This window comes from Primorskyibacter flagellatus (assembly GCF_014638275.1).
Taxonomy (GTDB): domain Bacteria; phylum Pseudomonadota; class Alphaproteobacteria; order Rhodobacterales; family Rhodobacteraceae; genus Pseudooceanicola; species Pseudooceanicola flagellatus_A.
On record NZ_BMFJ01000002.1, the window covers coordinates 391,580 to 502,366 of the forward strand.

The 110,787-nt window shown below is 66.1% G+C and carries 115 protein-coding genes and 1 other RNA gene (2 of these 116 only partly in view); 54 read left to right on the top strand and 62 right to left on the bottom strand.

Translation table 11 applies throughout. The annotated features are described in order from the left end of the window. A protein-coding gene (locus tag IEV87_RS16160) for a ribonuclease T2 family protein (RefSeq protein WP_188478855.1) crosses the window boundary here: on the bottom strand, positions 1-494 show its 5' portion. 139 nt of this gene lie to the left of the window's left edge; the window shows 494 of its 633 coding nt (coding positions 1-494); it begins with the start codon at positions 492-494; its stop codon lies beyond the left edge, outside the window. 147 nt (positions 495-641) lie between these two features. Here IEV87_RS16160 and IEV87_RS16165 point away from each other — a divergent pair, with 147 nt between their 5' ends. Then, entirely contained in the window at positions 642-1,385 is a 744-nt protein-coding gene (locus IEV87_RS16165) for a DUF1013 domain-containing protein (protein ID WP_188478856.1), read from the top strand. 62 nt (positions 1,386-1,447) lie between these two features. On the opposite strand, the gene IEV87_RS16170 is transcribed toward IEV87_RS16165, so the two are convergent. Beyond that, positions 1,448-2,710 (bottom strand): MFS transporter, encoded by a 1,263-nt coding sequence (locus tag IEV87_RS16170; RefSeq protein WP_229737664.1) that lies wholly within the window; start codon positions 2,708-2,710, stop codon positions 1,448-1,450. 61 nt (positions 2,711-2,771) lie between these two features. On the opposite strand from IEV87_RS16170, the gene IEV87_RS16175 reads away from it, so the two are divergent. Then, positions 2,772-3,911, top strand: a complete 1,140-nt coding sequence (locus tag IEV87_RS16175; protein WP_188478857.1) for an FAD-dependent oxidoreductase — start codon at positions 2,772-2,774, stop codon at positions 3,909-3,911. 74 nt (positions 3,912-3,985) lie between these two features. Here IEV87_RS16175 and recR read toward each other — a convergent pair whose 3' ends face one another. The 3 genes from recR to IEV87_RS16190 all read right to left on the bottom strand — a co-directional run bounded on the left by recR (position 3,986) and on the right by IEV87_RS16190 (position 6,850). Next, on the bottom strand, positions 3,986-4,579 hold the full coding sequence (recR, locus tag IEV87_RS16180; protein ID WP_188478858.1) for a recombination mediator RecR: 594 nt from the start codon (positions 4,577-4,579) through the stop codon (positions 3,986-3,988). Positions 4,580-4,597: 18 nt separating this feature from the next. Further along, positions 4,598-4,942, bottom strand: a complete 345-nt coding sequence (locus tag IEV87_RS16185; RefSeq protein ID WP_188478859.1) for a YbaB/EbfC family nucleoid-associated protein — start codon at positions 4,940-4,942, stop codon at positions 4,598-4,600. 171 nt (positions 4,943-5,113) lie between these two features. Further along, positions 5,114-6,850 carry a DNA polymerase III subunit gamma/tau gene (locus tag IEV87_RS16190; RefSeq protein ID WP_188478860.1) on the bottom strand — a complete coding sequence of 579 codons (1,737 nt, stop codon included), beginning with the start codon at positions 6,848-6,850 and terminating at the stop codon, positions 5,114-5,116. A 123-nt stretch (positions 6,851-6,973) separates the two neighbouring features. Between IEV87_RS16190 and ypfJ the strand changes: the two genes are divergently transcribed. Further along, a complete protein-coding gene (ypfJ, locus tag IEV87_RS16195) occupies positions 6,974-7,813 on the top strand; it encodes a KPN_02809 family neutral zinc metallopeptidase (protein ID WP_188478861.1) in 840 nt (279 codons plus the stop codon). A gap of 26 nt (positions 7,814-7,839) precedes the next feature. Further along, positions 7,840-8,175 carry a hypothetical protein gene (locus IEV87_RS16200; RefSeq protein WP_188478862.1) on the top strand — a complete coding sequence of 112 codons (336 nt, stop codon included), beginning with the start codon at positions 7,840-7,842 and terminating at the stop codon, positions 8,173-8,175. Here the strand turns inward: IEV87_RS16200 and rsgA are convergent. From rsgA to pheS, 6 genes are all read right to left on the bottom strand, one after another. Next, positions 8,172-8,657: a GTPase RsgA gene (gene rsgA / locus IEV87_RS16205; protein ID WP_188478863.1), complete on the bottom strand. Its 486-nt coding sequence runs from the start codon at positions 8,655-8,657 to the stop codon at positions 8,172-8,174. The two genes, IEV87_RS16200 and rsgA, sit on opposite strands and share 4 nt — an antisense overlap. A 152-nt stretch (positions 8,658-8,809) precedes the next feature. Next, an RNA gene (gene ffs, locus IEV87_RS16210) (signal recognition particle sRNA small type) lies at positions 8,810-8,906 on the bottom strand. A gap of 114 nt (positions 8,907-9,020) precedes the next feature. After that, positions 9,021-11,417: a phenylalanine--tRNA ligase subunit beta gene (gene pheT, locus IEV87_RS16215; RefSeq protein WP_188478864.1), complete on the bottom strand. Its 2,397-nt coding sequence runs from the start codon at positions 11,415-11,417 to the stop codon at positions 9,021-9,023. Between the two features lie 186 nt (positions 11,418-11,603). Further along, positions 11,604-12,248: a VPLPA-CTERM sorting domain-containing protein gene (locus IEV87_RS16220; RefSeq protein WP_188478865.1), complete on the bottom strand. Its 645-nt coding sequence runs from the start codon at positions 12,246-12,248 to the stop codon at positions 11,604-11,606. 141 nt (positions 12,249-12,389) lie between these two features. Next, positions 12,390-12,791 carry an ASCH domain-containing protein gene (locus tag IEV87_RS16225; protein WP_188478866.1) on the bottom strand — a complete coding sequence of 134 codons (402 nt, stop codon included), beginning with the start codon at positions 12,789-12,791 and terminating at the stop codon, positions 12,390-12,392. A gap of 127 nt (positions 12,792-12,918) precedes the next feature. Next, positions 12,919-13,983 (bottom strand): phenylalanine--tRNA ligase subunit alpha, encoded by a 1,065-nt coding sequence (gene pheS, locus IEV87_RS16230; RefSeq protein ID WP_188478867.1) that lies wholly within the window; start codon positions 13,981-13,983, stop codon positions 12,919-12,921. A gap of 208 nt (positions 13,984-14,191) precedes the next feature. On the opposite strand from pheS, the gene IEV87_RS16235 reads away from it, so the two are divergent. After that, a complete protein-coding gene (locus IEV87_RS16235) occupies positions 14,192-14,455 on the top strand; it encodes a hypothetical protein (RefSeq protein WP_188478868.1) in 264 nt (87 codons plus the stop codon). Positions 14,456-14,470: 15 nt separating this feature from the next. Here IEV87_RS16235 and IEV87_RS16240 read toward each other — a convergent pair whose 3' ends face one another. Beyond that, on the bottom strand, positions 14,471-15,262 hold the full coding sequence (locus IEV87_RS16240; RefSeq protein ID WP_373284062.1) for a MauE/DoxX family redox-associated membrane protein: 792 nt from the start codon (positions 15,260-15,262) through the stop codon (positions 14,471-14,473). A gap of 211 nt (positions 15,263-15,473) precedes the next feature. On the opposite strand from IEV87_RS16240, the gene IEV87_RS16245 reads away from it, so the two are divergent. Next, positions 15,474-16,760 carry a hypothetical protein gene (locus IEV87_RS16245; RefSeq protein WP_188478869.1) on the top strand — a complete coding sequence of 429 codons (1,287 nt, stop codon included), beginning with the start codon at positions 15,474-15,476 and terminating at the stop codon, positions 16,758-16,760. 206 nt (positions 16,761-16,966) lie between these two features. Here the strand turns inward: IEV87_RS16245 and rplT are convergent, their stop codons facing one another. Together rplT and rpmI are read right to left on the bottom strand one after the other, a co-directional pair. Further along, complete coding sequence (rplT, locus tag IEV87_RS16250; protein WP_188478870.1) at positions 16,967-17,332, bottom strand: 50S ribosomal protein L20; 366 nt, start codon at positions 17,330-17,332, stop codon at positions 16,967-16,969. A 16-nt stretch (positions 17,333-17,348) separates the two neighbouring features. After that, positions 17,349-17,549, bottom strand: a complete 201-nt coding sequence (gene rpmI / locus IEV87_RS16255) for a 50S ribosomal protein L35 (protein WP_188478871.1) — start codon at positions 17,547-17,549, stop codon at positions 17,349-17,351. A gap of 167 nt (positions 17,550-17,716) precedes the next feature. Here rpmI and IEV87_RS23005 point away from each other — a divergent pair, with 167 nt between their 5' ends. Together IEV87_RS23005 and IEV87_RS23010 are read left to right on the top strand one after the other, a co-directional pair. Next, the gene (locus IEV87_RS23005; protein ID WP_269902653.1) at positions 17,717-18,526 is read left to right on the top strand and encodes a SulP family inorganic anion transporter; all 810 of its coding nucleotides are present in this window, start codon (positions 17,717-17,719) and stop codon (positions 18,524-18,526) included. Then, positions 18,415-18,984 carry a SulP family inorganic anion transporter gene (locus IEV87_RS23010; protein WP_269902654.1) on the top strand — a complete coding sequence of 190 codons (570 nt, stop codon included), beginning with the start codon at positions 18,415-18,417 and terminating at the stop codon, positions 18,982-18,984. Before IEV87_RS23005 ends, IEV87_RS23010 begins: the two co-directional genes overlap by 112 nt. Here the strand turns inward: IEV87_RS23010 and IEV87_RS16265 are convergent. Both IEV87_RS16265 and pyk read right to left on the bottom strand, forming a co-directional pair. Further along, positions 18,981-19,205, bottom strand: coding sequence for a hypothetical protein (locus IEV87_RS16265; RefSeq protein ID WP_188478872.1), 225 nt, complete (start codon positions 19,203-19,205; stop codon positions 18,981-18,983). The two genes, IEV87_RS23010 and IEV87_RS16265, sit on opposite strands and share 4 nt — an antisense overlap. 24 nt (positions 19,206-19,229) lie before the next feature. Beyond that, positions 19,230-20,675 (bottom strand): pyruvate kinase, encoded by a 1,446-nt coding sequence (pyk, locus tag IEV87_RS16270; protein WP_188478873.1) that lies wholly within the window; start codon positions 20,673-20,675, stop codon positions 19,230-19,232. A 165-nt stretch (positions 20,676-20,840) separates the two neighbouring features. Here pyk and IEV87_RS16275 point away from each other — a divergent pair, with 165 nt between their 5' ends. Next, positions 20,841-21,152, top strand: coding sequence for a DUF1244 domain-containing protein (locus tag IEV87_RS16275; protein WP_188478874.1), 312 nt, complete (start codon positions 20,841-20,843; stop codon positions 21,150-21,152). A gap of 147 nt (positions 21,153-21,299) precedes the next feature. On the opposite strand, the gene IEV87_RS16280 is transcribed toward IEV87_RS16275, so the two are convergent. Then, positions 21,300-22,634, bottom strand: a complete 1,335-nt coding sequence (locus tag IEV87_RS16280) for an ammonium transporter (protein WP_188478875.1) — start codon at positions 22,632-22,634, stop codon at positions 21,300-21,302. Positions 22,635-22,663: 29 nt separating this feature from the next. Beyond that, complete coding sequence (locus tag IEV87_RS16285) at positions 22,664-23,002, bottom strand: P-II family nitrogen regulator (RefSeq protein ID WP_043744466.1); 339 nt, start codon at positions 23,000-23,002, stop codon at positions 22,664-22,666. Positions 23,003-23,261: 259 nt separating this feature from the next. On the opposite strand from IEV87_RS16285, the gene IEV87_RS16290 reads away from it, so the two are divergent. Further along, positions 23,262-25,439 carry a transglycosylase domain-containing protein gene (locus tag IEV87_RS16290; protein ID WP_188478876.1) on the top strand — a complete coding sequence of 726 codons (2,178 nt, stop codon included), beginning with the start codon at positions 23,262-23,264 and terminating at the stop codon, positions 25,437-25,439. A gap of 133 nt (positions 25,440-25,572) precedes the next feature. On the opposite strand, the gene IEV87_RS16295 is transcribed toward IEV87_RS16290, so the two are convergent. Together IEV87_RS16295 and IEV87_RS16300 are read right to left on the bottom strand one after the other, a co-directional pair. Further along, positions 25,573-26,184, bottom strand: a complete 612-nt coding sequence (locus tag IEV87_RS16295) for an MlaC/ttg2D family ABC transporter substrate-binding protein (protein WP_188478877.1) — start codon at positions 26,182-26,184, stop codon at positions 25,573-25,575. Further along, on the bottom strand, positions 26,162-26,914 hold the full coding sequence (locus IEV87_RS16300; RefSeq protein ID WP_229737666.1) for an MlaA family lipoprotein: 753 nt from the start codon (positions 26,912-26,914) through the stop codon (positions 26,162-26,164). The genes IEV87_RS16295 and IEV87_RS16300 overlap by 23 nt, the downstream gene beginning before the upstream one ends. A gap of 226 nt (positions 26,915-27,140) precedes the next feature. Between IEV87_RS16300 and IEV87_RS16305 the strand changes: the two genes are divergently transcribed. The 6 genes from IEV87_RS16305 (at position 27,141) to IEV87_RS16330 (ending at position 33,056) form a co-directional block, all read left to right on the top strand. Beyond that, entirely contained in the window at positions 27,141-28,871 is a 1,731-nt protein-coding gene (locus tag IEV87_RS16305) for a type I secretion system permease/ATPase (protein ID WP_188478878.1), read from the top strand. A 45-nt stretch (positions 28,872-28,916) separates the two neighbouring features. Beyond that, positions 28,917-30,227, top strand: a complete 1,311-nt coding sequence (locus IEV87_RS16310; RefSeq protein ID WP_188478879.1) for an HlyD family type I secretion periplasmic adaptor subunit — start codon at positions 28,917-28,919, stop codon at positions 30,225-30,227. A gap of 73 nt (positions 30,228-30,300) precedes the next feature. Next, entirely contained in the window at positions 30,301-30,765 is a 465-nt protein-coding gene (locus IEV87_RS16315; protein ID WP_188478880.1) for a RidA family protein, read from the top strand. Beyond that, on the top strand, positions 30,765-31,529 hold the full coding sequence (locus tag IEV87_RS16320; RefSeq protein ID WP_229737669.1) for a glycerophosphodiester phosphodiesterase family protein: 765 nt from the start codon (positions 30,765-30,767) through the stop codon (positions 31,527-31,529). The genes IEV87_RS16315 and IEV87_RS16320 overlap by 1 nt, the downstream gene beginning before the upstream one ends. Positions 31,530-31,560: 31 nt before the next feature. Beyond that, positions 31,561-32,766 carry a GNAT family N-acetyltransferase gene (locus IEV87_RS16325; RefSeq protein ID WP_188478881.1) on the top strand — a complete coding sequence of 402 codons (1,206 nt, stop codon included), beginning with the start codon at positions 31,561-31,563 and terminating at the stop codon, positions 32,764-32,766. After that, positions 32,763-33,056, top strand: coding sequence for a 4a-hydroxytetrahydrobiopterin dehydratase (locus IEV87_RS16330; protein ID WP_188478882.1), 294 nt, complete (start codon positions 32,763-32,765; stop codon positions 33,054-33,056). Before IEV87_RS16325 ends, IEV87_RS16330 begins: the two co-directional genes overlap by 4 nt. A gap of 10 nt (positions 33,057-33,066) precedes the next feature. Here IEV87_RS16330 and IEV87_RS16335 read toward each other — a convergent pair whose 3' ends face one another. Next, complete coding sequence (locus IEV87_RS16335) at positions 33,067-33,618, bottom strand: GntR family transcriptional regulator (RefSeq protein WP_229737671.1); 552 nt, start codon at positions 33,616-33,618, stop codon at positions 33,067-33,069. A 196-nt stretch (positions 33,619-33,814) separates the two neighbouring features. On the opposite strand from IEV87_RS16335, the gene IEV87_RS16340 reads away from it, so the two are divergent. Further along, entirely contained in the window at positions 33,815-34,396 is a 582-nt protein-coding gene (locus IEV87_RS16340; protein WP_188478884.1) for a protein-tyrosine phosphatase family protein, read from the top strand. A gap of 191 nt (positions 34,397-34,587) precedes the next feature. Here the strand turns inward: IEV87_RS16340 and IEV87_RS16345 are convergent, their stop codons facing one another. Further along, positions 34,588-35,085, bottom strand: a complete 498-nt coding sequence (locus IEV87_RS16345) for a peroxiredoxin (RefSeq protein WP_188478885.1) — start codon at positions 35,083-35,085, stop codon at positions 34,588-34,590. Between the two features lie 82 nt (positions 35,086-35,167). On the opposite strand from IEV87_RS16345, the gene IEV87_RS16350 reads away from it, so the two are divergent. Both IEV87_RS16350 and rsmD read left to right on the top strand, forming a co-directional pair. Continuing rightward, entirely contained in the window at positions 35,168-36,370 is a 1,203-nt protein-coding gene (locus IEV87_RS16350) for an NAD(P)/FAD-dependent oxidoreductase (RefSeq protein WP_188478886.1), read from the top strand. Continuing rightward, a complete protein-coding gene (gene rsmD / locus IEV87_RS16355; RefSeq protein ID WP_188478887.1) occupies positions 36,370-36,927 on the top strand; it encodes a 16S rRNA (guanine(966)-N(2))-methyltransferase RsmD in 558 nt (185 codons plus the stop codon). The genes IEV87_RS16350 and rsmD overlap by 1 nt, the downstream gene beginning before the upstream one ends. A 208-nt stretch (positions 36,928-37,135) precedes the next feature. Here rsmD and IEV87_RS16360 read toward each other — a convergent pair whose 3' ends face one another. Next, positions 37,136-38,794 (bottom strand): Y-family DNA polymerase, encoded by a 1,659-nt coding sequence (locus tag IEV87_RS16360; RefSeq protein WP_188478888.1) that lies wholly within the window; start codon positions 38,792-38,794, stop codon positions 37,136-37,138. A 111-nt stretch (positions 38,795-38,905) separates the two neighbouring features. On the opposite strand from IEV87_RS16360, the gene IEV87_RS16365 reads away from it, so the two are divergent. Further along, complete coding sequence (locus IEV87_RS16365) at positions 38,906-39,334, top strand: c-type cytochrome (protein WP_188478889.1); 429 nt, start codon at positions 38,906-38,908, stop codon at positions 39,332-39,334. 153 nt (positions 39,335-39,487) lie between these two features. Here IEV87_RS16365 and IEV87_RS16370 read toward each other — a convergent pair whose 3' ends face one another. Next, complete coding sequence (locus IEV87_RS16370; protein WP_229737672.1) at positions 39,488-39,760, bottom strand: I78 family peptidase inhibitor; 273 nt, start codon at positions 39,758-39,760, stop codon at positions 39,488-39,490. Positions 39,761-39,914: 154 nt separating this feature from the next. Between IEV87_RS16370 and IEV87_RS16375 the strand changes: the two genes are divergently transcribed. Together IEV87_RS16375 and IEV87_RS16380 are read left to right on the top strand one after the other, a co-directional pair. Beyond that, on the top strand, positions 39,915-41,045 hold the full coding sequence (locus IEV87_RS16375) for an S-(hydroxymethyl)glutathione dehydrogenase/class III alcohol dehydrogenase (RefSeq protein WP_188478890.1): 1,131 nt from the start codon (positions 39,915-39,917) through the stop codon (positions 41,043-41,045). Positions 41,046-41,051: 6 nt separating this feature from the next. Next, on the top strand, positions 41,052-41,444 hold the full coding sequence (locus IEV87_RS16380; RefSeq protein ID WP_188478891.1) for an ACT domain-containing protein: 393 nt from the start codon (positions 41,052-41,054) through the stop codon (positions 41,442-41,444). Positions 41,445-41,526: 82 nt separating this feature from the next. On the opposite strand, the gene IEV87_RS16385 is transcribed toward IEV87_RS16380, so the two are convergent. Beyond that, positions 41,527-42,150 (bottom strand): class I SAM-dependent methyltransferase, encoded by a 624-nt coding sequence (locus IEV87_RS16385; RefSeq protein WP_188478892.1) that lies wholly within the window; start codon positions 42,148-42,150, stop codon positions 41,527-41,529. Positions 42,151-42,243: 93 nt separating this feature from the next. Here IEV87_RS16385 and IEV87_RS16390 point away from each other — a divergent pair, with 93 nt between their 5' ends. Next, on the top strand, positions 42,244-43,176 hold the full coding sequence (locus IEV87_RS16390; protein ID WP_188478893.1) for a LysR family transcriptional regulator: 933 nt from the start codon (positions 42,244-42,246) through the stop codon (positions 43,174-43,176). A 52-nt stretch (positions 43,177-43,228) separates the two neighbouring features. Beyond that, positions 43,229-43,939: an NYN domain-containing protein gene (locus tag IEV87_RS16395; protein WP_188478894.1), complete on the top strand. Its 711-nt coding sequence runs from the start codon at positions 43,229-43,231 to the stop codon at positions 43,937-43,939. 18 nt (positions 43,940-43,957) lie between these two features. Here the strand turns inward: IEV87_RS16395 and IEV87_RS16400 are convergent, their stop codons facing one another. Then, complete coding sequence (locus tag IEV87_RS16400) at positions 43,958-44,581, bottom strand: TetR/AcrR family transcriptional regulator (protein WP_229737673.1); 624 nt, start codon at positions 44,579-44,581, stop codon at positions 43,958-43,960. 120 nt (positions 44,582-44,701) lie between these two features. On the opposite strand from IEV87_RS16400, the gene mbfA reads away from it, so the two are divergent. The 7 genes from mbfA to IEV87_RS16435 all read left to right on the top strand — a co-directional run bounded on the left by mbfA (position 44,702) and on the right by IEV87_RS16435 (position 50,310). Further along, the gene (gene mbfA / locus IEV87_RS16405; protein ID WP_188478895.1) at positions 44,702-45,676 is read left to right on the top strand and encodes an iron exporter MbfA; all 975 of its coding nucleotides are present in this window, start codon (positions 44,702-44,704) and stop codon (positions 45,674-45,676) included. 190 nt (positions 45,677-45,866) lie between these two features. Further along, a complete protein-coding gene (locus IEV87_RS16410; protein WP_188478896.1) occupies positions 45,867-46,568 on the top strand; it encodes a nitroreductase family protein in 702 nt (233 codons plus the stop codon). After that, the gene (gene fghA, locus IEV87_RS16415) at positions 46,569-47,399 is read left to right on the top strand and encodes an S-formylglutathione hydrolase (RefSeq protein WP_188478897.1); all 831 of its coding nucleotides are present in this window, start codon (positions 46,569-46,571) and stop codon (positions 47,397-47,399) included. It begins immediately after the preceding gene. Continuing rightward, positions 47,396-47,848, top strand: coding sequence for a YaiI/YqxD family protein (locus tag IEV87_RS16420; protein WP_188478898.1), 453 nt, complete (start codon positions 47,396-47,398; stop codon positions 47,846-47,848). The genes fghA and IEV87_RS16420 overlap by 4 nt, the downstream gene beginning before the upstream one ends. Positions 47,849-47,858: 10 nt before the next feature. Then, positions 47,859-48,479 (top strand): HAD family hydrolase, encoded by a 621-nt coding sequence (locus IEV87_RS16425; protein ID WP_188478899.1) that lies wholly within the window; start codon positions 47,859-47,861, stop codon positions 48,477-48,479. Then, positions 48,476-49,390 carry an ornithine cyclodeaminase family protein gene (locus tag IEV87_RS16430; protein WP_188478900.1) on the top strand — a complete coding sequence of 305 codons (915 nt, stop codon included), beginning with the start codon at positions 48,476-48,478 and terminating at the stop codon, positions 49,388-49,390. The genes IEV87_RS16425 and IEV87_RS16430 overlap by 4 nt, the downstream gene beginning before the upstream one ends. Then, positions 49,387-50,310, top strand: coding sequence for an alpha/beta fold hydrolase (locus tag IEV87_RS16435; RefSeq protein ID WP_188478901.1), 924 nt, complete (start codon positions 49,387-49,389; stop codon positions 50,308-50,310). The genes IEV87_RS16430 and IEV87_RS16435 overlap by 4 nt, the downstream gene beginning before the upstream one ends. 2 nt (positions 50,311-50,312) lie before the next feature. Here the strand turns inward: IEV87_RS16435 and IEV87_RS16440 are convergent, their stop codons facing one another. Beyond that, positions 50,313-51,554: an MFS transporter gene (locus IEV87_RS16440; protein WP_188478902.1), complete on the bottom strand. Its 1,242-nt coding sequence runs from the start codon at positions 51,552-51,554 to the stop codon at positions 50,313-50,315. A gap of 133 nt (positions 51,555-51,687) precedes the next feature. Here IEV87_RS16440 and zapE point away from each other — a divergent pair, with 133 nt between their 5' ends. Next, positions 51,688-52,758, top strand: coding sequence for a cell division protein ZapE (zapE, locus tag IEV87_RS16445; protein ID WP_188478903.1), 1,071 nt, complete (start codon positions 51,688-51,690; stop codon positions 52,756-52,758). Between the two features lie 257 nt (positions 52,759-53,015). On the opposite strand, the gene IEV87_RS16450 is transcribed toward zapE, so the two are convergent. From IEV87_RS16450 to IEV87_RS16465, 4 genes are read right to left on the bottom strand one after another with little or no spacing between them, the layout of a single operon-like run. After that, positions 53,016-54,290 (bottom strand): bifunctional folylpolyglutamate synthase/dihydrofolate synthase, encoded by a 1,275-nt coding sequence (locus IEV87_RS16450; RefSeq protein WP_188478904.1) that lies wholly within the window; start codon positions 54,288-54,290, stop codon positions 53,016-53,018. Next, the gene (gene accD / locus IEV87_RS16455) at positions 54,287-55,219 is read right to left on the bottom strand and encodes an acetyl-CoA carboxylase, carboxyltransferase subunit beta (protein ID WP_188478905.1); all 933 of its coding nucleotides are present in this window, start codon (positions 55,217-55,219) and stop codon (positions 54,287-54,289) included. Before accD ends, IEV87_RS16450 begins: the two co-directional genes overlap by 4 nt. Before the next feature lie 59 nt (positions 55,220-55,278). Then, positions 55,279-56,181 carry a CPBP family intramembrane glutamic endopeptidase gene (locus tag IEV87_RS16460; protein ID WP_188478906.1) on the bottom strand — a complete coding sequence of 301 codons (903 nt, stop codon included), beginning with the start codon at positions 56,179-56,181 and terminating at the stop codon, positions 55,279-55,281. 2 nt (positions 56,182-56,183) lie between these two features. Beyond that, positions 56,184-57,053, bottom strand: coding sequence for a CPBP family intramembrane glutamic endopeptidase (locus IEV87_RS16465; RefSeq protein ID WP_188478907.1), 870 nt, complete (start codon positions 57,051-57,053; stop codon positions 56,184-56,186). A gap of 98 nt (positions 57,054-57,151) precedes the next feature. Here IEV87_RS16465 and ilvD point away from each other — a divergent pair, with 98 nt between their 5' ends. The 6 genes from ilvD to IEV87_RS16495 all read left to right on the top strand — a co-directional run bounded on the left by ilvD (position 57,152) and on the right by IEV87_RS16495 (position 62,895). After that, on the top strand, positions 57,152-58,909 hold the full coding sequence (ilvD, locus tag IEV87_RS16470; RefSeq protein WP_188478908.1) for a dihydroxy-acid dehydratase: 1,758 nt from the start codon (positions 57,152-57,154) through the stop codon (positions 58,907-58,909). Further along, positions 58,896-59,555 carry a hypothetical protein gene (locus IEV87_RS16475; RefSeq protein WP_188478909.1) on the top strand — a complete coding sequence of 220 codons (660 nt, stop codon included), beginning with the start codon at positions 58,896-58,898 and terminating at the stop codon, positions 59,553-59,555. Before ilvD ends, IEV87_RS16475 begins: the two co-directional genes overlap by 14 nt. 117 nt (positions 59,556-59,672) lie before the next feature. Next, positions 59,673-60,446, top strand: a complete 774-nt coding sequence (locus tag IEV87_RS16480) for a DUF6478 family protein (protein WP_229737674.1) — start codon at positions 59,673-59,675, stop codon at positions 60,444-60,446. 11 nt (positions 60,447-60,457) lie between these two features. Further along, positions 60,458-60,829, top strand: a complete 372-nt coding sequence (locus IEV87_RS16485) for a hypothetical protein (RefSeq protein ID WP_188478910.1) — start codon at positions 60,458-60,460, stop codon at positions 60,827-60,829. Between the two features lie 167 nt (positions 60,830-60,996). After that, complete coding sequence (locus IEV87_RS16490) at positions 60,997-61,902, top strand: LysR family transcriptional regulator (protein ID WP_188478911.1); 906 nt, start codon at positions 60,997-60,999, stop codon at positions 61,900-61,902. A 168-nt stretch (positions 61,903-62,070) separates the two neighbouring features. Beyond that, positions 62,071-62,895: a VPLPA-CTERM sorting domain-containing protein gene (locus tag IEV87_RS16495; RefSeq protein WP_188478912.1), complete on the top strand. Its 825-nt coding sequence runs from the start codon at positions 62,071-62,073 to the stop codon at positions 62,893-62,895. Positions 62,896-63,309: 414 nt separating this feature from the next. Here IEV87_RS16495 and IEV87_RS16500 read toward each other — a convergent pair whose 3' ends face one another. Genes IEV87_RS16500 through IEV87_RS16515 form a run of 4 tightly spaced genes read right to left on the bottom strand, consistent with a single transcriptional unit; the run spans position 63,310 to position 66,267 of the window. After that, positions 63,310-64,251 carry an OmpA family protein gene (locus IEV87_RS16500; RefSeq protein WP_188478913.1) on the bottom strand — a complete coding sequence of 314 codons (942 nt, stop codon included), beginning with the start codon at positions 64,249-64,251 and terminating at the stop codon, positions 63,310-63,312. A 4-nt stretch (positions 64,252-64,255) separates the two neighbouring features. Next, positions 64,256-64,825, bottom strand: a complete 570-nt coding sequence (locus IEV87_RS16505; RefSeq protein ID WP_188478914.1) for a peroxidase-related enzyme — start codon at positions 64,823-64,825, stop codon at positions 64,256-64,258. Position 64,826: 1 nt separating this feature from the next. After that, entirely contained in the window at positions 64,827-65,549 is a 723-nt protein-coding gene (locus IEV87_RS16510; protein WP_188478915.1) for a GNAT family N-acetyltransferase, read from the bottom strand. Further along, positions 65,542-66,267: a competence/damage-inducible protein A gene (locus tag IEV87_RS16515; protein ID WP_188478916.1), complete on the bottom strand. Its 726-nt coding sequence runs from the start codon at positions 66,265-66,267 to the stop codon at positions 65,542-65,544. The genes IEV87_RS16510 and IEV87_RS16515 overlap by 8 nt, the downstream gene beginning before the upstream one ends. A gap of 49 nt (positions 66,268-66,316) precedes the next feature. Between IEV87_RS16515 and sfsA the strand changes: the two genes are divergently transcribed. Both sfsA and map read left to right on the top strand, forming a co-directional pair. Further along, a complete protein-coding gene (gene sfsA, locus IEV87_RS16520) occupies positions 66,317-67,033 on the top strand; it encodes a DNA/RNA nuclease SfsA (RefSeq protein ID WP_188478917.1) in 717 nt (238 codons plus the stop codon). Between the two features lie 114 nt (positions 67,034-67,147). Next, positions 67,148-68,017: a type I methionyl aminopeptidase gene (gene map / locus IEV87_RS16525; protein ID WP_188478918.1), complete on the top strand. Its 870-nt coding sequence runs from the start codon at positions 67,148-67,150 to the stop codon at positions 68,015-68,017. 18 nt (positions 68,018-68,035) lie between these two features. Here the strand turns inward: map and IEV87_RS16530 are convergent, their stop codons facing one another. Then, entirely contained in the window at positions 68,036-68,491 is a 456-nt protein-coding gene (locus tag IEV87_RS16530; RefSeq protein WP_188478919.1) for an Lrp/AsnC family transcriptional regulator, read from the bottom strand. A gap of 135 nt (positions 68,492-68,626) precedes the next feature. Here IEV87_RS16530 and IEV87_RS16535 point away from each other — a divergent pair, with 135 nt between their 5' ends. Next, positions 68,627-68,944 carry an antibiotic biosynthesis monooxygenase gene (locus tag IEV87_RS16535; RefSeq protein ID WP_188478920.1) on the top strand — a complete coding sequence of 106 codons (318 nt, stop codon included), beginning with the start codon at positions 68,627-68,629 and terminating at the stop codon, positions 68,942-68,944. A gap of 114 nt (positions 68,945-69,058) precedes the next feature. Continuing rightward, positions 69,059-69,811: an SDR family oxidoreductase gene (locus IEV87_RS16540; RefSeq protein WP_188478921.1), complete on the top strand. Its 753-nt coding sequence runs from the start codon at positions 69,059-69,061 to the stop codon at positions 69,809-69,811. 176 nt (positions 69,812-69,987) lie between these two features. On the opposite strand, the gene pcaF is transcribed toward IEV87_RS16540, so the two are convergent. After that, positions 69,988-71,181 (bottom strand): 3-oxoadipyl-CoA thiolase, encoded by a 1,194-nt coding sequence (pcaF, locus tag IEV87_RS16545; protein WP_188478922.1) that lies wholly within the window; start codon positions 71,179-71,181, stop codon positions 69,988-69,990. A 144-nt stretch (positions 71,182-71,325) separates the two neighbouring features. On the opposite strand from pcaF, the gene IEV87_RS16550 reads away from it, so the two are divergent. Beyond that, positions 71,326-71,667, top strand: coding sequence for a DUF2794 domain-containing protein (locus tag IEV87_RS16550; protein ID WP_188478923.1), 342 nt, complete (start codon positions 71,326-71,328; stop codon positions 71,665-71,667). Here the strand turns inward: IEV87_RS16550 and IEV87_RS16555 are convergent. The 3 genes from IEV87_RS16555 to IEV87_RS16565 form a co-directional block, all read right to left on the bottom strand. Then, entirely contained in the window at positions 71,664-72,539 is an 876-nt protein-coding gene (locus IEV87_RS16555; protein WP_188478924.1) for a C40 family peptidase, read from the bottom strand. The two genes, IEV87_RS16550 and IEV87_RS16555, sit on opposite strands and share 4 nt — an antisense overlap. After that, positions 72,536-73,921, bottom strand: a complete 1,386-nt coding sequence (locus IEV87_RS16560; RefSeq protein WP_188478925.1) for a leucyl aminopeptidase family protein — start codon at positions 73,919-73,921, stop codon at positions 72,536-72,538. The genes IEV87_RS16555 and IEV87_RS16560 overlap by 4 nt, the downstream gene beginning before the upstream one ends. Before the next feature lie 85 nt (positions 73,922-74,006). Beyond that, positions 74,007-74,387: a hypothetical protein gene (locus IEV87_RS16565; RefSeq protein ID WP_188479501.1), complete on the bottom strand. Its 381-nt coding sequence runs from the start codon at positions 74,385-74,387 to the stop codon at positions 74,007-74,009. A 167-nt stretch (positions 74,388-74,554) separates the two neighbouring features. Here IEV87_RS16565 and IEV87_RS16570 point away from each other — a divergent pair, with 167 nt between their 5' ends. Further along, positions 74,555-75,205, top strand: a complete 651-nt coding sequence (locus tag IEV87_RS16570) for a carbonic anhydrase (RefSeq protein WP_188478926.1) — start codon at positions 74,555-74,557, stop codon at positions 75,203-75,205. On the opposite strand, the gene IEV87_RS16575 is transcribed toward IEV87_RS16570, so the two are convergent. From IEV87_RS16575 to IEV87_RS16615, 9 genes are all read right to left on the bottom strand, one after another. After that, positions 75,206-76,831 carry a mucoidy inhibitor MuiA family protein gene (locus tag IEV87_RS16575; protein ID WP_188478927.1) on the bottom strand — a complete coding sequence of 542 codons (1,626 nt, stop codon included), beginning with the start codon at positions 76,829-76,831 and terminating at the stop codon, positions 75,206-75,208. It abuts the gene before it with no gap. Positions 76,832-77,379: 548 nt separating this feature from the next. Continuing rightward, entirely contained in the window at positions 77,380-78,402 is a 1,023-nt protein-coding gene (locus IEV87_RS16580) for an aspartate-semialdehyde dehydrogenase (protein ID WP_188478928.1), read from the bottom strand. Positions 78,403-78,498: 96 nt separating this feature from the next. Further along, positions 78,499-79,677: an MFS transporter gene (locus IEV87_RS16585; RefSeq protein ID WP_188478929.1), complete on the bottom strand. Its 1,179-nt coding sequence runs from the start codon at positions 79,675-79,677 to the stop codon at positions 78,499-78,501. A gap of 13 nt (positions 79,678-79,690) precedes the next feature. Then, positions 79,691-80,431, bottom strand: a complete 741-nt coding sequence (locus IEV87_RS16590) for an SDR family oxidoreductase (protein ID WP_188478930.1) — start codon at positions 80,429-80,431, stop codon at positions 79,691-79,693. A 150-nt stretch (positions 80,432-80,581) separates the two neighbouring features. Then, entirely contained in the window at positions 80,582-82,189 is a 1,608-nt protein-coding gene (locus tag IEV87_RS16595; RefSeq protein ID WP_188478931.1) for an ABC transporter ATP-binding protein, read from the bottom strand. Further along, positions 82,186-83,067 (bottom strand): ABC transporter permease, encoded by an 882-nt coding sequence (locus IEV87_RS16600; RefSeq protein ID WP_229737675.1) that lies wholly within the window; start codon positions 83,065-83,067, stop codon positions 82,186-82,188. The genes IEV87_RS16595 and IEV87_RS16600 overlap by 4 nt, the downstream gene beginning before the upstream one ends. Beyond that, positions 83,064-84,008: an ABC transporter permease gene (locus IEV87_RS16605; protein ID WP_188478932.1), complete on the bottom strand. Its 945-nt coding sequence runs from the start codon at positions 84,006-84,008 to the stop codon at positions 83,064-83,066. The genes IEV87_RS16600 and IEV87_RS16605 overlap by 4 nt, the downstream gene beginning before the upstream one ends. A 68-nt stretch (positions 84,009-84,076) precedes the next feature. Next, a complete protein-coding gene (locus tag IEV87_RS16610) occupies positions 84,077-85,558 on the bottom strand; it encodes an ABC transporter substrate-binding protein (RefSeq protein WP_188478933.1) in 1,482 nt (493 codons plus the stop codon). Between the two features lie 28 nt (positions 85,559-85,586). Beyond that, a complete protein-coding gene (locus IEV87_RS16615) occupies positions 85,587-86,876 on the bottom strand; it encodes an acetylornithine deacetylase/succinyl-diaminopimelate desuccinylase family protein (protein WP_188478934.1) in 1,290 nt (429 codons plus the stop codon). A gap of 79 nt (positions 86,877-86,955) precedes the next feature. Here IEV87_RS16615 and IEV87_RS16620 point away from each other — a divergent pair, with 79 nt between their 5' ends. Next, positions 86,956-87,501, top strand: coding sequence for a LuxR C-terminal-related transcriptional regulator (locus IEV87_RS16620; protein WP_188479503.1), 546 nt, complete (start codon positions 86,956-86,958; stop codon positions 87,499-87,501). 96 nt (positions 87,502-87,597) lie between these two features. Continuing rightward, on the top strand, positions 87,598-88,692 hold the full coding sequence (locus IEV87_RS16625; RefSeq protein WP_188478935.1) for a sensor histidine kinase: 1,095 nt from the start codon (positions 87,598-87,600) through the stop codon (positions 88,690-88,692). 33 nt (positions 88,693-88,725) lie between these two features. Here IEV87_RS16625 and rpe read toward each other — a convergent pair whose 3' ends face one another. The 4 genes from rpe to IEV87_RS16645 form a co-directional block, all read right to left on the bottom strand. Further along, positions 88,726-89,412, bottom strand: a complete 687-nt coding sequence (gene rpe, locus IEV87_RS16630) for a ribulose-phosphate 3-epimerase (protein ID WP_188478936.1) — start codon at positions 89,410-89,412, stop codon at positions 88,726-88,728. 100 nt (positions 89,413-89,512) lie between these two features. After that, complete coding sequence (locus IEV87_RS16635) at positions 89,513-90,454, bottom strand: class 1 fructose-bisphosphatase (protein ID WP_188478937.1); 942 nt, start codon at positions 90,452-90,454, stop codon at positions 89,513-89,515. A gap of 140 nt (positions 90,455-90,594) precedes the next feature. Continuing rightward, positions 90,595-91,359, bottom strand: a complete 765-nt coding sequence (locus tag IEV87_RS16640) for an SDR family NAD(P)-dependent oxidoreductase (RefSeq protein WP_188478938.1) — start codon at positions 91,357-91,359, stop codon at positions 90,595-90,597. A 4-nt stretch (positions 91,360-91,363) separates the two neighbouring features. After that, positions 91,364-92,584 carry an acyl-CoA dehydrogenase family protein gene (locus IEV87_RS16645; RefSeq protein ID WP_188478939.1) on the bottom strand — a complete coding sequence of 407 codons (1,221 nt, stop codon included), beginning with the start codon at positions 92,582-92,584 and terminating at the stop codon, positions 91,364-91,366. Positions 92,585-92,733: 149 nt separating this feature from the next. Between IEV87_RS16645 and IEV87_RS16650 the strand changes: the two genes are divergently transcribed. The 4 genes from IEV87_RS16650 (at position 92,734) to IEV87_RS16665 (ending at position 97,698) form a co-directional block, all read left to right on the top strand. After that, positions 92,734-94,290: a class I adenylate-forming enzyme family protein gene (locus IEV87_RS16650; protein ID WP_188478940.1), complete on the top strand. Its 1,557-nt coding sequence runs from the start codon at positions 92,734-92,736 to the stop codon at positions 94,288-94,290. 97 nt (positions 94,291-94,387) lie between these two features. Next, entirely contained in the window at positions 94,388-95,158 is a 771-nt protein-coding gene (locus IEV87_RS16655; RefSeq protein WP_188478941.1) for an SDR family NAD(P)-dependent oxidoreductase, read from the top strand. Beyond that, positions 95,155-96,834: a long-chain-fatty-acid--CoA ligase gene (locus IEV87_RS16660; RefSeq protein ID WP_188478942.1), complete on the top strand. Its 1,680-nt coding sequence runs from the start codon at positions 95,155-95,157 to the stop codon at positions 96,832-96,834. The genes IEV87_RS16655 and IEV87_RS16660 overlap by 4 nt, the downstream gene beginning before the upstream one ends. 42 nt (positions 96,835-96,876) lie before the next feature. Further along, entirely contained in the window at positions 96,877-97,698 is an 822-nt protein-coding gene (locus IEV87_RS16665; protein WP_229737677.1) for an IclR family transcriptional regulator, read from the top strand. Positions 97,699-97,701: 3 nt separating this feature from the next. On the opposite strand, the gene IEV87_RS16670 is transcribed toward IEV87_RS16665, so the two are convergent. From IEV87_RS16670 to IEV87_RS16680, 3 genes are all read right to left on the bottom strand, one after another. Next, the gene (locus IEV87_RS16670) at positions 97,702-98,556 is read right to left on the bottom strand and encodes a DMT family transporter (protein WP_188478943.1); all 855 of its coding nucleotides are present in this window, start codon (positions 98,554-98,556) and stop codon (positions 97,702-97,704) included. A gap of 93 nt (positions 98,557-98,649) precedes the next feature. Then, positions 98,650-99,816: an MFS transporter gene (locus tag IEV87_RS16675; RefSeq protein WP_188478944.1), complete on the bottom strand. Its 1,167-nt coding sequence runs from the start codon at positions 99,814-99,816 to the stop codon at positions 98,650-98,652. A 3-nt stretch (positions 99,817-99,819) separates the two neighbouring features. Beyond that, entirely contained in the window at positions 99,820-100,314 is a 495-nt protein-coding gene (locus tag IEV87_RS16680) for a PaaI family thioesterase (protein WP_188478945.1), read from the bottom strand. A 61-nt stretch (positions 100,315-100,375) separates the two neighbouring features. On the opposite strand from IEV87_RS16680, the gene IEV87_RS16685 reads away from it, so the two are divergent. Next, a complete protein-coding gene (locus IEV87_RS16685; RefSeq protein ID WP_188478946.1) occupies positions 100,376-100,855 on the top strand; it encodes a MarR family winged helix-turn-helix transcriptional regulator in 480 nt (159 codons plus the stop codon). 129 nt (positions 100,856-100,984) lie between these two features. Here the strand turns inward: IEV87_RS16685 and IEV87_RS16690 are convergent, their stop codons facing one another. Beyond that, positions 100,985-102,628 (bottom strand): long-chain fatty acid--CoA ligase, encoded by a 1,644-nt coding sequence (locus tag IEV87_RS16690; RefSeq protein ID WP_188478947.1) that lies wholly within the window; start codon positions 102,626-102,628, stop codon positions 100,985-100,987. 240 nt (positions 102,629-102,868) lie between these two features. Between IEV87_RS16690 and IEV87_RS16695 the strand changes: the two genes are divergently transcribed. Beyond that, positions 102,869-103,834 carry an NADPH:quinone oxidoreductase family protein gene (locus IEV87_RS16695; protein WP_188478948.1) on the top strand — a complete coding sequence of 322 codons (966 nt, stop codon included), beginning with the start codon at positions 102,869-102,871 and terminating at the stop codon, positions 103,832-103,834. A 129-nt stretch (positions 103,835-103,963) separates the two neighbouring features. Here the strand turns inward: IEV87_RS16695 and IEV87_RS16700 are convergent, their stop codons facing one another. The 5 genes from IEV87_RS16700 to IEV87_RS16720 all read right to left on the bottom strand — a co-directional run bounded on the left by IEV87_RS16700 (position 103,964) and on the right by IEV87_RS16720 (position 108,961). Beyond that, a complete protein-coding gene (locus IEV87_RS16700; protein ID WP_229737678.1) occupies positions 103,964-104,671 on the bottom strand; it encodes an ABC transporter ATP-binding protein in 708 nt (235 codons plus the stop codon). Continuing rightward, positions 104,668-105,435, bottom strand: a complete 768-nt coding sequence (locus tag IEV87_RS16705) for an ABC transporter ATP-binding protein (protein ID WP_188478949.1) — start codon at positions 105,433-105,435, stop codon at positions 104,668-104,670. The genes IEV87_RS16700 and IEV87_RS16705 overlap by 4 nt, the downstream gene beginning before the upstream one ends. Beyond that, complete coding sequence (locus tag IEV87_RS16710; RefSeq protein ID WP_188478950.1) at positions 105,432-106,700, bottom strand: branched-chain amino acid ABC transporter permease; 1,269 nt, start codon at positions 106,698-106,700, stop codon at positions 105,432-105,434. Before IEV87_RS16710 ends, IEV87_RS16705 begins: the two co-directional genes overlap by 4 nt. Beyond that, a complete protein-coding gene (locus IEV87_RS16715; RefSeq protein ID WP_188478951.1) occupies positions 106,697-107,629 on the bottom strand; it encodes a branched-chain amino acid ABC transporter permease in 933 nt (310 codons plus the stop codon). Before IEV87_RS16715 ends, IEV87_RS16710 begins: the two co-directional genes overlap by 4 nt. A gap of 81 nt (positions 107,630-107,710) precedes the next feature. Next, positions 107,711-108,961, bottom strand: coding sequence for a branched-chain amino acid ABC transporter substrate-binding protein (locus tag IEV87_RS16720; RefSeq protein WP_188478952.1), 1,251 nt, complete (start codon positions 108,959-108,961; stop codon positions 107,711-107,713). Positions 108,962-109,104: 143 nt separating this feature from the next. On the opposite strand from IEV87_RS16720, the gene IEV87_RS16725 reads away from it, so the two are divergent. Both IEV87_RS16725 and IEV87_RS16730 read left to right on the top strand, forming a co-directional pair. Continuing rightward, the gene (locus tag IEV87_RS16725; protein WP_188478953.1) at positions 109,105-110,310 is read left to right on the top strand and encodes an acyl-CoA dehydrogenase family protein; all 1,206 of its coding nucleotides are present in this window, start codon (positions 109,105-109,107) and stop codon (positions 110,308-110,310) included. Positions 110,311-110,322: 12 nt separating this feature from the next. Further along, positions 110,323-110,787 carry the 5' portion of an acyl-CoA dehydrogenase family protein gene (locus IEV87_RS16730; RefSeq protein ID WP_188478954.1) on the top strand. Its footprint extends 660 nt past the window's final position, so the window shows 465 of its 1,125 coding nt (coding positions 1-465); its start codon is at positions 110,323-110,325; its stop codon lies off the right edge, out of view.

A 110,787-nucleotide genomic window follows, 5' to 3' on the forward strand; every position in this document is an offset into this window, starting at 1 on the left:
TGGTCGCGCTGAAGGCCGGGGTTGGCGTCGAGAAACGCCTCCTCCACGACGGAGGCCGGGAGCGTCACGTCCCGCCCCAGATCGCGCAGCACGGCGGGACGGGTGATCTTGCCATAGGCAAGGCGCATCAGGCCATAGTATTGATCCGCCTCCAGCCCGGTGCAGGAGCCGTGCTTCTTCCACTGGTGCCAGGCAACGCCGGGGGTGCCCATGATATCCGCCATCTCCGCCGTCATTCGTCGCGAAGGCGGGCGTTTCGAGCTCGGGCAGTAGGACGGGTAGCCGCGCTCGTTCTGCGGCCAGAGCCCGTGCAGCACCCAGCCGAAATCCTTGTCCCCGGTGCATTGCGGCGAGTTGCGCGCGTCACCCTCCAGCGCGCACCACGTCGGCGACCAGCTGAGCGACAGCAGCAGGTAGTCGTAGTCGCCCGGCCGTTCGCCTTCGGCCCGCAGCGGCAGGCCCAGAACCAGAAGGGCGGCCAGGAAACGCAGCATCATTCTCTCTTTCAATATGTGTCGGGGGGCACTATATAGCCGCCAAGTTCCCCGACAACGGTAACCCGCACCAAAACGGTGCAGCCTGTCCCGGCAGGCGCCGGGAAAGCCGTATCCGGGCCGTTCGATTCGAGAAGGAGCGCCGAGATGAGCAAACCGATCATGGCAAAGGCCACCGCCGTCTGGCTGGTGGACAACACCACCATCACCTTCAAGCAGATCGCCGATTTCACCGGCATGCACGAGCTGGAGGTGCAGGGCATCGCCGACGGTGACGTCGCCGCGGGCGTGAAGGGATTCGATCCCGTCACCAACAACCAGCTGACCCAGGACGACATCGACAAGGCCGAAGCCGACCCGCTGTTCAGGCTGAAACTGAAATTCAACCCCGCCGCCGTCGGTGAGGAAAAGCGCCGCGGCCCGCGCTACACCCCGCTGTCCAAGCGGCAGGACCGTCCGAACTCGATTCTCTGGCTGGTGAAGTTCCACCCTGAGCTGACCGACGGCCAGATCTCCAAGCTGGTCGGCACCACCAAGCCGACGATCCAGTCGATCCGTGAGCGCACCCACTGGAACATCGCCTCGATGCAGCCGATCGACCCGGTTGCGCTTGGTCTCTGCAAGCAGTCCGAACTGGACGCCGCCGTTCAGAAGGCCGCCGCGAAGAAGGCCGCCGAAGGCCAGGCCATGACCGACGACGAGCGGCGCAAGCTGCTGTCGACCGAGCAGTCGCTCGGCATGGAGACGGAGCCGCGCATCCCGACCGCGATCGAAGGGCTCGAGACCTTCTCGCTGTCCGACGATGACGACGACAAGGAAGACAACCTCGTGGACGCCGACAGCTTCTTCAATCTGCCGGACGATGACGAGGATGACGACGAACAGCCCTGATCGGTCTCATCCGGTGAACGGGACAAGGCGCGGACCCCGGCGGGTGCCGCGCCTTTTTCGTTTCAGAGCCGCAGTCGCAGCGTGCCGTAGACCGCCATTGCCGCCGCGCCGCCCGCGCTCAGCAGGAACGGCAGGCGCAGCGCGGCCTCCCTGCCGATCCCCGGCTCCGCCGCCGCCACGATCCATCCTGCCGCCAGCGCGCCGAATGGCATCAGGCCCCAGCCGAAGAATCGGTAGATCGCGTTGACCCGGCCCAGCAGGGCGTCCGGGATGATCCTCTGCCGGTAGGACACCGTGACGATGTTCCAGAGCAGCGCCGCCACCATCTCTGCGAACAGGGCCGCCGCGACGATTGCCGGAGACGCGGTCAGCCCGATGGCAAGGAAAGGCACGACCATCAGCACAAGCGCCAGGTGCAGCGTCCGCTGCGCCCCGATCCGCGCGATGACCCGCGGGCCGAACAGCCCGCCCGCAACACCGCCCGCCGCCCCGAAGGTCAGCAGGATCCCGTGCCCCGCAGCCGACATCCCCAGCACCTCCTGCGAGAACAGCACCAAGACCGTCAGCACCATCATGGACATGGCGTTCATCAGGCCGAGCATCAGCGCTAGCCGCAGCAGAACGGGACGCGCGCGCAGCCAGGCCCAGCCCTCCCGCGCCTCGGTCAGCAGGCCGCGCGGGACCGCCGCGATCCGCACCGGGGCGGCGATGCACCAGACGCACCAGGCGGCCAGCGCGAAACACAGCGCCTCGGCCGCGAAGGGCGCAGGCACTGCCCATGCGATCAGCAGCCCGGCCAGCGGCGGACCGACGAAGGACCCGGCAACCTGCTCAACGCTCCAGAGCTGGCCGTTGGCGACCTCGAGCCGGTCACGCGGGACGAGCGCGGGCAGCAGGGTCTGGGCGGCATTGTCCCGCACCACCTCAGCCGTGCCGAGAAGGAAGGCAAAGGCCGCCAGTGCCATCACCCGAAGATCGCCCGTCACCGTGTCCCCGCCGGGCGCGACAAGTGCGACCACCATCAGCACCAGCAGGAACCGGAAGACATCGGCCCGGATCATCAGCCGCCGCCGGTCGCCCCGGTCGACCAGCACCCCGACCGGTACGGCGAACAGGAACCACGGCAGGCGCGTGGCAAAGGCGACCAGCGCGATCAGCACAGGATCGCGGGTCAGCAGCGTCGCCACCCAGGGGAAGGCGAGCGCGGCGAGACCGTCGCCGAGGTTGGCGGCGGCAGTTGCGGAAAACAGCAGACGGAACGGTCGGTTGCTGAGGATGAGCGACATGACCGACGCTAGGCACCGCTGCCTCTGCCCGTCAAGCATGACGCCTTCCCTTTCCCGCCGCGCTGCCGTTTAGTCCCGCTGAAATACAGGAGAGTTGCCTATGAAGCTTGCCGTCATCGGTGCCGGTCTGATCGGGTCCGCCGCTGCCCGCCACCTTGCGCTCGGCGGCGCCGACATCACCCTGATCGGCCCGCTGGAGCCCGTGGACAGGACCACGCACGACGGCGTCTTCGGATCGCACTACGACGAGGGGCGCATCACACGCGGGCTGGACCCGATGCCGTTCTGGTCCCGTGCCTCCCGCGCGTCCATCGCGCGCTATGCTGAAATCGAGGCCGCCTCGGGCATCCGTTTCTATTGCCCCGTCGGCTGCCTCATGGCGGGACCCGGGGGATCGCCCAAGATGGAGGACATCGCCCGGGTCGCGGCGCGTGACGGTATTCCCTGCGAAACGCTCGATCATGCGGCGTTGGCCGAACGCTTTCCCTGCTTCGCCTTTCCCGCAGACACGCTTGGCCGGTTCGAAGCGACGGATGCGGGGCATATCTCTCCCCGTGCGCTCGTCTCCGCCCAGATTGCCGCCGCGACCCGTGCCGGCGCGATGCATCTGGCCGAGGAGGTGCTGGGGCTGGACGAAACCGCCAATGGCGTCGACCTGCGCACCGCCACACGGACCCTGACCTTCGATCGGGTCCTGATCGCCACGGGTGGGTTTTCCCGCCTGCTCATTGGCGACGCCCTGCCGATCACGGTCTATGCCCGCACCGTCGCCCTGTTTGCACTGCCCGCGGCCGAGGCCGCGCGGCTCGCTACGATGCCGTCGATGATCTGGCAGGATCCGGAGGGCGACAACCCCTACCTTCTGCCGCCGATCCGCTACCCGGACGGGACGATCTGCGTGAAGATGGGCTGGGACCCGGCCGACCGTGACCTGATCACGCGTGAGGACCTTACCGACTGGTTCCGGTCCGATGGCGATGCGGAGGCGGGGCGCAGGATCGAGGACATGATCCGCGCCCGCATTCCCGGGCTGGCGGTGGAACGGATGCGCACCCTGCCCTGTGTGACCACTTACACGCCGGACCAGCTGCCGCACCTGACCTCCCTGTCAGAGCGGGTGCACACGGCCATCGGCGGCTGTGGACGGGCGGCGAAGAATTCCGACGAACTCGGACGGCTCGCCGGGCTGATCCTGACCGGCAGGGCATTTCCCGATTGGGCGGCGGAGGCTCTGGGCTAGGCAGGGGCGTTGCCCCTCCTGAGCCCTCGCGGGCTCAGTTCACCCCAGGATATTTGGGGCAAGATGAAAGGGGATCAGAGTTCCTTGCGCGCGCGCAGCGCGGCGGTGATCGTCCCGTCGTCGAGGTAATCGAGCTCTCCACCGATCGGCACGCCCTGCGCGAGAGAGGTCAGGCGGACGCGGCCTTCGAGCTGATCCGCGATGTAGTGTGCGGTCGTCTGGCCGTCGACCGTGGCGTTGAGGGCGAGGATCACCTCGGTCACGTTCTCCTCGGCCACGCGCGAGACAAGGCGCGGGATGCGGAGTTCGTCCGGACCGATGGCATCAAGTGCCGACAGCGTGCCGCCGAGCACATGGTAGCGCCCCTTGAACACGGCGGCCCGCTCCATCGCCCAGAGGTCCGCGACATCCTCCACCACGCAGATCTCGCCGGTCCCGCGCTTTTCGCTGGTGCAGATGTCGCAGAGCCGCGCACCGCCGATATTGCCGCAGGTCTCGCATTCGCGCACCGACACGGCCACGTGGTGCATCAGGTCCGCAAGCGGGGTGAGCAGCAGTTCCTTCTTGCGGATCATGTGCAGCACCGCCCGGCGGGCCGAGCGGGGGCCCAGACCGGGGAGCCGCGCCATCATGTCGATCAGCGCGTCGATGTCGCGGCTGGCGCTCATGCTCCGCCCAAGGCCTTCTCAGAATGGCATCTTGAAGTCTGCGGGCAGGCCCAGGCCTTCGGTCAGCTTGGCCATTTCCGCCTGGCTTTCCACCTGCGCCTTCTGCTGCGCGTCCTTGATCGCGGCGAGGATCAGGTCCTCCACCACTTCCTTCTCGTCCGGGTTGAAGATCGACGGGTCGATGTCCAGCGTCTTGAGCTCACCCTTGTAGGTCGCCACCGCCTTGACGAGCCCCGCGCCGGACTGTCCCTCCACCGTCATGGAGTTCATCTGCTCCTGCAGCGCAACCACCTTGGTCTGAAGCTCCTGGGCCGACTTCAGCATCTTCGCCATGTCGCCCATCTGTCCGAGGCCTTTGAACATCGTCTGTCTCCGCGTGTTGGGTGTGTTGATCGGTATATCGCAATCGCACGCCACGGGGGCAAGGGCGACCGGCCCCGGGCGGCGCTGAAGAAAGGCTGGCGTGTCGAACAGACGAGACGTGCCACCGGTCGCCGTAGGCCGGGCTTCAGTCCGGCACGAGCACCGCAACCCTCAGTCTTCTTCGAACGGATCCCATTCGTCCTCGACCTCGGCCAGCGCTTCGGTCGCGGCTTCGGCCGCCACATCCTCGGGCGTGCGGATGGTGCGGATCGCGGCCTTCGGAAAGGCCGCCATCACAGCCTGCACCAGCGGATGCGCGGCGGCCTCCGCCTTCAGTGCTAGGTCCTTGGCGTCGCGCTTTTCGGCGATCGTCTCCGCCCCGCCCTCGTTGGCGACGATCACGGCCCATCTGTTGCCGGTCCAGCCCTGCAACCGCGCCCCGAGCTTCTGGGCCAGATCGCGCGGCGCGGTCTCCGTCGGCACGAATTCGATCCGACCGGGCCGGTAGGAGACGAGGCGCACGCAGGTCTCCACCTCGACCAGCAGCACGCCGTCGCGGTTGGAGCGGATCAGCTCCACGACATGTTCGAAGGTCGGGTAGCGGGCCAGCGCCTGATCGGCATCCTCTGCCACGGCCACCACGCCATGCACCCGTCCGCCCGGCGCGGGCGCGCCGCGGGCCGTCGTTGCGGTCGCCGCACCAGCGGAAACACCACCGCCGCCGCCCGGCGGAGAAGGTGGCACCGGCTGGTCCTTCAGCTTGCGCACCAGATCTTCCGGCGAGGGCAGTTCGGCCACATGCGTCAGCCGGATCACCGCCATCTCTGCCGCCATCATGGCATTCGGAGCCGCCGCGACCTCGTCCAGCGCCTTGAGCAGCATCTGCCACATCCGGGTCATCGCTCGCATCGGCAGACGCCCCGCCAGATCGGTGCCCCGCGCCCGTTCGGTCGGGGAAATCGTCGGATCCTCGGCCGCGTCCGGGGTGATCTTCACGACCGAGATCCAGTGCGTGATCTCTGCCAGGTCGCGCAAGACCGCCAGCGGATCCGCTCCCTCGGCATATTGGGCCGACAACTCCTCGAGCGCCGCTGCCGCGTCGCCCCGCATCACCATCTCGAACAGGTCAAGCACCCGGCCCCGGTCCGCCAGCCCGAGCATGGCGCGCACCTGATCCGCAGTCGTTTCCCCGGCCCCGTGCGAAATCGCCTGATCCAGCAGCGAGGTCGCGTCCCGCGCCGAACCCTCCGCCGCGCGGGTGATGAGCGCGAGCGCGTCCTCGGCAATCTCCGCCCCCTCGGCCGCCGCGATCTTCTTCAGCAGGGCGATCATCACCTCCGGCTCGATCCGGCGCAGGTCGAACCGCTGACAGCGCGACAGGACCGTGACCGGGACCTTGCGGATTTCGGTCGTGGCGAAGATGAACTTCACATGTGCCGGCGGTTCCTCGAGCGTCTTGAGCAGCGCGTTGAACGCGTTGACCGACAGCATGTGAACTTCGTCGATGATGTAGATCTTGTAGCGTGCGGAGGCCGCCCGGTAGTGAACGGAATCGATGATCTCGCGCACGTCATTCACGCCGGTATTGGATGCGGCGTCCATCTCCATCACGTCGACATGGCGGCCTTCCATGATCGCGCGGCAATGTTCGCAGACCCCGCAGGGATCGGTCGTCGGCCCGCCTGTCCCGTCCGGCCCGATGCAGTTCATGCCCTTGGCGATGATCCGCGCCGTCGTCGTCTTCCCGGTGCCGCGAATCCCCGTCATGATGAAGGCCTGCGCGATCCGGTCCGCGGCAAAGGCGTTCTTCAGCGTGCGGACCATCGCCTCCTGCCCGACGAGGTCGGCAAAGGTCTCGGGCCGGTACTTCCGGGCCAGCACCTGGTAGGCGGGTTTGGAATCGCTCATCGGCTCCTCGGGCGTGCTCTCGATACGGCAACCTAAGACCCTGCGCCGCCATCGTCCACCAAGCTTTCCCGGAACCGCGGCCTGCGCTACGACTTGACTATCGGACAGCAGGAGAATCCGGACATGAGACTGAGGGGCGCGCGGCGCAGCACCAACATCGAGGACCGCCGCCGATCCGGCGGACGCGGAGGCGCAATCGGCGGGCTTGGCATCGGCGGCGTTCTTCTGGTTCTGGCCATCGGCTATTTCACCGGCATCGATGTCACCCCGATCCTGAACGGCGCTCCGACGGAAAGCTCGGCCCCGCGGGACCTGACCGAAGGGGAACAGCGCGCAGCCGATTTCACCGCGGCCGTCCTCGGGTCGACAGAGGATGTCTGGACACAGATTTTCCCCGAACAGGCCGGGCGGCAGTACCGCGCGCCCACGCTGGTCCTTTTCTCCGGCCAGACCGCCAGCCCCTGCGGCGGTGCGTCGGGCGCAACCGGGCCCTTCTACTGCCCGGCGGACCGCAAGGCCTATCTCGACACCCAGTTCTTCGCCACCCTCTCGCAACGGCTTGGCGCGAAGGGGGATTTCGCCCAGGCCTACGTGATCGCGCATGAGGTCGCGCATCACGTCCAGAACGAACTCGGCATCCTGCCCCAGGTGGCCGAGGCCCGCCGCGCCGCCTCCCAGACGGAAGCGAACGCGCTGACGGTCCGGCTTGAGCTTCAGGCGGACTGCCTTTCCGGTGTCTGGGCCGCGCATGTGGAGGGCATGTTGGAGCCCGGCGACATAGAGGAAGCACTGAACGCCGCCCGCCAGATCGGCGACGACACGCTGCAACGCAATGCCGGCCGCGTGCCCCAGCCCCACACGTTCACGCACGGTACCTCCGAACAGCGCGCACGCTGGTTCGCCACGGGATACGACAGCGCCGACATCTCTGCCTGCGATACGTTCCGCGCGCGAAACCTTTGACCCGGCGCAGGCTGCTCCTTGCCCTTATGGGGACATGGGCACTCCTCTGGATTGCATCGCTTCTCGTGCCGCCAACGGTCGCGCCGACAGGCGACGGCTTTACCCGTGGAATGAACCGGATCGGGCTGTTCTTCGGCCTGCAGCTGGCAGCCGCTTTCGTGGCACTGCTCCTGCTGACCCTGCGTCCCGCTTCAGGTCGGCTGCGTCGCCTTGCACTACTTCCGGCAGGTCTCGCCCTCCTGCTGGCGATCGCCATCACCGGCCTGATCCTCTGGGTCCGCATCGCCGATCCCGCTTCGGACCCGGGGCCACCCCCGGGGCCGGCGACCGACGCAGTCTCACCTTCAACGCTCCGCCCCTAGCGCCTCTTCTCCCGAGAACGTGCCCGCCCCGACGCGTAGAGCTTTTCTCGCGACCTGTGCCGCGCCCGGGTCTCTGCAACGGTTTCCGTCGCAATTCGGTCCTCGCGTTTCAGCTTGTTCCACCGTGCCAGCCTGTCGCCATCGATCTCGCTGCAGGCAATGGCAGCCTGAACCGCGCAGCCGGGTTCCGCCACATGGGAACAGTCCCGGAACCTGCAATCGAGCGCCAGCGCTTCGATTTCGGCAAACACTTCCGCTATCCCGTCGCCGGCCTCGATCAGGCCAAGTTCGCGCATGCCCGGCGTGTCGATCAGCCAGCCGCCCGCATGCGTGCGCCGCAGGTAGCGGGCGGTCGTCGTATGCCGCCCCCGGGCGTCGTCCTCGCGAATGTCGCGCGTCAGGGCCAGGTCTCCGGCCAGCGATTGCGATGCGCGTGACAGCGCGGGGGTCCAGCCAAGATAGGCCAGAGAATACAGGGTCATGATGGGTTTCCCGAACGGACAAGACAGGGAACCGCGCGTTCAGGGCGCGGTCCGGATCATCGTCAGACGGTCTGGTTCACTGACGCTTTGGCGTCAGAGCCGTTCCGTCCGGAAAACACATGCAATATCCATGATGCCTCCGGTTCGGGTTGGGTGAGAGGCTGGAACACGACCCAAGCGGGTCTCGTTACGGCTGCTTCCTTCCGGACCTGACCGGGTTGGCGAGGCGCTCGCCCGCGCCAACCTCTCGACGCGTTACATAGGGAAACGGGGGCCGCCACGCAACCCCCGCCTCGTTCGCCTTGCCGCAAATATCCCGGGGGAGACGCGCATCGCGCGGCGGGGGCAGCGCCCCCTCCCGGTTCAGCCCCGAAGCACGCCGCCAGTGGCCTTGCCGACCTTGTCCACCACCTTCGCGGCGATCTCTTCGATCTCGGCCTCCTTGAGGGTCTTCTCCTGCGGCTGGATACGCACTGTGACGGCAATCGACTTCTTGCCCTCGCCAAGCGCGCCGCCGATGAATTCGTCGAACACCCGGACGTCCTCGATCATCGCCTTGTCCGCCCCGGCGGCGGCATTGACTAAAGTCAGTGCCTCCACCCCGGCGTCGACGACAAAGGCAAAATCCCGCTCCACCGCCTGAAGGTCGCGCAGGTCCAGCGCACCTTTCGATGCCCCGGACGCGCGCGGCAGCGGGACCTCGGCCGGCCAGATGGTGAAGCCGACCGCGGGGCCTTTCACATCCATCTCGCGCAGGATCTTCGGATGGATCTCGCCGAAGATGCCGAGCACCTTCTTCGGCCCGAGGCAGATCTTGCCGTGCCGACCCGGATGCCACCACTCCCGCGCGCCGCGCAGGATCTGCACCTTGGCGGGGGCACCGATGGCGGCCAGAACCGCCTCTGCATCTGCCTTGGCGTCATACAGGTCGACCGCCCGCGACGTCCCGTGCACGTCCTTCGGCCCGGTCCGTCCGACCAGCAGACCGGAGATCAGCACATGCTCCTCCCCCGGCTCTCCGCCATGCCACGCGGCACCGATCTCGAACAGCGCCAGATCGCCGGCCCCCCGCGCCTGGTTGCGCGCTGCCGCGCGCAACAGACCCGGCATCAGCGCGGGCCGCATGTGGCTCATGTCCGACGAGATCGGATTGGCCACCATGGTCGCATCCGTTCCTCCGCCGAAGAGGGATGCCGCCGCCTTGTCGATGAAGGAATAGGTCACGCATTCGTTGTAGCCGAGTGCTGCCGCCGTGCGCCGCGCCACCTGTTCCCGCTTCTGCATCGGCGTCAGGATCGGCGCAGGCACCCCGGCGCGCGCCCGCGGCATCGGCTTCGCGACCAGCTTCGTGAGGGAGGCGATCCGCGCGACCTCCTCCACCAGATCAGCCTCGCCAAGCACATCGGGCCGCCAGGAGGGCACATTCGCCATGTCCCCCTCCATCCGGAAGCCAAGCCGTTCCAGCGTCGCCCGCTGGTCGTCAGCCGGGATGTCCATGCCGACAAGCGACGAACAGCGCGCCGTGTCCAGCTGGTAGGCCCGGCTCACGTCAGGTACGACGCCCGCGACGACAGGCTCGCTCACGGTTCCGCCGCACAGTTCCACGATCAGCGCGCAGGCCCGGTCGAGCCCCTCCATGTTGAACGCAGGATCGATCCCCCGTTCGTTGCGATACCGCGCATCGGAATTGATCTTCAGACCGCGCCCGGCATGCGCGATAGAGATATGGTCCCACACGGCAGCCTCGACAAAGACATCGGTGGTGTCCATCTGGCAGCCCGTCGCCAGCCCGCCCATGATGCCGCCGATGCTCTCAACACCGTTGTCGTCGGAGATGACCAGCGCGCCCTCCGGCACCACGTAATCCTTTTCGTCCAGGCCCGTGAAAGCCTCTCCGCCAGCCGCGCGGTGCACCCGCAGTCCGCCTTTCACCTTGCCCGCATCGAAGACGTGCAGCGGGCGGTTGAGGTCGTGGGTGAACAGGTTCGTCACATCGACCAGCGCCGAGATGGGGCGCAGCCCGATGCTGCGCAGTTTCGCCTGCAGCCAGTCCGGCGAGGGGCCGTTCTTCACGCCCTTCACCAGACGTCCGGCGAAGACGAAGCACCCGTCCTTCGCATCTTCGGCAATCTCGACAGAAACAGGGCAGGCTCCGGAGTCTGCCAGCGCATAGTCCCGCATCGGCTTCAGCGTGCCGAGCCCCCGCGCCGCCAGGTCCCGTGCCACGCCCCGCACGCCAAGCGCATCGGGACGGTTCGGCGTAATGGCGATCTCGATGACCGGATCGACCGCCTGCGGACGGTTCACCGACAGCCAGTGCGCGAATTCCTCCCCGATCTCGCCCGAGGGCAGTTCGATGATCCCGTCATGTTCGTCCGACAGCCCCATCTCGCGCTCGGACGCCATCATGCCATGGCTCTCCACTCCCCGGATCTTCCCGACGGAAATGGTGATGTCCAGACCCGGAATATACATCCCCGGCTTGGCCAGAACGACCGTGATCCCCGCCCGCGCATTCGGCGCGCCGCAGACGATCTGCTTCTCGCCCTCGTCGGTCTGGACCATGCAGACCCGCAGCTTGTCGGCATCGGGGTGCTGTTCGGCCGAATTGACCTTGGCGATCGTAAAGCCCCTGAGCGCCTTCGCCGGATCCTCAACGCCCTCGACCTCGAGCCCGAGGTCGGTCAGCGTCTCCACGATCTCGTCAAGCGAGGCTGTGGTGTCGAGATGCTCTTTCAGCCAGGACAGGGTGAATTTCATGCGGCGCTCCTAGGTCGGCGGACGGGCAGATAGATACCGCGTTACAGGACAGGCGCAACCGGGAATGGCGGGGGCGCGGGGCATGGCGGTATTGGCGGGCTGCAGCCGGCCCCACGCAATGTCCACTCCGCATCGCTTGAAGCGACCCGTAGCGCGGGCTCTAGCCCGCCATCACCGCCGACACAGTCAACCGCGCTGCCGCCGCCCGACGACCCCTGCCCCGAGAAGCGCGGAGCCGAGCAGAACCAGCCCGCCCGGCAGCGGCACCGCAGAAATATCCCTGAACACCAGAGACATCTCATCCGCATAGGCATCCGTGGACGCTCCGGCACTGCGCGAGAAGTGAACCAGCACCTCCACCGCGCGGGTGCTGGACGGCGCGAAGCTTGCCCCGCTCACGTAATTCCAGTTGAATTGGTCGACGGCATTCTCCGGGTCATTGAACTGCATATGCCCGATGAATCCGCCCACGCCGTCCAGAAATCGCAGGGAAAGCTGCACATCGTCGATGGCCGTACTGACCCGCCGGTCCTGCAGCTGAGCCGAAAACTCCCACGCGAGATTGCCTGCATCGATGGACGCGGCCAGACCGGAGAGGTCGATGATCTGGCTCATGCTTTCGGTTATGGCACCGGTGGCGGAGGTGAAGCTGTAGGCCCCGAACGGCACGGTCGGGGTCAGAGACGTCGTGGCCACGATCCCGTCATGGGTCCATCCCGTCAGGTCGCCGGTCTCTGCGTCCCCGTTGACGATGGCATTGGCTCCAAGGGTAATGGCAGAGGCGGGCGTGGCGGCAAGAAGGCCGCACAGAAGGGCGAAAAATCTCGGCATGACAAAAGCTCCGGGTAAATCAATTTACCCGCAAGATACCCTTTTGCCGCCCTCGGATCAAATTTTTCAGGCAATCCCGCGCGCGAGGCGCTTCGGGCGCAGGGAAGTGGTGGGGTAGAACTCTACTCTTCAGCCACCAGATCACTGCGGTTCCGCACCGAAGTCCCGGATCACCCGGAACCGCTCGACCATAAGCGTCAGGTTCTCTGTCCACTTTCCCCGCGCCTCGAAATACGCCTTATACTGGGCGCGGAAATCGGCGACATCCCGGAACTCCGCCATGTCGGCGACCAGCTCGGGCCCGACGTCGTTGAACGGCAGGATCAGCACCTCTTCGGTTTCCATCTGCACGGCAGGGGCACCGTCCCATTCCAGCGCGATATCCTGCCGCCCCACCTCAGGCAAAGGGTCCCTGCCCGGCCCGAAATCCGACAGCGGAGCGCAGGTCACGGTCTTCTTTCCGGCGCGGACGAGGGCGAGGACCTCGGTGCAGAGCGCCTCTGTATCGCCGAAGGTGAAAGTGACGGGGTCGGAGCCGGTCATGACAGTCTCCTGAGGAAATGGATCGATGTCCCACCCTGCGAAGGCGGCATGACCATGGTGGGGCGAAACGCCACCCCGAGCAACCCTGCGGGGTGGGGTCACACCCCACCACCCCGATCAGGTGAGATTACACCCCACCCCTTATCGTCGGCACCTGCAACGCGCTGAACCCGTAATGCCGCAGCCACCGCAGATCGGAGTCGAAGAACGCCCGCAGATCCGGGATCCCGTATTTCAGCATCGCGATCCGGTCGATCCCCATGCCGAAGGCAAAGCCCTGCCACACTGCCGGATCCACGCCCGCCGCCGAGAGCACCTTGGGATGCACCATGCCGGACCCGAGCACCTCCAGCCAGTCGTCGCCCTCGCCGACCTTCACCGTGCCGCCTTCCCAAGAACACTGAATGTCGACCTCGGCCGAGGGTTCCGTGAACGGGAAGTGCGACGCCCGGAACCGCGTCTTCACCGAGGTGCCGAAATAGGCCGAGAAGAACTCCTCAAGCACCCACTTCAGGTTCGCCATGGAGATGTCGCGGTCGATCGCAAGCCCCTCGATCTGGTGGAACATCGGCGTATGCGTCTGGTCGTAATCCGCGCGATAGACCCGGCCCGGCGCGATGACCCGGATCGGCGCGCCCTGCGCCTGCATCGACCGGATCTGCACCGGAGAGGTATGGGTCCTGAGCACATGCGGCGGGCGATTGTCGCCCTCGGCGCGGTGCATGTAGAACGTGTCCATCTCGGCCCGCGCGGGGTGGTGCGAGGGGATGTTCAGTGCGTCGAAATTGTACCAGTCATCCTCGACCTGCGGACCCTCGGCCACGGCGAAGCCCATGTCGGCGAAGATGGCGGTGCATTCCTCCCAGACCTGCGACACGGGGTGCACGGTCCCGGCGCGGCGATCCCGCGCGGGCAGGGTCACGTCCAGCCATTCCAACTTGAGCCGTTCATCCAACGCCGCATCCGCCAGCGCCACCTTCTTCGCGGCCAGGGCCGAGGTGATCTCGTCCTTCAGGGCGTTCAGCGCGGGGCCGGCGACCTGCCGCTCCTCCGGGCTCATCCCGCCCAATTCACGCATCTTGAGGCTGATCTCGCCCTTCTTGCCAACGGCCTGTACCCGCAGGTCCTCGAGCGTCGCCTCGTCGGCGGCGGCCCCGATGGCGTCAAGGTATTTGGCTTTCAGATCGTCCATCCCGGTCCCTCCGGTCACATTCGCTGAACCTGCTACCCAAGCCCGGACCAAGAGGCAAGGCGGCATGGGCCGGAAGCCCCGTGTCGCACACCGCTAAAACCTGACCGGAAGGCCAGGGGATCGCCGCATTTGCGCCACCCCGCAACCGCGGGGCCGGGCCAGAACCCCGTCACGTAACCGCCAGTCAAAGATAAGAAAGGAAAGACCCATGCAGCTTCTCAAGATCGGCCTCGTCCTCGCCTCCGTCGCCCTGACCGCGAAAGGCGCCGCCGCGCTCGGCACTCATGTCGAACCCAAGGTCCCGGCGAACGTGGAGCGCACCGGAACCCAGTGGATTACGACTCCGGACGGCTGTTCCTATTCCCGCGCCAAGGCACCGGGCTATGCGGAGCAGTGGATCCTCATCATCAACCCGCATCACATCGGCAAGCCGAACGCCCATGTGAACTGCGCCCCCGCCCTGCGCGGATAACGCCCGGCGACAGGATCAGATCAGCATCCAGATCCCGGCCGCGAGCATCATCACGTTCTCGCTCAGCGACACGACGCCGAGCGGGACCTCGGAACTGCCGCCCATGCAGGCGCAGCGAAGTTCGCGCCGGTCTACATACACCGCCTTTATGACCGACACGGCACCGATACCGCCGATGAAGATCGCAAGAGGCGCTGCCAGCCAAGGCAACGCGGCCAGCATGAACAGCCCGGCAAGCCCCTCGGCCACGGGATAGATGTAGCCGTACCAGACCCATCTGCGGGCGAGCAGGTCGTAATTCAGGAACATGGTCGAAAAGCTTTCGATGTCCCGCAGCTTCTGGAGAGCCAGCAGACACATGGCAAACGCGATCAAGACCTCCACCGCGCGGCCCGAGAGCAATGGCATCATCGACCCCGCCGCCAGCGCGACGGTCATCAGCAGCGCCATGCCGAACAGCGCAATGACCGGCTGGTAGGTCGTCTCGCCTTTCGCCCGAAGGGGGTGCCCGAGCCAGGCACGCACCGCGTCGTATCCGCCGATCCGCTCACCCGCCACATAGGTCTGCGGGGTCGTGTCCACCTGCTCGCGGGCCATGAAGGCGTCAGTCTCGGCACGGGTGGTCAGCAGGTGATCCTCCACCTGATATCCCGCCCTTTCAAGGAATGCGCGCGACTTCAGCCCGTAGGGGCACAGGTGGTCCGGCGTCGCCATGCGGTAGAGGACCGCGCGGGGTTTTTCGGCCGTCTCGGACGACTTGGCGGAGGGCGCGCCAGCTGGCCCGGTCTGCTGGATCGTTTCGGTCATGGTGGAGTCCTTCCGGTTTCCCGGTCAACCGGACCATCCCCGGCGAGGTTCCGTTCTCATTCAGTGCGGTCCGGGCCGGCCGGCCGGCGGGACGGGCGCAACCGGGACACCGATACACAGGACGGCAATTCTCCGCCCTGCCCCGGACCTGCCCGAATTTGGCCCGTTTTGCATGGTCTTCTGCGGCATCGTCATCTACCGGACCCCGGCCATGCGCTACTCCGCCCTGTCGCAGTCACCCGGCACCGCCCGTTACCCGACCGCCCTGCGCGTCGCGGTCACCACGCTGCGCCTGCCCGTCGCGGCGACCCGTGCGCTGATCGCCGCGCGCCGCCGTGTCCGGGCGCCCCTGTCGCAGACTATGTCCACCGAAATGCTGGGCGACCGGCTTGGCCTGACCGTTCTGGTCGGCCATCCCGACATCAAGGCACTCGCCCCGCATGTCCGCCCCTCCATCCGTGACTGGGCGGCGCAGGACTGGGTTAATCTCGGCCAGCGGCTGAACCGGCTGGATCGCCACAAGGCCACCCTGCCCTCCGGCGAGGCCGTCGCCTCCGCCCTCGGGCGGGCGCTGTTCCGTCATATCGTCGGCAGCCGCATCGCAGCGCTGATCGACCGCGGCACGGCCATCGGCCCGTCGGAATTGCCTGAGGACCCCTTCGCCCCACTCTTCCGCATTCTGACGAAACCCGACACCGAACCCGCGTTGCATTTCCTGGCCGCGCAATTCCAGCTGGAGCTGGGATGGGCCCGGCGCGGCGATGACGTCACCGATTTCGCCAGCGAGGACGCGTTGAATTCGGCGCAGGCGCGGTTCCGCGTCGCCGGAAACATGCTGGACCGGATCGCCCCCCGCGCACCGCATTCCCCCTATTACGCCGAAATCGACTACCGCATCCTGGCCGCCGAAGGCACGACAGAGGACGAACTGAACCGTGCCGCCGCCCGGTGGAGCCGTGCGGACCCCGCCTCCGTAACCCCCTTCGCCGTGCATGGCCAGCATCTGCTGCCCCGTTGGTACGGGCAGGAGGGATCGCTGGAAGCCTTTGCCGAACGCAGCTGGGCCAAGACTCAGGACGTGCTGGGCACCGCCGCCTATGCCGCCTCCTACATCTCGGCCATCGAATCCGAGCCCGAGGCGCAGCTGGACCTCGACATGGAGGCGTTTCGCGACGGCCTGCTCGACCTCATGCACATCAGCGACGACCCGGACCTGACCTGCAACGCCCTCCTCCGCATGTTGTGGGAGGCCAGCGCCGTCGACTTCGGCCTCACCGGGCCCGAGCCCGCCGCCCTGCGCCGGTCACGCCAGCACCTGCGCGAGATATTCGTCTACCTATGCCGCAACACGCTTGGACCGGTCATGCCCGACGTCTGGGGCGGCAGCTGGACGGAAGCGAAGATCCTCCACGCCGTCGCCGAGGCCTTCGAAGAGGAGATCCGCGCCGGCAAACGCATCTCGATCGGCCTGCAGGGGGCGGTGATCTCAGACGACTGAGGAGGGACGGGCCGTTCCGCCCCCGTCTTTCAACATCCTTCGCCCCCACGCTCGCCCCGGGGAACACCTGCCATCCGATATGACCTTCGGCACGAGATCCTCGGGTCAGGCCCGAGGATGACATCCCGCACACACCTACCGGCACACCGCCCAAAGCAAAGAGCCGCCCCGGCGGACGGCTCTTCAATTCCGGTCAGTCAGCCAGTTCAGGCGGGCAGCGCAGCCTTCGCCTGGTCGACGATGGCGTTGAACGCCTCCGGCTCGTGCACGGCGAGATCGGCGAGAACCTTGCGGTCCACCTCGATCCCGGCGAGCGCCAGGCCGTTGATGAAACGCGAATAGGTCAGCGCCTCGTCATGCGAACGGACAGCCGCGTTGATCCGCTGGATCCAGAGCGCGCGGAAGTTCCGCTTGCGCACCTTGCGGTCGCGGGTGGCGTACTGGTTGGCCTTGTCGACCGCCTGGGTGGCGACCTTGAAGGTCGTGGAGCGGCGGCCGTAGTAGCCTTTCGCTGCCTTCAGGACCTTCTTGTGACGTGCGTGGGTGACGGTTCCGCCTTTGACGCGAGACATGTGCTATCCTCCCCGATCAGCGGTCGTAAGGCATCATCGACTTGATGATGCGTGCATCGGGCTCGGACATGGTGGTCGTGCCGCGTGCGTTACGGATGAACTTGGTGGTGCGCTTGATCATGCCATGGCGCTTGCCGGCCTGGGCGGTGATGACCTTACCCGTGGCCGAAATCTTGAACCGCTTCTTGCAGCTCGACTTCGTCTTCATCTTGGGCATTTCCGTCTCCTTGGTCTTTGAACGGTAGACAGCGCGACTCGGTATGCCACTTGAACCGGACGCGCGGATGAGCGGGCCGTATATGCGGCCTCCCCCGCCAAAGCAAGCGCTAATGCGTCGCAACCGGAACCCGTGGATCAGGCCCCGCGGAGATTTATCATCATGCGATGAAACCAAAGCTGCTCACCACTCTGCCGACCTATGACAGCGCGCAGTTCAGGGCCGACCTGATCGCCGGGGTCACGGTCGCGATGGTGGCCATTCCGCTGAGCATCGCCATTGCCATCGCGTCGGGCACCACACCCCATGCCGGGCTGATTACCGCCGTGGTCGGAGGGTTCCTCATTTCACTGCTCGGCGGCAGTCGGGTCCAGATCGGGGGGCCGACGGGCGCTTTCATCGTGGTGGTCTACGGCGTGGTCGCGGCGCATGGTCACGACGGGCTGCTTCTTGCCACCCTCATGGCCGGCGCGATCCTGCTGGTGGCGGGGACCCTGCGGGCAGGGCGGCTCGTGCGATGGGTTCCGGAACCTGTTGTCACCGGCTTCACCCTGGGTATCGCCGCCATCATCGCGACCAGCCAGTTCCCCGACATCCTGGGCCTGACAATGCAGCACGTGCCCGCCGATTTCCTGCCCAAGCTGGCGGCAGTCTGGACCGCCCGCGACAGCCTGTCCTGGCCGGCCCTCGCGGTCGGAGTGGCAACCATCGTCCTCATCACCACCCTTCGACGCCTTGCCCCGGGCTTCCCCGGCCTGATCGTTGCGGTTGCGCTGACCTCGGCAGCGGTGAAGCCCTTGCATTGCCGGTGGACACCATCCAGTCCCGCTTCGGTACACTGCCGAGGGCCCTGCCGCTGCCCGCGATGCCCGAGATCACGGGACAGAAACTACGGGAACTCCTGCCCTCCGCACTGGTCATCGCCTTCCTCGCCGGCGTCGAATCCCTCCTGTCGGCGGTTGTCGCCGACCGCATGATCGGAGGCCGCCACCGCTCCAACGCCGAACTGATCGCGCAGGGGGCGGCAAACCTCGGCTCCGCGCTTTTTGGCGGTCTGCCCGCAACCGGCGCAATTGCCCGCACTGCCACCAACGTCCGCGCCGGCGGCCGCACTCCCGTGGCCGGGCCGATACACGCGGTTACAATCCTTGCCGTGCTGAGTGTCGCCGCACCTCTGGCGGGATACCTTGCAATGCCTGCCCTGTCCGGTTTGCTTATCCTGACCGCTTGGAACATGAGCGAGCCGCAGCGCTGGCGGTCTCACCTCGCCGCTCCTCGCAGCGATCGGATGCTGATCGTCCTGACCTTTGGACTCACCCTGCTGGCCGACCTGACGATCGCGATCGGGGTCGGGGTCGGGGTCGCGCTTGGCCTTGTGCTGCGTCTGGCGGATCGCGATCCGACGCCACCGGACTGGACGCCGCCCGACCGCTAGGGGATCACCCGCGCCAGTACCCGGTAGATCGTGTGCGGCACCTCGGCCAGCGTCATCTCGACCGGGTGATGTTTCCAGCCGTAGCCGACCACCGCAAAGCCGAGGATCACCACCACCAGCGCGACCCAGGGTCCGCGTCCTTCGGCAAAGGCCGACACCGCCGAGGGGATCGACAGCATCAGGATCACGATCCCGGAAACGATGATCAGGTCTGTGTCCATAAGCCCCCCCTTGCCGTGGGAAGCCTATTCCGGGTCGGCGGCAAAGATCAAACGTTCCTCGCAGGGGGCGATGCGCAGGATGTTGGTGGATCCCGGCACGTTGAAGGGCACGCCCGCCATGACGACGATCTGGTCCTTCTCTGTCGCGAACCCCTTGGAGCGCGCCATCCGCGCCCCGTTCACCACCGCCTGCTTGAACCGGCTCAGCGTCCCGACGACGTAGCAGTTGCATCCCCAGGACAGCGTCAGCTTGCGCGCCGTCCCGCGCAGGGGCGTCAGCGCCAGGATCGGCACGCCGGGCCGTTCCCGCGCGGTCAGCAGCGCGGTCTTGCCGCCATGCGTGAAACAGCAGATCGCCCTGATGTCCGTCGCCTCCGCGATTTCCCGCGCGGCAACGACGATGCCGTCCGCCACCGTCGACCGCTCGACCTTGCGCGAGGCGACGAGGATCTCGCGATAGGTCGGATCGGCCTCGACCTGCTGCGCCACAGCGTCCATGGTCGTCACGGCCTCCACAGGGTATTGCCCCGCCGCCGATTCCGCCGAAAGCATCACCGCATCCGTGCCCTCGTAGATTGCCGCCGCCACGTCCGACACCTCCGCCCGCGTCGGCATCGGGCTTTCGATCATGCTCTCCAGCATCTGGGTCGCCACGATCACCGGCTTGGCCGCCGCGCGGCACTTGCGCACCAGCTGCTTCTGGATCGGCGGCACATTCTGCACCGGCAGTTCGACCCCCAGGTCGCCCCGCGCCACCATGATCCCGTCCGACACCTTGAGGATCTCGTCAAACGCCTTCACCGCCGCGGGCTTCTCGATCTTCGACAGGATGGAGGCCCGCCCCGCGGCGAGCATCCGCGCATCCGTTACGTCCTCCGCCCGCTGCACGAAGCTAAGCGCCAGCCAGTCCACGCCAAGCTGACAGACGAATTCCAGATCGTCCCGGTCCTTCTCCGACAACGCGGCCAGCGGCAGCACCACGTCCGGCACGTTCACCCCCTTGCGGTTGGAGATCGTGCCCCCCGCCACGACCTCGCAGTCGGCGAAATCCTTGCCGCAATCGACGACCTTCAGGCGGATCTTGCCGTCGTTCACCAGCAGGTTGGCCCCCGGCTCCAGCACCGCGAAGATCTCCGGATGCGGCAGGGTCACGCGGGTGGCATCCCCCTCCGCCTCGCCGAGGTCGAGCCGGAACCGCGCGCCCTCGGCCAGCTCCTCGGACCCGTTGGCAAAGACCCCGACCCGCAGCTTCGGCCCCTGAAGATCGGCGAGGATGCCGATATTGCTGTCGAGGTCCCGCTCCACCTCGCGGATGATGCGATGCCGCTCGCGGATTTCGTCGTGGCTGCCGTGGCTCATGTTCAGACGGAATACGTCGGCCCCGCTTTCGTGCAGCTTGCGGATCATCTCGTAGGTCGAGGATGAAGGCCCAAGGGTCGCCACGATCTTGGTGCTGCGCTGCCGTCTCATCTGCCACTCCTGTCTGCCGCCGGGCCCGTTCCCCGGACGCTATCAATCCGCCCCGGCATATGCCACCTCTCGTGACATCCGCGTGACGTCCCCCGCCCCCGATTGACCATTTTCCCCGCCCCTGCCAGCCTGTCGGGCAGCCCCTCCCGCAGGAAAGGACACCCGATGGACGATCAGACCCGCATCGAACTCGAAGCCGCCGCCTTCCGTCGCCTCCGCCAGCATCTAATGCAGGACCGCCCGGATGTCGCGAACATCGACCTGATGAACCTCGCCGGGTTCTGCCGCAACTGCCTGTCCCGCTGGTATCAGGAAGCCGCGAACGAGCGTGGTATCGAGATGGACAAGGAAGAGGGACGGGAGATCTTCTATGGCATGCCCTATGCCGAGTGGCGCGCCGCGCAGGAAGCCGCGTCGGACGACCAGAAGGCCGCCTTCGAGAAGGCCTTTGCAGAGAACGTCGGCCGGAAGGACTGAGCCCTCCGGACCCGGAACCGAACCGCGCTCAGCTCTGCCCTTCCCGCACAGGGATGACTTCCCGGCCCCCGTCCGCCCGCCCGTTCACAGCAAAAAGCCCCGGCGCGAACGCCGGGGCAGGTCTCTCTGACTGATGGGAGGAGGATATCAGCCCTTGGAGAATTCGGGATAGGCTTCCATGCCCAGCTCCGCCATGTCGAGCCCGGTGATTTCCTCTTCTTCGGAAACACGGATTCCCATGATCATCTTCAGGATGAACCAGACCACGGCAGAGACGACGAAGGTGAACACACCGACGACGATGATGCCGTAGAGCTGCGTGCCAAGCGACGCGTCGCCATTGGTCAGGACAACCGCGATGGTGCCCCAGATGCCGCAGATCAGGTGGACCGGGATCGCGCCGACGACGTCGTCGATCTTCAGCTTGTCGAGAACCGGCACGGCCAGCACGCAGAGCACACCGCCCACGGCACCGATCAGGGTCGCCGCGCCAAGCGACGGCGTCAGCGGTTCCGCGGTGATCGACACGAGGCCGGCCAGCGCACCGTTCAGCACCATGGTCAGGTCCGGCTTGCCGTACATCACCTGGGTCAGGATCATCGCCGCGATCGCACCGCCGGCAGCCGCCGTGTTGGTGTTCGAGAAGATGCGCGAGACATCCGCAACGTCACCGACCGAACCCATGGCCAGCTGCGAACCGCCGTTGAAACCGAACCAGCCGAGCCACAGGATGAACGTCCCGAGCGTGGCGAGGGTCAGGTTGGAACCCGGCATCGGAACGGTTTTGCCGTCCTTGTACTTGCCGATCCGCGGCCCGAGGATGATCGCACCTGCCAGAGCGGCCCAGCCACCCACGGAGTGCACGACGGTCGAACCCGCGAAGTCGAGGAACCCGGCGCCGTCAAGGAAACCGCCGCCCCATTTCCAGGATGCGGAAAGCGGATAGATGATGGAGGTCAGGATGATCGTGAAGATCAGGAACGGCCACAGTTTGATGCGCTCGGCCAGCGTACCGGACACGATGGACGCGGTTGCGGCACAGAACATCAGCTGGAAGAAGAAGTCCGATCCGGTTGCGGCATAGCCGTAGTCGTCCGCCGCATCCGCGGTCACACCGACGGCTTCAAGAACACCGGGGCCCCAGACGCCCGACAGCACGCCCTCGATCGACCAGGTGCCGAGCGGGTACATCAGGTTGTAGCCGATGAGGTAGTAGAAGATCGACGCGAGGCCGAACAGCGCCACGTTCTTCATCAGCTGCATCGTCACGTTCTTCGACCGGACCAGGCCGGCCTCGAGCATGGCAAAGCCGCAGGCCATGAAGAACACCAGGAAACCGCCGACCAGGAACAGGACGGAGTTCAGGATGAACACGGTATCGGTGGACGGGTTGGTCCCCGGAACCGGCCCGTCTTGCGCCAGACCGAGGCTGGGCGCCGCGATCACAGCGGCAGCGAGGCCCAGTTTCGTCAGAGTTTTCATATTCACTTTCCTTTCCCTGTCCGCAGGCGTCACAGCGCGTCGGCGTTGGTTTCGCCGGTCCGCACGCGAACGGCCTGCTGGATGTCCAGCACGAAGATCTTGCCGTCGCCGATTTTCCCGGTCTTGGCGGTGTTCGTGATCGTCTCGACGACCTGGTCGGCCATCTCGGCAGACACGGCGATCTCAAGCTTGATCTTGGGCACGAAGTTTACGGCGTATTCTGCGCCACGATAAATCTCCGTGTGACCCGACTGAGAGCCGAAGCCCTTGATTTCCGTCACCATCATGCCACGCACGCCGATTTCAGTCAGCGCCTCGCGGACCTCCTCCAGCTTGAACGGCTTGATTGTCGCAATGATGAGTTTCACTGATTTTCCCTTCCATAACTCGGGGCGCGAACCCCGCCTTTGGCACCGCAAGCCTAAGACTCCATCGCCGCATGATCGGAAGCGGACCCGTCCGCCGGGTAGAGTCTTTCCGATGTTCGTGCAGAAATTTTGTGCGATTTTTCATTTATGCACATTTTTGAGGCGAAATTGAAACGGTCAATTTTCCTCAATCCGCTCTACATCTGCCCCGCGAACCTCTATATTCGTCGCAAAATACGAAGGTGCCGGGCAGGACCAGATGAGTGATTCAGGACGACGCAAGCCGCCCCTCGTGGCCGACCGCCGCTATGGCAGAAGCGGGGGCGGATCCCGTGCGGAAGACACGAAGGCGAAGCCCGCGAAATCCGCCCGCAAGCGCCGCGCCCCCGCCCCCCGCCGCAAGCCGCGCGGCCCGATCGGCCTGATCGCGGCGCTGATCGGATGGGTCTGGCGCATCGCCTGGGGCATGACCTGGCGGCTCGGCCTTGTCCTCGTCCTGATCCTCGGGGGCGCCGTCGCCTTCACCGCCTCCTCCATGCCCCCGCTCGAAGACCAGCTCGACGGCCGCGCCCGCGGCTCCGTCACTATGCTGGACGACGAGGGGCAGGTCTTTGCCTGGCGCGGCGACCAGTTCGGCGGCGTGGTGACCACCGAAACCGTGTCGCCCTACCTCAAGCACGCCATCATCGCGACGGAGGACAAGCGCTTCTACCGTCACATCGGCATCTCGCCGCGCGGCATCGCTTCCGCCATCCGCATCAACCTCTCCGAAGGGCGCGGCCCGCTGTCGGGCCATGGCGGCTCCACCATCACGCAGCAGACGGCCAAGCTGTTGTGCATCGGCGAACCCTACGATCCCGAGGTCTGGAAAAGCGAAGCGGAATACGAGGCCGACTGTCGCGCCACCACGATCGGCCGCAAGCTGAAGGAGGCGATCTACGCCCTCGCCCTCGAAGCGCGCTATTCCAAGGACGACGTCCTCACCATCTACATGAACCGCGCCTTCCTCGGCGCCGGTGCGCGCGGGTTCGAAGCCGCCAGCCAGCGCTATTTCGGCAAGTCCGCCGCCGACGTCACCCCGGCGGAGGCCGCGATGCTTGCCGGTCTGCTCGTCGCACCGACCCGCTACGCCCCGACTGCCGACCTTGCCCGGTCGCAGAACCGCGCCAACGTCATCGTCGGGCTGATGCGCGACCAGGGCTACCTGACCGAGGCGGAGGCGGAGAACGCCCGCGCCAACCCCGCCGAACTCTCCGAAGCGGCGGAGGCCCGCGCCGGTGGATATTTTGCCGACTGGATCATGTCCTCCGGCCCCGACTTCCTGACCCGCAAGACGACAGAGGATGTGGTGATCCGCACCACGCTCGACCAGCGGCTCCAGAAGGCGGCGGAGGATGGCGTGAAGGCCGTCTTCGACACCAAGGTCCGCGAAGGCTCCGAAGCCCAGGCCGCCGTGGTGGTGATGAGCGCGGACGGCGCCGTGCGCGCCATGGTCGGCGGCCGCAAGACCAAGGTCTCCGGCGCCTTCAACCGTGCCACGCAGGCGCTGCGCCAGACCGGATCGTCCTTCAAGCCCTTCGTCTACGCAACGGCGCTGGAGCTCGGCTATCACTGGTACGACACGGTGGAAGACACGCCGCTCACCATCGACATACCCGGTTCCGGCCCCTGGTCGCCCGACAACTACGACCACCGTTTCCGCGGCACCGTGACCCTGGCGCAGGCGCTGGAGAATTCGCTCAACATCCCCGCGGTCCGGGTTGCCGACGCGGTCGGCCTGGACCTCGTGCGCAAGATCGCCGGGGATTTCGGCATCCAGTCCGACCTGGCACAGGGCCCAGCCCTCGCGCTCGGCGCCTCAGAATCCACGCTGATCGAAATGACCGGCGCCTATGCCGGCATCCTCAACGGCGGATCGTCCGTCACACCCTACGGGCTGATCGAACTGCGCCTGCAGGGCCAGTCGGAACCGCTGATGGACAACGAAGGCGGTATCGGCGAACGGGTCATCCGCGAAGACGCCGCCCGCGAACTCATATGGATGATGCGTAACGTGGTCACCTCCGGCACCGGCACCCGCGCCGGGCTGCCCGACCGCGAGGTCGCGGGCAAGACCGGAACCACCTCCGCGGCACGGGACGCCTGGTTCATCGGCTTCAGCGCCGACTACGTGGCCGGGGTCTGGATGGGCTACGACGACAACACGCCGCTGACAGGCGTCACCGGCGCGGGCCTGCCGGCGGAGATCTGGCACGAGGTCATGGTCCGCGTACACGAAGGCCTGCCCGTCAATCCGCTGCCCATGGCCCGGCCCGATCCGCCAGTCCAGCAGCCCTCCGTCGCCGACAGCTCAAACGCCCCCCGTGCCGCACCCGCCCCGCGCCGCGAGGACCCGATCGAACGCCTTCTGCGCAACATCTTCGGCATCCGGAACTGATCCGCCACCGCGCGGGATTCACCCGCCGACCACCCTTTCCCGGGTGTGGCAGACCGCTTCCTTCCTCTTTCGTCGCAAGTAATGTCCCCGGGGAAGTCGGCCTCAGGCCGGCGGGGGCAAAGCCCCTGCGCGATCAGCCCGCCTTGCGCAGATCGCCGATCAGCCCGTCGATGTTGCCGCGATTGCGGTCCAGCATCGCACCGATCTCGGTCTTTTCGGTCAGCCGCATGGAAATCCCCTCGATCACCATGTCGAAGAACAGGTCCTTGCCGGAGCGGTCGGAGACGAGGAATTTCACCTCGAACGGCGACTCGCCGCGAAGATGGGCGGTGGCGATGACCTCGTGCCAGGTCTTGACCTGCCGCACTCCCGTCACCTCGATCCGTCCGCCAACGAATTCCTGGAACCGCTTGCCGTACTTGCGGGCGATATAGCCCCGGAAGGCCTCCACGAAGGCGTTCATCTGCGCCGGAGAGGCACGCCGCGCATCCGCGCCAAGCGTCGACTGTGCGATGATGGCCACATCGGCATAGCGCGCAAAGATCTTCTCGAACGAGGAAATCATCACCGGCAGCGACCCGCCTCCGGCGATGACCCGGTTGATCTCCGCCACAAGGCTGTCGACCAGCGACCGCGCCGCCGCATCCGTCAGCGCCAGCGCGCGCAGCGGCACCAGCGCCGCGAGCGCCGCAGCCGAGCCGAGAAGACCGCGCCGGGTCAGCTTACTGGTCGTAAGGGTCGTCATAGGGATCACCTGTACCTGTCGTTGCATCGCCATAGGGGTCAAGCGCGTCCCCCGCCCCGCCGCTCAGCTTGTAGCGCCGGTTCTGAAGATAGGTTACCCGCCCCTGGGCATAACTGTCCGCACTGTCATATAAGACGCTGTCCACGGTCTGGGAATACCGCCCCCGGTCGCCCAGCTTCTTCGCCACACCCGCCGCTGGCGCGGCATATTTCTCCGGGCTTTCAAGTGTGTAGCCAAGCGGGTTCGTGAACAGGTCGACCACCCGCCCGGCGGTTTCCCGTTGCGTCGACGGACCCATCACCGGCAGTTCCACATAGGCACCCTCGGGCACGCCCCAGGTGTAGAGCGTCTCGCCGAAATCGGTGTCGTGCTGCTCAAGCTCCAGCCATGTCGCGACATCGAACAGCCCCGCCAGCCCGACGGTGGAATTCAGCGCAAAGCGGAACGTATTCACCACTGCGCCTTCGACATCGCCCTGGAGAACGTTGTTCACCACCATCGACGGAGTCGCGAGGTTGTTCGCCACATTGCCGATGCCGGTCACGACTGGCGCGGGAACGACCTTGACGTAGCCATTGCTCACCGGGCGCAGAACCGAACGGTCGAGCGATTTGTTGAAGGCGTGGGTGCGACGGTTCGACGCTTCGTAGGGATCGTCGATGCCGCTTGGCGTCGGCGCGGGCGTGCAGGCGACGAGCATGGAAACCGCGCCCGAAAAGGCGACGCGCACAAATATCCTGATAAAAACCTTAGCTCTTTCCGGCACGCTCAGACCCCCGAACCCGTCCCGCCTTAACATCCTCGCCCGCGCGGCGCCAGCCCGCCATCGGTCGCAGCGGATTGCGGTTTGCGCGCAACTGTCCCGGATCAATCAAATCGTTAGATGTACACGCTAGCCTGTCCAAGGTATTCAACCCGTACGACCCTGACATCCGGATTTCGGTGGCTTTCCGCCCATGATCAATCGACAGCTCCAGAACGGGTACAACGAACTGCGCGAGGCCCGGCGCACCAACCGGGCGCTCTATTGGGCGGTTGGCCTGTTCAGCGTCTTTGCCAACCTGCTGATGCTGACCGGCCCGATCTACATGCTGCAGATCTACGACCGCGTACTCGGCTCCCGCTCCATCGAAACGCTGATCGGGCTTTCGGTGATCGGCACCTTCCTCTTCGTGGTGATGGGTGTGCTCGACGTGACCCGCAACCGCGTGATGACCCGCGCCGCCGCCCGGTTCCAGGCGCGGCTGGACCGGCGCGTGTTCGACGCCGTTATCCGCCGTTCCGCCATCAAGCACGACGAAGTCGCGCAGACCGGCATGCGCGACCTCGAGTCGGTGCAGAAACTCATGTCCTCGCCCGTGCTGATGGCCGGGTTCGACATCCCCTGGACCCCGATCCTGCTGGCCGGGATCGCGCTGTTCCACCCTTGGCTCGGCATGCTGGCCATCGGCGGCGGGGTGATGCTGGTCATCATCACCGTCATCAACCAGATGATGAGCAAGGCGCCCCAGAACTCCGCCATGTACGCGATGCTGCAGTCGGAGAAACTCTCCGAACACATCCGGAACGAGAGCGAGATGGTCACAGCCATGGGCATGCGCCAGGCCGCCTTTTATCGGTGGAGCAAACTGCGCGGCCGCGCCCTGTCGACGCAGATCGCCAGCACGGACATGGTCGGCGGCTTCAGCTCCGTCACCAAGACGTTCCGCCTGTTCCTGCAATCCGCGATGCTCGGCCTCGGCGCGCTGCTGGCCCTGCGCGGCGAAATCACGCCGGGTGCCATGATCGCCGGGTCGATCCTGATGGGCCGCGCCCTGGCCCCGATCGAACTGGCCATCGGCCAGTGGCCCGTGGTGCAGCGCGCCGTCCGCGGCTGGCATTCGCTGGCGATCCTGCTTGGCGAAACCCCGCCGGAGGCCGAACGCACCGCCCTGCCCAAACCCCGCGCGAAACTCGATGTCATCCAGCTGACCGTCGTCCCGCCGGGAGAGGCCGTCGCTTCCCTCCGTATGCTGTCCTTCACCGTGGAACCCGGTCAGGCGGTTGGCGTCATCGGCCCTTCCGGCGCCGGGAAGTCGACCCTCGCCCGTGCGCTTACCGGCGTCTGGCGGCCGGCGGGCGGCAAGGTCCGGCTCGACGGCGCGGCGCTCGACAACTACGACCCGACGGTGCTCGGCCGCTACATCGGTTACCTGCCACAGCGGGTGCAGCTGTTCGAAGGGACGATCGCCGAAAACATCGCCCGGCTCGAGGAAAAACCGGACGCCGACGCGATTGTCGAAGCCGCGAAGAAGGCCGACGCCCACGACATGATCCTCAAGATGCCGGATGGCTACGACACCCGCATCGACGCCACCGGCGGACGCCTGTCGGGCGGTCAGATCCAGCGCATCGGTCTTGCCCGCGCGCTCTACGGCGATCCGGTGATCCTGGTGCTGGACGAACCGAACTCCAACCTCGACAACGAAGGCAGCGCCGCGCTGAACAAGGCGATCCGCAACATGAAGGCGGAGGGCAAGTCGGCGCTCATCATGGCGCACCGCCCCGCGGCGATCCAGGAATGCGACACCATCCTGATGCTGGACGGCGGCGGCCGCGTCGCCTTCGGCCCGCGCGACGAGGTGCTGGCGCAGGTGGTGCAGAACCACGAACAAATCCGCGCCGGCGGGTCCGGCGGCCTGCGGTAGATCGTGTGAAAACCTGACAACAAGCGACGGCGATGAGCAACTGAAATGACCGACACCGAAGCCAAGACCTGGTCCGTGAAGGGGCCAATGATCGCCGGGTTCATCGTGCTGCTGCTGCTGGTCGGCGGCTTCGGCACCTGGTCGATCTTCACCAATATCTCCGGCGCCGTCATCGCCGACGGCCAGCTTGAGGTCGACCGCAACCGCCAGATCGTGCAGCATCTCGACGGCGGCGTTGTCTCGGAAATCCTCGTCCGAGAGGGCATGTCGGTGGACGCGGGACAACTGCTTGTCCGGCTCGACGACACGCAACTCCGCTCTCAACTCGCGATCATCGAAGGTCAGCTTTACGAAATCATGTCCCGCCGCGGGCGGCTCGAGGCCGAGCGTGACAGCACTGACGACATTACCTTCGATCCCCTGCTGATCGAGGTCGCTGCCTCCCGCCCTGACGTGCAGAAGCTCATGACCGGCCAGACCAGCCTGTTTCTGGCCCGCCGTGATTCCGTGCGCAATGAACTGGAACAGCTGACCAAGCGCCGCGACCAGATCGCCAACCAGATCGAAGGCATCGATGCGCAGAGAGAGGCGTTAAGCCGCCAGATCGACCTGATCCAGACCGAACTGACCGACCAGCAGTCTCTTCTCGACAAGGGTCTGGCGCAGGCGTCGCGCGTGTCGGCCCTGCGGCGCGAAGACGCGCGGATGAGCGGCGACCGCGGCGAACTCACCGCGCAGCGCGCCGAGGCCGAGGGCCGCGTTACCGAAATCGACATCGAAATGCTCAAGCTCGGCACGGCCCGCCGGGAAGAGGCGATCACCACGCTCCGCGACCTTGAATACCGCGAACTGGAGCTTGCCGAACAGCGCCGCGCCCTGCTGGAACAGCTCGACAGGCTCGACATCCGCGCGCCGGTGGCCGGGGTTGTCTACGACCTCCAGGTCTTTGCCGAACGCTCCGTGCTGCGCCCCGCCGATCCCGTGCTCTACCTCGTGCCGCAGGACCGCCCGCTCATCATCGCCGCACGCATTGAACCGATCCATATCGACCAGCTCAGGATGGACCAGCAGGTGAATGTGCGTTTCGCCTCTTTCGACCAGCGCTCCACCCCGGAACTCGAAGGCCGCGTGACCCAGATCTCTCCGGACGCCTTTGTCGATCAGACAACCGGGCGGTCCTTCTACCGTTCGGAAATCGTCCTCAACGACGGCGAACGCGACAAGCTTCCCGAAGGCGCGCACCTGATCCCCGGAATGCCCATCCAGGCCTACATCAAGACCGATGACCGCACGCCCATGGCCTATTTCATGCGCCCCTTCATCGAATACTTCGCCAAGGCCTTCCGCGAAGCCTGATACCGCCCGGCCCCTTTCGCTTGCATTCGCCACGCACCCCGCTAGCGTCGCGCCGAACGCGAAAGGAGCCCCCATGAACAACGCCATCGAAACCCGCCTCGCCGAACTGGGCCTCGCCCTGCCCGACAGTCCCGCGCCGCAGGCGAACTACGTGCCCTTCGTGACCGTGGGCAAGCTCGTCTTCGTCTCCGGCCAGGTGTCGATGGATGCAAACGGCTTCATCAAGGGCGTGCTCGGGGACACCATGTCGGTAGAGGAAGGCGCGGCGGCAGCCCGGCTCTGCGGCCTGTCGCTGCTGGCGCAGGCCAAGGCGGCCTGCGGAGGCGACCTGTCCAAACTGAAGCGCGTGGTCAAGCTGACCGGTTTCGTCAATTCGACCAAGGAATTCGGCGACCAGCCCAAGGTCGTCAACGGTTGCTCCGACCTTCTGGTCGAGGTGCTGGGCGACGCCGGGCGCCACTCCCGCTCTGCCGTTTCCGCCGGGGCCCTGCCCTTCGGAGTCGCGGTTGAGATCGAAGGCATATTCGAGCTTCACTGATGCCGCTGCCCGCCGCCTTCCTGCGCCTGCCGGTTGCGCACCGCGCCTATCACGACAGGACGCAGGGGCGGCCCGAGAACTCGATCGAGGCGATCCGCGCCGCGGTCGAAGCAGGCTATGCGATCGAGATCGACCTGCAGCTGTCCCAGGACGGGCAGGCCATGGTCTTTCACGACTACGATCTCGAACGCCTGACCGGCGAACGCGGCCCGATCCAGATGCGCCCCGCCGCCGACCTGACCCGCATCCCTCTATTGGACGGCAGCCACCCCATCCCCACCTTCGCGCAGGTACTTGAGGAGGTCGATGGCCGCGTCCCTCTGCTGGTGGAGATCAAGGATCAGGACGGCGCGCTCGGCCCCGCCGTCGGGCGGCTGGAACAGGCGGCGGCCACGTCTTTGAAGGGCTACCGGGGCGAGGTTGCGGTCATGTCCTTCAACCCGAACTCGGTCCGGGTCTTCGGCGGCATGTCCCCCGAAATCCCCTGCGGCCTGACCACCTGCGACTTCTCAAGGGACGACTGGCCGCTGGTCCCCGCAAACCGGCTAAAACGTCTGCGCGGCATCCCCGACATTCCGCATTCCCGCGCGCAGTTCATCAGCCATCAGGCCAGCGATCTCTCCTCCCCCCGCGTGGCTGAACTGAAGGCCCGCGGCCTGCCCGTGCTCTGCTGGACGATCCGCACGCCAGAGGCAGAGGCGGAGGCGCGCCGCATTGCCGACAATGTGACCTTCGAAGGCTATCCGGCGGCGATCCCCGCTTGAACCGCGCGGTTCAAGCGTCAGATTCATAGCTATGGACGGAACGGAATCGGACAACGACACCGTGGTGGAAATCCGCGCCCACGACAGCCTGGCCGGCATCCCGGCGCAGGACTGGGATGCCTGCGCCTGCCCGGAGGCCGCCGACGGCCACCCGCCAGCAGACCCTTTCACCACGCATCGCTTCCTGTCCGCGCTGGAAACCAGCGGCTCGGTCGGGCGCGGCACGGGCTGGCAGCCCCGCTATCTGACTGCGCACCTGGGCACGGAGATGATCGCCGCCGCGCCCCTTTACGCCAAGAGCCACAGCCAGGGCGAATACATCTTCGATTTCAACTGGGCCCATGCCTATGAGAACGCCGGCGGCAGGTATTACCCCAAACTCCAGATCGCCGTGCCCTTCACCCCGGCCACGGGCCGCCGCTTTCTCGTGAAGCCGGGGTACGAGGCGACAGGTCAGGCCGCGCTGGTCCAGGGCGCGGTGCAGATCGCGGATGACAACGGCCTCTCCAGCCTGCACATCACCTTCTGCCGCGAAGACGAAGTCGCGTCCGGAGAGGCCATGGGCCTCATGCACCGCGTCAGCCAGCAGTTCCACTGGCTCAACGACGGTTACGCCAGCTTCGACGATTTCCTCGCCTCGCTCAGTTCGCGCAAGCGGAAGAACATCCGCAAGGAACGCGCGCAGGCGCAGGGTTTCGGAGGAGAGATCGTCTCCCTCACCGGTGACGCCCTTCGCGATGAGCACTGGGATCATTTCTGGCGCTTCTACCAGGACACCGGATCGCGCAAATGGGGCAGCCCCTACCTGACCCGCGACTTCTTCCGGCAGGTGCAGGAGACCATGCGCGACGACGTGTTGCTGGTGCTGGCGGTGCGCGACGGGCATCCCGTGGCGGGCGCGCTGAACTTCATCGGGCGGGACACCCTGTACGGCCGCTACTGGGGCTGCACCGAACATCATCCCTGCCTGCATTTCGAACTGTGCTATTATCAGGCCATCGACGCCGCCATCGCCCGCGGGCTGGACCGGGTCGAGGCCGGGGCGCAGGGCGAACACAAGCTGGCGCGCGGATATCTGCCGAAGCAGACCCACTCCCTGCACTGGATGCGCGATCCGGGTTTCTCGCGCGCGATCCGGCAATATCTGAAGGCAGAGGCCGAAGCGGTCGAGGAGGAGATCGAGGTGCTGACCGCTTACGGCCCCTTCCGCCGCGACAGACAGGAGGAACAGGAATGACCGAGCGCCTTTCGGACACCGCACGCGGCACGCTGCTGCCCCCGCTTTTGGAGGCGGGCTGGACCGTCTCGGACGACGGAAAGACCCTGAGCAAGACCTTTGAGTTCGAGGATTTCCCTAATGCCTTCGGATTCATGACCCGCGCCGCGATCTACGCGGAAAAGTGGGATCATCACCCCGACTGGACGAACACCTGGAACAAGGTTGCTGTGACCCTGACGACCCACGACGTCGGCGGTCTCTCGGCGCTGGACGCGAAATTGGCGCGCAAGATGGATCAGCTGATCTGACGCGCCGGCGTCAGAGATCCGCTTCCGCCAGTCGCTGGTAGACCTCAGCAAGCTCCCCCGCACGGGCGGCGGCGGCACAGGCCCGCAGCGTTTCGCGCAGGCGGTCGAAGGTCCCGACCTCTTCCCAGGCCCGGTCGGCCATGCGCCAGCGGACGTGCCGCCAGTGCGCCGCCCGCAGCGCATCGCCAAGGATCGTGTCCGGGGCGGCGTCGGCGCTGATGTCGAGAATATCGGCCCGGATGTCGAGGTAGGATTTGTCGCTGACATCCACCACCTCCGCAACGGCCGCGGCGGCGACAAGCCGCTCATGCGTGGTGACGGGGACCGACATGCCCTCCGCACAACTCGCCGCAGCAAGGAACATGGCGCGCAGCACCTGCGTGTCCCGCGTCCGGCTGTCGGGGTCCAGCGGCGACACGATGGTGCCGACACCGGAGCGTGTTTCAACCAGCCGCTCATAGGCGAGTTTTTGCAGAACCTGTCGGATCGGGGTGCGCGAGACACCGAATTCGGTGGCCAATACGCCTTCGTGCAGGGTCAGATCCTCGCCTATGGTCTGCATCATGCAGATCCGCGTTCTGAGGACTTCCGCGATTGCCGAACCTTCTTTTCGATACGCCATCTGTGCCGACCCGCTTTTCTTTTCCTATTCTTCTGGATACATCCTCCAGAAGTTGAGCCGCGCCAACTATGACCCGCACGGAACGTGGCGTCAAAAAAAATATTAAAGGACGAGTCACCTTATAGTCAGGAAATATATGACGGATTTCGAAGATGAGGAACAGACGTCGCTGCGGGCGGTCGTCGAATGCCCCTGCGGCGGGCGCTGTCTCATGGCCGGATTTCCGGGGCTGAGGACCGGTATCGACGGCACGGCCTACATGGACCCAGACCATCTGGCCGCGACCCTTGACCGGATCTTCGAAACCGGCGCGCGACTGCTGATCCTGCTCGCGGAAGAGAAGGAACTCCCGGAGAAGGCTTTCGCCATGGTTGCGGACCGCGCCGCCACGATCGGCCTGGAACTGGCCTTTATGCCGATCCCCGATTTCAACGTTCCCGACGACGACATGATCCGCCGTTGGCACGACCTGCTCGTCACCCGATCCGACCTGCCGACGCGCGGCGGCACCGTGGCGTTCGCCTGCCAGTATGGCGCCGGGCGCTCTGGCCTGATGGCCGCCTATGTCCTGCTGCAATGCGGCATGGAGCTGGAAGGTGCGGTGAACACCGTACGCAATTACTTCGCGGAGGCCATCGAAAGCGACGTCCAGATGGCCTGGCTGACCGAGGTTTCCGCCCGGTTAAAGGTTAACCCCACACCACTTGACGTTGATTGACCCGCTAGGGATAGTGGTCGGCACAGCCCGGCGGCCTAGCCGCTCGATAAATCCGGACACAACCGGACCTGCCGTAAACCGGCCAGAATGGCCAGCCACGGTTGGGGGATCGTAGGGTAATGCGCGTCCCCGGACGCGACCTTGAGACCCGCAGGACAGAAGTCCCGCGGGTCTCGTACGTTTTGGGGGACTCAGGGCGCCTTGATCGCGTCCAGCATGGACTCTCCACCCGACAGGTCGCATTGCCCCGGGTTCGCCTCGGCCTGGATCACGCTGACCGTGCCGTCCTGCACATACATCGCATAGCGCTTGGACCGGTCGATCAGCCCGACCGGCGGCGCCGAAAAGTCCATGCCGACTGCCTTGGTGAATTCCGCCGCCGGGTCCGCCAGCATCGCGATCCCCGCCTTGCCCGCGCCGGTCTGCTGATCCCACGCGCCCATCACGAAGGGGTCGTTGACGGACAGGCAGATGATTTCGTCCACGCCGCTGGCCTTGAACTGGTCTGCGGTGCGGATGAAGCTGGGCACATGCGCGGTGGTGCAGGTGCCGGTGAAGGCGCCGGGCAGCGCGAAGATCACGACATTGCGCCCCTTCAGCCGCGACGCCAGCGAAACCTGCTTCGGGCCTTCGCCCGTGAGTTCGACAAGCGTGGCCTCGGGAAGCGTGTCGCCTTTGGAAATTGCCATTGGGGTCCCCTCTCGGTATCCAGTTGATCCGGGGCGCAGGATAGTGACTGCGCCGGAACCCGCCAGAGGAAAAGGACAGCCCATGCCCCATGTCGTCGTGGTCGGAGCCGGTCAGGCCGGATCCTCTCTGGTCGTCAAGCTGCGGGAGACGGGCTTTGACGGCGACATCACCCTGATCGGTGACGAACCGGCCCCGCCCTACCAGCGCCCGCCCCTGTCCAAGGGCTATCTCCTTGGCGACATGCCGCGCGACCGCCTGTTCCTGCGGCCCGAGGCATTCTACGCGGAGCGCGACATCGCCCTGCGCACTGGCACGTTCGTCACCGGCGTAGACACCGACGCGAAGCGTCTGCACATCGGCGCGGAGTCGCTGGCCTACGACCACCTTGCACTGACCACCGGCTCCCTCCCCCGCCGCCTGCCGGAGGCCATCGGCGGTGCTCTCGACGGCGTGTTTTACGTCCGCACCCTCGCCGATGTAGACGCGATGGAACCCGAGGTTCGCCCCGGCCGGCGCGTGCTCATCATCGGCGGCGGCTACATTGGGCTGGAGGCTGCAGCGGTGGCCGCGAAACAGGGGCTTGAGGTCACGCTGGTCGAAATGGCCGACCGCATCCTGCAACGGGTCGCCGCGCCGGAGACCTCGGATTACTTCCGCGCCCTGCACGCGGACCATGGCGTGAAAATCGTCGAAGGCACCGGCCTGAAACGCCTGACCGGCGACATCCGGGTCACCGGGGCGGAACTGAGCGACGGCACAGTGCTTGAGATCGACTTCGCCATCGCCGGCACCGGCATCCTACCCGATACCCGCCTGGCAGAGGCCGCCGGCATTGCCTGCGACAATGGCATCGCGGCGGATGCGCGGGGACAGACCTCGGCTGCCGGTGTCTGGACGGCAGGGGACTGCGCCAGTTTCCCGCACGGCCCGGGACGGCTGAGGCTGGAGAGTGTGCCGAACGCGATCGACATGGCGGAATGCGTGGCCACGAACATCGCAGGGGCCGCAACGGACTATGTTCCCGAGCCCTGGTTCTGGTCCGACCAGTACGACGTGAAGCTTCAGATCGCCGGACTGAACGCCGGTTACGACCGGGTCGTGGTGCGCGACGGCGGCGAGGCGCGCTCCCACTGGTATTATCGCGGGCCTGACCTGCTGGCCGTGGACGCGATGAACGATCCGCGCGGCTTCATGGTCGGCAAGCGCCTGCTCGCGGCGGGGAAATCGCCCGATCCCGCGGCGGTTGGCGACGCCTCTGTCGATCTCAAGACCCTGATGCGCTGATGCGCATCGTCGGGGGCGCGTTCCGGGGCCGCAGGCTGGCCGCCGTCGGCAAGGGCGATGCCGGTGCGCATCTGCGCCCCACGGCCGACCGGGTGCGTGAAAGCCTGTTCAACCTGCTGCTCGGCGGCCGCTTTGGCGATCCGGTGGAGGATGCGCACGTCCTCGACCTCTTCGCCGGGACCGGCGCGCTCGGGCTGGAGGCGCTGTCGCGCGGGGCGGCGCATGTGACCTTCGTCGATGATGGTCGGATCGCTCAGGGCCTGCTGGCCGAGAATATTGCGCTGCTCGGCGTGAAGGATCGGGTGAAGGTGCTGCGCGCCTCCGCCCTGCGCCTGCCGGAGGCGGCGACCCCGGTGAACCTCGTCTTCCTCGACCCGCCCTACGGCAGGGGCCTGGGGGAAAAGGCGCTCACCTCGGCGCGCGCGCAGGGCTGGATCGGCGACGACGCGCTGGTGATCTGGGAGGAACGCGGCCCGCAGGACGCGCCGGAGGGCTTCACCCTGCTGGAGCACAAGAGCTACGGCGATACGGTGGTGACGCTGTTGCGGGCGGGATAGGCGCCCCGGCGGCCCCCTCACCCCACCCCCCTCCCCCGCGGGGGAGAGGGAGTCGCGTGGCCCGCCTTGATGATGTCGCGCGTCACTGATGCGGAGGGTCCCATCATCCTCGGGCCCGACCCGAGGATCTCCCGGTCATGGGCGCGGCGGGCGGCATGAAATCCTCGGACCTGATCCGAGGATGACGTTTCGCCTCCATCACCCCGCCTCAAGCAAACTGCCCTTGGCAGAACCACCCTTTCGACATCGCCCCGCCATGAGCGAAGAACAGCCACAGCCGTTCCCCGCTCTGCACCGTCACCCGCCAGTAATCACGCGTGCCCGACCGCCATTCCGGATCGTCCAGCCACCATTCCGGCGCGATGCGTTCCGGCCCCGTCGTGCCCTCCACCGCGAAATCCCGGCCCCGCCAGCGGAACCCGCCGTTCAGGCGCGGCACCTCGGGCGCCATCACCACCTCGGGCCGCCAGAGCATCAGCGGACGCGGCACCGGCGGGTCGGGCCAGCTGTCGGCAGCCGAGGACCAGGCCGCCGCCAGCACCAGCGCGGTCTTTTCCGGGATATGCGACGAGGCCGGGTGCCAGCGCGTGATCTGGTCCATCCCGACCCGCGCGCCGATCCGCGCCACCAGATCGTCATGCGCGGTAACGGAGGCAAGCCGCCGCGCGATCACCTCCCCGGCCTCCAGATGCCCCACCATCTCCCGCTCCTGCACGGGTTCGGTCTGCACCGCCTCAAGCCGCAGCATGTCGATGCCATGGCCCGCGTCGATCTCTGCCACCTTCATCGCCAGCAGGGGGCGGATCCGCTCGGGATCGGAGGTCGCCTTGGCCAGCCCCGCCGACACCCACTGCATCGTGTGATCGCTCCGGTACGCCTGAAGCCGGATCATCCGCACCCCGCGTCCCGCCCGCCCGACGGTGTCGCAGAGCCGTGGCAGCAGCCGGTCGAGCCCGGCCAGCACATCCTCCTCAAGCCCGATCGGGTCGGGCAAGGTCATGCGCACCGCAAAGGGCCGCGCCTCCGCCACCGGAGAGACGGGTTCCGGCACCTGCCCGAGCGCCTGATCGATGCGCAGCACCACGCCCGGCCCGAACCGCCGCGACAGGGGCCCGCGCGGCTGGTCCACCAGGTCCGACACCCGGCGCAGTCCCAGCCGGGACAGCTGCGCCACCACGTCCTCCTCAAGCCGCAGCGCGGCCAGCGGCAGCCCTGCAAGCGCCGTGCGCATCTGCCCCGGCGGGGCGATGCGCTGCGCCTCCACCCCCGCTGCGCGGATCTGCGGCGCCGCCCCGCCGCGTTCCCAGTGCCGCCGTTTCGCGGCACGCGACCGGGTCGCCCGCGCCTCCTGATCCACCGCGTCGCCGCTGCGGTGATGGCTTGCCGCGACCCCGGCGAACCGCGCCAGCGCCCAGGCCGCCCCCTGCGTGTCCGCCACCCCGGCGCGCACCGTCAGACCAAGCCGTTCGCAATCCTCATCGACCGAGGCCAGCAGCCCCTCCTCCCCGCCGAAAAGATGCGCGCAGCCGGTGATGTCGACCGTCAGCCCCTCTTCCCCCGCCATGCCGACCCAGGGCGAATACTTGCCCGCCCATCTCCGAAGGGAGGCCAGGAACCCGCCTTCGGCCTGCGGATTGCGCAGCCGGGTGGTGAGCGCGGGGCACATCGCCAGCGCATCGCGCAGCGGCTGGTCCCGGCGCAGCCCCGCCGCCGAGGCCCCGGCCGACAGCGAATGCAGCATCTGCGCCGCCCCCTGGGTCGCCACGACGGCAAAGGGCAGCAGCGGGTCCATCCGCTCCTGCCGCAGGATGCGTTCCGCCCCGAGACGGGGAAACCACAAGGACAGGATCCGGCGACGGGGGGGCATGGGGCACTCAGATGTTCATGATATGTTCCAAAGATAGATTTTTCGTGAGCGGGAGTCGAGTCTGCGCGCGAAACCGTGTCTGATGAAACACCGCATCGCGAAAGGATCCTGATGACCCCGCGCACCCTGACACTCGTTCTCGGCCTGATCGCGACCGGAGCCGTCGCCCATGAAAAAGTCACCAGCAAGGTGATCCTAGCCCGCATGGATCTGATGATCGAAATCCGCGACTCCGCCGCCGTACTGGGGGCCATGGCCAAAGGCACGATTCCGCATGATGCCGCCGCCGCCGACCGCGCCCGCGCCGCGCTCGTGGCGAATGCCGCCAAGATCCCCGCCGCCTTCCGCGCGCCCGACATGGACCCCAATTCCGAGGCGAGCCCAAGGATCTGGGACAACTTCGCGGATTTCAGTGCCGAAGCCGCCGCGCTGGAGGCTGCCGCCGGAACGATGAAAACCGGCTCCGCGCGGGAGATTGGCCTGGGGATGCGAGAGGTCGGCAAGACCTGCGGCAGCTGCCATCAGGACTACCGGCAGTAATCACAGAACGACGCCAGCGGCCCCGCCGATCCCCGATCCGGGGCACGCCGTCCGCTGGCAGTCACTCCGCCGCCTGATACTCCATCGCCGGATAAGTCGTCATCCCCGGGCCCGACCCGAGGATGACCTGCGCAATGCGCCGCAGTTCCGCCCTCAGCCGCAGGTGACCTTGATCACCCGGTCCGCGTTGTCCAGTTCGACGTTGATCCGGTCCGCCCGGTAATCCATCGTCAGCATCGCGCCGGGACCGTAGATGCGTACCTTCTGCCCGGGCTCCAGCCCGGCCGCCGTGACCGCGGCGCGATCCTGCCCGATCAATGACTGGTAGGACGACGCGCCGCAGGCGTCCTCCGTCTCTGCCACAGGCGTTTCCTCGCATCCCGCAAGCACCGCAACCAGCCCGAACCCTGCCAGCATCATCCGCATGCCCTATCCTCCTGACGATCTGCCGCCGCCCCGCACATCTGGGCCGTCACGACGCCGGTTGAGGTAGGCCGGAGCGCCGCCTTTCTCAAGCGCACCCCGTTGAAACCCCGCGGAAACTCGCCCAAGGTGACGCCAGTCAAACGGAGGACACCCGATGCGCACCAAGGCAGCTGTCGCCACCCAGGCCGGAAAACCGCTGGAAATCATGGAGGTGAACCTCGAAGGCCCGAAGGCCGGAGAGGTCCTGGTCGAAGTGAAGGCCACCGGCATCTGCCACACCGACGAATTCACCCTGTCGGGCGCGGACCCCGAAGGCCTGTTCCCCGCGATCCTCGGCCACGAGGGCGCGGGCGTGGTGGTCGACGTGGGCCCCGGCGTGACCAGCCTGAAGAAGGGCGACCATGTCATCCCGCTCTACACCCCGGAATGCCGTGAGTGCTATTCCTGCCGCAGCCAGAAGACCAACCTCTGCACTTCCATCCGGGCGACGCAGGGACAGGGCCTGATGCCCGACGGCACGTCCCGCTTCACCACGCTCGATGGCGACCCGATACTGCACTACATGGGCTGCTCGACCTTCGCCAACCACACCGTCCTGCCCGAAATCGCGCTCGCCAAGGTGCGCGAGGACGCCCCCTTCGACAAGATCTGCTACATCGGCTGCGGCGTCACAACCGGTGTCGGCGCGGTCATCAACACCGCGAAGGTAGAGGTCGGATCGACCGCTGTCGTCTTCGGCCTTGGCGGCATCGGGCTGAACGTGATCCAGGGGCTGCGACTTGCCGGGGCCGACATGATCATCGGCGTCGACCTCAACAACGCCAAGAAGGAGATGGGCGAGCGCTTCGGCATGACCCATTTCATCAACCCGACCGAGATCGGAGAGGACATCGTCCCCTACATCGTCAACCTGACCAAGCGGCACGGCGACCTGATCGGCGGTGCAGATTACACCTTCGACTGCACCGGCAACGTCAAGGTGATGCGTCAGGCGCTGGAATGCGCGCACCGGGGCTGGGGTGAGTCGATCATCATCGGCGTCGCGCCCGCGGGGGCCGAGATCGCCACGCGCCCCTTCCAGCTGGTCACCGGCCGGGTCTGGAAAGGCACCGCCTTTGGCGGCGCAAGGGGCCGGACCGACGTGCCCAAGATCGTCGACTGGTACATGGACGGCAAGATCGAGATCGACCCGATGATTACCCACACCCTCGCGCTCGACGACATCAACAAGGGCTTCGACCTGATGCATGCCGGGGAATCGATCCGCTCCGTCGTGGTCTACTGATCCCCGATGACGCCACGGGTGCATGACCGCGCCGCGATGATCGCGGGCATGTCCCCCGTGCTGACGGAGGGCCGCTTCGTCTTCGCCACCAGCGCGGACCCGGCCCTCCCGTCCCACGCGGTCGCCACCTGCCGCGAGGACGAGGGCCTGTCCCTGATCCTGCCGGAGGACATCGCCCGCGCGGCGGAAGTGGACTGCTCCACCCCCATGAGAAGGATCACCCTGCAGGTCCATTCCTCTCTCGAAGGGGTGGGCCTGACGGCCGCCGTCGCCACCGCGCTCGCGGATGCCGGCATCGGCTGCAACATGGTGGCCGGAAACCACCACGACCACGCCTTTGTTCCGGCGGACAGGGCGGAAGAGGCGCTGCAAGTGCTGAAGGACCTGTCACGCGGATAACGTCGCGGGCCGACCGGCGCTAAGCTATCAGCCCCCCGGCACCGTAGGCCGGGCTTCAGACCGGCATACCCTGCCCGCAGCCTCACACCGGCTTCCGCGCCACGAGAAACCGGGTCACGACTCCGCCCCCCATGCTCTCCGCCTCGACGATCTTCAGCCCGGCGCGCTCCACCGCCGCCTCGGTCTCCGCCACCGTCCGGAACGCCACGAAGGGCGCTTTCCCGACCAGCCGCATCGCCCCGATCAGCACACGCAGCGGGCAACTGGTCCAGCGTTCCGACAGGCAGCCGGTCTTGATCACGACCACCCCGCCCGGCTTCACCCGGCTTGCCATCTCTGCCAGCGCCGCATCCTGATCCTCGATCAGATGCAGCACGTTGAAGGACATAACCGCATCGTATTGCCCCTCCGGCAGGGCCCCGAACCCGGCCTTGAGAAAGGTGACGTTGGTCACCGGTCCCTGCGCCTGCCGCTGCCGGGCGATCTTGAGCAGCGCGCCGCTCAGGTCGGTCGCCAGAACATGCGCGGCGCGCGGCGCCAGCTTCATCGCGATCGTGCCGGTACCGCAGCCGATCTCCAGCACCTCGGAGTCCGGGCCGAGGTAGCTGGCCGCCCGCGAAACGGTACGGTCATGCTGGTCGAGGTTCTTGATGGGCTGGGCGGCATAGCTCTTGGCAATCCCGTCCCAGAAGGCTTCTGCTTTCATCTCTGGTCTCCGTCATATCTTTGACCGCAGATTTACCTGTTCGCAAATCACTGCGGAATTGCCGGAATTCGCAGGGATGCTATACGATCACGCATGAACTGGCCCGCTGGAAGTTTCGACTGGAACCAGGCCCGCGCCTTCCTGGCGACGGCTGAGCACGGCTCGCTCTCCGCCGCCGCCCGTGCGCTTGGCCAGACCCAGCCGACGCTTGGCCGCCAGGTCACGGCGCTCGAGGAGTCGCTCGGCGTCGCCCTCTTCGACCGGGCAGGGCGCGGCCTTATCCTGACCGACGCCGGGCGCGAACTGCTCACCCACGTCCGTGACATGGCGGAGGCCGCCGCCCGCATTCCCCTGACCGCCTCAGGCCAGAGCCAGGATTTGCGCGGTACAGTCTCCATCACGGCGAGCGACGTCTATTCCACCACGCTGCTGCCCCCGATCATCGCCGATCTTGCCCGCGCCGCCCCCGAGATCGAGATCGAGCTGGTGGTGTCCGACGACCTGCGCGACCTCTCCCGCAGGGAGGCCGACATCGCCGTCCGTCACGTCCGCCCGACCGATCCGAACCTCACCGCCCGCCTGATTGGCGAGGCCAGCGGCTATTTCTTCGCGGCCACCTCCTACCTCGACCGGCGCGGCCGGCCCGCCAGCCGGGAGGAACTGAAATCCCACGACATCATCGGCATCCGTGACGCCGCGCGCATGGTCGAGGGTCTGAAATCCTTCGGCATCGATGTCCCCGCCAGCCTGCTCCGCCACCGCACGGACAGCTCTTTCGTGATGTGGGAACTGGCCCGCGCCGGGCTCGGCATCGGCATCTTTCCGGCCGAACGGGCGCTGACCGATCCCGCGATGGAGGTTCTTTTCGACGGAGAGGTCGCCGTACGCTTTCCGGTCTGGCTGGTCACGCACCGGGAACTGCACTCCTCCCGCCGAATCCGGACGGTCTACGACCACCTCGCCGACCAGCTCGCCGCGCAGCTGCGCCGGACCGCCGCCGATTTCGCCGCCCGGTCCCGCCGATAACCCTTTCGCCGCACCGCCGTTCCGCGCTATCTGCCCGACAAAGGAGAGGCCCATGCCCGACACCAGACCGCTCTACGCCGTGCTCATCGACGCCGACAACGTGCCCGCCCGCTACGCCCAGGCGATCCTGAAGGAGATCACGACCTTCGGCGAACCGGCCCTGCGCCGCGTCTACGGTGACTGGGGCGCGGACCGCCTGCGGCCGTGGATCGAACAGGCCCGCGCCCTCGGCCTCGTCGCGCATCAGGAGACGTCGAACACCAAGGGCAAGAACGCCTCCGACATCGGGCTGGTGATCGACGCCATGGACATCCTGCACACCGGCCGCTTCGACGGCTTTGTGCTGGTCTCGTCGGACAGCGACTTCACCGCGCTCGCCAACCGGGTACGGGAACAGGGGCTCGACGTCATCGGCATCGGCGAGGCGAAGGCCCCCGAAAGCCTGCGAAACGTCTGCAACCGTTTCATCCTGATCGAGAACATCGTCGACGAACCCGCCCCCGCCAAGGGATCGGACAAACCCGCCGGCAAGCTGAAACCGCAGGAGGCCCAGCCCCTGATCCTGCGCGCCATCGAAAAGATCGACACCGAGGACGAATGGGTCACCATGGGCCAGCTCGGCCAGTACCTGACGGCAGAGAACCCGGATTTCGACACACGCTCCTACGGCCGCAGGAAGCTCTCCGACCTTATTGCCGACATCAAGATACTGGAAAGCAAGCGAGGCCCGGGAAACCAGCTCATGGTGCGGCGGCTCGACTGACCCCGCTGCCCGTTCGGGTTACTCCGTAACGCCGTAACGCGCCATGAACATATCCACCGCTGACTGCGCGACCTTTTCACACCATTCGGCGGTCAGCTCATCCTCGATCCCGAACAGGCGCCGATTGAAGATTCCGGCCTTGCACAGCTCTGCGAACTGCTCCGCCGCGAGTTCGGGGTCATCGACAGCCAGCAGCCCGTCGCCGGTGGCGCAGCGCAGGTACTCCGCCAGCATGTCCCGCGCCATCATCGGCCCGTTGCGGTAGAACTCGCGCGCCATCTCGGGAAACCGCTCCGCCTCCGCCACGCACATCCGGAAGATCGATAGCGACATCGGCGAATTGAAGAACTCCGTCATCGCGCGTGCCCCGAACAACAGCAGGTCGCGCGGAGGCAGGCCGGGCTGCACGATCTGCATCGCCGCGTCCGCCTGACGCTGGCATTCGGCCCGGGCCACTTCCATGAACAGCAGGCGCTTGTCGGGAAAATAACTGTAGAGCGTCGCCTTAGACACACCCGCCGCCCGCGCGATGTCGTCGACGTTCGCGCCCTCGAACCCTTCGGCGAGGAATATCTCCCGCGCCCCTTCGACTACCTGGGTGAACTTGCGCCCGCTGCGCATGATGGGGCGGGTGACGCCCATGGACAAACCTCCCTGACAGGTCCTGACAAGTATACCGGACAGTTCAGTGCGGGCAAGCCGCGCTGATCCCGATTGCGTGATCGCGGGACCTGAATTAGAATCATTCTAAAAGAGGTGCTCATGCGATTCCTGCCACAACGCCGCCGATTCGACGATCTGAACGAACAGGAGATCCTCGCGCTCGCCATCTCCTCCGAAGAGGATGACGGCCGCATCTACCGCTCCTACGCCGAACGCCTGCGCGCCGACTTCCCCGCCACCGCGAAAATCTTCGACGGAATGGCACAGGAGGAAGACACACATCGCCAATGGCTCATCGACCTGCACCGCAAACGGTTCGGGGACGTCATACCCCTGATCCGCCGCGAACATGTGGCCGGCTTCTACGCCCGGCGCCCCGTCTGGCTGGTCGGGAACCTCGGAATCGACACGATCCGCGCCGAAGCCGCAGGGATGGAGGAACAGGCCGAACGTTTCTACATCGCCGCGGCGAAACGTACGCAGGACGCCGACACCCGCAGGCTTCTTGGCGACCTCGCCGCGGCGGAGGCGAAACACCACAGGTCCGCCGAACGACTGGAAACCGAACATCTCGACGAAGACAGCCGCGACGCTGAGGCGGCCTCTGCGCACCGCCAGTTCATCCTGACCTGGGTACAGCCGGGCCTGGCGGGGCTGATGGATGGTTCCGTCTCCACCCTGGCGCCGATCTTCGCCACCGCATTTGCAACGCAGAATACCTGGACGACCTTCCTCGTCGGACTGGCGGCTTCGGTCGGCGCCGGGATCTCCATGGGCTTCACCGAAGCCGCGTCCGATGACGGCCAGCTCTCCGGCCGCGGGTCTCCGCTCAAGCGCGGGATAGCGGCGGGGGTCATGACCACGCTTGGCGGGCTCGGACATGCCCTGCCCTACCTCATCCCGCATTTCTGGACCGCCACGATCACCGCCTTCGCCGTCGTGTTTGTCGAACTCTGGGCAATCGCCTGGATTCAGAATCGCTACATGGAGACCCCCTTCTTTCGCGCCGCCTTTCAGGTCGTGCTGGGCGGCGCCCTCGTCTTCGCCGCAGGTGTGTTGATCGGATCCGGTTAGGGGGCCTTGCCCCCCGGAGCCTGCGGCTCCTCCCCCCAGGATACTTGCGGCAAGATGAAGACCGCGCCGATTTCACTTTGCCATAAATATCCCGGGGGAGTCCGCAGGACGGGGGCACGGCCCCCGCGCCGCCCTCCGCCCTTGACCCGGCCGGGCGGGTCAGGGACAACCCGGCGAGAGGGAGCCCGCCATGCCGTCCGAAACCAGCACGACCTACAATCCGCTGCCCCTGCCCGACCGTCAGGACATGAGCGACGACGACAGCCGCGCCGGGGTCCGGGCCTTCCACGACCGCATGAGGACCCGCCACACCGTCCGCGACTTTTCGGACCGGCCCGTTCCTTTCGAGGTCATCGAGACCGCCATCGCCACAGCCGGTCTCGCGCCGTCGGGCGCCAACCACCAGCCCTGGCATTTTGTGGCGATCTCCGACCCCGCGCTGAAGGCCCGCATCCGCGCGGCTGCCGAGGACGAGGAACGCGCCTTCTACGACGGCGGCGCCGGCGATGAATGGATCTCTGCGCTCGAGCCGATCGGCACCGGCGTGTCCAAGCCGCACCTCGACATCGCGCCCTGGCTCATCGTGATCTTTGCGCAGCGCTACGGCGTCCGCCCCGACAGTACACGGTTCAAGAACTACTACGTGCCGGAATCCACCGGCATCGCCTCCGGCTTCCTGATCGCCGCGCTGCATCACGCGGGACTCTATTGCCTGACCCACACCCCGAACCCGATGAAATTCCTCACCGCCATCTGCGGCCGCCCCGATCATGAGAAACCGATCATGATCATCGCCGTCGGCCACGCGGCCGAGACGGCAACCGTGCCCGCCGCCGCGCTGGCAAAGAAGCCGCTCTCCGACATCCTGACCGTCAATCCCGAAGGAGCCTGAATGGAAACCCTCTCTGAAAACCGCTGCTTCGGGGGCGTGCAGGGCGTCTATCGCCACGCATCCGAAGCCTGCGCCTGCGACATGACTTTCGGCCTCTTCCTTCCGGAAGAAGCGCAGGACGGTCCTGTCCCGATCCTCTGGTATCTCTCGGGCCTGACCTGCACGCATGAGAACGCCATGACCAAGGCCGGCGCGCAGCAATGGGCGGCGGAGCAGGGGATCGCGCTCTGCTTCCCCGACACCTCCCCGCGCGGAGAGGACGTGGCGGATGACGAGGCCTACGATCTGGGCAAGGGCGCGGGGTTCTACCTGAACGCCACGCAGGATCCCTGGGCCACGCATTATCGCATGTGGGACTACGTGGCAGACGAATTGCCTGCCCTGCTCGCCGCCAATGTCGCCATCGACGCCGACCGCCAGTCGATCACCGGGCATTCCATGGGTGGCCACGGCGCGCTGACCCTCGCCATGTCGCTGCCGGGCCGCTACCGCTCCGTCTCGGCCTTTTCGCCGATCTGCAACCCGACGGGCGGTGACTGGGGGCGCAAGCAGTTCACCGCCTACCTCGGCGCGGAAGAGGCGGCGTGGACAGCCCACGACGCCTCTCTCCTGATGGCCGAAAAGGGCTTTGACGGCCCCGTGCTGATCGACACCGGCACCGCCGACAATTTCCTCGACCTCCTGCGCCCCGAGACGCTGGCCGAGGCCGCCGCGAAACGCCGCCAGCCGGTGCAGTTCCGCATGCAGAAGGGCTACGACCACAGCTACTTCTTCGTCTCCACCTTCATGGAAGACCACGTCGCCTTTCATGCCGAGGCGCTCTATTCGTGACCCTCTACATCGACGCCGACGCCTGCCCGGTGAAGGAAGAGGCGGAGCGGGTCGCGACCCGGCACAGGGTGCCGGTCAAGCTGGTCTGCAACGGCGGCCTGCGCCCGCCGGCCAATCCGCTCGTCGAACTGGTCATCGTGCCCGAAGGCCCGGACGTCGCTGACATCTGGATCGCCGACCGCGCGACCAGGGGCGACGTCGTCGTGACATCGGACATGCCGCTGGCCGCGAAATGCGTCGCCAGCGGCGCCCGCGTCCTGCGCCACAACGGTGAGCGGCTGACCGAGGCCAATATCGGCGCGCAACTGGCGATGCGCGACCTGATGGCCGATATCCGCTCTGCCGACCCCTTTGCACAGGGCTCGGGCAAGGGCTTTACAAAGGCCGACCGCTCCCGTTTTCTGGACGCGCTGGAGAGGGAACTCCGCGCGGCACAGCGCGACGGCTGAGGGAACGGGAATGGGCATCGAAGCAGTCATCTTCGACATCGGAAACGTGCTGATCGAATGGCAGCCCGAACGGTTCTACGACAGCTACATCGGCGAAGACCGCCGCCGCGCCCTGTTTGCCGAGGTCGACCTGCACGGTATGAACGACCGCGTCGACCTGGGGCATGATTTTCAGGGCACGATCTATGCCAAGGCCGATGAACACCCCGAATGGAGGGAGGAGATCCGCACCTGGCACGACCGCTGGATCGAAATGGCCTCTCCCGCGATCGATCAGTCGGTCCGGGTGCTGCGGGCCCTCAGGGCCAATGGCGTGCCGGTCTTCGCCCTGTCGAACTTCGGCATCGGCAGTTTCGCCCATGCCTCCGATCACTACGACTTCCTGCGCGAATTCGACCGGCCCTACATTTCCGGCCACATGGGTGTCATAAAGCCCGACCCGGAAATCTACCGCCGGCTCGAGGAGGACTCCGGTGTCGCCCCCGCGTCCCTGCTCTTCGCCGACGATCGCCCCGACAACATCGCCATGGCGGACGGGCGCGGCTGGAAGACCCACCTGTTCACCGACCCGCAGGGCTGGGCCGACCGGCTGGTGTCCGAAGGTCTTCTGACACAGGCGCAGGCGGCATGAGCGCGCCGGTCATCAGCTTCGAGGAGGGCGAAAACGTCCTCGACTGGATCGCCCTGACCGATGCGCTGGCCGCCGGGCATGACCTGCCGAAGGCAGAGGTGGCGGATACCTTTCTCTACCGCGGCAAGGACACGCTCCTGACCCGCTCCGCCTGGATCGACGGGCTGGGGCTGGCGATCAAGGCGGCGTCGATCTTTCCGGGCAATCCCGATCGCGGCCTCGGCACGGTTAACGGGATGATGAGCCTGCTGTCGGACACCGATGGCACGCTCGAGGCGATGATCGACTTCCATCTCGTCACCAAGTGGAAGACCGCCGCCGACAGCCTGCTCGCCGCCCGCCGCCTGGCCCGTCCCGACAGCCGCGACATTCTGGTGATCGGCGCGGGCACCGTCGCTGCCTCCCTGATCGAGGCCTACGGCGCCGCCTTTCCCGATGCGACCATAACCCTCTGGAACCGCACCACCGCGAAGGCCGAAGACCTTGCCGCGCAATACCCCGGCACCCGCGTCGCCACCGACCTGCCCGACGCCGTCACACAGTCCGACATCGTCGCCTGCGCCACGTCTGGCGGAGTTCCGGTGCTGAAAGGCGACTGGCTGCGCCCCGGACAGCATGTCGACCTGATCGGCGCCTACCGTCCCGACATGCGCGAAACCGACGACACCGCCCTGCAACGCGCACGCATCTTCGCCGACAGCCGCGACACCACGCTCCACCACATCGGAGAGTTCGCGATCCCGCTGAAAGACGGCGCGATCACCGAGGACGACATTCTCGCCGACTACTACGACCTCGGCGCTTTCGCCCGCCAGCCCGACGACATCACCCTGTTCAAGAACGGCGGCGGCGCGCATCTCGATCTGATGACGGCCCGCCACATCCTCAGCGCGTGGAGCGCCAGCCAATGATCTGGGTCCTGCTGCTTGCCCTCCTGCTGGCCGCCGCCTGGGTCGCCCCCTTCGTCATCGAACGCCGCCGCCCGGCGATGGACGACGACGCGCGGGTGAACGCGCCCGGCAATTTTGCCGAACTCTCCCAGGGGATGACGCATTTCCAGTGGCACGGCGGCGTGCGCGGCCCCGTCGCCGTCTGCGTGCACGGGCTGACCACCCCCGGTTTCGTCTGGAACGACATCGCCGCCGAACTGGCCACCATGGGCTATCGCGTGCTGACCTACGACCTGTACGGCCGCGGCTACTCCGACCGGCCCGAAGGGCGGCAGGACGAAGCCTTCTTCACCCGCCAGCTGGAGGACCTTCTGGCCCACCAGAAGGTTGCCGACGACATCACGCTCTTCGGCTATTCAATGGGCGGAGTTATCACCACCGCCTTTGCCGCGAAACATCCAGACCGCATCCGCCAGCTTGTACTGGTCGCCCCCGCAGGCTTCGGCGGCTTCCCGACCGGCTTCTTCCGGATGATGCGGGACTGGGGCCGGATTGGTGACTGGATGGCGCTCGCCCTCTTCCCGCGCCGCCACCGCGCCGCCGCCTCTGCCCTGCACCGCCAGTATCCGGCACTGGCCGAGGCCGCCTCGGGCCAGGCGGAGCAGGTGAAATGGCAGGGCTTCATTCCCGCCGTGCTCTCTTCCCTCCGCCACGCGCTGCGCGACCCGAAAGAGGCCGAGCACCGCAAGCTGTCCCGCGTCGACGTTCCCGTGCTCGCCATCTGGGCCGCCAAGGACGAGGCGATCCCGCTCTCCGGCATGGGCAACCTGACGAGATGGAACCGCATCGCCGTCAACACGCAGGTCGAGGGCGCGGGCCACTGGCTGCCCCTGACCCACCCCAGAGAGGTCGTCGCGGCCTTCCGCGACGGGATGGAGTAGGATCAGGCGGCGACGGGCACCGGCGTCCGGTTCTCCTTCACCGGCAGATGCACGATGGCCGAGAACGCGCCGACACCCACCCCGATCCACCACACCAGATCATAATTGCCGTAGACGTCGTACATCCGGCCGCCCAGCCACACGCCCATGAATCCACCAAGCTGGTGGCTGAAGAAGATGATGCCGTACAACGTACCCATGTAACGCAGCCCGTAGATATGCGCGATCAGCCCGCTGGTGAGCGGCACGGTCGCCAGCCACAGGCCGCCCATGGCGACGGAGAACAGGATCACGCTGGTCGGCGTGATCGGCAACAGGATGAACAGCGCCGCAACAATGGTGCGAAGCGTATAGATTCCCGCCAGCAGGTACTTCTTGGAATAGCGCTTACCCAGCCACCCCGCCGTCAGCGTCCCCGCGATATTGGCCAGTCCGACCAGCGAAATCGCGATGGCACCAAGCGCGGAGGTCGTGGTGATCCCGATATTGTGCAGCACCCCGCCCGGCACGATCGGACCGCACATTTCGGTGACGAAGGCGGGAAAATGCGCGGTGATGAACGCCAGTTGGTAGCCGCAGGAAAAGAACCCGAGGAAGATGAGAGAGAACGACGGATCCTTCGCCGCCCGCACCAGAACCTGCCCGATGCTTTCCTCAAGCTCTGCCCTTGTCGCGGCGACCGGCGCGCGCATGAACGGCAGGAACAGGATCACCGACAGGACCATGACCGCGAAGATCAGAAAGACGTTCTGCCAGCTCATCAGTGTCAGCAGGTATTCGGCCAGCGGCGCACCAAAGACCTGACCCGCCGACCCCGCCGCCGTCGCGATGGCCAGCGACATTGACCGGTTCTCGTCCGAAGACGCCCGACCCACGACCGCAAGGATCACCCCGAACCCGGTCCCCGCGACCCCGAACCCGACCAGCACCTCAAGCAATTGATGCTGCGTCGGCGTCACTGCGAAAGACGACAGGACAAGCCCCGCCGCATAGATCACGGCGCCCAGGATGATCGCCCGCCGGTCCCCCAGCTTTTCGGCAAAGGCCCCGAACAGCGGCTGCCCGATTCCCCACGCCAGGTTCTGGATCGCGATGGCGAGAGAGAAATCCGCCCGCGCCCAGCCAAACTCATCCGCGATAGGGATCTGGAACACCCCGAAGGACGCGCGGACCGCAAAGCTGATGACGATGATGATGCAGCTGACGATCAGAACGGGGGTCATCAGGCGGGCAGAGGAGGACATGGGCGGAATCCCGGAAATGAATGCGCATGCACACATTCTCCGGTTTTGCCCGGATCCGCAATTCACCCTTTGTGATGTCCCGCATTTGCAACGCTGCTCTTTTCCCCGCCCCGCCCGCAGGCTAACAGGCGGTATGAGTCAGACGACACGCGATCTCTACGCCGCCCGCATCGCCTCCGGCGACCTGCACGCCGACCCCGCGCAGGAGGCCGTGCTGGCCGAATTCGACCGCATCCTCGCCGGGCTGGATGCGAAGCCGGAAAAGCGTGGCTTCTTCCGAAAGGCGGTCGTCGAACAGCCCAAGGGGCTCTACCTCTGGGGCGGCGTCGGGCGCGGCAAGTCCATGCTGATGGACCTGTTCGTCGACAGCCTCTCCGTCCCCGTCCGCCGCGTCCACTTCCACGCCTTCATGCAGGAAATCCAGGACGGCCTGCACGAGGCCCGCAAGGCGCATGTCGAAGACAGCCTCGCCCCGGTGGTCGACAGGGTCGCCGATGGACTGCGCGTGCTGGCTTTCGACGAGATGCAGATCACCGACATTGCCGACGCGATGATCGTGGGCCGCCTGTTCGATGCGCTGATGGCGCGCGGCGTGGTCATCGTCACGACCTCCAACCGGGTTCCCGACGACCTTTACAAGAACGGCCTGAACCGCCAGCTTTTCCTGCCCTTCATCGACCTGATCAAGGACCGGATGGTGGTGCACGAACTCGACAGCCCCAAGGACTACCGCCAGAACCGCCTCTCCGGCAGCCGGGTCTATTTCACCCCGGTGGATGCAGAAGCCCGCGCCGCCATCGACCGGATCTGGATCGATCTGACCGGCGGCGGCGGGCAGCCTCTGGTCCTGACGATCAAGGGCCGCAAGCTGACCCTGCCCGCCTTCCGCAACGGTATCGCCCGCGCGTCCTTCCACGACATCTGCGGGCAGATGCTCGGCCCCGGCGACTTCCTCGCGATTGCCGACGCGGTGAAGGTCCTGATCCTGGAAAACATCCCCCGCCTCGGCCGGTCCAATTTCAACGAGGCGAAGCGCTTCGTCACCCTGATCGACGCGCTCTACGAGGCGAAGGTGCGGCTGATCTGCTCCGCCGCGGACGAACCCGAATCGCTTTATATCGAGGGCGACGGCGCCTTCGAGTTCCAGCGCACGGCAAGCCGTCTGCGCGAGATGCAGGATGCGGACTGGGGCAAAACGGGCTAGATCACACCAAGCGGGGGACCGTTGAACCGGTCCCCTCATCTTGTGCCCGAGGTTTAGCTGAATACCATCCCTGCCCGGACTGCCGCGCGTATGATGACTGGAGGGCGGAGGTCCCGGATGGCGAATTGCCTGTACATCAACTGACACCAGCTTAGGCGAATCGCCGCGAATCGGTCAATGGTCTCTGATTCGTTATTTCCCGGTTCGAGTCGCTTTTTTCCGCTGATTCGCGAATTCTTAACCGTCCGTTAATCCGGCTACCCGTTTTCCCGGAGAATTCGCCCTGCAAGGTACAGCGACCCGCTGATCAAAATCCGGGCAGAGGGGTCCCTGGCGACGATCCCGGCCAGCGCCGCGTCCACCGACTCCGCCTCTTCCGCCGCCATGCCGACGTCCCGCGCCGCCGCCGCGGTGGCACTGGCGGGCAGTGTGTTGACCTCCTCGGGGATCGACACCGCGTACAGTCCTGCGACCTGCCCGGCCATCGGCCGCAGGTAACCGCGCACGTCCTTGGTGTTGAGTATCCCGCAGATCAGCCAGGTCGGGCGTGGCGAAAGCCCCGCCAGATGCCGCGCCAGCGCTTCCCCGGCAGAGGCATTGTGCCCCCCGTCCAGCCACAGCTCCGCCCGCGGCGCCGCCTCCGCCAGCGGCCCCCGGCGCAGCCGCTGCATCCGGGCGGGCCAGAATACGTCTGTCATCGCCCGCTCTGCTGCCTGCTCCCCCTGGCCGAGGAACCGCAGCGCCGCCACTGCCGCCCCGGCGTTTTCGATCTGATGCGCACCGGGCAGGGCGGGCAGCGGCAGGTCCAGCAGCCCGGTCTCGTCCTGGAAGATCAACCGCCCGCGCTCCTCCCAGGCGTGCCAGTGCTGACCATGCACCAGCAGCGGCGCGCCGACCGCGTCTGCCCGCGCCTCGATCACGGCCAGCCCGGCCTCTGTCTGCGGCCCGACCACACATGTCACGCCGCGCTTCAGGATCCCCGCCTTTTCCCCGGCGATGACATCCACCGTCTCACCGAGGAATGAGGTATGATCGATCGACACCGGCGTGATGATGGTCAGCGCGGGCCGCGCGACGACGTTGGTCGCATCCAGCCGCCCGCCTAGGCCGACCTCGAGCAGGGTGTAATCCGCCGGCACCCGCGAAAACGCCAGCAGGGCCGCGCAGGTGGTGATCTCGAAATAGGTGATCGGCGCGTCCCCGTTGGCGGCGAGGCACTCGTCCAGCACCTCGGTCAGCGCCTGCTCCGAAATCAGGTCGCCAGCCAGCCGGATCCGTTCGTGAAAGCGTGTCAGATGCGGCGAGGTATAGGCGTGAACCCGATGCCCGGCCCCCTCCAGCCCCGCGCGGATATAGGCCTGCGTCGATCCCTTGCCGTTGGTCCCGGCGATATGCACCACCGGCGGCAGCTGGTCCTGCGGATTGCCAAGCGCCTCCAGCAGCCGCCACATCCGGTCGAGCACAAGGTCTATGACCTTGGGATGCAGCGCCATCATCCGATCGAGGATGACGTCCGAATGCACGGGGGTCACTCCGCCTTGCCCTCCGGCGCGGGGGCGGGAACGGCGACGGGCTCGGGATCGGGCCTCGGCAGGGAGCCTTTCACCGCCGGGGTCATCCCCATGAGCATCCGGGTGATCGTGATCAGTTCGTCCCGCATGTCGGTCCGCTTGACCACGCGGTCCAGCATCCCGTGATCCAGCAGGTATTCGGCGCGCTGAAACCCCTCCGGCAGCTTCTCACGGATGGTCTGTTCGATGACGCGCGGCCCGGCAAAGCAGATCAGCGCGTTCGGCTCGGCAATCTGCACGTCGCCCAGCATCGCGTAGGACGCCGTCACACCGCCCGTCGTCGGATGGGTCAGCACGACGATGTAGGGAAGCCCGGCCTCCTTCAGCATCTGAACCGCAACCGTGGTCCGGGGCATCTGCATCAGCGACAGGATCCCCTCCTGCATCCGCGCGCCACCGGCGGCGGAGAACAGGATCAGCGGCCGCTTCAGCTTTACCGCCCGTTCGGCCGCCGCGATGATCGCATTGCCGACATACATCCCCATGGACCCGCCCATGAAGGAAAAGTCCTGCGCCGCCGCAACGATCGGGGTCTGCCCCATCTCACCCTCGGCAACCAGCATCGCCTCGGCCTCACCGGTGTCGCGCTGCGCGGCCTTCATCCGGTCGGGATAGCGTTTCTGGTCGCGGAAATGCAGTGGATCGGCCAGCGGTTCGGGCACCTTCACCTGCACGAAGACCCCGCCGTCGAACAGCGCGGCAAAGCGGTCGCGCGGCGAAATCGCCATGTGATGCCCGCAAGACGTGCAGACGTTCAGGTTATCCGACAGTTCCCGGTGAAACAGCATGGTCCCGCATTCCGTGCACTTGGACCAGAGGTTCTCCGGCACCTCGCGGCGCGAGAAGATCGAATTGATCCTTGGCCGGACGTAGTTGGTAATCCAGTTCATGTCGCTTCCCGGACGGTGGCGTTGGCCCCCCAGATAGGACCTTGCCGGGCGAATTGCAATCAACGCCGGATGGCCACCCGCACCGCCAGCCAGGCCAGCGCGATGATGACGAGGTCGATCACCAGCATCCAGCCGAGGATCGGCTCCGGCGGCAGCAGCGACTCTCCGGTCCCGTCCGGCAGCGGCGGGTAAAGGAACAGCGCCAGCCCGCTGTCCGGCCCGTCCAGATCCCCGACGACGAGAAAGGCGAAGATGTTGTTGGCCAGGTGAAACCCGATGGCCGCGCCAAGCGATCCGCTGCGCGCCACCAGGTCGCTTGCCGCCAGCCCGAAGGCAAAGGCCCAGATCACGTAGCGGGTGCTTTCGTCCACCGCCGCCTCGTTGAACCAATGGACTGATGCAAAGGCCAGATTGGGCACCACCATCCAGACCAGTGGCGACGGGAACCGCGCCGCGATCTGCTGTTGCAGGTACCCGCGGTAGAACAGCTCCTCCGCCCCGGTCTGGATCAGCAGGGCAAGCAGCGCAAAGGGCAGAAGCCCCAGCCACGTCGCGAAAGGCTGCATGCTGACCCCGTCGTCGGTCCAGAACGGATAGACCGCCTCCAGCGCGAGGTAGAGCAGCCCGCCGCCGATCGTCGCCCGCAGCATGTCGGGCCAGACCAGTGCCGCCGGTCCGGTCAGGCTGCGCAGGCCCCGGTTATGGTTCTTCCACGCCACGAAAACCACCAGCAGGGCCAGCAACAGGAAACCGGCAAGATCATAGAGGATGGCGGTGGCCGACACCCGCTCCATCAGCGCGTCCGCCGTGTCGGGTGCGATCTGGAACAGCAGCCAGTCCATCGTGTTCCGGCCCAGCCCGTACAGGAACTCCACCGCTATGAACCCGACCACGGTCTGCACCAGCGCCGCCGATCCGCGCGCCGGATCGACATAGGCCTCGTGGGGGGCGTAGGCCTTCACGCTCACCGCCTCAGCACGACCCGCGCGCCGAGCCAGGAGATCAGCATCAGCAGCGCCTCCAGCCCGAAGCCGGGCAGCAGCGCCGGGTCAGACAGGTCGGCGGGATAGACGTACAGCGCCAGCCCCTCCATCCCGCCTGACGCCCCGAACAGCATCAGCGACCCGAAGTTGTTGACGAAATGCAGCGCCATGACCGGGCCAAGCGTGCCCGCCCGCGCCGTCAGGTCCCCCGCCGCCAGCGCGTAAAGAAAGGTGACGCCGAGGATCGGCCAGAGGTTGTCCCCCGCCGCCGGGTTGAAATGCAGCAGCGCGAAGAGCACCGCCGGCACCCCGACCCACAGCAGAGGAGAGCGGAACCGCGCCGCCAGCCGCGACTGCAGGTATCCGCGGAACATCAGCTCCTCCGACCCGATCTGAACCGCCAGCAGCACCAGCGCCAGCGGCATCCACGACAGCCAGCGCGTCACGGCCATCTGCCGCTCCGGCTCCACCCCCTCGGGCGAGGGCAGCATCAGCGCCACGCCAAGCACCGCGCATTGCACCAGGAACACCCGCCAGAACTGCGACCAGGCCAGCCCCGCCGGTCCCATCAGGACCCCGAGCCCTTTCCGGTGCAGCACCCGCATCGCCACCGCCAGCGCGACCAGCGGACACAGGAAGGTGGACAGCATCAGCACCATGCCAAGCGGTCCGGCCGACGGCCCCTCGGGCCGCATGGAGCCGGGGAACAGCAGACCCGAGATCACGAAGATCCACAGCAGCATCAGCCCGGCGGTAATCACCGTGACCAGCGCGATGCCCGCCAGCGTCCTGCCCAGATGTGCCGTGTCCCTCCCTCTGTCGGGGAGAAGCTGCTGCGCCTCGTATGCCATGGGCGCGACGCTATCCCTCTCCCCCGCGGGCCGCAATCGGCCTTGTCTGCCCTGGATGCGTCATTTATCCCCGTCCCGACCAGCCAAGGGAGGCCCAGATGGCCAAATTCGACAAGAAGCTCCTGCCTAGCCGTCACGTGACCGAAGGTCCCGAACGCGCGCCGCACCGCTCTTACCTCTATGCGATGGGCCTGTCGGAGGAGGAAATTCACCGCCCCCTCGTCGGCGTCGCCACCTGCTGGAACGAAGCCGCCCCCTGCAACATCGCTCTGAACCGGCAGGCGCAGGCCGTGAAGCTGGGCGTGAAGGCCGCCGCCGGAACCCCGCGCGAATTCACCACCATCACCGTGACCGACGGCATCGCCATGGGGCATGAGGGCATGCGCTCCTCCCTCGCCTCGCGTGAGGCGATTGCCGATACGGTCGAACTGACCATGCGCGGCCACTGCTACGACGCCATTGTCGGGCTGGCGGGCTGCGACAAGTCGCTGCCGGGCATGATGATGGCGATGGTCCGGCTCAACGTGCCCTCCGTCTTCATCTACGGCGGGTCGATCCTTCCGGGCAAGGCGCCCCAGATCGACGAGATCCCCGAAGATTTCCGCACCCGCGACCTGACCGTGCAGGACTTGTTCGAAGCGGTCGGGCGGCACCAGAACAAGGAACTTTCGGACTCCGCTCTCGACATCCTCGAACGCGTCGCCTGCCCGTCGTCGGGGGCCTGCGGGGGCCAGTTCACCGCGAACACCATGGCCTGCGTGTCCGAGGCGATCGGGCTCGCGCTGCTCAACTCCTCCGGCATGCCCGCACCCTATGAATCCCGCGACCAGTATGGTGAGGCCTCGGGCCGAGCGGTCATGAACCTGATCGAAAAGGGCATCCGCGCCCGCGATGTCGTGACCCGCAAATCGCTGGAGAACGCCGCGCGCGTCGTCGCCTGCACCGGCGGATCGACCAACGCGGGCCTGCACCTGCCCGCCATCGCGCACGAGGCCGGGATCGACTTCTTCCTCGACGACGTCTGCGAGATATTCCGCGATACGCCTTACTTCGTGAACCTGAAACCGGGCGGCGACTACGTGGCCAAGGACCTGTTCGACGTTGGCGGCATCCCCGTCGTGATGAAGGAGCTCCGCAAGGCCGGTCTGATCCATGAGGATTGCATCACCGCTTCCGGCAAGACCATCGGCGAGGAACTGGACACCGTCACCCGCGAGGCCGATGGCAAGGTCATCTATCCGATCTCCGCCCCGATCACCAAGACCGGCGGCGTCGTCGGGTTGAAAGGTAACCTCGCCCCGGAAGGTGCCATCGTGAAGGTCGCCGGGATCCCGACCCAGGAACAAAGCTTCAACGGCCCGGCCCGTGTCTTCGAATGCGAGGAAGACGCCTTTGCCGCCGTTCAGAAGCGCGAATACAAGGAAGGCGAGGTCATCGTCATCCGCAACGAGGGCCCCGCCGGCGGTCCGGGTATGCGGGAGATGCTGGCCACCACCGCCGCCCTTTCGGGTCAGGGCATGGGCAAGAAGGTCGCGCTCATTACCGACGGCCGTTTCTCCGGCGCGACGCGCGGCTTCTGCGTCGGTCATGTCGGCCCCGAAGCGGCGTATGGCGGCCCGATCGCCCTGCTGAAGAACGGTGACATGATCAAGATCGATGCCGTCGAAGGCACGATCACCGTCGACCTGACCGACGAGGAACTGGAAGCGCGCCGCAAGGACTGGAAAGGCCCGCGCGACACGATCTATGCCTCCGGCGCGCTGTGGAAATATGCGCAGCTTGTCGGCAAGACCTACCTCGGCGCCGTCACCCATCCCGGCGGCAAGGCCGAGAAGCATATCTATGCCGATCTCTGACCGGCTCCGGACCGGGGCGCTGCGCGGCGCCCCGGTCCTGCTCGCCCTCTCCCTGATGGCGGGCTGCGACGAAACCACTGCCAACGCCTTTGCGGCCGGGGGCAGCGCGCCGAAGGCCCGCGTGCTGACCTCCGCGAAGATCGACGGCGGAAAGATCACCGTTCTCGGCCCGGCGGGGTTCTGCGTCGACGCGCGGTCGCTGCGCCCGAACGGCGCGCGCCAGTTCGCCCTGCTCGCCCAGTGCGACCTGATGACGGGCGGAGAGGTCAGCGGCGTCAACTCGCTCTCCCTGCTCACTGTCACCGCCGTCCGGTCCGCCGACACCGCCCTTCCGACGCCCGATCAGATCGCGGCCCCCTATGCCCCGGCGCAGGTGCTCAACAGCGCCCGCATCGACGGTGTGCAGCTGGTCCAGCTGTCCCAGGGCGGCGAACGCGCGACCAAAAGCGCCGATCCCGTCCACTGGCGCGGGGTGATGACGCTGGCCGGGCACACCATCGGACTGGCCGCCTATTCCACCCAGAACGGCGCCGCCCGCGGGGCCGAGGGGCGCGACCTTCTGCTCGCCCTCGCCCGCAACATGCGCCGCGCCACCACCGGAACCGGCACCGGCGACACGCCGGCCGTGCAGGCACCGACGGAATAGCCGCCCGATTTCCGGCACCCCTCCGCCAATCCGTCATTTGTTTCGCAACCGCCCCGTGGCATAACAGGGGCACCCGGCAGCAAGACCGGATGCAGCACCAGGACGACACAGGCACCCATGGCCAAGGCGATCTCCACCTTCATCGACCGGCTCATCGCGCGCCGCGAACTGCGCCGCTGGACGGCCGAGGCACGGAACGCGGCAACCGCCCCCCTGCCCGCTCTGCGCCAAAGCCGCACCCGCGCCCGCACCTTGAAGGCCCGGCTCGACGACCTGATCCACACGGCGGACGGACGGCTGGCCCTGCCCCTGATCGGGTCCAACATCTTTCCCGTCCCGCATGGCACCGACTGGTCCTGGCGCCCCGACCTCTGGCGCGGCCCCCTGCCCCTGCGCGGGATCGCCGCCGCCGAAACCCAGTCCCGCCTCGGCGATCAGGTCACGCTTCACCACGACTGCAAGCAGTCCGAACTGACCATCCTCCAGACCCGCAACCACCGGGAAGAGGACCTCGCCCCCTTCGGCCTGCGCATGGATGTCTTCGCCTTCGACGGATCCTTTCTGTCGCTCGCGATCGAACTGCCCGCCGACGCGATCCGCAACCTGACCAAGTCGCACCTGATCCGCCTCTCCGCCCAGATCGAGGTCGAGACACCGCTTGAAATCTTCGCCCGCCTCAACGTCGTGCACGGGCCGAACACCGAACAGGTCACCCGCGAACTGTCGCTGAAGTCGCCCGAGGTCATGATCGAATTCGATCTTGCCTACTCCGGCCTGAACGAAAAGCGGCTTGAGAAGGCATGGGTCGACCTGATCTTCGAGAACCCCGAGATGAACCAGGTCGTCATCCGCGACCTGACCTTCGCCCGCTGCCCCCGCGCCGAATTCTGAGGGACGAGACCATGAGCATTCTCAAAGTCACCAAGACCCGCCTCGTCAACGGCACCTGGGAAGGCGTCATTTCCGATGTGCCCGAGGGCATCCGCCCCGGCGTCGCCGTCCGCTTCCGCGACCGCGTGCTCGACGACATCTCCGTCACCCCCGCGACCGGCGGCACCTGGCACCTGCGCTTCGCCGTCCCCGCCGCCGCTATTGGCGACGGCGTGCAGACAATCACGATCGTGGAAGCCTCCACCGGCGACGTTCTGGACAGCCTTGCCATAATTGCCGGGGATCAGGCTTCCGAAACAATCCGCGCCGAAATCGACCTGCTCCGGGCTGAACTGGACCTGCTGAAGCGCGCTTTCCGGCGACATTGCGTCGAAACGGCCTGAATCGTCCGAAATGTGGCGCGAAACGGGGTGTTTCCCTGTTTCCGGCCCATAAACGATCCCGACAATACCCCGCAATTGACGATGCCGCGCCCGGTTTGCGCCCGAATTGCCGTCGATAACGTGTCTCCAAGGCAAACTGAACGCTGAGAGGCAGAAAGGTTACGACAATGGACCGTCTGACAGAGATGGAAGCATTCGCGACGGTCGTGGATCAAGGTGGTTTCACCGACGCGGCCAAGAAGATGGGGATATCTAAATCCGCCGTGTCCAAGCATGTGTCCTCGCTCGAGGCACGTCTGGGCGCACGTCTTCTGAACCGGACCACACGTCGTGTGTCCCCGACCGAGATCGGTCTGGCCTATTACGACCGTGCCCGCCGCGTCCTCAACGACGCCGGAGAGGCCGACGCCCTCGTCACCTCCATGCAGTCCGCCCCCTCGGGCCTGCTGCGGATTTCGGTGGCGACCGACTTCGGCGTCAATCACCTCTCCCCGGTTCTGGGCGAATTCCTGGCGGAATTCCCCGACATCACCGTGAACATGGTGCTGAACAACCGCTACGTCGAACTGATCTCCGAAGGCTTCGACATGGCCATCCGGATCGGAGAGCTCGAGGACTCGACCCTCCGTGCCCGCAAGCTCACCGACACGACCAAGCGCATGATCGCCGCGCCGTCCTACTTCGAACGCTTCGGGCGTCCGCAGAAGATCGACGACCTGAACGATCACAAGCTTTTGCACTATTCCTCGCAGGCCTCCGGCAACGTCTGGAAGCTGACCGCCCCCTCGGGCGAAAAGCGCCAGGTCCGCACCGCCGGCTGGCTCTCCGTGAACGACGGCCAGTCGCTGTTGAATGCCGCGATCTCGGGCCTCGGCATCGCCTACCTGCCCTCCTTCCTCTACGCTGACGCGCTGGAGCAGGGCCTGGTGATCGACGCCATCCCCGAACTGCCGCTCGAGACGCAGGGCATCTACGCGGTCTATCCGCCGGGCCGGTTCACCCAGCCCAAGGTCCGCGCCTTCATCGACTTCCTTGTCCGGAGCTTTGCCGAAAAAGGCCCCGACAAGTGGTGAGACCCTGAGTTTCCTTCCCCGAGCCTGACCTCAGGCCACCTGACCCGGCGGTGACGCCGGGTTTTTCTTTTTGGGGGGGCGGCCGCCGCCCCCCGCGTCATCGCCGGGTTCGACGGAAAGATGATTCTAAGGTATACTGGATTTATTCTTTCGAAAGGTTCTCCGGTCATGACGCATGGTTTCCGCGCCCTCGCCCTTACCGCCGCTCTTGTCTGCGCAACGCAGTCCGACGCCGCGACCTACACCGTTTTCACCCAGGTCGGCTCCAGCACGGTAGAGCTTCAGTTTGACTCGCTCGATGCCAAGCTGCGGGAAATCGAGGATCTCAAGGCGCTCAGCCACCAGTGGTGGAACGATGCCTTCGGCGGGTTCGTGTTCGTCGAAGATACCAACCTCAACCCGCACCGCCGCCGGCTCATCATGCTCACCGATGCCGATCCCTGGATGATGTTCGAATTCCGGCTCGAAAACCACGACTTCGTGCCCGCCTTCTACGCCCTGGACATCCGCATGCGGACAGACGTCATCTCCGGCCCGACCCACAAAGAGGCGTTTCTCGATCTCGAGCTGATCGACTCCGACAGCAACGGCTACGTCGCCTCCTCCTCCACCTCGGCCTATTACACGGTGATCGATGACGACGGCGGACCGCTGATCAATGCATCCGAAGGGCTCGCCAACTCCGCCTTCGGCACGTTCCTGTCGGGCGAAGGCACGCATACACTTTTCGACGTGGCGGGCCCCGGTCCGGATTCCGACATGATCGACGCAACCGACGGCTTCAACTACATGCGGTTCACCATCAACGGTTATCTCTCCCCCGGCGACAGCCTGATCCTGTCGACGATCGGCTGTTACGGGGCGGATGCCGCTGCCTGCCCCGCGGGCTTTACCCTGCCCGACAGTCTCACCGCTGTCCCGCTCCCGGCCTCCCTGCCTGTCCTGCTCTCCGGCATCGGCCTGCTGGCGCTGCGTCGCAACCGGCGGAACTGAACGCCGGATCGCCGGAGGCGCGGCCCCGCGCCAGCGCTCGCGACATCGCTGTCCCCGATGTCATGAGTGCCTCATGATCCAAGTCTGACCCCTCCGCCTCTCCGCCCGCCTCTACACCCTTGCGACCACGGCCCCCGCCCAGATCACCGCCGCGATGCGCCGGTTCTGCAAGGGCGGGCAGATTGGCCAGATCGCCCATGTCGGCAACGCAAAGAAGATGCGGGGCCAGATACTCCCGAAATTCCAGACCACTGCGCCGGTGGAATGCCCGGCCGGTTCTGCGGCAAGACAGCGGGGATCGAGGTAGGTTTTATCACCTCCGGCAAATACCCCGGGCAGCATCAGGCCGAAGTCACGACCTCCGACGGCCTTGGCAGCATGGTCTGCCTTGCCGAACCCATCCGGCTCCGACGCCTATTCGGCGGCCAGCAGCACCACCTCGACCCGCCGGTTCGCCTCCCGCCCCGCCTCTTCGAGGTTGGAGGCCACCGGCGCCAGATACCCGACCCCGTGCGCCGATACCTGCGCCCCCGGCACCCCGTGGGCCGAAATCAGGCGCGTGCGCACCGCCTCCGCCCGCCGCTGCGACAGCGCCGTGTTTCCCGCCAGCGATCCCACGGCATCCGTATGCCCGACCAGCGCCACCACCCGCGCGGGATTGCCATTGAGAAACCCTGCCAGCGCGGCGAGTGAGGGATACTTGCGATCCGCCAGAGCCTCCGCCCCCGACGCAAAGTCGAGATCCCGCAGCACCGCGTGGCCCGCCCCGCGCAACTGCGCCACCAGTTCCGGTTCACCGGCCGCGACCGGCGCAGGTCCGGCGTCGACCCCCGCTTGTGGACCCGGCTCCGCCGCCGGACCGCCATCCGTGACCACCTCGTAGATCTGCACGAAACGGTCGGCACGCCCCTTGCTGACGAGGATATAGACATATTCCTCCCGCCCCGCGTCCGGGCGCACAGCCGTGACAACGCGGAAATCGTAGAGATCGACGTTCATCTCGGGCGCGGGCAGCACCGGCAGGGCATAGCGGAAATCGAACCCCCCGCAGGCCTCGGATTCGCAGTCGAGCAGCACCTGGAACCCGCCCCGTTCAAGATCGCCACGCAGACCCCGGATCAGCCGCAGCGTCGACGGCGACGGCCCCCCGATCTGCCACGCCCGCCGTCTGAGCCGGCCTTCCAGATATTCCCGCGGCAGCGTCCCGTCATAGACCGACACCGGAATGGCAAGAGAGGCCGGCGATTCCGTCTCGTCCACCGTCACCCGCGCGGTGTCGGGCAGGCTCGCCGGTTCGAAGGCCCCGGCCGGCAGGGCCAGACCCATCCAGACCAGCGCTGCCCCGGCCAGTCGCATCGCCTCAGCGCGCCTGCGCGTGGTATTCGTCGTTCGGACGCATGTCCGTGGCGCTCGCCACCCGGTTGGTCATGTTGAAGAAAGCCGCCACCGAGGCGATGTCCCAGATGTCCCGGTCAGAGAACCCGACATCCCGCAGCGCCTGCCGGTCGGCCTCGTCGACCTTGCGGCTTTCCGTCGTGACCTTCGCCGCGAAGTCCAGCATCGCCCGCTGGCGCGCGTCCAGATCGGCAACGCGGTAATTCATCACCATCATCTCGCCCAGCTTCGGATCGCCCGACAGCTCCCGCACCGCCGCGCCATGCGCCGTCAGGCAGTAATAGCACCCGTTGATGGAGGAGACGGCGACCGCGATCATCTCCCGCTCCAGCTTGCTCAGGCCCGAATCCGCCAGCATCAGATCGTTGTAAAGCGCGGTGAAGGCGTTCAGCTTGTCGATGTCGAAGGCATAGGCCTTCAGCACGTTCGGCACCATGCCCAGCTTGTCCATGCAGATGTCGAAATACTTCTGCGTCGGCGCGGGCAGCGGGTCGACCATCGGCAGGTCCAGCGCGGTCGGAAGGTCTCGGCTCATCTCAGCTCTCCTTGATGCGATAGTGATACTGCCCGGCAACCTGCATCCCCAGCTTGGAATACAGCGCATTTGCCGGACCGTTGGCCTTGACGCAGAGAAGGGCAAAGGTCTCCGCCCCCTCGCGCGCGGCCCATTGCGCCGCCTGCACCGTCATCGCCCGGCCCATGCCGGCGCGTCGGGCGGCGGGGATGATCTCCAGCGCGTGCAACATGGCCATGCCCCCGTGAACCGCGACGAAACAGGTGCCGCCCGGTGAATTGTCATGCCGCCCGATCAGCGCGGTCTTGGGGCCGGTGACACGCTCCATCACGGCGATCCGGTCCGGGCCGACACCGCCCGCACGCCAGAAATCCAGCTGGATCGCCAGCGGTTCCCAGACCGCGAGGCTCGCCTGTTCGCGATCCGTCTCCTCCCGCGCCAGATGCGCCACCGGGCAGGTGTAGATCAGCGTCGGATCGACCACGCCGTAGCCCTGCGACTCCAGCAGCTGATCCAGCACGTCGTCGCCCGGTCTGATCTGGAACAGCGGGGGCTGGCCCAGATCGCGCATCCGTGCCTCTGCCACCGCCACGTCATCCGCTCCGACCGCCCCCGAGGCCGTCGCCGCCCGCACCCGCTTTCCGCCGCCGCTGCTGCGCCGCAGGGTCAGCGGGCCAAGCGCGATCTTCTCCTCCGCCGGCCATGTCGCATCCAGCGTTTCGAAATACCCGCCAAGATCAGCCATCGGGAAACATCTCCTGCAACCGCGCATAGGCTGTCGCGACAAGCGCCGGATCCGCCCCGCGAACCACCACGTTGGCCCCGAACCGCCCCCGATCCTGGAAGGGATAGGACCCGAAGGACAGGTCCGCATATTCTCCGGCCAGCGCGCGCAGCGGCCCGGCGATGTCGCCCTCCGCCCGCATCACCCGCCAGCTTTCCGAGGTCAGCGGCACCCCCCCGACCAGCCCCGGCAGAACCGACGCCACCATGGCTGTGAAGACCGATGGCACGCCCGCCATGACATGCACGTTCTCGACGGTAAAGCCCGGCGCGGTCGAAACCGGATTGTCGATCAGCGCAGCCCCGTCCGGGATCCGCGCCATGCGCAGCCGCGCCTCCGTCACCTCGACCCCGCGCCGGCCATAGGCCTCTTCCAGCAGCGCCCGCGCATCGTCTCTCACATCGATGTGCCGCCCGAAGGCCTCTGCCACGCAGTCGGCGGTGATGTCGTCATGCGTCGGCCCGATCCCGCCCGAGGTGAAGACCTGATCGTAGGCCGCCGACAGCGCCCGGACCGCCGCGACGATCGCCGGCGCATCGTCGGACACCACCCGCACCTCCTTCAGGTCGATGCCCACCTTCACCAGTTCCCCGGCCAGATGGTACATGTTGGCGTCCCGCGTGCGCCCCGACAGGATTTCATCGCCGATAACCAGCATGGCGGCGGTAGGGTTGGGCATGGCAGGCTCCGGCTTGTCCTTTGGCACATCAAGGGTATAGGCCCGCCACATGCGCTTTCAAACCCCCCTCGTGCCGGCCCGGCTGATCCGCCGCTACAAACGTTTTCTCGCCGATGTCCGGCTCGAGGACGGCCCCGCGGCGGGAACCGAACTCACCGCCCACTGCGCCAATCCCGGCTCCATGCTGGGCCTTGCCGACCCCGGCATGCGGATCTGGCTCGAACCGAACGACGACCCGAGGAAGAAGCTCTCCCACGGCTGGCGGCTGGTCGATCACGAGAACGGGCATTTCACCGGCGTCGACACCTCCGTCCCGAACCGCGCCCTGAAAGAGGCGTTGCTGGCGCGCAGCGTCCCCGACCTCGCCGACTATGCCGAAATCCTCCCCGAACAGCGCTACGCAGAGAAGAGCCGCATCGACTTCCTGCTCCGCGACCCGGCCCGCGCGGATTTCTACGTGGAGGTCAAGGCCGTCACCCTGTCCCGCGCGCCCGGCCTCGCCGAGTTTCCCGACAGCGTGACGCAGCGCGGCGCGCGCCACATGGCCGACCTCGCCGCCATGGCCCGCGCCGGGCACCGCGCCATGGTGATCTTCCTCGTCCAGCGCACGGATGCCGGACGGGTGACGCTGGCCGCGGACCTCGACCCTGCCTATGCCGCCGCTTTCCGGGCCGCCACGGCTCAGGGGGTCGAAATCCTCTGCCTCTCCACCTGCATCACACCCGAAGAGATCACGATCGGCCCGCCCCTGCCATTCGACTGCTAACCTGCTGTTACTTTGGGCCCCTATGATGACCCGAACCTGCGTCCCGCCGTCGCGCTCCGTTGTACCTGTGCGCAAATTGACCTATCTAGACAGGAAAACATCCAGAGGTCCCTTTTGGACGACAGAGGTCAGATCACACGCGATGGAATCCGCATCTACGAAGAAGCGGATTTCAAAGGCATGCACGCCGCCGGGGCACTCGCCGCGCAGATCCTCGACGACATCGGCCCGCATGTCTTCCCCGGCCAGTCCACCGCCGAACTCGACCGCCTGATCGAGGAACAGGTCAACGCCGCCGGCGCGACCTCAGCCACCATCGGTTACAAGGGCTACCGCCACGCCTCCTGCATCTCGATCAACCACGTCGTCTGCCACGGCATTCCCGGCGCGCCGATCCCCAAGTCGAAAAACGAAACCATCTCGCGCGATTACGAGAAAAGCCGAGATGACGACCGCCTGATCGACGGCGACATCCTGAACATCGACGTGACGGTGATCGTGGATGGCTGGTTCGGCGACACCAGCCGGATGTATGTCGCGGGCAAGCCGTCACGTCAGGCCGAACGGCTGATCGACCTGACACATGACGCCCTGATGCGGGGGATCGAGGCCGTGCGCCCCGGCAACACCTTCGGCGACATCGGCTATGCCATCCAGACCTTCGTGGAGGCCAACAAGCTCTCCGTGGTGCGCGACTTCTGCGGTCACGGACTGGGCCGCGTGTTCCATGCCCCGCCGAACGTCCTGCACTACGGCCGCCCCGGCAGCGGGCCGCGGCTCGAGGAAGGCATGTTCTTCACCATCGAACCCATGGTGAACATGGGCCGCCCCGAAACCGTCGTGCTGCGCGACGACTGGACGGCCGTGACCCGGGACAAGTCGCTCTCGGCCCAGTTCGAACATTCCGTCGGCGTGACCGCAAACGGGGCAGAGATCTTCACCCTCTCCCCCGGCGGCCTGTTCCACCCGACCGCCCGCGCCTGATCCGCCGCACCGAACCCATCAGGGCAGCGTCAGCGGCGCGCCCGACCGCACCTCCCTCAGCGAAAAGTTCGACCGGACCTGCGCCACCGCCTCGATCGTGAGGATGTGGTCCGTCAGAATCCGCTCGTACGCCGCGAGATCGGCGACCACCAGCTCCGCCAGGAAATCCGCATCGCCCGACACCATGTGGCAGGCGACCAGCCCGGGAATTCCCGCCAGCTGCCGCTCCACCTCCGCCGCGTTCTCCCGGCTGTGGCGCGCCACGGTGATCCCGACAAAGAGGGTCAGCGTCAGGCCGACAGCCGCCCGCCCGATCTCGGCCCGGTATCCGGCAATCACGCCGCGCTCTTCCAGCATCCTGACCCGGCGCAGGCAGGGCGACGGGGAAAGACCCACCTTCTCCGCCAGCTCGACGTTGCTCAGCCGTCCGTCCGCCTGCAATGCAGCAACGATTCGCCTGTCGATTTGATCCATCGCGCCACCTCATGCCGATAATGCCGCCACCATTAGCACAATCCACCACAACCCACACCATCCCCGACACCATACGCAAGCACATGCCCGCCCCGCCGCGCTATCCCTGCGCCATATCAACCGACGGAGCTTCCCATGATCAGCCGCATCTGGCACGGATACACCACCCCCGAGAATGCCGACGCCTACCAGCGGGTCGTCACCACCAAGGTCATCCCCGGCATCTTCGCGATGCAGGTCCCCGGCTTCGAACGGATCGAACTGTTCCGCCGCACCCTGCCCGAGGAGGTCGAATTCGTCACCGTGATGTGGTTCACCTCGCTCGACGCCGTGAAGGCCTTCATGGGCAAAGACCACGAGACCGCCCATGTCCCGCCCGAGGCCCGCGCCGTGCTGTCCCGTTTCGACGCCCGCGCGCAGCATTACGACATCCTGCTCGACCGCAGGGCCTGACCGCTCCGGATCCTGCGCTTTGACCCGCCCCGAAGGCGCAACCGCAGGATCCGGGTCGCCCGTCCGTGCCCCCGAATGGTCCAAGGCCCCTGCACGCAAGAACAGGAGCCCCCCATGCGTTTCACGAACAAGACCGTCCTCGTCACCGGCGCCTCCTCCGGCATCGGCGCGGCCACCGCCCGCCTGCTGGCCGAGGAGGGTGCGAACCTCGTCCTCACCGCCCGCGGCGACGACCGGCTTCAGGCCGTCGCCTCCGACATCGCCGCCACCGGGGCACGGGTCCACGCCCGCGCCGGGGACGTCACCGACGCCACCCACATGCACGGCCTCGTCACCCGTGCCGAAGCGGAATTCGGCGCCCTGCACGCCGCCTTCAACAATGCCGGTTCAACCGGCGACGGACAGCCCGTCACCGACACCCCGCGCGAAACGTGGGACGCCGTCATCGCCACCAACCTCACCGCCGCCTACATCGCCGCGACCACGCAGATCCCGGCGCTGAAACGGGCCGGCAACGGGTCGCTGCTGTACACGTCGTCCTTCGTCGGCCCCGAACTCGGCCTGCCCGGCATGGGCGCCTATGCCGCCGCCAAGGCCGGGGTGACCGGGCTGGTCAAGGTGCTGGCAGTGGAACACGGTGCGGACGGCCTGCGGGTGAACGCGATCCTGCCCGGCGGCACGCGCACCCCCATGGCCGGGGACGATACGACCTTCCACGACTGGGCCGCCCAGCTGCACGCCCTGAAACGCCTCGCCACGGCAGAGGAGATCGCGAAGGCCGCCGTCTTCCTGCTCTCTGGTGATGCAAGCTTCGTCACCGGCACCGCGATGCTGGTGGACGGCGGCAATTCGGTGAACAAGACCTAGGCGACATTCCGTCACCCTCGGAGCAGATCAGGCGAACGCCCGCCGCTCCCTGAAACCGTCATCCTCGGGCTCGACCCGAGGATGACCCACACCGTCAGGAAACTCAGTGTAGGGTGGGGTTACACCCCACCACTGCCGGCCCAGAGGAACGAAACCCCGACCCGTCCCGACCGGGCTCACGCCGCCTCGAGCATCAGGGCAATCCCCTGCCCGACACCGATGCACATGGTGCAGATCGCCCGCTTGCCGCCCATGTGACCAAGCGAAATCCCCGCCGTCAGCGCCAGCCGCGCACCCGACATCCCGAGGGGATGCCCAAGCGCAATCGCCCCGCCATTCGGGTTCACATGGTCCGCATCGTCAGGCAGCCCAAGCTGCCGCGTCACCGCCAGCCCCTGGGCCGCAAAGGCCTCGTTCAGCTCGATCAGATCGACGTCGCCGATGGACAGCCCGGTCATCGCCAGCAGCTTCTCCGTCGCCGGCGCGGGCCCGATCCCCATGATGCGCGGCGGCACGCCCGCCGTCGCCATGGCCACGATCCGCGCCCGCGGGGTCAGTCCGTATTTCTCGACCGCCGCCTTGGATGCGATGATGACCGCGCAGGCCCCGTCGTTCACGCCGCTCGCGTTGCCGGCCGTCACCGATCCGCCCTCGCGGAACGGCGTCGGCAGCGCAGCCAGCTTTTCAAGCGAGGTCGCGCGGGGATGTTCGTCCGTATCCACCACGATCGCATCGCCCTTGCGCTGCGGGATCGTCACCGCCGTGATCTCTTCCGCCATCCGGCCCGACTTGATCGCAGCCACCGCGCGTTCCTGCGACCGCAGCGCAAAGGCGTCTTGCGCCTCCCGCCCGATCTGGAACTGCTCGGCCACATTCTCTGCCGTCTCGGGCATTGAATCCGTGCCGAAATGCTTGTGCATCGCCTTGTTCACGAAGCGCCAGCCGATGGTGGTGTCGTAAATCTCCGCCTTGCGCGAAAAGGCACTGTCCGCCTTCGGCATCACCAGCGGAGCACGGCTCATCGACTCGACACCGCCCGCGATCACCACCTCCATCTCGCCGGTCTTCACGGCGCGGGCCGCGGTGCCCACGGCATCCAGCCCCGACCCGCAGAGCCGGTTGATCGTCGCCCCCGGCACCGTGTCCGGCAACCCGGCCAGAAGCGAGGCCATGCGCGCCACGTTGCGGTTGTCCTCGCCCGCCTGGTTGGCGCAGCCGACATAGACATCGTCCACGACCACACCGGGGTTGCGCGCCATGAGGTCGCGCATCACATGCGCCAGCATGTCGTCCGGCCGGACAGAGGACAGCGCCCCGCCGTAACGCCCGATCGGCGTGCGCAGGCCATCGCAGAGATAAGCTTCGGTCATCATCGTCCTCCTCCGACTGTCGCCCGGCAACCTGCGAGAATCCGGCCCCGTGGTCAAGCCATCCGGAATTCATTTCCGCCATGCGGGAGCATCGACCCCGCGAAGGAACTTGATTTAAACGGGAATCCGATCAACTCTTTTCTCATGACGGTTCACACCCCCACTCCGTTCACCCCCCGCTCCAGGGAATGCGTCGCGTTCCACCGGACCGAACTCTCCGACATCCTCTCGCTCTACGGCCGGATGGTCGCCGCAGGGGAATGGCGCGACTACGGGATCTCCTCGCTCCAGCATGTCGCGATCTTCTCCGTCTTCCGGCGCACCGCCGAACAGCCGCTCTACCGGATCGAAAAGCGCCCCGACCTGCGGCTGAAACAGGGGATGTATTCCGTGGTCGGCATGGACGGTCAGATCCTCAAGCGCGGGCACGACCTGAAGACCGTGCTCAGGGTGCTGGAACGCAAGCTGATCCGCGTCGTCGATTAGGGCGCGATCCGCCGCCGCCCCGTCACCGCGCCGTCTTTCGCCGCAATCCGGGTGATCGCGCCTGCCATGTCCTCATAGGCCACCGCCATGTGATGCGCATTGGCATGCAGGATGCGCCCGTCCCCGACGACCAGCGCCACATGTCCGCGCCAGAAGATCAGGTCCCCGCGCTGCAGCTCCGCGCCCTCGTCCAGCGCCTCGCCCAGCCCCGCCGCCTGCTGATCGCTGTCCCCCGGACAGGCGATCCCGCAGGCAAGACAGGCCGCCTGCACCAGCCCCGAACAGTCGATCCCGAAGCCGCTGTTGCCGCCCCAGAGATAGGGCACACCCAGATACCGCTCCGCCTCCGCCACAAGGTCAGAGCCCGCGACGTCCAGCGGGGCCAGATGCGGCATCGGCATATAGACCGCGAAATCCCCCTGCACCTCGTCATCCGGCACCCTGACCTCTGCCCAGTCGCAGTTGTCATGGCTGACACCGGCCACCGCCACCAGCGCCCCGACCGGCACCGGAACCGCCGCACCGGGATCCTTCAGCGAGGGGGTGGAGAACCAGTAGCTCGGCGCCACCACCCGATGCGTCGGCGCGGCCATCCGGTCCGACAGGTCCTCCGCCCTCACATAACCGACGAACCCGTCCCGCGCGGCGTAACCGAAGGCAAATCCGTCCCGCGCCTCGAGCACCTCGAACCCCTGCCCGAAGGCCAGCTCCCGGTCGCGCCGCCCCTCGTCGGACCCGGCGGTAAGGATCGGGGTCACCTCCGCCACGACCCGGTGCAGCACCGGGGCCGCGAACCGCTCGGCCTCCACCTGCCCCTTCAGCGACAGGTCGGCCACACGTCCGTTCGACTTCACCACCCGCCGGTCGCTCATAGCCCCATGATCTCCGGCAGCGCGTCCAGCACCGCGCGCGCACCCATCCCGACGCCGCCCTTGGGCCGCGCGGGGGCAGGGGCAGGCTGCCAGCCGTAGATGTCGAAATGGGTGTAACGCGACACGTCCCCCGCGAACCGCCGCAGGAACAGCGCCGCGGTGATCGACCCCGCGAACCCGCCCGAGGGTGCGTTGTCCAGATCCGCGATCCCCGGTTCGATCATCCGCTCGTAGGGCGCGTGGAACGGCATCCGCCAGCACGGATCCGCCACCTTCACGCCCGCCGCATGGATCGCCGCGGCCACCGCGTCGTCATCCACGTAGAACGGAGAGATATCCGGCCCCACGGCCACCCGCGCCGCCCCGGTCAGGGTCGCCATGGACAGCATCAGGTCCGGCTCCGCCTCCGCCCCGTAGGTCAGCGCGTCGGCCAGCACCAGCCGGCCCTCCGCATCCGTGTTGTTGATCTCCACCGTCACGCCAAGGCGGGAGGTCAGGATGTCCTGCGGCCGGAACGCATTGCCCGCCACCGAATTCTCCACCGCCGGGATCAGAACCCGCAGCCGCAGCGGCAGGCCCAGTGCCATGATCATCCGCGCCAGCCCCAGCACCGTCGCCGCCCCGCCCATGTCCTTCTTCATGAGCCCCATGGAGGCCGCCGGCTTGATGTCCAGCCCGCCGGTGTCGAAACACACCCCCTTGCCGACCAGCGTCAGCGTCGGCCCGGACTCACCCCATGCCATGTCGATCAAACGCGGCGCCCGAGGAGAGGCCCGCCCGACCGCATGGATCATCGGAAAGTTCCGCGACAGCAGGTCGTCGCCTTCGATCACGTCAAAGGCTGCGCCGAACTCCGTCGCCAGCCCGCGTGCCACGTCCTCAAGCTCCTGCGGACCCATGTCCGAGGCGGGCGTGTTGATGAGATCGCGGGTCAGCGCCTCTCCGGCCGCGATGATCTCCACCCGGCGCGCATCGACACCCTCCGGTGCGACCAGCCGCGCGCCCGAAACCTTCTGCGCCCGGTACCTGTCGAACCCGTAGCCCGCCAGCAGCCAGCCAAGCGCCTCCTCCTCCAGCGCCACAGCCGAAAGATCGCCGTCCAGCCGGTAGACCCCGTCCGGCAGCTTCTCCGCCACCGCGGCCAGCGCGAACCGGCCCCGCGCACGCTGCGCCGCCGTGCCGTATCCCGCCACGGCAAGGAAGGGTGCGCCGTTGGCGTCGGGCACCAGCAGCACCTCTCCGATACCGCCCGAAAAGCCGGTCGCCTTGACCCAGGTCTGCACCGTGCCGCCCTGTGCCCCGGCCCAGCCCTCCAGCGCGCCGGCCTCCACGACGTGCAGCGGCAGGGCGGATGCGGTATCTTCGGCAAAGGTCAGCGGCATGGGCGGGTCTCCTGAAAACTCAGGCGGAGCCTATCCCGATCCCGTGGGGCCGCAAGGGCTTTCCCCGCCGGTCACGTCACCCCGCTCAGACCTGCATTCCCTGCAGGTCCCAGATCTCCGTCAGCGACCGCTCCCCGATCCGCAGCAGGCGGGACAGGGTGGCCGCCAGCGCGATCTCGTCCCCGGTGTCGATGCAGGCCGTCACATGCCCCGCCACCCGACACAGGCCGTACATCCCGATCTGGTCCGCGATCCCGGTCAGCGACCGGACCGCGCGCCGCATCTCCGCCCCCTGCCCTTCCCGGTACAGCCGTTCGGCCAGCGACAGGCGCAGCGCCAGTTCCTCCATCGCGCGGCAGACGACATCCTCCGCCCCGCTGTCGCCAAGCTGCTCGTAGAGCGCCTGAAGCCTGTCGGGGTCCATCCGCACGGGTTCATCCTGCCGCAACACCAGCACCTGATCCATTTCCATCACCCTCGTTCTGTCATCCCACGCCGGCCGTTATGCCGCCCACCCCTTCCCAAAACCTTTCCCCGCAACGGATTTCCCCCGAGAATACATATCAAATCCCCTTCAACCCCGGCCCCGCCGCGCTATAACAGCCGGTGACCGCCCATAGGAAAGGACCCGTCATGACGCATGCCAAACCCCTGCCCAGCTATCTGGTCCAGCGTTTCCACGGCTGGCGCGCCACGACATTCTCCGAAAACAAGGCCTGGTACCGCCGCCTTGCCGACGAAGGCCAGAGGCCGCGGGCGATGATCATTTCCTGCTGCGATTCCCGCGTGCACGTCACCGCGATCTTCGGCGCCGATCAGGGCGAATTCTTCATTCACCGCAATATCGCCAACCTTGTGCCGCCCTACGAACCCGACGGCAACCAGCACGGCACCTCCGCCGCGATCGAATATGCCGTCACCGCGCTCAAGGTCGCGCATATCGTCATCGTCGGCCATTCCAACTGCGGCGGCGTCAGGGGCTGCCACGACATGTGCTCCGGCCACGCTCCGGAGCTTGAGGAGAAGTCGAGCTTTGTCGGCCGCTGGATGGACCTGCTCCGCCCCGGCTACGAACGGGTCAAGGACATCGCCGACGAAGGCGAACGGATCCGCGCGCTGGAGAAGCAGGCGATCCTCGTCTCGCTCGACAACCTGATGACCTTCCCCTTCGTGGAAGAAGCGGTGAAGGCCAACAAGCTGACCCTGCACGGGCTCTGGAACGACATCGGCGACGGCGGGCTGGAACAGTACACGCCCGAGGACGGCACCTTCAAACCGATCTGATTACTGAAGGACCTTCCCGTCGGGCCAGTTGAGAGAGGTGGACAGCTCCACCTCCTGCTCCGTATTCGGCGCCATGTCGAAGCGCCACTCCAGCACCCCGCGCTTGTCGTCGACATCGGTTTCCGTCGGCGCGGGCGCGGCCTCCCACGCGATCCTGAGGTCATCCTGCTCCGAATAGGGCACCCGGTCCTGCAACCGGACGTCCCAGGTCTTCGCGGTCAGGTTGCGCAGGGTCATGACCACCAGCTCGTCTTCCTGGCTCGAACGGGTTATCACGCCGCGATCCCCCTCCTGCCGGTCCTTGACCACGCGGGTCAGGCGGATGCCCTCGATCGGACCGAAGGACAGCTCCTCCTTGTCGCCATTCGCGATCAGGTCCAGATACCGCTGCCCGACAAAGGTGCCGTCCAGGTAGAACTGCGCCGACCCGCCGCCGAGGATCAGCTCCCCGGAGGTATTGGTGAAGGCGGCCGCCAGATACGCCGTCTGGTCCGACAGCGGCACCGCGCGGGCAAATACTTCCGGCGTGAAGTTCAGCGTGCCAAGCGCGATCTTCACCGCGTCGGCCCGGTTCGCCACGTTCACCGCATCCGGATACCTGTAGGTCACCGCCAGCCCGTTGAACGACGACTCCGCGACCACGAAGGATTCCTCCGCCATCGGGGCCACGGCGTCCAGCGCGGCCTTGGCCGACTGGCGCACCAGCGGGATCGGCTCGGGCCGCTGCGGATCGACGATGCGGCGCAGCCAGGGCCAGACCTCGCCCGGCACCCCCTGCCCCGAGGGCCGCACGGTCGACAGGGTCAGCGCCACACCGCGCCAGTCCTCGCCGGTCTCCTGCCGGACATAGGCGCCGTTCTCCATGCTGAGCGCCGTCTCGCCCTCCGTCGTCAGGCGCACGTCATAGGTCGGCTGCCAGGAGGCGTCGTCGACCTGGTAGGTCAGCGTCATCTCTCCCGCTGCGCCGCCCTCGGACTGCACGTCGATGGACAGGAAAGCGCGATCCTTCTTCTCCGTGTCCAGCGCGGCCAGCGCCCTCATCGCCTCTGACAGCGCCTTCTGGGCGTCGGTCACGGCCTGCCCGGCCTCGCGCACGCGCATCTCCGCCGCCTGCACCTCGCGCCGGGCCGCCAGCCCGTCCTCCGCGATCAGCTGCGCCAGTTCGCGCAGCTTGTCCGTCGGCATCTGTGCCAGCCCGTCCGACTGCCCGATCCCGTCGAGGAACGCGATCCGCGCCTTTGCGCTGTCCGCTTCCGCCTGAATCGCGGCCTGCGCGTCGCGCGCGGCCTCCAGCGCAGTCTCCCGCGCCTCCACCTCGGCCTTGGCGGCGTCGTAGGCGGCGGTCTGGCTTTCCGTGCGAGGCGGAACGAAATCGTCGCGATACCGGATCGCCCCCACGGTCAGCCCCGGCGCGGTCAGCCGCAGGCTGGACGGGTCGATGTCCGGCATGTCCGGCACGATGATCTGGTGCCGCCCAGCGGGCACCTGGAACTGCGCCAGCCGCGTCAGCGTGGCACCCCGCGGAAACACCGTCGCGGCGGTCACACGGCTTTCGACGGCAATGTCGTCAGCAAGCAGAAGGGAGGGAACGGAAAGAAGGCAGACGGCCAGAAGATGGGAGCGCATTGGAGCCTCACGGGAAACAGTGTCTGCCGACAGGTATGCGTCGGCGCGCCGGAAATGGCCACACACGAATGGGTCATGGTTCGGGCCGGGGCCGAACGGCACTCACCCGCCCCGCACGCCCCCCTGCGCCCCATACACCCCTGCACGCCGTCATCCTCGGACTTGATCCGAGGATCTCCCGCCATGGCTTCCCCGCACCGCAGCAACAGAACCCGACCCATCGAAGTTTATCTCCAAGCCCGGAATCAAGGCACGCAGTGCCGCCGGGCCGCGCCCGACCGCCCCCCGGGGCGGGCGCGATGTCACCGTTTGCGCGACGATGGACCTGACGGCTGACACGGACAGATAAAGCGGCGACCCCGGACAAGGCGGCGCCCACCCCGCGGTCGGGCGCGCCCCTCTGTCGGGCAAAGGAAAAGGCGGCCCTAGACCGCCTCTCAAATCATTCGAATAGTGCCGGACAGCCGCACCACCCCCGGGGCTCCGCCCGTTCGCGGCTTGAATGGTCCACTGGACCTTTCACCGGCGCATCCGCGCCGGACCGCCGCTCACCCCTTCTTCAGGCACCGCTTGCCGAGCGTTTCCGCGATCTGCACCGCGTTCAGCGCCGCGCCCTTGCGCAGGTTGTCCGACACGACCCAGATGTTCAGCCCGTTGTCGATCGTCGAATCCTGCCGGATGCGCGAGATGAAGGTGGCGTAATCGCCCACGCACTCGATCGGCGACACGTAGCCCCCGTCCTCGCGCTTGTCGATCACCATGACGCCGGGCGCTTCGCGCAGGATGTCGCGCGCCTCGTCCTCGTCGAGGAAGTCCTCGAACTCGATGTTCACCGCCTCGGAATGGCCGACAAAGACCGGCACGCGCACGCAGGTCGCCGTGACCTTGATCTTCGGGTCCACGATCTTCTTCGTCTCCGCCACCATCTTCCACTCTTCCTTGGTGGACCCGTCTTCCATGAAGACGTCGATATGCGGGATCACGTTGAAGGCGATCTGCTTGGTGAACTTCTTGGGTTCGTACTCGCTCGTCGGGTTGTAGATCGCCTTGGTCTGATCCCAGAGCTCGTCGATCCCCTCTTTCCCCGCACCCGAAACGGACTGATAGGTCGACACGACCACCCGCTTGATCCGCGCCCGGTCGTGCAGCGGCTTCAGCGCCACGACCATCTGCGCGGTCGAACAGTTCGGGTTCGCGATGATGTTCTTCTTGGTATAGCCGTCGACGGCCTCCGCGTTCACTTCCGGCACGACCAGCGGAACGTCCGGGTCGTAGCGGTAGAGGGAGGAGTTGTCGATCACCACGCAGCCCGCCTTTGCCGCCTTGGGCGCATATTCCTTCGTCGGGCCGGACCCGACGGCGAACAGCGCGATGTCCCAGCCGGTGAAATCGAAGGTGTCCAGATCCTGGGTCTTCAGGGTCTTGTCGCCAAAGCTGACTTCGGTGCCAAGCGACTTGCGGCTCGCAAGCGCGGCGATCTCGTCCACGGGAAACTCCCGCTCGGCGAGGATGTTCAGCATTTCGCGGCCCACATTGCCCGTGGCCCCCGCGACGACGACTTTATAGCCCATCTGGGAAACTCCTTTCACTCAGGGTCGGCGGCGTATACCGCAGGCCGCTTCCGGTGCAAAGCGTAATGCGATGATGCCTCGTATCAACCGCAGGGATCAGTCGGTGCGGTCCCGAACGAAAAGATAAAGCGTCAGCCCCGCTGCCAGGGCCACCGCGTAATACAGGAAAACCGGCTGGAACGCCGCCTCCGGCCGTTCCGCCACCTGCCCCGCCGAGGCAAAGATCCCCCCCGTGATCAGCTGCGCGACACCCGCGCCGCCGATACCGCAGAGGTTCACAAGCGTGACCCCCCGCCCGACCAGATGCGGCGGCAGGAAGGCCCGGCCATGGGCAATCACCACTGCATAGCTCGACGTGATGAACCCGATGGCAACCATCACCGACAGCACGCCGAAGACCGTCGCGGGCGGGATCAGCGCCAGCCAGAGCAACAGCCCGATCCCCGCCGTCGCCGCCCCCACGTTCAGCCATTTCCGCGTGCCAAGCATCCGGTCCGCGGGTCCGTAGGCCAGCGTGCCAAGGATCATCGCTACCCCGATGGCCAGTGTGTAATAGCCGATCGCCCGCGCGTCCGACCCGAAGACCTGCGTGAAATAGGGCCCGGACCACAGCGCCCGGATCCCGGCCACCGGCGCATAGCTCACCAGCATGAACGGCAGCACCAGCCAGAACCCCGGAATGCGGAACAGCGACATCAGCCCGCCCGCAGGCGCATCCGTGACCTGCGGCGGATCAAGGATCACGCGGCCCAGGATCAGTGCCAGCACCACGCAGGCCAGGGCGAGCGCCAGCATGGTGGAGCGCCAGCCGAAAGCCTCCACCGCCAGCGCCAGCGGCAGCGACCCGGCAAGGTTCCCGGTCTGCCCCACCCCGACGATGAGCGAGGCGAAGGTCGCGAACATCGCCGCCGGATAGACCCGCGCAAGGATGTAGTAGGACGCCATCAGCACCGGGGAACAGCCGACCCCGATCAGCCCCATGCCGACCACGATATGCCACGGCGCCTGCGCCAGCCCGAACAGCAGCGCCCCTCCGCCGCCGCCCAGCCCCAGCAGAACCGCCGCCGTCCTGCGCGGGCCAAGCCGGTCCAGCGCCCAGCCAACCGGCAGCTGCATCGCCGCGAAGGCAAGGAACCAGACCCCCGCCGCATTGGACAGATCGGCGGCATTGGCACCGACGTCGCGTTCCAGCACGCCGGTCAGGACCGGCAGGAAGGACCGGAAGAACTGCGACAGCACGTAGGCCGCGACCAGCAGGACGAAATCGATGCGCATCCGCCCCGTCCGGTCAGATACAGCGTCCGCCGTCGACCAGCATGCAGAGCCCGGTCACCATCGCCGCCTCCTCCGAGGCGAGGAATAGCGAGGCATTGGCGATGTCCAGCGGCGTCGACAGCCGCCCCATGGGAATGGTCGACAGGAACTTGGCCCGCATCTCGGGCGTGTCCTCTCCCATGAAGGTCGGCAGCAGCGGCGTTTCCCCGGCCACAGGGTTTACCGCGTTGACGCGGATGCCATGGGGCGCAAGTTCGACCGCCATGGTGCGCGTCGCGGTGTTCACCCAGCCCTTCGATGCGTTGTACCAGTTCAGGTTGGGCCGCGGCGACACCCCCGCGGTCGAGGAGATCTGCACGAAGCACCCCGACTTCCGCGCCTTCATCGCCGGAACCAGCGCCTTCGCGGTCAGGTAGATCGAACGGACGTTGACGTTCAGGACACGGTCGAACTCTTCCTCCGTCACGTCTTCCAGCGGCTTCGGCATATGCGACACGCCGGCGTTGTTCACCATGATGTCGACCTGCCCCCAGGTCTCAGTCGCCTGCGCGACCATCGCGTTGATGCTGTCGGCCTTCGCCACGTCCACCGCGCAGCCGATCCCGCCGACCTCCTTCGCGACCTCCATCGCCGCCTCGCCCTGGATGTCCGCGACCATGACCCGCGCGCCCTCTTCAACGAACCGCCGCACGATGCCCGCACCGAACCCCTGCGCGCCGCCGGTGACGATGGCGGTCTTGCCTGACAGTCTCATGATGATCCTCCCTCGATCTCCGCGAGACCCTCCTCCGCGCCGAGGGGAAAGGCAAGGCACACCCGGAGGTGCCGGGATGTGATCGGCCCGGCCCGGCGGCGCGGAACCGGGAAAATGACCAAATGACCAGAATCGTTCATCTGGTCATTTTCAGGTGTCGGATGCCGCCTTCCGCGCCATCGCAGGCAACTCCGGCGCGGCTGCGATCAGCTGCTGCGTGTAGGGATGCCGGGGGTTGGTAAAGACCTCTTCCGTTTCTCCCTGCTCCACGATCTCTCCGGCCTTCATCACCATGACCCTGTCGGTGATGACCCGCACGACGCTAAGGTCATGGGAAATAAAGAGATAACTTAAACCAAAGCGCGCACCGAGGTCCGCCAGAAGGTCGAGGATCTGCGCCCTGACCTGCACATCCAGCGCCGAAACCGCCTCGTCCAGAAGGATCAGGTCCGGCTTGATGATAAGCGCCCGCGCAATCGCGATCCGCTGCCGCTGCCCGCCGGAAAATTCGTGGATATACCGATACTTGTCATCCGGAGACAGCCCGACTGAAGTCAGCGCCTCCGCAATCGCCGCCTCCCGCTCGGTCCCGGTTGGCAAGCGGTCGAGCAGGTGGAACGGTTCGCAGACCAGTCGGTCTACCCGGTGCCGTGGATTGAATGACCCATAGGGATCCTGAAACACCACCTGCATCCGTCGCCGCACCGCCCGGTTGGCCCGGTGCCCGTCGAACACAGGCTGGCCGTCGAACAGAATTTCTCCGCCCTGCACCTCCTCCAGCCCGAGGATCGCGCGGGTCAGCGTTGATTTCCCGCAGCCGGATTCTCCAACCAGGCCAAGGCTTTCTCCCCGTTTCAGATCAAAGGACACCCCCTTGACCGCCGCCACCTTTCCGGGTGCCGACAGCAACGACTTGCGCGGCACCGTGTAGGTGCGCACGACGTCGCGCACCCGCAGCAGGGCATCGTCCACCGGCTGGACCGATCGGTCCGGCGCATGCGTTGACGCTTCGAGCAGCGAAATCGAATAGGGGTGTTTCAAGGCCGAGAAGATTGCCGGACAGGCCCCCCGCTCCACCACCTCGCCATCCTTCATGATGACGATCTCGTCCGCCATGTCCGCCACCACGGCGAGGTCGTGAGAGATCATCAGCAGACCCATCCCGTCCTCCCGAACCAGACGCTTCAGCAGCGCGAGGATCTGCGCCTGTGTCGTCACATCCAGCGCGGTCGTCGGTTCGTCCGCGATCAGCAGCGCGGGTCGCAGAGCAATCGCCATGGCAATCACGACGCGCTGGCGCTGACCGCCGGAAAGCTCGTGAGGATAACGACTTAGCGGGAACCGGTCGGCAGGAAGCTCAACCCGGTCCAGCGCCTCCCGCGCACGGGCCAGGGCTTCCGACCGCGAGACTTTCTCGTGGATCAGCACCGTTTCCGCCACCTGGTCGCCGATGGTCCGGATCGGGTTCAACGCCGTCATCGGCTCCTGAAACACCATCCCGACCTCGTTCCCGCGCAACTCGCAAAGCGCCGCTTCGGGCAGCGACAGCATGTCATGCCCCGACAACGTAACCTGCCCGGAACAGACCGACCCTTCGGGCAGCAGCTGCATCACCGAAAACGCCGTCATCGACTTGCCGGATCCGGATTCACCAATGACTCCAACGATCTGCCCCGGCGCAACGGACAGCGACACATCCCGAAGGATGGTCTTGCGCCCGATCTTCAGCGACAGTCCCCCGACCTCGAGCAGGCTCATGACCGCCCCCGAAGCTTCGGGTCGAACAGGTCGCGCAGCCCGTCCCCCATGAGATTCAGCCCCAGCACCGTGAGCAGGATCGCCAGCCCGGGAAACAGCGCCATGTGCGGCGCGAAGGAGATCATGGTCTGGCTCTCCGCCAGCATCCGGCCCCAGCTTGGCGTCGGCGGCTGCGCGCCGAGGCCGACGTAGGACAGCCCCGCTTCGGCAAGAATGCCGAGGGAGAACTGGATTGTTCCCTGCACGATCAACAGGTTGGTCACGTTCGGCAGGATATGTTCGACAGAGATCCGCGCCGACCCCTTCCCCGCCACCCGCGCCGCGAGGATATAGTCCCGCTGCCACAGCGACAGCGCGCCGGAGCGGGTCAGGCGCGCGAACACCGGGATGTTGAAGATGCCGATGGCGATGATCGCATTGACCGCCGACGCCCCGAAGATCGCGGTGATCATGATGGCGATGACCAGCGACGGGAAGGCGAAGACCAGATCGTTGCCACGCATGATGACTTCGTCCAGAAGGGACCCCTTCCGCGCGGCGGCCCAGAGCCCGAGCGGCACGCCGAAGCTCATCCCGATGCCGACGGCGACCACCGCGACCGCAATCGACACCCGCGCCCCAACCATGATCATCGACAGGATGTCCCGCCCGAAATGATCTGTTCCCAAGGGGTTGCGGGCCGAGGGTGGTTTGATCTTGTTGGCAATGTCCAGCCCCGTCACGTCGAAGGGGGTCCAGACAAACGACACCAGCGCCGCCAGAACGAAGACCAGCGTCAGCACCGCCCCGATCACGAAATTCCGCGAGCGCAGCGCCCTGTGCCAGAGCCGGACGGGTGCGCCCTCGGGCGGCAGGCTGTCTGCGCGCAGGTCGGTCATCGGCGTCTCAGCCTCGGGTCGACCACGGCATAGGCGACCTCGACCGCGAAGTTGACCAGCACGACCGCGAAGACCAGCAGCATGACGACGGATTCGACCACGATCAGGTCGCGGGCCGAAATCGACTGGAAGATCAGCCGCCCCAGCCCCGGCAGGTAGAACACGTTCTCGATGATGATCCCCCCCGCCAGAAGGAAGGAGAACTGCAAACCGATGATCGTCAGCACCGGGATCAGCGCGTTCCTCAGCGCATGCCGCCACAGCGCCTGCCGCTTCGACAGCCCCTTGGCCCGTGCCGTGCGCACGAAATCCTCCGACAGGGTATCAAGCAGGGCCGACCGCATCACCCGCGCCAGGATCGACGCCTGCGGCAGCGCCAGCGCGATGGCCGGCAGCGTCAGTGCCTTCATCGACACCCAGAACCCCTTGTCCCAGCCCGGAAATCCCCCGGCTGAGAACCAGCGCAAGTTGATCGCGAAGACCACGACCATCAGCATCGCGAACCAGAAGTTCGGTATCGCCACGCCAAGCTGAGTCACCCCCATAACCCCCACATCCACCGCCGATCCGCGCCGAGACGCGGCCCAGATGCCCGCCGGAAAGGCGATGAGCGTCGACAGCGTCAGTGCATAGATCGCGAGGGGGAGCGAGATCCACATCCGGTCCGCAATCATCCCCGCCACCGGGGTGCGGTAGGTGTAGGACATCCCGAAATCGCCCGAGAGCATGCCGCCGACCCAGGACAGGTAGCGTTCCCACAGCGACCCGTTCAGCCCGAGCTGGTCGCGCAGGGCCGCCAGCGTATCCTCCTGCGCGTTCACGCCCAGCATGAACGCCGCCGGATCGCCGGGCAGGATCTCGATCGAGAGGAAGATCACGACCGAGGCCACGGCGAGGCTGACGACAAGCGAAATCAGACGTTTGAGGATGTAGAGCAGCATGGATCAGGCGGCGCGCGCCAATCCGAATGGCCCGCCGGAAAGTAACCGTTCTTCCGGCGGGCGACGTGTCATTGCGACCAGGACACCGCGGTCAGGTCGGTGGCCTGGGTCGGCGCGTTTTCCCACAGCCCCTCGACCCCGACCTTGGCGACGGTGTGCAGCGGCAATTGGAAAAGGTAGGCGTTCACATAGTCCTTCGCGATGGTCTCCTGCGCCTGCTTGAACATCTCCGACCGCTTGGCCGGGTCGGATTCAGCCGAAAGGTCGGTCATCAGGGTCTGGAACTCCGGGTTGTCGTACTGGAAGTAGTAATCCGGACGGGCGTAGATGTTGATATCGAGAGGCTCGGTATGGCTGATGATGGTCAGGCCATAATCCTTGCCCTTGAACGTCCCTTCAAGCCATTGGGCCCATTCGACATTCTCGATCTCGGGCTCGATGCCGACCGCGCGCAGTTCCGCTGCGACGATTTCCCCGCCGCGACGGGCGTAAGACGGCGGCGGCAGGGTCATCTTGACCTTGAGCGGCGTCGTCACACCGGCTTCGGCCAGCAGCGCCTTCGACTTCTCCGGGTCGTAACCGGACATCTCCGTCAGATCGACGTAATCCGGGTGATGCGGCGCGAAATGCGTGCCGATCGGGGTGCCGTAGCCGAACATGGCGCCGTCGATGATCTCCTGCCGGTTCACCGCGTGGGCAATCGCCTCGCGCACCTTCACGTTGTCGAAGGGCGGCAGCTTGTTGTTGATGGCGAGGATCGTCTCGCCCTCGGTGGAGCCGATCAGCACCTTGAAGCGCGGATCCGCGTCAAACTGCGGCAGGTTCTCGGGCGCGGGGAAGGCGACGAAGACGTCGAGGTCTTCGGCCATCATCGCCGCAAACGCGGCCGTGGGATCAGAGATGAACTTGAACGTCGCCTCTTCGAGGATCGCCGGTTCGCCCCAGTAGTCTGCGTTCTTCACCAGATGGATGGAGTCGCCCTGCACCCAGTTGTCGAACTTGAATGCGCCTGTGCCGATTGGCGTGGTCTTGATGTTCTCGATGCTCTCGGGTGCCACGATCACGGCGTCGCCCCAAGCCATGTTGAACGGGAAATTGCCGTCCGCCGTCTTCAGCGTCACGGTCACGGTCAGCGGATCGGTGGCCTCGACCGACTCGATCCCCGCGAACAGCGCCTTCTGCGCGTTCACGCTGTCCTCCGCCCGCGCCCGATCGAGAGAGAAGACCACATCCTCGGCATCCATGGTGGTACCGTCGTGGAAGGTCACGCCTTCGGCCAGGTGAAAGGTATAGACCTTGCCGTCCTCGGAAATGTCCCAGGAGGTCGCGAGACCGGGGTTGATCGACCCGTCGGGCCCGAAGCGGGTCAGCCCTTCGAACACGTTGGAATAGAGCACCGAATCGATGGCCCCCGCCGCGGCAGAGGTCGGGTCGAGATGCGGCGGTTCAAGCTGCATCCCCACGGTAAGACCCGTCGACTGGGCCATGGCAACCGATGCCGTCAACGCAAACGCGACCGAAAGTCCTGCGGTAGAATATCTGAATGTCATCGTCCACTCCCTGTGCGCCCCCTGTTTGTCAGGGGTTCCGAGGTGGCCCGAGCAGAGAAAGCAGGGAAAGCGCCATCACCTGGGCCGAGGCCACCATGTCATCCACTCCGACATATTCGTCGGGTTTATGCGCAAGGTCCAGAATACCGGGGCCATAGGCAACGCAATTTTTCAGCTTTCCAATTCTGTCGATGTGCTTCTGATCGTAAGTTCCCGGAGACACGACATAATCCGGGTCCCTGCCGAGCGTCGCCCGAATCGCCTCCGTCACCGTGGTGACGACCGGGGCGCCCCTGTCGGTCATCGTCGGCAGCACCCGGTGCATTTCCCGCATCGAATAGTCGAAGTCCGGACGCCGCGCCTTGACCCGTTCCAGCACGCCACGCACCTCGGCCTGCACCTTGTCGATGTCCTCCTCGATCAGAAAGCGCCGGTCGATCACCATCCGCGCCGAATCCGGCACCACCGGAGAGGGCAGGCCGGTGCCCGGCTTGAGGATCTCATCCTGCCCGCCGTGCAGCGAATTGATGTTGAGCGTGGACTGCTTCGCCCCCTCGGGGACAACCGGCATGTCCGTCCGCTTGAGCGCGAGCGCCGGGAACAGTGTTTCCTCCATCTCGTGAAGCACCGCCCCCATATGCCGAACCGCGCAATCGCCGAGGAAGGGCATGGAGCCATGGGCGATTTCGCCATGCGTCTCGATCTCCGCCCACCACACGCCGCGATGACCAAGGCATATGCGGTCGACGTTCAGGGGTTCGGGGATGATGACGTGATCGACCTTGGCATAGAACCCCTGCTCCGCCAGATAGGCCACACCGCCGAAACCGCCCGATTCCTCGTCCGCTGTGCCGCTAATCTCGATCGCGCCGCCCCAGTCCGGAACCACGGCCAGAAACGCCTCTGCCGCGACGACGGATGCCGCCAGCCCGCCCTTCATGTCGCAGGCCCCGCGCCCGTAGACCTTGCCGTCCTTCAGTTCGCCGCCGAAGGGGTCCGTGGTCCAGCCGCGCCCGACGTCCACCACGTCGATATGAGAGTTGAAGTGCACGCACTCCCCGGCCCGCGCCCCGGCCCGCCGTGCCACGATGTTCCAGCGCGGGTAGCGGTCGCTGTCGCCGGGGGACCCGACGGCCCGCACCAGCTGCGTGTGGAACCCGGACCGAAGGAGGCGACGGTCGAGGTAGTCGCAGATCTCGCGGTAGTTCTCACCCGGAGGATTGAGCGTCGGGATCCGGATCAGGTCCTGCGTCAGGGAAATCAGATCGTCCCGCCGCGCCGTGATCTCGGCGGCAAGCCGGGCCTGAAGGTCGGTCATCTCTGCGGCATCTTGCATGGTGACAGACTGCGCTCCGGTCCCTACGGTCTCAATACCGTAGTTTCACGGGGAGAGCGCCCTGTCCGACCTTGTCGCCCTTGCCTTCGACAACGCCCCGCTTGGCATCGTGCTGACCGAGGACCGGATCATCCGCGCCGTCAACACCGCCTTCGCGGAACTCACCGGGCACCCCGCCGAAACGCTCAGCGGGCAGAGCTTCCGCATCTTTTACGACAGCCACCGCAGCTTCGCCGCCACGCGCGACATCGGGCTTGAACCGCTCCGGCGCGGGGCGACCTACCAGGACGAACGCCTGCTCCGCCACGCCTCGGGCCGGATGATGCTGGTGCGGTTCCACGCCCGTACGCTCACCCCCGACGACCCGCTTGCCCAGCTGGTCATGACCTTCGCCCCGCTGCGTGACGAGACGCCCGCCCGCGCGCTCACTCCACGCGAACGCACCGTGGTCGCCGGGCTGTCGCGGGGCCAGACCAGCAAGGAGATCGCCCGTGACCTCGGCCTTTCCCCCCGTACGGTTGAGGACGTCCGCGCCCGCCTTCTGCAGCGGTACGAGGCCCGGAACGCTGCCGATCTGCTCACCCGCCTTGCCGGACCGGCCTTTTGACGCCGACCCGGACCAAACCTGCGACATATTATACTACCGCTATTGTTGAGCCCTGTTTTCCGTGCATAAGTCCGATCCTCACGGCTGGAGCTGCACATGAAGGCCATTCCCCCCACGGATCAGGATGCGCGCCTGCGCGACCTCTACGATCTGGACGTCCTCGACTCCGAGGCCGAACAGAAGTTCGACGATGTCGTGCGGCTGGCGTCGCAGATCTGCAATATGCCGATCTCCCTGATCTCTCTCGTGGACGAGGACCGGCAGTGGTTCAAGGCGGCGGTCGGAATGGCCGGGTCGGAAACCCCGATCGAACAGGCCATCTGTGCCCACGCCATCCTGAACCAGGATTACCTTGAGATCGCCGACACCCGGACCGATCCGCGCACCGCCGCCAATCCGCTGGTCACGGGGGACGAAAACCTGCGCTTCTACGCCGGGGCGGTCCTGCGCAGCGCCCGCGGCCATGCGCTCGGCACGCTCTGCGTGCTCGACAACAAGCCGAACCGGCTGACTCCGCTGCAAAGCGAGACCCTGCGCGTTCTGGCCAGGCAGGTCATGGGACAGCTGGAACTGCGCCGCGCCGTGAAAGAGGCCGAACTGCTGCGTCGCGAGGTCGACCACCGGGTCAAGAACTCGCTTCAGTCCGTAGCGGCGCTGACCCGGATTCAGGCGCGTATGGCAGAATCCCAGGAAACCCGCGACGCGCTGGAACTGACCCGCCGCCGGATCGACACCATCGCCCTTCTTCACCAGTTGCTATACGCACCTAAGTCGGACGGTCTGATCGCGCTCGACGACTTCATCCCGCGCGTTGTCGACCTGCTTCAGGACTCTGCGCCATCGGGCATACGGCTGGACACGAAGATCACGCCCGTCGCGCTGCCCTCCTCCTCGGCCTCCGCGGTCGGCATCATCCTGAACGAATTCGCCTCCAACGCCTTCAAGCACGCCTTTGACGAAGACCAGATCGGTGTGATCCGCATTACCATCGAACCCGACGGCCCCGGTTACGTTCTGCTGACCTGCGCCGACAACGGGCGCGGCATCGACAAGGGCGACAACTCCGGCTCGGGGCTCGGGATGCGGATCATCGCCGCGTCGGCGGAACAGCTTGGCGGGACCTCGGAAACCACGACCGGTCCGCTTGGGACGACCACGAAGGTGCGGATAGCCCTGCCGCACCCGGCCTGAGCGACGCGCCCGACAGGCCCCAGACCGCAGGCCTCAGACCAGCGTGTCGCAGGCTGTCCGTATGGCCCGGATATTCGCGCCGTAGGGTGCCGGGTCCGCCACCGATCCGCCGGAGAACACGGCCGATCCCGCCACCAGCACATCCGCCCCCGCCGCCCTGACCAGCGGAGCGGTCTTCGGCGTCACCCCGCCGTCGATCTCGATATGCACCGGGCGGTCGCCGATCATCGCGCGCAGGTCGCGCACCTTCGCGGTCATGTCGATGAAGCTCTGCCCGCCGAAACCGGGATTGACCGTCATCACGCAGACCAGACCGACAAGGTCCAACACCTCGGCCACGGCAGACGCGGGCGTGCCAGGATTCAGCGCAACCCCCGCCGTCATGTCCGCCCCCCGGATCGCCTGCAGCGTGCGGTGAAGATGCGGCCCGGCCTCGACATGCGCGGTCAGGATGTCCGCCCCCGCATCGGCAAAGGCGTCGATATAGGGATCGACGGGCGCGATCATCAGATGCACGTCCATCACCGTCTTGATGTGCTTGCGGATCGCCTTCACCAGCGGCGGCCCGAAGGTGAGGTTCGGCACGAAATGCCCGTCCATGACATCGACGTGGATCCAGTCCGCGCCCTCGCGCTCCACCGCCTCAATCTCTGCCCCGAAATTGGCGAAATCGGCAGACAGGATCGACGGCGCGATCTTCAGGTTACGGTCGAATTGCATGGCGCATCCCCCAGTGTGACAGCGCCCACATAGACGCTCCGGGCGGTACGGGAAACCACCCCGGCTTCATCTTGCCGAAAATACTCTCGCGCAACGCGCCTCAGCCGTGCAGGTCGGCGATCCGGTCGACCTCTTCCGCCGATCCGAAGACGAAGGGCCGCCGTTCGTGCAGTTCCCCGGCCGTCAGCGACAGGATCGGGCGCACCCCGTCCGTCGCCTTGCCGCCGGCCTGTTCCACGAGGAAGGCCATCGGCGCGACCTCGTAGACCATGCGCAGCCGTCCGTTTTCGTATTTCGGCCGCCCGTCCGACGGGTAGAGGAAGGTGCCGCCGCGCGTCAGGATGCGATGCGTCTCTGCCACCAGCGATCCGACCCAACGGAAGTTCATGTCCTTGCCCTTCGCGCCGTCCTTGCCCGCCTCGTTCTCCTCCACATAGGCCAGTACCGGCCCGGTCCAGTGGCGCCGGTTGGAGGAGTTGATGGAGAACTCCTTCGCCGCCACCGGCAGCGCCATCTTCTCTTCCGCCAGTACGAAGGCGCCGGAGTCGGGGTCCAGCACGTAAAGCTGCGTTCCGGCCCCGAAAGTGACCGCCAGCAGGGTCTGCGGCCCGTAGGCGATGTAGCCCGCGCAGATCTGTTCGGAGGCCGGGCGCAGGAAGCTCGACTCCGCATCCCCAGTTGCCGCGAAGACCGAGAAGATCGTGCCGATGGTCACGTTCACGTCAATGTTCGACGACCCGTCGAGCGGATCGGTCGCCAGCGCATAGGTGCCGTCGCCGTCCAGCGTCAGCACGCTCTCCTGCTCCTCCGAGGCGTAGTATTTCACGCCCGTCCCCTTCAGCGCCGCTTCGAACATCTCGTCCGCCATGACGTCGAGCGCCTTCTGCTGGTCGCCGTCGGAGTTCTCTCCCACCCCGGCGCCGAGCTTTCCGGCCAGCGGGCCGCGTGCGATCACGCGCGACAGCTGCGCGCCGGTGGCACACATCGCCTCCATCACGGGGCGCAGGTTGGCGGGAATGTGAGAGGGGTCGATGGCGGGCATGTCGGTCTCCGTCAGGGTTCGGAGACGTTATGGCCTATTCCGCAACGCGGCGAAAGTGGAGAGGCCAGGAACCGGAGGGCTGTCTGCCCTCCGGACCACCCGAGGATATTTCCGGCAAGATGAAGACCGGACGCGCGCCCTCAGGCGAGAGACTGGCCGCCGTCCGCGATGATGAGCTGGCCGTTCACGTAGCCCGACAGGGGCGAGGCGAGCCAGAGCGCGGTGCCCGCGATCTCCTCCACCGTGCCCATGCGGCGCAGGGGGTTGGCATTGTTGATCCGCTCGATCCGTTCCGGGTCTTCCCAGAGCGCGCGGGCGAAGTCGGTCTTGATGAGGCCGGGGCCGATCGCGTTGACGCGGATGTTCTTCGGACCCCATTCCAGCGCCAGAGCGCGCGCCACGGCCGCATCCGCCGCCTTGGTCACGCCATAGGCGCCGAGCGTCACCGACCCCTTGATCGCCGCGACCGAGGAGATGATGACCACCGCCCCGCCGCCGTTCGCCGCCATGCCCGGAAGCACCATCTTGCACATCGTGTTGATCGTGCGGACGTTGGTGATGAGCATCTTGTCGAAGACCGCGTCGTCGAGGTCCTGCATCGGCCCGTAGACCGGATTGATCGCCGCGTTCGGAACCAGCACATCGATGCGGCCCCACTCGCGGATTGTCGTATCGATCAGGTTCTGCAGGTCTTCGGCATTGCCGATATGGCAGGGGACGACCAGCGCCTCCCCGCCCTTTTCACGGATCGCCTCTGCCACCGGTTCGCAGGCTTCGCGCTTGCGCGAGGAGACGACGACCTTGGCCCCCGCCTCCGCGAACATCTCGGCCATCGCGCGGCCGATGCCGCGCGAGGACCCGGTGATCAGGACGACCTTGCCCTTGAGGTCGAGCAGATCGGACATGGGATCAGTTCCGGTACTGCTTGAGTTCCAGCTTCGCGATGGTTTCGCGATGCACCTCGTCCGGGCCGTCAACAAGGCGCATGGTCCGCGCATTGGCGAAGGAGGACGCGAGCGTGGTGTCCTGCGACACGCCCTGTGCGCCGTGCACCTGGATGGCGCGGTCGACGACGCGCTGCACAAGGTTCGCAGCAACCACCTTGATCATGGCGATTTCGCGCCGCGCGACCTTGTTGCCGACGGTGTCCATCATGTAGGCGGCATGCATCACCAGCAGGCGCGCCTGTTCGATTTCCATCCGGCTTTCGGCGATCCAGTGCTTGGTCACGCCCATCTCCGCGATGCGCTGGCCGAAGGCGGTGCGTTCCATCCCCCGTTCGCACATCATCTGAAGCGCGCGTTCCGCCTGGCCGACCGACCGCATCGCGTGGTGGATGCGGCCAGGCCCGAGGCGGCCCTGGGCGATTTCGAATCCGCGCCCCTCGCCGAGGAGGATGTTCGTCACCGGAACCCGCACGTCCTTGTATTCCACTTCCGCGTGGCCGTGCGGCGCGTGGTCGTAGCCGATCACCGACAGGTGCCGCTTCACGGTCACGCCGGGGCTGTCGAAGGGGACGAGGATCATCGACTGCTGCTTGTGCGTCTCCGCATTCGGGTCCGTCTTGCCCATGAGGATCGCGATCTTGCAGCGCGGGTCCATCGCGCCCGAGGACCACCACTTCGTGCCATTGATGACATAGTCGTCGCCGTCCCGCACGATCCGGGTTTCGATGTTGGTTGCGTCGGAGGAGGCGACCGCCGGTTCCGTCATCGCGAAGCAGGAGCGGATTTCGCCGTCCAGCAGGGGCTTGAGCCACTTCGCCTTGTGCTCCTCGGTGCCGTACATGAAGATCGTCTCCATGTTGCCGGTGTCCGGGGCAGAGCAGTTGAACGGTTCGGACCCGATGGAGGAGCGGCCCATGATCTCGCACAGCGTGCCGTATTCCAGGTTGGTCAGCCCGGCGCCCTTGTACTTGTCCGCATCGTGGGTGAGGAACATGTTCCACAGGCCCGACTCACGCCCCTTGGCCTTGAGCTCTTCCATGATCGGGACGGGCTGCCAGCGGTCGCCCTCCTCGACCTGCTGCTTGTAGATTTTCTCGGACGGATAGATATGATCGTCCATGAATTTGAGCAGCTTCTCACGCATCTTCTTCGCGTGGTCGGATATCGGGAAATGGTCGTACATTCTGGGGTCCTCCTCCTCTTTCGGCGTAATGGACACGGCTTTCCGGGGTAAGTCAACATGCGGAAAGGCTTTCCGGTGCGCGGAATATTGACCCTGACCTTCCGAAGCGTAAGGTAGCCGGAACACGGCCTGAGAGGAGGGGCCGCCGCATGACACAGACCAGCGCAAGCGGGGTGGACCGCCTGACCCCAAAGGTAATTCCCGGTGAACAACTGGTGAGGTTCGGACCCCGCATCGCCGAAAACGCGGCCCGATTTGCCGACAAGCCCTGCGTCATCGACGAGGCGGAGACGGTGACATGGGCAGAGTTCGGTGACCGCGTCGCCCGGCTGGCCGGACGGCTGAAGGTCATGGGCGTGGGTCCCGGCAGCATGGTCATGTCGCTGGCGGAGAATTCGGCCGCAAACCTCATCATGTACGCCGGCGTATTGTACGCGGGCGCCTGCATGGTGCCGCTGCCATTCTCCGCCACCGAACCGGCGCTGATCAAGATGCGGTCGGACTGCGGCGGGACGCTGCTGTTCACCACCGCGAAATACCGCGAGACGGCAGAGAAACTGGGCGCGACGCAAATCGTCGACCTTGCGGAGCTTGAGGCCTTCACCGGCGACGCCCCCGCCATTCCGCCGGTCGAGGTCGGCGACGACGACCTGTTCGACATGATCTATTCCAGCGGCACGACCGGGACGCCCAAAGGGATCGTGCACGACCACCGTTTCCGCTGCCGCCAGTTCTCACGCACCTCGGCCTATGGGCTGGAGGAATCAGGCGTGCTGATGATGTCCACCCCGCTCTATTCCAACACCACGCTGGTTGCGATCCTCGCCTGCCTGATCCGCGGTGCGACCGCCATTTCCATGTCCCGCTTCAACACCGTGAAGTTCCTGGAGCTCAGTGAGAAACACCGCGCCACCCACGCCATGCTGGTGCCGGTGCAATACATGCGCCTGATGGACGAACCGCGTTTCGATGAGTTCGACCTGAGCGCCTATCAGACCAAGATGTCGACCTCCGCCCCCCTGCCCGGCGTGCTGATCGCGCAGGTGATGAAGCGCTGGCCCGGCAATATTATGGAATTCTACGGCATGACCGAAGGCGGTCCCGGCACCGTGCTGGACTGCGCCGCCTATCCCGACAAGTGGGACACCGTCGGCAAGCCGCAGGAAGGCGCGGACATGCGGGTCATCGACGAGGATGGCAACGAACTGCCCTACGGAAGCTATGGCGAGGTCGTGGGCCGGTCGGGGTCTATGATGCCGGGTTATCACAACAACCCCGAGAAAACGCGCGAGGCGACCTGGGTCTCACCGGATGGAGAGCATTTCGTGCGCACCGGCGACATGGGCCGGTTCGACGAGGACGGCTTTCTGCACCTGCTGGATCGCAAGAAGGACATGATCATCTCGGGCGGGTTCAACATCTATGCCGCCGACCTCGAGTCCGTCCTGCGTCGCCATCCCGACGTCGCCGATGTTGCCGTGATCGCCATACCGTCGCGCGAATGGGGTGAAACTCCGCTTGGCCTTGTCGTGCCAAAAAGGCAGGACGCCGATCCGGACGCGATACGCGAATGGGCCAATGAACAGCTTGGCAAGACGCAACGCGTGTCGCAGGTGGAATTCCGCGACGACCTGCCCCGGTCCGAGATCGGCAAGATCCTGAAGCGGGAACTGCGCGAACCCTACTGGGAAGGCCAGACCGTTTGACCCGCCGGCGATAAATCCGCATTGCGGAATCAAATTCCAACATTATTGATCGGCACCCTGATGTGTGCCATCGTTTGCGATAACGGGAGGAGAAACCGTGAGATTTGAAGGCAAGGTCGCGATCGTGACCGGAGCGGGCAGCGGCATCGGTCGCGCCACCGCCCGTCGTCTGGCCTCCGAAGGGGCGAAGGTCTGTCTGGTGGACGTGAACGAGGCGGGGCTGACGGACAGTCTCCCCGACGGCGACCACATGACGCTCTCCTGTGACGTGTCGGACGAGGCGCAGGTCGAGGCGATGGTAAAGACAGTCGCCGACAAGTGGGGCCGTCTGGATGCCGTGGCCAACAATGCCGGCGTATCGCGCGGCTATCAGCCGATCATGGACAACGACTTCGACGACTGGGCGCTGGTGCTGGGCGTGAACCTGACAGGTGTGGCGCGGGTGCTGAAACATGCCTCCCGCGTGATGGTCGAACAGAAGTCCGGCGCGATCGTCAACACCGCTTCGGTCGCCGGGATTCGCTCCGGTGCCGGTGGCAACGCCTATTCCGCGTCCAAGGCGGGGGTGATTTCACTGACCCAGACGGCAGCCTGTGACCTTGGCGGCTTTGGCGTGCGGGTCAATGCAGTCTGCCCCGGCCTGATCGAAACCGGCATGACCAAGCGCGTCTTCGACTACGCCCGCGAGAACGACAAGGAACACAAGCTCGGGTCCCGCTGCGAACTCCGCCGCTATGGCCGGCCCGAGGAAATCGCGGCCGCCATCGCCTTCCTCGCCTCTGACGATGCCAGCTACATCACCGGGCAGGCTCTGCCGGTGGACGGCGGCAATACCGCGTCGCTCAACCTGCCGGGCATGAAGGTATGACCGACCTGCATTTTGCCCACTGGCCACCGGGCCTGCCGCACCATATCGAGGTGCCGCAGCAGTCCGTCGCGCAGAACCTGATCGACACCGCAACCCGGCTGCCCGACAAGACAGCCATCCGCTACTATGGCGCGGACATCAGCTATGGCCGCCTGCTTGACGATGTCGAACGCATCGCCGGGTGGCTTCAGGCCCAGGGGGTGAAACGCGGCGACCGGGTTCTTCTGTATCTTCAGAACTCTCCGCAATGGGTGATCGGCTACTACGCGATCCTGCGCGCCGATGCCGCCGTGATCCCCGTCAACCCCATGAACAGGCAGGCGGAACTGGAACACCTTGCAGACGACACCGGCGCGCGCGTCGCCATCGCCGGGTCTGAGCTTGTCGATCATGTCCGCCCCCTGATCGGCGCAGGCCGGATCGACCATATCCTCGCCGCCGCGTATGCCGACATGGCCGACCCCGACAGCGACCTGCGCCTGCCCGACGCACTCGCCGGGCTGAGCGATACCGACGCCGCAGGCCCCGGCGTCACCCGCTGGCGCGACGCCACCGCCGACGACATCGCCCCGGCCCCGCACGCGGCGGGGTCCGAGGATCTGGCTGTCATCCCCTATTCCTCCGGCACCACGGGAAACCCCAAGGGCTGCGTGCACCGCCACCGCTCCGTCCAGGCAGTGATCCACGCCTACGCCAACTGGTCCCCCTATACGGAGGACATGGTGATCCTGTCGGTGCTGCCCTACTTCCATGTCACCGGCATGCAGAATGCGATGAACACGCCGATCCTTGCGGGCGGCACCATCGTGATGATGACAAGGTGGGACCGGGACATGGCCGCGGAACTGATCGCGCGCTACCGGGTCACCACCTTCCGGTCGATCACCACCATGGTCATCGACATCCTGAACTCTCCGCGTTTCAGGGAGTATGACCTTTCCTCGCTCACCTCCATGGGCGGCGGCGGCGCGGCCATGCCCGAAGCGGTGGCGGAACGGCTGAAACAGGCGACGGGGCTGGCATTCATCGAAGGCTACGGCATGTCGGAAACCATCGCCGCGACCCATATCAATCCCAATCATGCGCCGCGCAAGCAATGCCTCGGCATCCCCCTGTTCGACGTCGACGCGCGGGTGATCGACCTTGAGACAGGGCGCGACCTCGGCCCCGACGAAACCGGGGAAATCGTGATGCACGGCCCCCAGATTTTCGAAGGCTACTGGAACAACCCCGAAGCGACCGAAGCCGCCTTCACCACCATCGACGGCAAGCGCTTCCTGCGGACCGGCGACATTGGCCATTTCGACGGCGACGGCTATTTCTACATGACCGATCGGGTGAAGCGGATGATCAACGCCTCGGGCTACAAGGTCTGGCCCGCGGAGGTGGAGGCGCTGATGCACCATCACCCCGATATCGCCGAGGCCTGCGTGATCGGCGCCCCCGATCCGCGCCGCGGGGAAACCGTGAAAGCCTATGTCGTCCTGCGCACGGGTGCCGGAGAAATAGGCGAAGACGCGATTATTTCGTGGTGTCACGACCACATGGCCGCGTATAAATGCCCCCGCCAGATCGTATTTGTCGAAAACCTGCCGAAATCGGGGTCCGGCAAGGTGCAGTGGCGGGAGCTGGCCGACGCCGAACGGCAGTCGGCCGCGGCCCGTACGGGAACGTGACAGGGTAAGGACCGCCGGCAAGGCGGCAGGGAGTGGACGAAGGTGCGGAAAAGAGCAACCGACAACAATGTGGACACGGCAGAGCGGCCTGACAGCGACCGCCAGTTCGTGACCGCCCTGCACCGCGGGCTGGAGATCCTGCGCGCCTTCCGTCCGACCGACAAGGCGGGGCTCGGCAATTCCGAACTGGCCGAACGGACGGGCCTGCCGAATTCCACCGTGTCGCGGCTGACCTTCACCCTGCTGAAATCCGGCTATCTCGTTTACGACGAAGGCACCGGACGCTACCGTATGGGCGTTCCGGTCCTGTCGCTCGGCTACGCCTGCCTCGCCGGGATGCAGGTCCGCAACACCGCGCAGGTCTACATGCAGGAACTGGCCGACAAGGCGGGCGACGGCGTGCTGGTCGCCCTTGGCGGGCGCGACGACATGGCGATGACCTATATCGCCGCGGCACGCTCGCAGGGCGTGATCTCCCTCCAGCTTTCCGTCGGCTCGCGTATCTCGCTCGCCCGCTCCGCCATCGGGCAGGCCTATATCGCCGGCACTACGGAATCCGAACGCGCCGACATCATCGACCGCATCCAGATGCGCTACGAACCCGACCGCGTGTCCGAGATCATGGACAAGCTGGACGCGGCGCGGGAACAGGTCGCGGCACGTGGCTTCTACTGCATGATCGGCGACTGGCAGCGCGACGTGAACGCGGTCGCCGTGCCCTACCGCAGCCAGCAGCCCGACACGCCGATGCTGGCCTTCAACCTCGGCGGCTACAGCTTTGCCCTGCCCAAGGAGCGGCTGGAGGACGATCTGGGCCCGCGCCTCGTGGAACTGGTGAACATGGTGAACCGGGTCGGTTACTGACCCCTATCCGCCGCGTCCCGCCAGCCGCAGCCCCGCGACACCCGAGGCGAGGATCACTGCCAGTCCGGCCAGCGCCATGCTGTCCGGCCAGTCGCCGAAGACCACCAGCCCCAGGATCATCGCCGCCACGATCTGCGCATAGACCAGCGGCGCGACGATGCCCGCCGGCAGGGTCCGGCTGGCGATGACCAGCAGGTAGTTTCCCATGGCCGACCCGAAGGCCGACAGCGGGAAGGCCCAGGCAAAGCCCTGCGACACCTCCGCCGGCCAGTGCAGCAGCGCGAAGGGCGTCAGAACAAGCCCGCCCGTCGCCAGTTGCGACAGCAGAAGAAGCCGCGGGCGATAGGCCCCCGCCAGCCAGCGCGTCGTGACGAGGTAGGCGCCGTGACAGGACCCGGCGAACAGGGCGAATCCCATGCCCGGAGTCATCCCGAACCCGGGACGCACCACCAGCAGCACCCCGGCAAACCCGATCAGCAGCAGGACGGAGCGGGCCACGGTAATCCTTTCCTTCAGCACCGCCGCTGATCCGAAATAGGACACCACCGGGCTGATGAAGAAGGCCCCGAAGACGTTGGCGATCGGTTCGGTCCTGAGCGCGGTCAGAATCGCGCAGATCCCGGCGACGATGAACAGCGTGCGCAGAAGGAGCCGCCAGTCGAGGAAGGCCGGCAGGTCCTCCCGACGCAGACCGGCCAGCGGGGCGAGCATCAGGGCAGCCAGCGCAAACCGCCCCCAGGCCACGAAGAAGGGATTCATTCCCTGCCCGGTCATCGTCTTGCCCGCCGTATCCCCGGCAACGATCAGGAACATGGCCCCCAGCACCATGGCAACGTGGGGAAGGGAGATACCGGGCATTGACGGGTCCAGAACAGAGTCGGCCCGCTTATGACAGACCGCCCCCCGCCGGTCCATCTCGGCGGGGGACGGCGTTCCGCGTCCCTGCGGAGATCAGTGAGGAAGCGGGACCCGAGCCCGACCTCGCCGCAGGGACAGGGAGAGCAGGACACCAAGCACGGCGACCATCATTCCGGCCGTTGAGACATATTCCAGTCCGAAGCCCGCGAGCATGGCGCCGCCGAATACCACGCCAAGCCCCTGCCCGAGGTAGACCATGGACCCGTTCAGCGCGAAGGCCAGCGTGGCATTCGGCCCTGCAGCATCGGCAAGGCGCGACTGGACAACCGGCGCGACCCCGAACAGGCACGTCGACCCGGTCAGGACCGATACCGCCGCGATGGCCAGCCCGGCGTTGCCCTCCATTCCCAGGATCAGGCCAACCGCGAACAGCCCCTGCCCGAGGAAGGTCCCGCAGAACAGCAGCACCAGCGGACTCCGTGCGCCCGTTTCGATCAGCCGTGTGCCGAGGGTGAGGCCAAGGAAACTGCCCAGCCCCGACAGCATCTGGATCATGCCGACCCCGTGCCCGGTCAACCCGGTGAGCCGCGTCACCACCGGACCGATGTACCCGACGGAGGAGAATGTCGCCGTAAAGGCGATCAGCGTCACCAGCAGGAAACCCGTCGTCGGCCAGGCCAGCACCGCGGCAAAGGCATTGCCCGGAGGCGCGGGCGGCGTCGGAACCTTCGGCACGAAGACCAGCACCATCAGGAACCCTAGGGCGCAGAGCCCGGAGGCCAGCCAGAAACAGGCCTGCCAGCCGAACGCCTCCCCCACGGTGGAGCCGAGCGGGATGCCCGTGACAAAGGCCAGCGACACCCCGGCATAGACGATGGACAGGGCCCGCGCCCGCCGTTCCGGCCCGACGAGGATCACCGCGATGGTCGAGGCCATGGGCAGCGCCAGCGACCCGAACGCCCCCGAAATCACCCGCGCCACCGCCAGCCCGGTGAAGCCGGTCATCATGGCGGATACGGCGTTCATCACCGCAAGAAACCCGAGCGTCAGGACGAGCACGCGCTTGCGTCCGAATCCGCCCGTCACGACCGCCAGCAACGGCCCGGCAAGCGCACAGGCGATGGTGAACAGCGACTGCAACTGCCCCGCGACGGAAACGGAGACACCCAGGTCATCCGCCATTGGTTCCAGCACGCCGGCAAATACGAAGACGCCGGTGGTCATGCAGAGCGGCGCGAACATCAGGGCGAAGAAACGCATGGCTCAGGCCCCGATCGGCTGGATGAAACAGGAGGTCGTTGCAGTGGCGAGGATCCGGCCCTTCTGGTCCTCTATCAGCCCGTCGGCAGTGGCAATGCGCCGCCCGCGCGTCTGCACCCGGCCAATGCAGCGCACCTGACCGGTCTGCGGCGTGATCGCACGGACAAAACGCACCGACGTATCCAGCGACACGAACATCTCACCCTTTTCCAGCGTCGTGTGAACGGCGCAGCCAAGCGCGGAGTCCAGCAGCGTCATCGCCCAGCCCCCATGCACGATTCCGCCGGGGTTCATCACGGCGGCAGAGGGTTCTCCGCGAAACTCGACCTCTCCGTCCCCGATCCGCACGATCCAGTGGGTCATCGTCTTCGCCATGGAGGGCGCCGGAGTCTCACCGTCGATGATTCCCTGCATCAGTTCCTTGCCGGTCTTCGACATCACCACGGAAACATCAGCGATTCCAACGTTGTATTCCGGGATTGGCGCGGGCTCAAACATCGTGTACTCCATATATATGCATATACAGCTAATCCCATGCATATGCATGGGTCAAGGAGCCATGAGCACAGAACGCCGTCCCGCCGAAACACCCGCCCTTGCAGAATTGCTGTCCGGGTCCTGCTACTGCCTCGCCACGCGCCGCGCCTCGCGCCGGATGGTCCGGCTCTATGATGCCGCTCTGGCCGAACACGGTCTGACCATCTCGCAGCTCGCCCTGCTGGCCTGGGTGCGCTATTTGCGGAAACCGACGGTGCAGAAGATCGCCGACCTGATGGAGATGGACCAGTCGGCCCTGTCCCGTGGCCTCATGCCGCTGGAACGTGAAGGCCTGATCACCTCCGCCCCGGACGCCGACGACCGCCGCAAGAAGGTTCTGGCGCTGACCGACGAAGGCGGCAGACGGCTGATCGCGGCGGCGGAGGACTGGGAGAAGGCGCAGGAGGAGGTCACCCGCCAGCAGGAAAAACTGGGCGCGGACGTGGCGCGGCTGATGGCCGGGATCAACGATCTGGCAAAAAGCGAGGCGGGGTCGGACTGACCCCACAACTCAACTTCTGACCCGTCATCCCCGGGCTTGACCCGAGGATGACGGGTCACGGGACGGCAACAGACCCGCAAAAGCGCTTCCCTCCCCCGGCACGGGGGAGGGCGAGGGTGGGGAAGCCTGTCAGGCGGTCTCCCGAAGCTCCGGATGCGTGTAGTCCGCGAGCTGCTTGCGCAGGTTCAGCTTGGAGAACTTGCCCGTCGCCGTCAGCGGAATCGCATCGACCCAGACAATGTCGTCCGGCAACTGCCACTTCGCGAATTCCGACGACAGATGCTCGCGCATGTCCTCCACGCTCGGCTTCTCGGCCCCCTCGGCCAGCACCGCGACGAGGATCGGACGCTCGTCCCACTTCGGATGCTTCACGCCGATCGCCGCCGCCTGCGCAATCGCCGGATGTGCCATGGCGAGGTTCTCCAGATCGATGGAGGAGATCCACTCCCCACCCGACTTGATCAGGTCCTTCGCGCGGTCCTGGATCGACAGGAACCCATCCTTGTCGATGGAGGCCACGTCGCCGGTACCGAACCAGCCGTCCTTGTCCAGCGCCTTGGCCGAGGCCTCTTCGTTCTTGAAGTAACCCGACACCACCGTGTTCCCGCGCACAAACAGCTCACCTGCAGCCTTGCCGTCATGGGGCAGGGTGTTGCCGTCCTCGTCGACGATCTTCAGGTCCACCCCGATGCAGCGGCGGCCCTGAAGCGCCTTGTAGTCGATCTGCGTTTCAAAGGACTCTTCCTTCATCCAGCCCGGCATAATGCCGTGGGTCCCGACCGGAGACATCTCGGTCATGCCCCAGGCATGGCCGACACCGACGCCCATCTTCTCGAACGCCTCGATCATCGAGCGCGGCGCGGCGGACCCGCCGATCACCACGTCCTTGAAACCTTCGGGCGGGCGGCCCTGCTTCTTGATCTCGCCCAGAAGACCCTGCCAGATCGTCGGCACGCCCCAGGCGGAATAGACCTTTTCCTGGTCCATCAGCTTGAACAGCGACGCACCGTCCATCGCCGGCCCGGGCATCACCATGTTCAGCCCCGAGATCAGCGAGGAATAGGGCAGGCCCCAGGCGTTGACGTGGAACAGCGGCACCACCGGGAGAACCGACGCGCCTTCGCTGAAGGTCGTCGACTGCATCACCGAAATCATCATTGCATGCAGGTAGGTCGAACGATGCGAATAAAGCGCACCCTTCGGATTGCCCGTCGTGCCGGAGGTGTAGCAGAGCCCGCAGGCGGTATTCTCGTCGAAATCCGGCCAGGTGATCGTGGTCGGCTGGCCGTCGAGCAGTTCCTCGTAGCAAAGCGCGTCGAAAGGCGTGTCCGGCATGTGCGCCCGGTCGGTCATGATGACATAGACCAGATCCTTGGGCAGGTGGTCCTTCACCGCGGCAATCAGCGGCACGAAGGTGGTGTCGAGGAACAGGACCCGGTCCTCGGCATGGTTCACGATGTAGATCAACTGCTCCGCCGAAAGGCGCGGGTTGATCGTGTGGCAGACCGCGCCGATGCCGGAAATCGCGTAATACAGTTCCATGTGGCGGTAGCCGTTCCACGCCAAGGTCGCCACCCGGTCGCCCAGCTTCACCCCCTGCGCCTGCAGCGCGTGGGACAGCTGAACCGTCCGGTCATAGAATTCGACGTAGGTTTCGCGGTGGATGTCGCCCTCGGTCCGGACCGAGACGATCTCGGCCCGCGGGTACGCGCCCCGGCCGAATTCGAGTATCTCCGACACCAGCAATGGCCGGTGCATCATCATGCCTTTCATGGCAAATCCTCCCTCACTGATCCTGAGGAACTTAACCGCGGAACGACAGGGGTGGAAGGGTATTCCGCTGACGGAACGTGCCGTAATGTCCGCAGAGCGGAAAAAGATGTTTCGCAGGGCGGAAATGGTGAAGATTTCGCCGAAATCATCGTGAATTCAATGGCCTAACCTGACAAAACCGGTAAGAACGAGGGGAACGCAGGCCCCGCCGCGGGGCCGTCACGAATCGGGAGGACTGACATGAAAGCGATCATCTGTGAAGAATTCGGACCGCTGGACGACCTGAAGTACGGCGATAAGGCGGACCCGGTCCCCGGCCCCGGCCAGGTATTGATCCGGACCGAGGCGGCGGGCGTGAACTACCCCGACGGGCTGACCGTGCAGGGCCTCTACCAGGTCAAGCCCGACCGCCCCTTCACCCCCGGCAGCGAGGTCGCCGGAGAGATCGTCGCGCTTGGAGATGGCGTGACGCGTTTCAAAACCGGCGACCGGGTGGTGACATACTGCTCCGGCGGTTATGCGGAACTGGCCGTCGGCAACGAAGCCACCTGCTTTGCCCTGCCCGACGGTATGGACGCCGCCGACGCCTGCGCGATGATCATCGCCTGGGGCACTTCGCACCACGCGCTCAAGCAGCGGGCGAATATCCAGCCCGGGGAATCGCTGGTGATCTTCGGCGCTGCAGGGGCCACGGGAACCGCCGCCATCCAGATCGGCAAGGTCATGGGCGCCAGGGTCATTGCCGTCTGTTCGTCCGACGACAAGCGGCAGATCGCGCTGGAACAGGGGGCCGACCACGCCATCGGCTATGACAACCTGAAAGAGGAGATCAAGGCGCTGACCGACGGCAAGGGCGCGGATGTGGTCTATGACTCCGTCGGCGGCGACGCCTTCAAGGCCGCTTCGCGCTTCATGGCCCCGGATGGCCGCCTGCTCATCATCGGTTTCGCGAGCGGCGAGATCCCGCAGTTGCCGGTGAACCTGACGCTGGTGAAGGAATATTCCGTCGTCGGCGTCTTCTGGGGCAACTGGACCCGCCGCTGCCCCGCCGACTACCGCTCCAACATGGAGGAACTGTTCGGCTGGTACACCTCCGGCCAGATCAAGCCGTTGATCGAGGGACGCTATCCGCTGGCCGAGGCCGCCGAGGTCCTGAAGCGGGTTCTCGGACGCGGGGCCGTCGGGAAGATCGCGCTGGTACCGTGACGCCCCTGCCCGTCCCCTGCCGGCGTGGCGGGGACGGGCGCCTCCGGCGGGAGTATTTCCGGCAAGATGAAGCCGGACATGGAAAGAGGCCCCGCGGGGCCTCTTGTCGTTTCGCGTGGCGTCGGAGGCTCAGACCTCCAGCCATTCCTTGCGGACGTCATCGCGGGTGGCGAAATCCTCGGGCGTGCCGCCGTAGACGATTTCGCCGTGACCCATGACATAGACCCGGTTCGCGATGCGCAGCGCGATGGAGAGCTTCTGTTCCACAAGCAGGATAGCCACACCGGTCTTGGCGATTTCCGCGATCGTGTCGCCGATCTGCTGCACGATCATCGGAGCCAGCCCCTCGGTCGGTTCGTCGATGATGATCAGTTCCGGGTCGCCCATGAGCGTCCGGCACATCGTCAGCATCTGCTTTTCCCCACCCGACAGAACGCCCGCCGGATTGTCGGCACGCGCCCGCAGGTTGGGGAACATGTCCAGCATCTGTTCGATGTTGTACTTGCCCGGGTTCTTCATGTCCTTCACGCCGAGCACGAGGTTCTGGCGCACCGTCATCGTCGGGAAGATGTCCCGCGATTCCGGCACGTAGCCCAGCCCCATGCGGGCGATCTTGTGGCTTTCCAGCCCCGCGATCGGCTGGCCCTTGAAGAGGATTTCGCCCTTCGGCGCGACCTCGCCCATGATGGCCTTGGCTGTGGTGGACCGGCCGACGCCGTTCCGCCCCAGAAGCGCGATCACCTCGCCCGGCATGATCTCCATGTTCACGCCGCGCAGGACGTGGGACTTGCCGTAGAAGGCATGCAGGTCCTTCACCTGAAGCATGGGTTGCGTCATACCGTTTCCTCCGGCAGGGCCTCGTCGCCCAGATAGGCCTCGCGCACCTTGGCGTCGCCGCGGATCTGCGACGGCGGGGCGGAGGCGATGATTTCCCCGTAGACCAGAACCGAGATCCGGTCGGCGAGGTCGAAGATCACGCCCATATCGTGTTCCACGATCACCAGCGTCTTGCCTTCCGTCGAACGGCGGATGAGGTCCACCGCGCGGTCGGTCTCCGAATGGCTCATCCCCGCGGTCGGTTCGTCGAGAAGGATCACCTCCGCCCCGCCGGCGATGGTGATGGCGATCTCCAGCGCCCGCTGATCCGCGTACGGAAGCAGCGCGGCCGGCAGGTTGGCCTTGTCCACCAGCGCGCAGTGTTCGAGGATCTCGTAGGTCCGTTCCTGCACCGCCTTGGATGCGGTCACCGATTTCCAGAAAGCATAGCCCTGCCCCATGGAATGCAGCACCCCGCAGCGCACGTTTTCGCGCACAGTCATGTTGGCGAAGATGTTGGACACCTGGAAGGAGCGGGAGAGCCCCATCCGGTTGATCTCGAACGGGGGCACGCCGGAAATCAGCGTGCCGTTCAGCGACACCGTGCCGGACGTCGGGGTGTAGAGCCCCGAAATCAGGTTGAACAGCGTCGACTTGCCCGCGCCGTTCGGCCCGATGATCGCATGACGTTCCCCCTTGGCGATATCCAGGGTCACGTCATTGATGATCTTCGCCGGGCCGAAGCTCTTGCACAGGTTCTTGAGAGACAGCGCGGGGGCGGTCATGCCACGGCCTCCTCTTTCTCGCGGTTGACGCGGCGGAGAAGGGCGGCACCCGCTCCGATCGGCACGATGATCAGGATCCACGTCAGCACGTTGGTCGTGCCGAGGTGCAGCCCGAAGGGTTCGAAGACCTCGCCATAGCCGTTGGACCAGCGGATCGACATCTCGACCAGCACGATCAGCCCGATCAGCATCAGCACCATTCCGGCGATCTGCACCAGCAGACGCCCGATGTAGGTGCCCTTGTCAGGGCCGGTCAGGCCGTCCCAGACACCGAAAACGATGCCGGCGATGCCGCGCGGAGCGTACATCACGATGATCACGAACATCAGCCCGAGGTAGAGCAGCCAGGCCTCCGTGAAGTCCGACATCATGGAGGACATGTAGGTCAGCAGGATCGCCCCCATGATCGGGCCGACGAAATAGGTGATGCCACCCACATAGGCCATGATGAGCACGAAGCCCGACGGGATGAGCGACAGCGCCTCGGGCGTGAAGATCTCGTAGTTCACCGCCGACATGCCGCCCGCCAGACCGGCGAAGGCCCCCGAGGCCGTGAACACCAGCCAGCGCACCCGTGTCGGGTTGTAGCCGATGAACTGCACCCGCTGCGGGTTGTCCCGCGTCGCTTCGGACAGGCGGCCGAGCGGGGTGCGCGTGAAGGCGTACATCGCGATGATCGAGATGACGGTCCAGAAGGCCATGAACCAGTAGATGTCGCTCATCGGCCCCATGGAAAGCCCGAAGACCTGCGGCCCGTTCATCCGGTCGCCCGAAATCCCCTGTTCGCCGCCGAAGAGACTGTCGAACATGAAAGCACCCGAGGCGATCAGCTCTGCCACGCCAAGCGAGATCATGGCGAAGGTCGTGCCCGCCCGCCGGGTCGAGAAAGACCCGATCACGGCAGCCGACAGACCACCGGCAAGGAACCCGAGCACGGGCAGGAAGAACACCGGGAAGTTCGCCCAGATGCCCGCCCCTTCGGCGATCCAGTTCATGACATGCAGGCAGTAGTACCCGCCAAGTCCGAAATAGACCGCATGGCCGAAGGACAGCATCCCGCCCTTGCCGAGAAGCATGTTGTACGCCAGCGCGAAGACGATGTTGATCGCCATCTGGTGGACCAGCGTGTAGACCGTGCGCGACGGATCGGTCATCGGGATCGCAAGAATGATCGCGATGAAGATCAGGATCGGCAGGGTCCGCTGACGGAACTTGGCACCGGAGGTCGGGCCGACGTTCTGCATGGATTGGGTCGTTTCGCTCATAGCTCTTGCTCTCCCATCAGGCCGCGGGGCCGGAAGATCAGCATCAGCACCAGCAGCAGGAACGGCATGACCGGCGCCAGCGAGGAAATGGTGATGTCACCGATTTCCGAGGTCGGGCTGAGGCCGAGGAACCAGAAAATCTCGGCAAAGTTGGCGTTGATGCCGACAGCGAAGTTCTGGATCAGCCCGATCAGGATGGAGGCAAGGAAAGCCCCCTCCAGCGATCCGATCCCGCCGACGACGACCACCACGAAGACGATCGGTCCCATCTGCACCGCCATGGCCGGGTCGGTGACGAAGATGTTGCCCGCGATCACGCCCGCAAGGCCCGCCAGCGCACAGCCGATGCCGAAGACGGTCATGAAGATCAGCGGCACGTTGTGGCCCAGATGGCCGACCATGTGCGGATGCGTCAGCGCCGCCTGGATGATGAGGCCCGCGCGGGTCTTCTTGAGCAGGAACCACAGGCCGATCAGCATGGAGATCGCGATGAACAGCATGAACATCCGGTAGGCCGGGAAGGACGCGCCGTAGATCGTGAAGGCGTGGAAATTCAGGAGGTCGGGAATTTTGTAATCCACGGCCGTCTTGCCGTAGATGATCTTGACGATCTCTTCGATCAGATAGGCCAGACCGAAGGTGAACAGCAGTTCCGCCACATGCCCGTTGGCATGCACGCGCCTCAGCCCATATCGTTCGACCACCGCTCCGACCAGTCCGACAAGGACCGGCGCGATGAACAGGGCGATCCAGAAACTTGTCGCCCCCATGATCGTGAAGGCGAAGTAGGCGCCAAGCATGTAGAAGCTCGCATGGGCGAAGTTCAGCACGCCCATCATCGAGAAGATGAGCGTCAGGCCGGACGACAGCATGAACAGCAGGAGCCCGTAGATCACGCCGTTCAGCAGCGCGAATACGATCGTTTCCATTGTGACCTCGTTAGGTGCAGTTGGGGCGCCGCGCGGCTAAGGCACGGCGCCCCTGTTGTGGTCGTGGTCGCATGCCCCGCCTTACGGCTTGGCCGGACGCTCCATCTTGCAGGTCGTGGGCTGTTCGGCCGCCGACGCGTCGATCTTGCCGCCGTCCAGCAGTTTCCAGCCCAGTTCGATGTTGTCGACGCCGTACTTCACCGACTCCCCGTCAACCTTGGCGACGGTCGAGATGTACAGGTTCTGCTGCGCCTGGTGGTCTTCGGCCCGCACGGTCAGGGTGCCGTAGGCTTCCGGGATCTCCAGCCCTTCCAGTGCGAAGGCAACCGGGATCGGGTCGGCAGAGCCGGCCTTCTCGGCCGCAGCCTTGAACGCGTTCAGCGTGTTGAAGGCGCGGTGGTAGTAGTAGTCGTACTCCGGGAAGCGGGTCTTGTACTCTTCGATCAGAGCGTACTGCTCGTCGCTTGCTTCCAGGTTGGTGATGCCTTCGGTCACCTGGTACAGGCGGTCGATTGCGCCTTCACCCAGGGCAGACACCGCACCGAGCGAGCCGCCGTAGAAGGTGAAGTAGGGGATGTTCGACCCGGATTCAGCAGCCGCCTTCATCAGCAGCGACATGTCCGCGCCCCAGTTGCCGGTGATGACCGCATCCGCACCGGAAGAGATGATCTTCTGGATATAGGGGGTGAAGTCCTTCACCTTCGCCAGCGGGTGCAGTTCGTTACCGACGATCTCGATGTCGGGACGCTTTTCCGTCAGCTGGGATTCAGCGGCCGCGGCGACGGCCTGACCGAAGATGTAATCCTGACCGATCAGGTACACCTTTTTGATGTCGTCCTGGTTTTTGATGTAGTCGGTGATGGCGGCCATCTTCATGTCGGCATGCGCATCGAAGCGGAAGTGCCAGAAGGAGCAGCCGTCGTTGGTGAAGTCCGGCGTCACGGCGGCGTAGTTGAAGAACACCACTTCGTCGCCCGGGTTACGCTGGTTGTGCTTGTTCACGGCGTCGATGATCGCTGCGGCCACGGACGACCCGTTGCCCTGCAGGATGAAGCGCGCGCCGTCGTCGATGGCCTTCTGCAGCTGAACCAGCGATTCCTTCGGGTTCACCTTGTTGTCGTAGCCGGTGACGACGATGTTGTCGCCGTTCACGCCGCCGTTGTTGTTGATGTGCTCGGCCGCCAGCAGGAAGCTGGTGTAGCCGGCTTCACCCGAGGGGCCCATCGGGCCGGACAGCGGGTCGATGAATGCAAACTTGATGTCGTCCGCGAAAGCGGAAGACACTGCGATGAAAGAGACAGCAGCCGCCAGGGCGGCTTTCTTGATGGACATGTATTTCCTCCCGTTACGAAAGGCCGGATTCTTGTACCGACGCGTTTCTGGGGAAGATCAAAAGGTTTCCGACCCGCCTTGTCAAGCAAACTGTGAAATTCTATTCTGCACTGCAAAACATCACGCATCTGGGAGGAGCGGATATGTCGTCGTTTTCGGACGACCCGGACCAGTTTCGGTCCGAGGTCGCGACCTTCATCGCAGAAAAATGCCCGCAAAAACTTAAGGTTATGCCGGCGAATGAGCGCAGTATATGCTGGGGCGGCAAGCGTTTCAAATTCTCTTGCGATGAGCAGCGAATCTGGATGGAAAACGCCGCGTCAGTCGGTCTGACCGCCCCGAGATGGCCGGTCGAATACGGCGGCGCGGGACTGAATCGTACCCAGGAGAAGGTTTTTCGCGAGGAGATGGCGAAGGCCAGGGCCCCCTCTCCGCTGGAAAGCTTCGGTCTCTGGATGCTCGGCCCCGCGCTGCTGGCCTTCGGAACGCACGAGCAGAAGTTGAAATACCTGCCCGACATCACCAACGGCCGGGTCCGCTGGTGCCAGGGCTACTCCGAGCCGGGCGCGGGATCGGATCTGGCGTCTGTTCAGACCCGCGCGGATGACAAGGGCGATCACTGGGTGGTCAACGGGTCCAAGATCTGGACCTCCTATGCCAACCACGCCGACTGGATCTTCGCGCTCGTCCGCACCGACCGGGACGCGCCCAAGCACAAGGGCATCTCCTTCATGCTGATCGACATGGAGGCCGACGGAGTCTCGACCAAGCCGATCAAGCTGATCTCGGGAGCCTCCCCCTTCTGCGAGACCTTCTTCGACGACGTGGTGGTCCCGAAGACCGACGAACAGGGAAACTCCCGCATCGTCGGTGAACTCAACAGGGGCTGGGACGTCGCCAAGCACCTGCTGACCCACGAACGCGAGATGATCGGCGGCGGCGGATCGGGCGGGGCGGCGGGCATCCTTGGCGGACGTTCCCTTGGCGCCTTCATCGGATCGCTGGACGAGACGATCATGCAGGACGCCGTGATCCGGTCCGAGACGATGGAACTGGAAATCGACACGCTGGCCATGGGCATGACGCTGGAACGCTACAAGGACATGGCCAAGCAGGGCGGCGTCGGCCATGCCTCTGCCATGCTGAAATACTCCGGCACCGAACTGAACAAGCGCCGCTATGAAATTCTCATGTCGATCACCGGCTCCGAAGGGGTCGAGTGGGATGGGGAACACGGCACGCTTGCACCGGAATGGCTGCGCACCAAGGCGAACTCCATCGAGGGCGGCACCTCCGAGGTGATGCTCGACATTCTCTCAAAGCGCGTTCTCGAACTGCCCTCCTCGTAAAGGATCAAGACCATGGTTGCTTCGCTTGTCCCGACCGAGGATGAAGTCATGCTGCGCGACGCCGCGCGCGGGTTCCTGCAGGAATCCTCGCCGGTGTCCGCCTTCCGCGCCAACCGCGATGCGGGCCGCGCCTACGATCCCGGCCTCTGGAAGGAAATGGCCCAGATGGGCTGGACCGGCGTGCTCCTGCCCGAGGGTGCAGGCGGGTCCGAGATGGGCCACCGTGCCGCCGGCATCCTGTCCGAGGAGATGGGAGAGGTCCTCGCCGCTTCCCCCTTCATCTCGACCGCCGTCATGGCCGCGACCGCGCTGAAAGGCGCGGCGAACGACCGGCTGGCCGGCATCGCGGACGGCTCTGCCATCTACGCGCTGGCCGTGGACGAAGGCTCCAAGCACGCGCCCGAGCGCACCGGCCTGAGGGCAGAGAAGTCGGGCAACGCTTTCAAACTGACCGGCCGCAAGGTTTTTGTCGCCGAC

Coding starts and splice junctions, on each gene's coding strand:
- IEV87_RS16165 (WP_188478856.1), top strand. CDS start 642: ATGAGCAAACCGATCATGGCAAAGGCCACCGCCGTCTGGCTGGTGGAC.
- IEV87_RS16170 (WP_229737664.1), bottom strand. CDS start 2,710: ATGCTTGACGGGCAGAGGCAGCGGTGCCTAGCGTCGGTCATGTCGCTC.
- IEV87_RS16175 (WP_188478857.1), top strand. CDS start 2,772: ATGAAGCTTGCCGTCATCGGTGCCGGTCTGATCGGGTCCGCCGCTGCC.
- recR (WP_188478858.1), bottom strand. CDS start 4,579: ATGAGCGCCAGCCGCGACATCGACGCGCTGATCGACATGATGGCGCGG.
- IEV87_RS16185 (WP_188478859.1), bottom strand. CDS start 4,942: ATGTTCAAAGGCCTCGGACAGATGGGCGACATGGCGAAGATGCTGAAG.
- IEV87_RS16190 (WP_188478860.1), bottom strand. CDS start 6,850: ATGAGCGATTCCAAACCCGCCTACCAGGTGCTGGCCCGGAAGTACCGG.
- ypfJ (WP_188478861.1), top strand. CDS start 6,974: ATGAGACTGAGGGGCGCGCGGCGCAGCACCAACATCGAGGACCGCCGC.
- IEV87_RS16200 (WP_188478862.1), top strand. CDS start 7,840: ATGGGGACATGGGCACTCCTCTGGATTGCATCGCTTCTCGTGCCGCCA.
- rsgA (WP_188478863.1), bottom strand. CDS start 8,657: ATGACCCTGTATTCTCTGGCCTATCTTGGCTGGACCCCCGCGCTGTCA.
- pheT (WP_188478864.1), bottom strand. CDS start 11,417: ATGAAATTCACCCTGTCCTGGCTGAAAGAGCATCTCGACACCACAGCC.
- IEV87_RS16220 (WP_188478865.1), bottom strand. CDS start 12,248: ATGCCGAGATTTTTCGCCCTTCTGTGCGGCCTTCTTGCCGCCACGCCC.
- IEV87_RS16225 (WP_188478866.1), bottom strand. CDS start 12,791: ATGACCGGCTCCGACCCCGTCACTTTCACCTTCGGCGATACAGAGGCG.
- pheS (WP_188478867.1), bottom strand. CDS start 13,983: ATGGACGATCTGAAAGCCAAATACCTTGACGCCATCGGGGCCGCCGCC.
- IEV87_RS16235 (WP_188478868.1), top strand. CDS start 14,192: ATGCAGCTTCTCAAGATCGGCCTCGTCCTCGCCTCCGTCGCCCTGACC.
- IEV87_RS16240 (WP_373284062.1), bottom strand. CDS start 15,262: ATGACCGAAACGATCCAGCAGACCGGGCCAGCTGGCGCGCCCTCCGCC.
- IEV87_RS16245 (WP_188478869.1), top strand. CDS start 15,474: ATGCGCTACTCCGCCCTGTCGCAGTCACCCGGCACCGCCCGTTACCCG.
- rplT (WP_188478870.1), bottom strand. CDS start 17,332: ATGTCTCGCGTCAAAGGCGGAACCGTCACCCACGCACGTCACAAGAAG.
- rpmI (WP_188478871.1), bottom strand. CDS start 17,549: ATGCCCAAGATGAAGACGAAGTCGAGCTGCAAGAAGCGGTTCAAGATT.
- IEV87_RS23005 (WP_269902653.1), top strand. CDS start 17,717: ATGAAACCAAAGCTGCTCACCACTCTGCCGACCTATGACAGCGCGCAG.
- IEV87_RS23010 (WP_269902654.1), top strand. CDS start 18,415: ATGCCCGAGATCACGGGACAGAAACTACGGGAACTCCTGCCCTCCGCA.
- IEV87_RS16265 (WP_188478872.1), bottom strand. CDS start 19,205: ATGGACACAGACCTGATCATCGTTTCCGGGATCGTGATCCTGATGCTG.
- pyk (WP_188478873.1), bottom strand. CDS start 20,675: ATGAGACGGCAGCGCAGCACCAAGATCGTGGCGACCCTTGGGCCTTCA.
- IEV87_RS16275 (WP_188478874.1), top strand. CDS start 20,841: ATGGACGATCAGACCCGCATCGAACTCGAAGCCGCCGCCTTCCGTCGC.
- IEV87_RS16280 (WP_188478875.1), bottom strand. CDS start 22,634: ATGAAAACTCTGACGAAACTGGGCCTCGCTGCCGCTGTGATCGCGGCG.
- IEV87_RS16290 (WP_188478876.1), top strand. CDS start 23,262: ATGAGTGATTCAGGACGACGCAAGCCGCCCCTCGTGGCCGACCGCCGC.
- IEV87_RS16295 (WP_188478877.1), bottom strand. CDS start 26,184: ATGACGACCCTTACGACCAGTAAGCTGACCCGGCGCGGTCTTCTCGGC.
- IEV87_RS16305 (WP_188478878.1), top strand. CDS start 27,141: ATGATCAATCGACAGCTCCAGAACGGGTACAACGAACTGCGCGAGGCC.
- IEV87_RS16310 (WP_188478879.1), top strand. CDS start 28,917: ATGACCGACACCGAAGCCAAGACCTGGTCCGTGAAGGGGCCAATGATC.
- IEV87_RS16315 (WP_188478880.1), top strand. CDS start 30,301: ATGAACAACGCCATCGAAACCCGCCTCGCCGAACTGGGCCTCGCCCTG.
- IEV87_RS16320 (WP_229737669.1), top strand. CDS start 30,765: ATGCCGCTGCCCGCCGCCTTCCTGCGCCTGCCGGTTGCGCACCGCGCC.
- IEV87_RS16325 (WP_188478881.1), top strand. CDS start 31,561: ATGGACGGAACGGAATCGGACAACGACACCGTGGTGGAAATCCGCGCC.
- IEV87_RS16330 (WP_188478882.1), top strand. CDS start 32,763: ATGACCGAGCGCCTTTCGGACACCGCACGCGGCACGCTGCTGCCCCCG.
- IEV87_RS16335 (WP_229737671.1), bottom strand. CDS start 33,618: ATGCAGACCATAGGCGAGGATCTGACCCTGCACGAAGGCGTATTGGCC.
- IEV87_RS16340 (WP_188478884.1), top strand. CDS start 33,815: ATGACGGATTTCGAAGATGAGGAACAGACGTCGCTGCGGGCGGTCGTC.
- IEV87_RS16345 (WP_188478885.1), bottom strand. CDS start 35,085: ATGGCAATTTCCAAAGGCGACACGCTTCCCGAGGCCACGCTTGTCGAA.
- IEV87_RS16350 (WP_188478886.1), top strand. CDS start 35,168: ATGCCCCATGTCGTCGTGGTCGGAGCCGGTCAGGCCGGATCCTCTCTG.
- rsmD (WP_188478887.1), top strand. CDS start 36,370: ATGCGCATCGTCGGGGGCGCGTTCCGGGGCCGCAGGCTGGCCGCCGTC.
- IEV87_RS16360 (WP_188478888.1), bottom strand. CDS start 38,794: ATGCCCCCCCGTCGCCGGATCCTGTCCTTGTGGTTTCCCCGTCTCGGG.
- IEV87_RS16365 (WP_188478889.1), top strand. CDS start 38,906: ATGACCCCGCGCACCCTGACACTCGTTCTCGGCCTGATCGCGACCGGA.
- IEV87_RS16370 (WP_229737672.1), bottom strand. CDS start 39,760: ATGCGGATGATGCTGGCAGGGTTCGGGCTGGTTGCGGTGCTTGCGGGA.
- IEV87_RS16375 (WP_188478890.1), top strand. CDS start 39,915: ATGCGCACCAAGGCAGCTGTCGCCACCCAGGCCGGAAAACCGCTGGAA.
- IEV87_RS16380 (WP_188478891.1), top strand. CDS start 41,052: ATGACGCCACGGGTGCATGACCGCGCCGCGATGATCGCGGGCATGTCC.
- IEV87_RS16385 (WP_188478892.1), bottom strand. CDS start 42,150: ATGAAAGCAGAAGCCTTCTGGGACGGGATTGCCAAGAGCTATGCCGCC.
- IEV87_RS16390 (WP_188478893.1), top strand. CDS start 42,244: ATGAACTGGCCCGCTGGAAGTTTCGACTGGAACCAGGCCCGCGCCTTC.
- IEV87_RS16395 (WP_188478894.1), top strand. CDS start 43,229: ATGCCCGACACCAGACCGCTCTACGCCGTGCTCATCGACGCCGACAAC.
- IEV87_RS16400 (WP_229737673.1), bottom strand. CDS start 44,581: ATGGGCGTCACCCGCCCCATCATGCGCAGCGGGCGCAAGTTCACCCAG.
- mbfA (WP_188478895.1), top strand. CDS start 44,702: ATGCGATTCCTGCCACAACGCCGCCGATTCGACGATCTGAACGAACAG.
- IEV87_RS16410 (WP_188478896.1), top strand. CDS start 45,867: ATGCCGTCCGAAACCAGCACGACCTACAATCCGCTGCCCCTGCCCGAC.
- fghA (WP_188478897.1), top strand. CDS start 46,569: ATGGAAACCCTCTCTGAAAACCGCTGCTTCGGGGGCGTGCAGGGCGTC.
- IEV87_RS16425 (WP_188478899.1), top strand. CDS start 47,859: ATGGGCATCGAAGCAGTCATCTTCGACATCGGAAACGTGCTGATCGAA.
- IEV87_RS16430 (WP_188478900.1), top strand. CDS start 48,476: ATGAGCGCGCCGGTCATCAGCTTCGAGGAGGGCGAAAACGTCCTCGAC.
- IEV87_RS16435 (WP_188478901.1), top strand. CDS start 49,387: ATGATCTGGGTCCTGCTGCTTGCCCTCCTGCTGGCCGCCGCCTGGGTC.
- IEV87_RS16440 (WP_188478902.1), bottom strand. CDS start 51,554: ATGTCCTCCTCTGCCCGCCTGATGACCCCCGTTCTGATCGTCAGCTGC.
- zapE (WP_188478903.1), top strand. CDS start 51,688: ATGAGTCAGACGACACGCGATCTCTACGCCGCCCGCATCGCCTCCGGC.
- accD (WP_188478905.1), bottom strand. CDS start 55,219: ATGAACTGGATTACCAACTACGTCCGGCCAAGGATCAATTCGATCTTC.
- IEV87_RS16465 (WP_188478907.1), bottom strand. CDS start 57,053: ATGGCATACGAGGCGCAGCAGCTTCTCCCCGACAGAGGGAGGGACACG.
- ilvD (WP_188478908.1), top strand. CDS start 57,152: ATGGCCAAATTCGACAAGAAGCTCCTGCCTAGCCGTCACGTGACCGAA.
- IEV87_RS16475 (WP_188478909.1), top strand. CDS start 58,896: ATGCCGATCTCTGACCGGCTCCGGACCGGGGCGCTGCGCGGCGCCCCG.
- IEV87_RS16480 (WP_229737674.1), top strand. CDS start 59,673: ATGGCCAAGGCGATCTCCACCTTCATCGACCGGCTCATCGCGCGCCGC.
- IEV87_RS16485 (WP_188478910.1), top strand. CDS start 60,458: ATGAGCATTCTCAAAGTCACCAAGACCCGCCTCGTCAACGGCACCTGG.
- IEV87_RS16490 (WP_188478911.1), top strand. CDS start 60,997: ATGGACCGTCTGACAGAGATGGAAGCATTCGCGACGGTCGTGGATCAA.
- IEV87_RS16495 (WP_188478912.1), top strand. CDS start 62,071: ATGACGCATGGTTTCCGCGCCCTCGCCCTTACCGCCGCTCTTGTCTGC.
- IEV87_RS16500 (WP_188478913.1), bottom strand. CDS start 64,251: ATGCGACTGGCCGGGGCAGCGCTGGTCTGGATGGGTCTGGCCCTGCCG.
- IEV87_RS16505 (WP_188478914.1), bottom strand. CDS start 64,825: ATGAGCCGAGACCTTCCGACCGCGCTGGACCTGCCGATGGTCGACCCG.
- IEV87_RS16510 (WP_188478915.1), bottom strand. CDS start 65,549: ATGGCTGATCTTGGCGGGTATTTCGAAACGCTGGATGCGACATGGCCG.
- IEV87_RS16515 (WP_188478916.1), bottom strand. CDS start 66,267: ATGCCCAACCCTACCGCCGCCATGCTGGTTATCGGCGATGAAATCCTG.
- sfsA (WP_188478917.1), top strand. CDS start 66,317: ATGCGCTTTCAAACCCCCCTCGTGCCGGCCCGGCTGATCCGCCGCTAC.
- IEV87_RS16530 (WP_188478919.1), bottom strand. CDS start 68,491: ATGGATCAAATCGACAGGCGAATCGTTGCTGCATTGCAGGCGGACGGA.
- IEV87_RS16535 (WP_188478920.1), top strand. CDS start 68,627: ATGATCAGCCGCATCTGGCACGGATACACCACCCCCGAGAATGCCGAC.
- IEV87_RS16540 (WP_188478921.1), top strand. CDS start 69,059: ATGCGTTTCACGAACAAGACCGTCCTCGTCACCGGCGCCTCCTCCGGC.
- pcaF (WP_188478922.1), bottom strand. CDS start 71,181: ATGACCGAAGCTTATCTCTGCGATGGCCTGCGCACGCCGATCGGGCGT.
- IEV87_RS16550 (WP_188478923.1), top strand. CDS start 71,326: ATGACGGTTCACACCCCCACTCCGTTCACCCCCCGCTCCAGGGAATGC.
- IEV87_RS16555 (WP_188478924.1), bottom strand. CDS start 72,539: ATGAGCGACCGGCGGGTGGTGAAGTCGAACGGACGTGTGGCCGACCTG.
- IEV87_RS16560 (WP_188478925.1), bottom strand. CDS start 73,921: ATGCCGCTGACCTTTGCCGAAGATACCGCATCCGCCCTGCCGCTGCAC.
- IEV87_RS16565 (WP_188479501.1), bottom strand. CDS start 74,387: ATGGATCAGGTGCTGGTGTTGCGGCAGGATGAACCCGTGCGGATGGAC.
- IEV87_RS16570 (WP_188478926.1), top strand. CDS start 74,555: ATGACGCATGCCAAACCCCTGCCCAGCTATCTGGTCCAGCGTTTCCAC.
- IEV87_RS16575 (WP_188478927.1), bottom strand. CDS start 76,831: ATGCGCTCCCATCTTCTGGCCGTCTGCCTTCTTTCCGTTCCCTCCCTT.
- IEV87_RS16580 (WP_188478928.1), bottom strand. CDS start 78,402: ATGGGCTATAAAGTCGTCGTCGCGGGGGCCACGGGCAATGTGGGCCGC.
- IEV87_RS16585 (WP_188478929.1), bottom strand. CDS start 79,677: ATGCGCATCGATTTCGTCCTGCTGGTCGCGGCCTACGTGCTGTCGCAG.
- IEV87_RS16590 (WP_188478930.1), bottom strand. CDS start 80,431: ATGAGACTGTCAGGCAAGACCGCCATCGTCACCGGCGGCGCGCAGGGG.
- IEV87_RS16595 (WP_188478931.1), bottom strand. CDS start 82,189: ATGAGCCTGCTCGAGGTCGGGGGACTGTCGCTGAAGATCGGGCGCAAG.
- IEV87_RS16600 (WP_229737675.1), bottom strand. CDS start 83,067: ATGACCGACCTGCGCGCAGACAGCCTGCCGCCCGAGGGCGCACCCGTC.
- IEV87_RS16605 (WP_188478932.1), bottom strand. CDS start 84,008: ATGCTGCTCTACATCCTCAAACGTCTGATTTCGCTTGTCGTCAGCCTC.
- IEV87_RS16610 (WP_188478933.1), bottom strand. CDS start 85,558: ATGACATTCAGATATTCTACCGCAGGACTTTCGGTCGCGTTTGCGTTG.
- IEV87_RS16615 (WP_188478934.1), bottom strand. CDS start 86,876: ATGACCGACCTTCAGGCCCGGCTTGCCGCCGAGATCACGGCGCGGCGG.
- IEV87_RS16625 (WP_188478935.1), top strand. CDS start 87,598: ATGAAGGCCATTCCCCCCACGGATCAGGATGCGCGCCTGCGCGACCTC.
- rpe (WP_188478936.1), bottom strand. CDS start 89,412: ATGCAATTCGACCGTAACCTGAAGATCGCGCCGTCGATCCTGTCTGCC.
- IEV87_RS16635 (WP_188478937.1), bottom strand. CDS start 90,454: ATGCCCGCCATCGACCCCTCTCACATTCCCGCCAACCTGCGCCCCGTG.
- IEV87_RS16640 (WP_188478938.1), bottom strand. CDS start 91,359: ATGTCCGATCTGCTCGACCTCAAGGGCAAGGTCGTCCTGATCACCGGG.
- IEV87_RS16645 (WP_188478939.1), bottom strand. CDS start 92,584: ATGTACGACCATTTCCCGATATCCGACCACGCGAAGAAGATGCGTGAG.
- IEV87_RS16650 (WP_188478940.1), top strand. CDS start 92,734: ATGACACAGACCAGCGCAAGCGGGGTGGACCGCCTGACCCCAAAGGTA.
- IEV87_RS16660 (WP_188478942.1), top strand. CDS start 95,155: ATGACCGACCTGCATTTTGCCCACTGGCCACCGGGCCTGCCGCACCAT.
- IEV87_RS16670 (WP_188478943.1), bottom strand. CDS start 98,556: ATGCCCGGTATCTCCCTTCCCCACGTTGCCATGGTGCTGGGGGCCATG.
- IEV87_RS16675 (WP_188478944.1), bottom strand. CDS start 99,816: ATGCGTTTCTTCGCCCTGATGTTCGCGCCGCTCTGCATGACCACCGGC.
- IEV87_RS16680 (WP_188478945.1), bottom strand. CDS start 100,314: ATGTTTGAGCCCGCGCCAATCCCGGAATACAACGTTGGAATCGCTGAT.
- IEV87_RS16685 (WP_188478946.1), top strand. CDS start 100,376: ATGAGCACAGAACGCCGTCCCGCCGAAACACCCGCCCTTGCAGAATTG.
- IEV87_RS16690 (WP_188478947.1), bottom strand. CDS start 102,628: ATGAAAGGCATGATGATGCACCGGCCATTGCTGGTGTCGGAGATACTC.
- IEV87_RS16695 (WP_188478948.1), top strand. CDS start 102,869: ATGAAAGCGATCATCTGTGAAGAATTCGGACCGCTGGACGACCTGAAG.
- IEV87_RS16700 (WP_229737678.1), bottom strand. CDS start 104,671: ATGACGCAACCCATGCTTCAGGTGAAGGACCTGCATGCCTTCTACGGC.
- IEV87_RS16705 (WP_188478949.1), bottom strand. CDS start 105,435: ATGACCGCCCCCGCGCTGTCTCTCAAGAACCTGTGCAAGAGCTTCGGC.
- IEV87_RS16710 (WP_188478950.1), bottom strand. CDS start 106,700: ATGAGCGAAACGACCCAATCCATGCAGAACGTCGGCCCGACCTCCGGT.
- IEV87_RS16715 (WP_188478951.1), bottom strand. CDS start 107,629: ATGGAAACGATCGTATTCGCGCTGCTGAACGGCGTGATCTACGGGCTC.
- IEV87_RS16720 (WP_188478952.1), bottom strand. CDS start 108,961: ATGTCCATCAAGAAAGCCGCCCTGGCGGCTGCTGTCTCTTTCATCGCA.
- IEV87_RS16725 (WP_188478953.1), top strand. CDS start 109,105: ATGTCGTCGTTTTCGGACGACCCGGACCAGTTTCGGTCCGAGGTCGCG.